The sequence below is a fragment of the Streptomyces sp. NBC_00028 genome, from assembly GCF_045041065.1.
GTDB lineage: Bacteria > Actinomycetota > Actinomycetes > Streptomycetales > Streptomycetaceae > Streptomyces.
Genome location: NZ_CP108293.1, coordinates 286,682 through 399,668 on the forward strand (window position 1 = coordinate 286,682; position 112,987 = coordinate 399,668).

General features: G+C 69.6%; 107 protein-coding genes, 1 tRNA gene and 5 pseudogenes (2 of these 113 cut by a window edge). 59 read left to right on the forward strand and 54 right to left on the reverse strand.

Annotated elements, in window-relative coordinates; all coding sequences use genetic code 11:
* A protein-coding gene (locus OG885_RS01345; RefSeq protein WP_405724620.1) for a hypothetical protein crosses the window boundary here: on the reverse strand, positions 1-392 show its 5' portion. It extends 3,439 nt beyond the left edge of the window; 392 of the gene's 3,831 nt are visible here — the first part of the coding sequence; the start codon lies at positions 390-392; its stop codon lies off the left edge, out of view.
* On the reverse strand, positions 389-829 hold the full coding sequence (locus OG885_RS01350; RefSeq protein WP_405724622.1) for a hypothetical protein: 441 nt from the start codon (positions 827-829) through the stop codon (positions 389-391). The genes OG885_RS01345 and OG885_RS01350 overlap by 4 nt, the downstream gene beginning before the upstream one ends.
* Before the next feature lie 147 nt (positions 830-976).
* Here OG885_RS01350 and OG885_RS01355 point away from each other — a divergent pair, with 147 nt between their 5' ends.
* A complete protein-coding gene (locus OG885_RS01355) occupies positions 977-1,561 on the forward strand; it encodes a tetratricopeptide repeat protein (protein ID WP_405724624.1) in 585 nt (194 codons plus the stop codon).
* Between the two features lie 159 nt (positions 1,562-1,720).
* Here the strand turns inward: OG885_RS01355 and OG885_RS01360 are convergent, their stop codons facing one another.
* Positions 1,721-2,944: a phospholipase D-like domain-containing protein gene (locus OG885_RS01360; protein ID WP_405724626.1), complete on the reverse strand. Its 1,224-nt coding sequence runs from the start codon at positions 2,942-2,944 to the stop codon at positions 1,721-1,723.
* Between the two features lie 297 nt (positions 2,945-3,241).
* Here OG885_RS01360 and OG885_RS01365 point away from each other — a divergent pair, with 297 nt between their 5' ends.
* The 7 genes from OG885_RS01365 to OG885_RS01395 all read left to right on the forward strand — a co-directional run bounded on the left by OG885_RS01365 (position 3,242) and on the right by OG885_RS01395 (position 10,859).
* Positions 3,242-3,439: a hypothetical protein gene (locus OG885_RS01365; RefSeq protein WP_405724628.1), complete on the forward strand. Its 198-nt coding sequence runs from the start codon at positions 3,242-3,244 to the stop codon at positions 3,437-3,439.
* Entirely contained in the window at positions 3,440-4,393 is a 954-nt protein-coding gene (locus OG885_RS01370) for a YihY/virulence factor BrkB family protein (RefSeq protein ID WP_405724630.1), read from the forward strand. It begins immediately after the preceding gene.
* A 208-nt stretch (positions 4,394-4,601) separates the two neighbouring features.
* Entirely contained in the window at positions 4,602-6,605 is a 2,004-nt protein-coding gene (locus tag OG885_RS01375) for a CASTOR/POLLUX-related putative ion channel (RefSeq protein WP_405724632.1), read from the forward strand.
* Between the two features lie 219 nt (positions 6,606-6,824).
* Positions 6,825-8,000, forward strand: coding sequence for a PP2C family protein-serine/threonine phosphatase (locus OG885_RS01380; RefSeq protein WP_405742533.1), 1,176 nt, complete (start codon positions 6,825-6,827; stop codon positions 7,998-8,000).
* A gap of 1,032 nt (positions 8,001-9,032) precedes the next feature.
* Complete coding sequence (locus tag OG885_RS01385) at positions 9,033-9,185, forward strand: hypothetical protein (protein WP_405724634.1); 153 nt, start codon at positions 9,033-9,035, stop codon at positions 9,183-9,185.
* Positions 9,186-9,436: 251 nt separating this feature from the next.
* Positions 9,437-9,949 carry a hypothetical protein gene (locus OG885_RS01390; RefSeq protein ID WP_405724636.1) on the forward strand — a complete coding sequence of 171 codons (513 nt, stop codon included), beginning with the start codon at positions 9,437-9,439 and terminating at the stop codon, positions 9,947-9,949.
* Positions 9,939-10,859 (forward strand): YihY/virulence factor BrkB family protein, encoded by a 921-nt coding sequence (locus OG885_RS01395; RefSeq protein ID WP_405724637.1) that lies wholly within the window; start codon positions 9,939-9,941, stop codon positions 10,857-10,859. Before OG885_RS01390 ends, OG885_RS01395 begins: the two co-directional genes overlap by 11 nt.
* A gap of 117 nt (positions 10,860-10,976) precedes the next feature.
* Here the strand turns inward: OG885_RS01395 and OG885_RS01400 are convergent, their stop codons facing one another.
* Entirely contained in the window at positions 10,977-11,690 is a 714-nt protein-coding gene (locus tag OG885_RS01400; protein ID WP_405724639.1) for an NUDIX domain-containing protein, read from the reverse strand.
* A complete protein-coding gene (locus OG885_RS01405; protein ID WP_405724641.1) occupies positions 11,687-12,070 on the reverse strand; it encodes a DUF4406 domain-containing protein in 384 nt (127 codons plus the stop codon). The genes OG885_RS01400 and OG885_RS01405 overlap by 4 nt, the downstream gene beginning before the upstream one ends.
* Positions 12,071-12,118: 48 nt before the next feature.
* On the opposite strand from OG885_RS01405, the gene OG885_RS01410 reads away from it, so the two are divergent.
* Complete coding sequence (locus OG885_RS01410; RefSeq protein ID WP_405724643.1) at positions 12,119-12,877, forward strand: DeoR/GlpR family DNA-binding transcription regulator; 759 nt, start codon at positions 12,119-12,121, stop codon at positions 12,875-12,877.
* Between the two features lie 115 nt (positions 12,878-12,992).
* Here OG885_RS01410 and OG885_RS01415 read toward each other — a convergent pair whose 3' ends face one another.
* Positions 12,993-13,451: an SRPBCC family protein gene (locus OG885_RS01415; protein WP_405724644.1), complete on the reverse strand. Its 459-nt coding sequence runs from the start codon at positions 13,449-13,451 to the stop codon at positions 12,993-12,995.
* 275 nt (positions 13,452-13,726) lie between these two features.
* Between OG885_RS01415 and OG885_RS01420 the strand changes: the two genes are divergently transcribed.
* The 4 genes from OG885_RS01420 (at position 13,727) to OG885_RS01435 (ending at position 16,905) form a co-directional block, all read left to right on the forward strand.
* Complete coding sequence (locus tag OG885_RS01420) at positions 13,727-14,254, forward strand: SRPBCC family protein (RefSeq protein WP_405724646.1); 528 nt, start codon at positions 13,727-13,729, stop codon at positions 14,252-14,254.
* Entirely contained in the window at positions 14,247-15,866 is a 1,620-nt protein-coding gene (locus OG885_RS01425; RefSeq protein ID WP_405724648.1) for a phytoene desaturase family protein, read from the forward strand. The genes OG885_RS01420 and OG885_RS01425 overlap by 8 nt, the downstream gene beginning before the upstream one ends.
* Positions 15,867-15,914: 48 nt before the next feature.
* Positions 15,915-16,376: a hypothetical protein gene (locus OG885_RS01430; protein WP_405724650.1), complete on the forward strand. Its 462-nt coding sequence runs from the start codon at positions 15,915-15,917 to the stop codon at positions 16,374-16,376.
* Positions 16,377-16,605: 229 nt separating this feature from the next.
* Entirely contained in the window at positions 16,606-16,905 is a 300-nt protein-coding gene (locus tag OG885_RS01435) for a hypothetical protein (protein ID WP_405724652.1), read from the forward strand.
* 966 nt (positions 16,906-17,871) lie between these two features.
* Here OG885_RS01435 and OG885_RS01440 read toward each other — a convergent pair.
* Entirely contained in the window at positions 17,872-18,252 is a 381-nt protein-coding gene (locus OG885_RS01440; protein ID WP_405724654.1) for a winged helix-turn-helix transcriptional regulator, read from the reverse strand.
* A 142-nt stretch (positions 18,253-18,394) separates the two neighbouring features.
* On the opposite strand from OG885_RS01440, the gene OG885_RS01445 reads away from it, so the two are divergent.
* Positions 18,395-18,802 (forward strand): RidA family protein, encoded by a 408-nt coding sequence (locus OG885_RS01445; RefSeq protein ID WP_405724656.1) that lies wholly within the window; start codon positions 18,395-18,397, stop codon positions 18,800-18,802.
* Between the two features lie 38 nt (positions 18,803-18,840).
* Here the strand turns inward: OG885_RS01445 and OG885_RS01450 are convergent.
* A pseudogene (locus OG885_RS01450) lies at positions 18,841-19,083 on the reverse strand (hypothetical protein); the annotation flags it as partial.
* 92 nt (positions 19,084-19,175) lie between these two features.
* Complete coding sequence (locus OG885_RS01455) at positions 19,176-19,904, reverse strand: SDR family oxidoreductase (protein WP_405724658.1); 729 nt, start codon at positions 19,902-19,904, stop codon at positions 19,176-19,178.
* A gap of 75 nt (positions 19,905-19,979) precedes the next feature.
* Between OG885_RS01455 and OG885_RS01460 the strand changes: the two genes are divergently transcribed.
* Complete coding sequence (locus OG885_RS01460; protein ID WP_405724660.1) at positions 19,980-20,357, forward strand: MerR family transcriptional regulator; 378 nt, start codon at positions 19,980-19,982, stop codon at positions 20,355-20,357.
* A 172-nt stretch (positions 20,358-20,529) separates the two neighbouring features.
* On the opposite strand, the gene OG885_RS01465 is transcribed toward OG885_RS01460, so the two are convergent.
* The gene (locus OG885_RS01465; RefSeq protein WP_405724662.1) at positions 20,530-21,825 is read right to left on the reverse strand and encodes a GNAT family N-acetyltransferase; all 1,296 of its coding nucleotides are present in this window, start codon (positions 21,823-21,825) and stop codon (positions 20,530-20,532) included.
* Positions 21,826-22,119: 294 nt separating this feature from the next.
* Between OG885_RS01465 and OG885_RS01470 the strand changes: the two genes are divergently transcribed.
* The 4 genes from OG885_RS01470 (at position 22,120) to OG885_RS01485 (ending at position 27,496) form a co-directional block, all read left to right on the forward strand.
* Positions 22,120-22,509, forward strand: coding sequence for a hypothetical protein (locus OG885_RS01470; protein ID WP_405724664.1), 390 nt, complete (start codon positions 22,120-22,122; stop codon positions 22,507-22,509).
* A 305-nt stretch (positions 22,510-22,814) separates the two neighbouring features.
* Positions 22,815-23,450 (forward strand): hypothetical protein, encoded by a 636-nt coding sequence (locus tag OG885_RS01475; protein ID WP_405724666.1) that lies wholly within the window; start codon positions 22,815-22,817, stop codon positions 23,448-23,450.
* Positions 23,451-23,503: 53 nt separating this feature from the next.
* The gene (locus OG885_RS01480; protein ID WP_405724668.1) at positions 23,504-26,263 is read left to right on the forward strand and encodes a hypothetical protein; all 2,760 of its coding nucleotides are present in this window, start codon (positions 23,504-23,506) and stop codon (positions 26,261-26,263) included.
* A gap of 303 nt (positions 26,264-26,566) precedes the next feature.
* Complete coding sequence (locus tag OG885_RS01485) at positions 26,567-27,496, forward strand: ADP-ribosylglycohydrolase family protein (RefSeq protein WP_405724670.1); 930 nt, start codon at positions 26,567-26,569, stop codon at positions 27,494-27,496.
* Positions 27,497-27,600: 104 nt separating this feature from the next.
* Here the strand turns inward: OG885_RS01485 and OG885_RS01490 are convergent, their stop codons facing one another.
* Positions 27,601-28,353: an anti-sigma factor antagonist gene (locus OG885_RS01490; RefSeq protein WP_405724672.1), complete on the reverse strand. Its 753-nt coding sequence runs from the start codon at positions 28,351-28,353 to the stop codon at positions 27,601-27,603.
* A 127-nt stretch (positions 28,354-28,480) separates the two neighbouring features.
* On the opposite strand from OG885_RS01490, the gene OG885_RS01495 reads away from it, so the two are divergent.
* From OG885_RS01495 to OG885_RS01515, 5 genes are all read left to right on the forward strand, one after another.
* A complete protein-coding gene (locus tag OG885_RS01495) occupies positions 28,481-28,828 on the forward strand; it encodes a helix-turn-helix transcriptional regulator (RefSeq protein WP_405724674.1) in 348 nt (115 codons plus the stop codon).
* A 239-nt stretch (positions 28,829-29,067) separates the two neighbouring features.
* On the forward strand, positions 29,068-29,832 hold the full coding sequence (locus tag OG885_RS01500; protein ID WP_405724676.1) for a GAF and ANTAR domain-containing protein: 765 nt from the start codon (positions 29,068-29,070) through the stop codon (positions 29,830-29,832).
* A 37-nt stretch (positions 29,833-29,869) separates the two neighbouring features.
* Positions 29,870-30,601 (forward strand): GAF and ANTAR domain-containing protein, encoded by a 732-nt coding sequence (locus tag OG885_RS01505; RefSeq protein WP_405724678.1) that lies wholly within the window; start codon positions 29,870-29,872, stop codon positions 30,599-30,601.
* A gap of 156 nt (positions 30,602-30,757) precedes the next feature.
* Positions 30,758-31,348: an alpha/beta hydrolase gene (locus OG885_RS01510; protein ID WP_405724680.1), complete on the forward strand. Its 591-nt coding sequence runs from the start codon at positions 30,758-30,760 to the stop codon at positions 31,346-31,348.
* Between the two features lie 125 nt (positions 31,349-31,473).
* Positions 31,474-31,695 (forward strand): hypothetical protein, encoded by a 222-nt coding sequence (locus tag OG885_RS01515; protein WP_405724682.1) that lies wholly within the window; start codon positions 31,474-31,476, stop codon positions 31,693-31,695.
* 119 nt (positions 31,696-31,814) lie between these two features.
* On the opposite strand, the gene OG885_RS01520 is transcribed toward OG885_RS01515, so the two are convergent.
* Positions 31,815-32,498, reverse strand: coding sequence for a HemK2/MTQ2 family protein methyltransferase (locus OG885_RS01520; RefSeq protein WP_405724684.1), 684 nt, complete (start codon positions 32,496-32,498; stop codon positions 31,815-31,817).
* Between the two features lie 168 nt (positions 32,499-32,666).
* Between OG885_RS01520 and OG885_RS01525 the strand changes: the two genes are divergently transcribed.
* Positions 32,667-33,344, forward strand: a complete 678-nt coding sequence (locus tag OG885_RS01525) for a YqjF family protein (protein ID WP_405742535.1) — start codon at positions 32,667-32,669, stop codon at positions 33,342-33,344.
* Between the two features lie 198 nt (positions 33,345-33,542).
* Here the strand turns inward: OG885_RS01525 and OG885_RS01530 are convergent, their stop codons facing one another.
* Positions 33,543-34,070, reverse strand: coding sequence for a hypothetical protein (locus OG885_RS01530; protein WP_405742537.1), 528 nt, complete (start codon positions 34,068-34,070; stop codon positions 33,543-33,545).
* On the opposite strand from OG885_RS01530, the gene OG885_RS01535 reads away from it, so the two are divergent.
* Both OG885_RS01535 and OG885_RS01540 read left to right on the forward strand, forming a co-directional pair.
* Positions 33,959-34,303, forward strand: a complete 345-nt coding sequence (locus tag OG885_RS01535) for an alpha/beta fold hydrolase (protein ID WP_405743193.1) — start codon at positions 33,959-33,961, stop codon at positions 34,301-34,303. The two genes, OG885_RS01530 and OG885_RS01535, sit on opposite strands and share 112 nt — an antisense overlap.
* A 252-nt stretch (positions 34,304-34,555) precedes the next feature.
* Positions 34,556-34,987: an MFS transporter gene (locus tag OG885_RS01540; protein WP_405724686.1), complete on the forward strand. Its 432-nt coding sequence runs from the start codon at positions 34,556-34,558 to the stop codon at positions 34,985-34,987.
* A 655-nt stretch (positions 34,988-35,642) separates the two neighbouring features.
* On the opposite strand, the gene OG885_RS01545 is transcribed toward OG885_RS01540, so the two are convergent.
* Both OG885_RS01545 and OG885_RS01550 read right to left on the reverse strand, forming a co-directional pair.
* Positions 35,643-36,470 (reverse strand): SAM-dependent methyltransferase, encoded by an 828-nt coding sequence (locus tag OG885_RS01545; RefSeq protein ID WP_405724688.1) that lies wholly within the window; start codon positions 36,468-36,470, stop codon positions 35,643-35,645.
* A 112-nt stretch (positions 36,471-36,582) separates the two neighbouring features.
* Complete coding sequence (locus OG885_RS01550; RefSeq protein ID WP_405724690.1) at positions 36,583-37,257, reverse strand: hypothetical protein; 675 nt, start codon at positions 37,255-37,257, stop codon at positions 36,583-36,585.
* A 410-nt stretch (positions 37,258-37,667) separates the two neighbouring features.
* On the opposite strand from OG885_RS01550, the gene OG885_RS01555 reads away from it, so the two are divergent.
* A complete protein-coding gene (locus tag OG885_RS01555; RefSeq protein ID WP_405724692.1) occupies positions 37,668-37,853 on the forward strand; it encodes a hypothetical protein in 186 nt (61 codons plus the stop codon).
* Positions 37,854-37,923: 70 nt separating this feature from the next.
* Here OG885_RS01555 and OG885_RS01560 read toward each other — a convergent pair whose 3' ends face one another.
* Complete coding sequence (locus tag OG885_RS01560; RefSeq protein ID WP_405724695.1) at positions 37,924-38,163, reverse strand: hypothetical protein; 240 nt, start codon at positions 38,161-38,163, stop codon at positions 37,924-37,926.
* A 47-nt stretch (positions 38,164-38,210) separates the two neighbouring features.
* On the opposite strand from OG885_RS01560, the gene OG885_RS01565 reads away from it, so the two are divergent.
* Positions 38,211-38,588, forward strand: coding sequence for a hypothetical protein (locus tag OG885_RS01565; protein ID WP_405724698.1), 378 nt, complete (start codon positions 38,211-38,213; stop codon positions 38,586-38,588).
* 272 nt (positions 38,589-38,860) lie between these two features.
* On the opposite strand, the gene htpG is transcribed toward OG885_RS01565, so the two are convergent.
* From htpG to OG885_RS01600, 7 genes are all read right to left on the reverse strand, one after another.
* Entirely contained in the window at positions 38,861-40,762 is a 1,902-nt protein-coding gene (gene htpG / locus OG885_RS01570) for a molecular chaperone HtpG (protein ID WP_405724701.1), read from the reverse strand.
* Between the two features lie 104 nt (positions 40,763-40,866).
* A complete protein-coding gene (locus OG885_RS01575) occupies positions 40,867-41,619 on the reverse strand; it encodes a DUF4097 family beta strand repeat-containing protein (protein ID WP_405724704.1) in 753 nt (250 codons plus the stop codon).
* Between the two features lie 95 nt (positions 41,620-41,714).
* The gene (locus OG885_RS01580; protein ID WP_405724707.1) at positions 41,715-42,755 is read right to left on the reverse strand and encodes an MsnO8 family LLM class oxidoreductase; all 1,041 of its coding nucleotides are present in this window, start codon (positions 42,753-42,755) and stop codon (positions 41,715-41,717) included.
* Between the two features lie 21 nt (positions 42,756-42,776).
* A complete protein-coding gene (locus OG885_RS01585) occupies positions 42,777-43,283 on the reverse strand; it encodes a flavin reductase family protein (RefSeq protein WP_405724710.1) in 507 nt (168 codons plus the stop codon).
* Positions 43,280-44,620 carry an NtaA/DmoA family FMN-dependent monooxygenase gene (locus tag OG885_RS01590; protein ID WP_405724713.1) on the reverse strand — a complete coding sequence of 447 codons (1,341 nt, stop codon included), beginning with the start codon at positions 44,618-44,620 and terminating at the stop codon, positions 43,280-43,282. The genes OG885_RS01585 and OG885_RS01590 overlap by 4 nt, the downstream gene beginning before the upstream one ends.
* A 137-nt stretch (positions 44,621-44,757) precedes the next feature.
* The gene (locus OG885_RS01595; protein WP_405724716.1) at positions 44,758-45,498 is read right to left on the reverse strand and encodes an NADPH-dependent F420 reductase; all 741 of its coding nucleotides are present in this window, start codon (positions 45,496-45,498) and stop codon (positions 44,758-44,760) included.
* A gap of 175 nt (positions 45,499-45,673) precedes the next feature.
* Entirely contained in the window at positions 45,674-46,270 is a 597-nt protein-coding gene (locus OG885_RS01600) for a TetR/AcrR family transcriptional regulator (RefSeq protein WP_405724719.1), read from the reverse strand.
* Between the two features lie 161 nt (positions 46,271-46,431).
* Between OG885_RS01600 and OG885_RS01605 the strand changes: the two genes are divergently transcribed.
* Positions 46,432-46,560, forward strand: a complete 129-nt coding sequence (locus OG885_RS01605) for a hypothetical protein (RefSeq protein ID WP_405724722.1) — start codon at positions 46,432-46,434, stop codon at positions 46,558-46,560.
* Positions 46,557-48,404, forward strand: coding sequence for a glycoside hydrolase family 15 protein (locus OG885_RS01610; protein WP_405724725.1), 1,848 nt, complete (start codon positions 46,557-46,559; stop codon positions 48,402-48,404). The genes OG885_RS01605 and OG885_RS01610 overlap by 4 nt, the downstream gene beginning before the upstream one ends.
* 19 nt (positions 48,405-48,423) lie before the next feature.
* Here OG885_RS01610 and OG885_RS01615 read toward each other — a convergent pair whose 3' ends face one another.
* Together OG885_RS01615 and OG885_RS01620 are read right to left on the reverse strand one after the other, a co-directional pair.
* Positions 48,424-49,857: an MFS transporter gene (locus OG885_RS01615; protein ID WP_405742539.1), complete on the reverse strand. Its 1,434-nt coding sequence runs from the start codon at positions 49,855-49,857 to the stop codon at positions 48,424-48,426.
* Positions 49,858-50,120: 263 nt separating this feature from the next.
* Positions 50,121-51,341, reverse strand: a complete 1,221-nt coding sequence (locus OG885_RS01620) for a protein kinase domain-containing protein (protein ID WP_405724728.1) — start codon at positions 51,339-51,341, stop codon at positions 50,121-50,123.
* Positions 51,342-52,082: 741 nt separating this feature from the next.
* Between OG885_RS01620 and OG885_RS01625 the strand changes: the two genes are divergently transcribed.
* The 5 genes from OG885_RS01625 (at position 52,083) to OG885_RS01645 (ending at position 55,795) form a co-directional block, all read left to right on the forward strand.
* Complete coding sequence (locus tag OG885_RS01625; RefSeq protein WP_405742541.1) at positions 52,083-52,436, forward strand: hypothetical protein; 354 nt, start codon at positions 52,083-52,085, stop codon at positions 52,434-52,436.
* A 228-nt stretch (positions 52,437-52,664) separates the two neighbouring features.
* Positions 52,665-53,516 carry a hypothetical protein gene (locus tag OG885_RS01630; RefSeq protein WP_405724731.1) on the forward strand — a complete coding sequence of 284 codons (852 nt, stop codon included), beginning with the start codon at positions 52,665-52,667 and terminating at the stop codon, positions 53,514-53,516.
* A gap of 351 nt (positions 53,517-53,867) precedes the next feature.
* Positions 53,868-54,065, forward strand: a complete 198-nt coding sequence (locus OG885_RS01635; RefSeq protein WP_405724734.1) for a hypothetical protein — start codon at positions 53,868-53,870, stop codon at positions 54,063-54,065.
* A 69-nt stretch (positions 54,066-54,134) separates the two neighbouring features.
* Positions 54,135-55,190 carry a YihY/virulence factor BrkB family protein gene (locus tag OG885_RS01640; protein WP_405724737.1) on the forward strand — a complete coding sequence of 352 codons (1,056 nt, stop codon included), beginning with the start codon at positions 54,135-54,137 and terminating at the stop codon, positions 55,188-55,190.
* A 71-nt stretch (positions 55,191-55,261) separates the two neighbouring features.
* Complete coding sequence (locus OG885_RS01645) at positions 55,262-55,795, forward strand: phosphatase PAP2 family protein (protein WP_405724740.1); 534 nt, start codon at positions 55,262-55,264, stop codon at positions 55,793-55,795.
* 95 nt (positions 55,796-55,890) lie between these two features.
* Here the strand turns inward: OG885_RS01645 and OG885_RS01650 are convergent, their stop codons facing one another.
* The 3 genes from OG885_RS01650 to OG885_RS01660 all read right to left on the reverse strand — a co-directional run bounded on the left by OG885_RS01650 (position 55,891) and on the right by OG885_RS01660 (position 56,845).
* Entirely contained in the window at positions 55,891-56,127 is a 237-nt protein-coding gene (locus OG885_RS01650; RefSeq protein WP_405724743.1) for a hypothetical protein, read from the reverse strand.
* A 93-nt stretch (positions 56,128-56,220) separates the two neighbouring features.
* Positions 56,221-56,454, reverse strand: a complete 234-nt coding sequence (locus OG885_RS01655) for an alpha/beta hydrolase (RefSeq protein ID WP_405724746.1) — start codon at positions 56,452-56,454, stop codon at positions 56,221-56,223.
* A gap of 49 nt (positions 56,455-56,503) precedes the next feature.
* The gene (locus tag OG885_RS01660; RefSeq protein ID WP_405724749.1) at positions 56,504-56,845 is read right to left on the reverse strand and encodes a hypothetical protein; all 342 of its coding nucleotides are present in this window, start codon (positions 56,843-56,845) and stop codon (positions 56,504-56,506) included.
* A 41-nt stretch (positions 56,846-56,886) separates the two neighbouring features.
* Here OG885_RS01660 and OG885_RS01665 point away from each other — a divergent pair, with 41 nt between their 5' ends.
* On the forward strand, positions 56,887-57,069 hold the full coding sequence (locus OG885_RS01665) for a hypothetical protein (protein ID WP_405724752.1): 183 nt from the start codon (positions 56,887-56,889) through the stop codon (positions 57,067-57,069).
* Positions 57,070-57,605: 536 nt separating this feature from the next.
* On the opposite strand, the gene OG885_RS01670 is transcribed toward OG885_RS01665, so the two are convergent.
* From OG885_RS01670 to OG885_RS01685, 4 genes are all read right to left on the reverse strand, one after another.
* Positions 57,606-58,628, reverse strand: coding sequence for a zinc-dependent alcohol dehydrogenase family protein (locus tag OG885_RS01670; protein WP_405724755.1), 1,023 nt, complete (start codon positions 58,626-58,628; stop codon positions 57,606-57,608).
* The gene (locus tag OG885_RS01675; RefSeq protein WP_405724758.1) at positions 58,538-59,188 is read right to left on the reverse strand and encodes a hypothetical protein; all 651 of its coding nucleotides are present in this window, start codon (positions 59,186-59,188) and stop codon (positions 58,538-58,540) included. Before OG885_RS01675 ends, OG885_RS01670 begins: the two co-directional genes overlap by 91 nt.
* A gap of 77 nt (positions 59,189-59,265) precedes the next feature.
* Entirely contained in the window at positions 59,266-60,195 is a 930-nt protein-coding gene (locus OG885_RS01680) for a M48 family metalloprotease (protein ID WP_405724761.1), read from the reverse strand.
* On the reverse strand, positions 60,195-60,563 hold the full coding sequence (locus OG885_RS01685) for a BlaI/MecI/CopY family transcriptional regulator (protein ID WP_405724764.1): 369 nt from the start codon (positions 60,561-60,563) through the stop codon (positions 60,195-60,197). Before OG885_RS01685 ends, OG885_RS01680 begins: the two co-directional genes overlap by 1 nt.
* A gap of 125 nt (positions 60,564-60,688) precedes the next feature.
* On the opposite strand from OG885_RS01685, the gene OG885_RS01690 reads away from it, so the two are divergent.
* From OG885_RS01690 to OG885_RS01705, 4 genes and pseudogenes are all read left to right on the forward strand, one after another.
* The gene (locus OG885_RS01690; protein WP_405724767.1) at positions 60,689-61,357 is read left to right on the forward strand and encodes a DedA family protein; all 669 of its coding nucleotides are present in this window, start codon (positions 60,689-60,691) and stop codon (positions 61,355-61,357) included.
* Positions 61,354-61,959, forward strand: coding sequence for a phosphatase PAP2 family protein (locus OG885_RS01695; RefSeq protein WP_405724770.1), 606 nt, complete (start codon positions 61,354-61,356; stop codon positions 61,957-61,959). The genes OG885_RS01690 and OG885_RS01695 overlap by 4 nt, the downstream gene beginning before the upstream one ends.
* The gene (locus OG885_RS01700) at positions 61,956-62,744 is read left to right on the forward strand and encodes a phosphatase PAP2 family protein (RefSeq protein ID WP_405724773.1); all 789 of its coding nucleotides are present in this window, start codon (positions 61,956-61,958) and stop codon (positions 62,742-62,744) included. The genes OG885_RS01695 and OG885_RS01700 overlap by 4 nt, the downstream gene beginning before the upstream one ends.
* A pseudogene (locus OG885_RS01705) lies at positions 62,698-62,808 on the forward strand (DNA-binding response regulator); the annotation flags it as partial. The gene OG885_RS01700 and the pseudogene OG885_RS01705, both read left to right, overlap by 47 nt.
* 491 nt (positions 62,809-63,299) lie before the next feature.
* On the opposite strand, the gene OG885_RS01710 reads toward OG885_RS01705, so the two are convergent.
* Positions 63,300-63,749: a hypothetical protein gene (locus OG885_RS01710; RefSeq protein WP_405724776.1), complete on the reverse strand. Its 450-nt coding sequence runs from the start codon at positions 63,747-63,749 to the stop codon at positions 63,300-63,302.
* Positions 63,750-63,950: 201 nt separating this feature from the next.
* Between OG885_RS01710 and OG885_RS01715 the strand changes: the two genes are divergently transcribed.
* Positions 63,951-64,166 (forward strand): hypothetical protein, encoded by a 216-nt coding sequence (locus OG885_RS01715; RefSeq protein ID WP_405724779.1) that lies wholly within the window; start codon positions 63,951-63,953, stop codon positions 64,164-64,166.
* 103 nt (positions 64,167-64,269) lie between these two features.
* On the opposite strand, the gene OG885_RS01720 is transcribed toward OG885_RS01715, so the two are convergent.
* On the reverse strand, positions 64,270-64,806 hold the full coding sequence (locus OG885_RS01720) for a TetR/AcrR family transcriptional regulator (RefSeq protein ID WP_405724782.1): 537 nt from the start codon (positions 64,804-64,806) through the stop codon (positions 64,270-64,272).
* Positions 64,807-64,881: 75 nt separating this feature from the next.
* Here OG885_RS01720 and OG885_RS01725 point away from each other — a divergent pair, with 75 nt between their 5' ends.
* Both OG885_RS01725 and OG885_RS01730 read left to right on the forward strand, forming a co-directional pair.
* Positions 64,882-65,931 carry an aldo/keto reductase gene (locus OG885_RS01725; protein ID WP_405724785.1) on the forward strand — a complete coding sequence of 350 codons (1,050 nt, stop codon included), beginning with the start codon at positions 64,882-64,884 and terminating at the stop codon, positions 65,929-65,931.
* A 56-nt stretch (positions 65,932-65,987) separates the two neighbouring features.
* Positions 65,988-67,010, forward strand: a complete 1,023-nt coding sequence (locus tag OG885_RS01730; protein ID WP_405724788.1) for an SDR family oxidoreductase — start codon at positions 65,988-65,990, stop codon at positions 67,008-67,010.
* A gap of 115 nt (positions 67,011-67,125) precedes the next feature.
* Here the strand turns inward: OG885_RS01730 and OG885_RS01735 are convergent, their stop codons facing one another.
* Positions 67,126-68,142: a LacI family DNA-binding transcriptional regulator gene (locus tag OG885_RS01735; protein WP_405724791.1), complete on the reverse strand. Its 1,017-nt coding sequence runs from the start codon at positions 68,140-68,142 to the stop codon at positions 67,126-67,128.
* 173 nt (positions 68,143-68,315) lie between these two features.
* On the opposite strand from OG885_RS01735, the gene OG885_RS01740 reads away from it, so the two are divergent.
* The 6 genes and pseudogenes from OG885_RS01740 to OG885_RS01765 form a co-directional block, all read left to right on the forward strand.
* Complete coding sequence (locus OG885_RS01740; RefSeq protein WP_405724794.1) at positions 68,316-70,142, forward strand: glycoside hydrolase family 2 protein; 1,827 nt, start codon at positions 68,316-68,318, stop codon at positions 70,140-70,142.
* A gap of 133 nt (positions 70,143-70,275) precedes the next feature.
* On the forward strand, positions 70,276-71,622 hold the full coding sequence (locus OG885_RS01745; protein WP_405724797.1) for an extracellular solute-binding protein: 1,347 nt from the start codon (positions 70,276-70,278) through the stop codon (positions 71,620-71,622).
* 35 nt (positions 71,623-71,657) lie between these two features.
* Positions 71,658-72,563 carry a carbohydrate ABC transporter permease gene (locus tag OG885_RS01750; protein ID WP_405724800.1) on the forward strand — a complete coding sequence of 302 codons (906 nt, stop codon included), beginning with the start codon at positions 71,658-71,660 and terminating at the stop codon, positions 72,561-72,563.
* A gap of 2 nt (positions 72,564-72,565) precedes the next feature.
* Positions 72,566-73,513: a carbohydrate ABC transporter permease gene (locus tag OG885_RS01755; RefSeq protein ID WP_405724803.1), complete on the forward strand. Its 948-nt coding sequence runs from the start codon at positions 72,566-72,568 to the stop codon at positions 73,511-73,513.
* Positions 73,514-73,575: 62 nt separating this feature from the next.
* The gene (locus OG885_RS01760; protein ID WP_405724806.1) at positions 73,576-75,027 is read left to right on the forward strand and encodes a glycoside hydrolase family 43 protein; all 1,452 of its coding nucleotides are present in this window, start codon (positions 73,576-73,578) and stop codon (positions 75,025-75,027) included.
* Positions 75,028-75,258: 231 nt separating this feature from the next.
* A pseudogene (locus OG885_RS01765) lies at positions 75,259-78,177 on the forward strand (PA14 domain-containing protein); the annotation flags it as partial.
* A gap of 20 nt (positions 78,178-78,197) precedes the next feature.
* Here the strand turns inward: OG885_RS01765 and OG885_RS01770 are convergent.
* Entirely contained in the window at positions 78,198-78,362 is a 165-nt protein-coding gene (locus OG885_RS01770; protein ID WP_405742543.1) for a transposase, read from the reverse strand.
* A gap of 618 nt (positions 78,363-78,980) precedes the next feature.
* On the opposite strand from OG885_RS01770, the gene OG885_RS01775 reads away from it, so the two are divergent.
* Positions 78,981-80,666 carry a ribonuclease J gene (locus tag OG885_RS01775; RefSeq protein ID WP_405724809.1) on the forward strand — a complete coding sequence of 562 codons (1,686 nt, stop codon included), beginning with the start codon at positions 78,981-78,983 and terminating at the stop codon, positions 80,664-80,666.
* Positions 80,667-81,105: 439 nt separating this feature from the next.
* Here the strand turns inward: OG885_RS01775 and OG885_RS01780 are convergent, their stop codons facing one another.
* Positions 81,106-81,510 (reverse strand): ATP-binding protein, encoded by a 405-nt coding sequence (locus OG885_RS01780; RefSeq protein WP_405724812.1) that lies wholly within the window; start codon positions 81,508-81,510, stop codon positions 81,106-81,108.
* A 225-nt stretch (positions 81,511-81,735) separates the two neighbouring features.
* Here OG885_RS01780 and OG885_RS01785 point away from each other — a divergent pair, with 225 nt between their 5' ends.
* The gene (locus tag OG885_RS01785; protein ID WP_405724815.1) at positions 81,736-82,980 is read left to right on the forward strand and encodes an IS256 family transposase; all 1,245 of its coding nucleotides are present in this window, start codon (positions 81,736-81,738) and stop codon (positions 82,978-82,980) included.
* A gap of 531 nt (positions 82,981-83,511) precedes the next feature.
* Here the strand turns inward: OG885_RS01785 and OG885_RS01790 are convergent.
* From OG885_RS01790 to OG885_RS01800, 3 genes and pseudogenes are all read right to left on the reverse strand, one after another.
* Positions 83,512-83,585: transfer RNA gene (locus OG885_RS01790), tRNA-Met, on the reverse strand.
* An 80-nt stretch (positions 83,586-83,665) separates the two neighbouring features.
* Positions 83,666-83,805 (reverse strand): annotated as a pseudogene (locus OG885_RS01795) (hemolysin III family protein); the annotation flags it as partial.
* 131 nt (positions 83,806-83,936) lie between these two features.
* Positions 83,937-84,275, reverse strand: coding sequence for a MerR family transcriptional regulator (locus OG885_RS01800; protein WP_405724818.1), 339 nt, complete (start codon positions 84,273-84,275; stop codon positions 83,937-83,939).
* A gap of 1,597 nt (positions 84,276-85,872) precedes the next feature.
* On the opposite strand from OG885_RS01800, the gene OG885_RS01805 reads away from it, so the two are divergent.
* Positions 85,873-86,229 (forward strand): hypothetical protein, encoded by a 357-nt coding sequence (locus tag OG885_RS01805; RefSeq protein ID WP_405724560.1) that lies wholly within the window; start codon positions 85,873-85,875, stop codon positions 86,227-86,229.
* 101 nt (positions 86,230-86,330) lie between these two features.
* Here the strand turns inward: OG885_RS01805 and OG885_RS01810 are convergent, their stop codons facing one another.
* From OG885_RS01810 to OG885_RS01825, 4 genes are all read right to left on the reverse strand, one after another.
* Complete coding sequence (locus tag OG885_RS01810) at positions 86,331-86,600, reverse strand: SCO5918 family protein (protein WP_405724821.1); 270 nt, start codon at positions 86,598-86,600, stop codon at positions 86,331-86,333.
* 50 nt (positions 86,601-86,650) lie between these two features.
* Complete coding sequence (locus tag OG885_RS01815) at positions 86,651-87,055, reverse strand: CBS domain-containing protein (protein ID WP_405724824.1); 405 nt, start codon at positions 87,053-87,055, stop codon at positions 86,651-86,653.
* Between the two features lie 48 nt (positions 87,056-87,103).
* On the reverse strand, positions 87,104-88,600 hold the full coding sequence (locus OG885_RS01820; protein ID WP_405724827.1) for a DEAD/DEAH box helicase: 1,497 nt from the start codon (positions 88,598-88,600) through the stop codon (positions 87,104-87,106).
* A gap of 278 nt (positions 88,601-88,878) precedes the next feature.
* Entirely contained in the window at positions 88,879-89,082 is a 204-nt protein-coding gene (locus OG885_RS01825) for a cold-shock protein (RefSeq protein WP_023586116.1), read from the reverse strand.
* Positions 89,083-89,598: 516 nt separating this feature from the next.
* On the opposite strand from OG885_RS01825, the pseudogene OG885_RS01830 reads away from it, so the two are divergent.
* Positions 89,599-89,957, forward strand: a pseudogene (locus tag OG885_RS01830) (ATP-binding protein); the annotation flags it as partial.
* A 275-nt stretch (positions 89,958-90,232) separates the two neighbouring features.
* On the opposite strand, the gene OG885_RS01835 reads toward OG885_RS01830, so the two are convergent.
* The 6 genes from OG885_RS01835 to OG885_RS01860 all read right to left on the reverse strand — a co-directional run bounded on the left by OG885_RS01835 (position 90,233) and on the right by OG885_RS01860 (position 98,947).
* The gene (locus OG885_RS01835) at positions 90,233-92,599 is read right to left on the reverse strand and encodes an AbfB domain-containing protein (protein ID WP_405724830.1); all 2,367 of its coding nucleotides are present in this window, start codon (positions 92,597-92,599) and stop codon (positions 90,233-90,235) included.
* A gap of 128 nt (positions 92,600-92,727) precedes the next feature.
* Positions 92,728-93,762, reverse strand: coding sequence for an ABC transporter permease (locus OG885_RS01840; RefSeq protein ID WP_405724833.1), 1,035 nt, complete (start codon positions 93,760-93,762; stop codon positions 92,728-92,730).
* Positions 93,759-94,721, reverse strand: coding sequence for an ABC transporter permease (locus OG885_RS01845; RefSeq protein WP_405724836.1), 963 nt, complete (start codon positions 94,719-94,721; stop codon positions 93,759-93,761). Before OG885_RS01845 ends, OG885_RS01840 begins: the two co-directional genes overlap by 4 nt.
* Complete coding sequence (locus OG885_RS01850; protein WP_405724839.1) at positions 94,714-96,273, reverse strand: sugar ABC transporter ATP-binding protein; 1,560 nt, start codon at positions 96,271-96,273, stop codon at positions 94,714-94,716. Before OG885_RS01850 ends, OG885_RS01845 begins: the two co-directional genes overlap by 8 nt.
* Positions 96,274-96,354: 81 nt before the next feature.
* Positions 96,355-97,449 (reverse strand): ABC transporter substrate-binding protein, encoded by a 1,095-nt coding sequence (locus tag OG885_RS01855; RefSeq protein WP_405724842.1) that lies wholly within the window; start codon positions 97,447-97,449, stop codon positions 96,355-96,357.
* A gap of 463 nt (positions 97,450-97,912) precedes the next feature.
* Positions 97,913-98,947 (reverse strand): LacI family DNA-binding transcriptional regulator, encoded by a 1,035-nt coding sequence (locus tag OG885_RS01860; protein ID WP_405724845.1) that lies wholly within the window; start codon positions 98,945-98,947, stop codon positions 97,913-97,915.
* A gap of 206 nt (positions 98,948-99,153) precedes the next feature.
* Here OG885_RS01860 and OG885_RS01865 point away from each other — a divergent pair, with 206 nt between their 5' ends.
* The 5 genes from OG885_RS01865 to OG885_RS01885 all read left to right on the forward strand — a co-directional run bounded on the left by OG885_RS01865 (position 99,154) and on the right by OG885_RS01885 (position 106,794).
* Positions 99,154-100,107, forward strand: coding sequence for a phosphotransferase family protein (locus OG885_RS01865; protein WP_405724848.1), 954 nt, complete (start codon positions 99,154-99,156; stop codon positions 100,105-100,107).
* Between the two features lie 158 nt (positions 100,108-100,265).
* A complete protein-coding gene (locus tag OG885_RS01870; RefSeq protein ID WP_405724851.1) occupies positions 100,266-102,020 on the forward strand; it encodes a protein kinase domain-containing protein in 1,755 nt (584 codons plus the stop codon).
* A gap of 98 nt (positions 102,021-102,118) precedes the next feature.
* Entirely contained in the window at positions 102,119-104,200 is a 2,082-nt protein-coding gene (locus OG885_RS01875) for a DUF4139 domain-containing protein (protein ID WP_405724854.1), read from the forward strand.
* Between the two features lie 6 nt (positions 104,201-104,206).
* Entirely contained in the window at positions 104,207-105,769 is a 1,563-nt protein-coding gene (locus tag OG885_RS01880) for a mucoidy inhibitor MuiA family protein (protein ID WP_405724857.1), read from the forward strand.
* A 155-nt stretch (positions 105,770-105,924) separates the two neighbouring features.
* Entirely contained in the window at positions 105,925-106,794 is an 870-nt protein-coding gene (locus OG885_RS01885; RefSeq protein ID WP_405724860.1) for a PRC and DUF2382 domain-containing protein, read from the forward strand.
* Positions 106,795-106,882: 88 nt separating this feature from the next.
* On the opposite strand, the gene OG885_RS01890 is transcribed toward OG885_RS01885, so the two are convergent.
* From OG885_RS01890 to OG885_RS01905, 4 genes are all read right to left on the reverse strand, one after another.
* Complete coding sequence (locus OG885_RS01890; RefSeq protein WP_405724863.1) at positions 106,883-107,179, reverse strand: alpha-L-rhamnosidase C-terminal domain-containing protein; 297 nt, start codon at positions 107,177-107,179, stop codon at positions 106,883-106,885.
* 63 nt (positions 107,180-107,242) lie between these two features.
* Complete coding sequence (locus OG885_RS01895) at positions 107,243-108,538, reverse strand: ABC transporter substrate-binding protein (protein WP_405724866.1); 1,296 nt, start codon at positions 108,536-108,538, stop codon at positions 107,243-107,245.
* A gap of 101 nt (positions 108,539-108,639) precedes the next feature.
* Entirely contained in the window at positions 108,640-111,069 is a 2,430-nt protein-coding gene (locus tag OG885_RS01900) for a glycoside hydrolase family 3 protein (RefSeq protein WP_405724869.1), read from the reverse strand.
* A 428-nt stretch (positions 111,070-111,497) separates the two neighbouring features.
* A protein-coding gene (locus OG885_RS01905) for a family 78 glycoside hydrolase catalytic domain (protein ID WP_405724872.1) crosses the window boundary here: on the reverse strand, positions 111,498-112,987 show its 3' portion. The gene runs 1,081 nt beyond the window's last position; the window shows 1,490 of its 2,571 coding nt (coding positions 1,082-2,571); its start codon lies beyond the right edge, outside the window; it ends in the stop codon at positions 111,498-111,500.

The following is a 112,987-nucleotide window of genomic DNA, read 5'->3' on the forward strand; positions in this document are numbered from 1 at the left end:
CTGCCGGGCGGCGGCAGCACGGTCCCGGGCCCCTCCACCGCGCTGACCACCTTCCAGCCCTGTCCGGACAACTCGGCGGCCAACTGCTGGGCCAGCCGGGTCTTGCCCTGCCCGCCCGGCGCGTGCAGCCAGCGCGCCGCCCGCTGCGGACCGTCGGCGCACCAGGCGTGCAGCGCCGCCAGCTCGTCCTGCCGACCGGTGAACGGCGCCACGGCGAACCGCGCGTGGAGCATCCGGCTGGGCTGCTGGCGCAGCCACTGCGGATCCGCGTCGGGGGCCGGCGCCCACCGGCGCAGTACGTACAACGGCGTGCCGTCGCCGAACACATGGATATCCGCGCCGATGACACCGTAGGCGAACCCGCCCGTCGCGCTGACGTGCTGCTCACTCACGTCGCGCGGTCACCGCGGCCGGCGCCCGGCTCCTGATGGACGATCACGTTCCCACCCTGCGCGCCGAACGCCTGCCCGTGATCGCGCGCCTCGACATGCTGCACCCAGTGGCGCTGCTGCGCAGGCAGCTCGTCCTGCAAACGCCGAGTCAACTCACGTACCTCGTCGGCCACCTCGGGGTGCGCGCGAAGGAACTGCTCCAGCCGCAACTGCCACGCCGGCGCCAACTGCCGCCGCGCCGCCTCCGGATCCTCCGCCCCGGACACCAGCGCGGCCTCACTTTCCAACAACGCGACCAGCGGGTCCTGCCCCGATGGGTCGTTCCGCCCGAACAACCGCAGCAACCCGGAGCGCGCGGCACCCCAGGCGTCCGTCGCCATCGCGGCGACGAGCGTCGTCGAAGCGGCCGTCGCGACCGCCGCCAATGATTCGATCATGAACGTCCTCCCGTTACCGTGCCCGCCCCATCCTGACACCGCGGCCCACGCCCGCGCCCTCCCCGATCAACATGCCGCAGTTATACGGTGGTCGACCGCACCAACGGAACAGCGACGCGGCGACAACGCCGTGGACGAGGGGGAGCCGTGTGGCGTCGCAAGGGCCCGAACAGCACCGGCCTGCGCCGGCAACTGCGCACTGCGCGCGTCCTGTTCGACACCGGTGACTTCGACGCGGCGGAGGTGCTCCTACGCCGCCTGCTGCCCGACTGCGAGACAGAGTTGGGAGCGACCCACGAGGAGACCATCGGCCTGCTCAACCTGCTCGGCTCCACCCTCTACCAGCAACGCAAAGCGGCTGCGTCCGCGCAGATCGCCCGCGAGGCCACCGACCGTGCCACCCGCGCCTGGGGCCCCGACGACCCCGCGACCCTCGACTGCGCTCACAACCTCGGCGCGGCCCTGGCCATCCAGGGCGACGTCTCCGCGGCCGTCGCGGTTCTCGACGACACCTGGCAACGCCGCGCCCGCCGTCTCGGAACCGGCGACGAATCCACCCTCACCACCGCCAACACCCTCGGCGCGACGCTCTTCGCCGCAGGCCTGCGCCGCGACGGCCTCACCGTCCTGCGCACCGCCCACGCTCAGAGCATGACCCTGTCGGCCGGACATCCGGTGCGGGTGGACATCGCCAACAACCTGCGGATCGCAGAACGCAACGTGGGCGGCTGAGGCGGCGGCGCCCCGGCAGCGACACCACCGAACGACCGCCCGCTCCCCTCGGCGGATCAGTCAGCCCTGTTCGGGGGATCCGCTTCCGCCACCCGCGGGGACGTTCCGGGCACGGCTGGTGGTTCACCGTGCGGGCCTCGTACCGACGCCGGAGCAACGTCATAGGAAGCGTCGGACGGGGGTGACGGCGGTCTCCTTGGCGCGCTGGAGCAGGGCCCGCCGTCTCCACCGGGTGAGATCGATGTCCACGCTGCGTTTCAGGTCTTCTTCGTAGTCGCGGTCGAGTGAGGCGGTGAAGGTCTCGTCCAGCACCGCGAGCATGACCTCTTCGTCGTGGTCCATGGACCGGCGGTTGAAGTTGGTGGAACCGATCAGAGCGGCCACCGAGTCCACCGTGATGATCTTGGCGTGCATCATGGTCGGCTGGTACTGCCGGATGTGCACGCCGGCCTGCAGAAGACGCGCGTAGTGGTGTTGCCCAGCCAGCTGGCAGGCACGCTGATCCGTATGCGGGCCGGGAAGCAGGATTTCCACCTGCACGCCGCGCTGGGCGGTCCGGCACAGCAGATCGATGAAGTACGTGTCGGGTGCGAAGTACGCGGTCGCGAGCCGGAAGCGTTCCTCGGCGGAGGTGAGCATGACGCGGATGAGCGTCTGCATGTCCTGCCAGCCGATGCTGGCCGACCCGCGCACAACCTGAACAACGGCCGAACCGGCCTGCTCGTGTTCGGTGAAACGGTCGCGGTCGTCGAAAAGCTCCTCATGGCACTCGGCCCAGTTCTGCGCGAACGCGGCCGCGATGCCGTCGACGGCCGGACCGCGCACCTGCACATGGGTGTCCCGCCATTCCCCCGGGCCCCGGGCGTCGCCGCACCATTCCTCGGCGATGCCGACACCGCCGGTGAAGGCGGTGCGCTCATCCACGACGAGGGCCTTGCGGTGGCAGCGGTGGTTCTGTTTGAAGGGCGACAGCCACACGGGTTTACGGAACCACGCCACGTGCACGCCCGCCTCGTCCATCAGGTCGAGCAGCTGCCGTTCGATCTTCTGCGCGCCGAAGCCGTCCAGGAGCAGACGGACCCGCACTCCCGCCCGTGCGCGATCGGCCAGGGCACGGGCGAAGTCCCGGGCGATCTGTCCACGCCAGTACACGAACGTCATCATGTCGATCGTGTGCCGGGCCGAACGGATCGCTTCGAGCATCGCGGGAAAGATCTCATCACCGTTGCGCAGCCGGACGAGCTCGTTTCCCTCGGTGGCAGCCACACCGATGAGCCGCTCCAGACGACGGCGCAGACGTTGCTTGCGCGCCTCGGGTGCGGCGAGCGCGGCGTCGGAAGCCGGGGCGTCAGCCGGGGGTGTCGGTATGCCGTCAAGAATCACGCGCTGTCTCCCGTCGGATCATGAAGAGGGCTCGGTGCACGCCGGCCGACAAGCCCGACAAGCCGCTTGCCCTGCCCAGACCACGGCACTCCTCCCAACAGACACCTTTGTGCAGAAGCGGTGAATGCCGGTCAGTGACCGGGCCCCATACCCGGCGGCGAACTCGTCCACCGGCCACCTGCACCCGCAGACCGATCACTGAGGGTCTGGGCTGAAGCTCAGCGGGCATACGGCGGAAAGCCAGAGGGCGAGCCTCGGGCCGGCCATCGCCGTGACACGTTGAACTGGGGAGTACGCATGCCGACGACCGTAAGGCGCACTCCGCCGATGACTCTGGGGGTACGGCCGGCCGACACCCCGGCCGTTCGGTGCACCGCCCGCGCCCAGCCACGCGCACTGGACGGCGACCCGATGACGTCCGTCCACCGCCTGAGCGTGGAGACGATTCCGGGCGCGGGCGCGTTGACGATGCTGCTGCCTGCACGGGGCAAGTGAATGGGTACGGCGACAAAGGTCCCCGAGACACGCGACATGGCCGGAGAGGAACTGTCCGGCGACGAGGCCTGGGCAGCTCTGCGCCGATACGGCGGCTGGCCCCTGCTGCGCGACGCCTTCATCCGTTTCCGGTACGCCGACGGCTTCAGCCATGCCCGGGCCCTCGCCCTGCAGACGGTGCTGGCGGTCATCCCCCTCGCCATCGCCTTCGTCGGCCTGTCCACCAGCCTGCACACCGAGAGCGTCGGCAGGCTCGCGGAACTGACCATTCACCGGATAGCCCAGGGCCCGAGCGCGGCAGTCGTCGACGACGCACTCGACCGCAGCCGACGCGACTCCGGTGCCGGTGCCGAGGTCGCTCTGTGGTTCGGCGCCGTCTTCTCCCTGGTCAACGTCACCACCGCCATGTGTCAGATCGAGCGGGGCGCCAACCGGATCTACGGCAACGAACGCGACCGCCCCTTCCACCTCAAGTACCTGCGCGGTCTGGTGATGGCGCTCAGCGCCGGGCTGCCGCTCGGCCTCGGGTTCGTCCTCATGGTGGCCGGCGACGCCCTCGCCGCGGCGGCGGTCACCGTCTACCACCTCGACGACAGCACCCTGCACGCCTGGGACATCCTGCGCTGGCCCCTCGGGTTCCTGCTCGCCCTCATTTCCGCGAGCGTCATCTTCCGCCGCTCGCCACGCCGCGACCAACCCGGCTACACCTGGCTCGCCTTCGGCGCGGCCGTGTATCTCGTGCTGTGGATGACCCTGACCTGGGCGCTGAGCCTCTATCTGAACCTCAGTGGTTCCTTCGACACCGTCTACGGCCCCCTCAGCGCGTTCATGTCCCTGCTGCTGTGGGCCTACCTCACGTCCATAGCCCTGCTGCTCGGACTGTCCTTCGCGGCACAACTGGAAGCGGCGCGCGGCCGACGCCCCGGACCGGTCCAGGACGACCCAGGGGTCTGACATGGGCACGGACGCCACCTTGCGGCACCTATCTCAGCACGGTCCTCTTCGCGCCGTGGCGGCAATGGTCCGCTGGTGAACTCCGAGCGCCGCGGCGGGGTTTCAGCCCCGCCCGTCAGCTCGAAAGGATGAATGTCCCGGTGAGGCGGCGTGTCGCCGGTGTCGGATTCTGCACGCTTCGTCTCCGAACGCCGAGTGAGGAGAACAGGTGGCGGAGACGGGACGGCGTCAGGAGACGCCTCTCTTACGTGATCGGGCGCGGTACCTCTTCGACAGAACCCTGGCCCGCAGCACCGGAGCGCTGCTCGGCTGGCTCGCCCTGGGCTGTCTGACCCTCGTCGTCCCGGTCAGCGCGCTGCTGGTGTGGACCGACCCGCAGGCGCCGCCCTCCGTGACAGGCCGGCTCACCGCCGTGTGGCGAACCAGTGCCGAGACGCTGCGGCTCAGCGGGGTGACGGGCGCTCCCCTGCGCATGCTGCTCGCCGCGGTCCTCGGCCTCATCGCCCTGCTGTGTGTGTCGACGGTCGTGGGTGTCATCACCACGGGCCTGGGCGACCGGCTGGCGGAACTGCGCCGCGGCCGCTCCACCGTGGTGGAACACGGTCACACCGTCGTGCTCGGCTGGTCCGAGCAGGTCTTCACCGTGGTGGCCGAGTTGTTCGCGGCCCGGTCCGGGCGCGCCCGGCACGTGGTCACCGTACTCGCGGACCGGGACTCGGCCGACATGCACACCGAACTCACCACGCGGCTCGGCATCGCGGACGCCTCCCGCCTGGTGTGCCGTACCGGCGCCCCGACCGATCCCGAGGCACTCGCGCTCGTGAACCCGGGCGCGGCACGGTCGGTACTGGTCCTTCCCCGTGACGACTCCGACGCGGGAGTGATCCGCACACTCCTGGCACTGCGCGCCCTGCTCGGTCCCCGGACCGGACCGCGCCTGGTGGCGACGGTGCGCGACGGCCGTCACCTGTATGCCGCACGCCTCGCGGCCGGGCCGCGGAGCACCGTCCTGGAGGCCGATCGGACCGCGGCTCGGCTGCTCGTCCAGTCGGCCCGCCAGCCGGGCCTGCCGACCGCCCTGCACGACCTCCTCGACTTCTCCGGAGCCGAGTTCCACACCGTCGAGGTCCCGGGTCCGGCGGACCGGCCGTACGAGGAACTGGCCCTGGCCTTCGAGGAAGCGTGCGTGGTCGGGATCCTGCGAGCCGACGGCACACCTCACCTCACCCCGCCGCCGGGCACCGTGCCCCGTCCCGGCGACCGGCTGGTGATGGTCGCCCATGACGACCACCCAGGCACAGCCACCGACTGCCGTGCCCACATCGACGCGACTGTCCTCGCGCCCGCCGTCGAACAGGCTGACGGCCCGATGCGCACCCTGGTGCTGGGCTGGAACCGCAGGGCGCCGTTCGTCGTGGAGATCCTGCGCCGGACCTCCCGGCCGGGCTCCGTCCTGGACGTCGTCACCGATCCGGACACGGGTCCACCTGAGGCAGCCGCCCATCTGGCGCACTCCGACGACTCCGGCCGCCTCCGCGTCAGCCACCACACCGGTGACCCCACCTGCTTCGCGACCCTGCGTGCCCTGGATCCCTCCCGCTACGACAGCGTCATCGTCCTGCGCGACGAGAACCCTCCCGCCCCCTCACGGCCCGACGACAAGACCCTGCTGACCCTGCTGATGCTCAAGGCCCACGAAGAAGAGACAGGCCGACGCATGCACGTGGTCGCCGAGCTGCACGACCACCGCGCCCGGCTGCTGGCCCCCCTGGGTGCCATGTCGGACGCCGTCGTCCGTGGTGAACTGACCGCGCTGCTCATGACCCAGATCTCCCACGACCCCGCTCTCGCCGCCGTGTTCGAGGAGATCTTCACCGCGCGCGGCGGAGCCCTGGCCCTGCGCTGCGCCACCGACTACATCCGCCCCGGCCTCGAAGCGTCTTTCGCCACGGTCACCGCGGCGGCACTCGCCCGCGGACAGGCCGCGATCGGCTACCGCAGCAACGATCCCCGCGCCGACTCCAAGTCGCCGGGAATCCGTCTCTGCCCCGGGCAGTCCGAACGACGCGTGTGGAAAGCCCAGGACGAGGTTCTGGTACTGACCCCCGGCCACGCCATCACCCCCACCGGCGACGCCGACCCGCTCTCCGTCCCCCTCACCAGGCGCCCCCACCAGGACGACGCCCCCGCGGCGGAGCTGCCACACGGTTGAACGATCTGGCGTGCGAGCCGCCAGTCCAGGGCGCGGTCCTGGGACCACAGTCGTTCCTCGAAGGCCGACGACACCCCGGCCACTCGCGGGGCGCTGATTCCAGCGCCCCGCGTCACCCGGGAACGGCCGTCCGAGTGCGCCCACGTACCCCCGGTGTGAGACTGCTGGATGGCGTGCGCCGGACGGCACACGGCACGAGGGAGGCGAGACGGGGTGACGATGCCCGAGGCCGGTGACGACCAACTGCAGCAGTTCCTGGCCGACCCGGCCAACCGGACCGTCGACCTCACCACCGCCATGGCCCGCTGCACCAAGGCCCTCGGCCTGCATCACGCGGTGGCCTACCTCGCCGACATCCAGCAGCGTCACCTGGTCCCGCTCACCGACGTGACCGCGACACTGCCCATCGACGACTCCCTGGCCGGCTGGACGTATCGCACCCAGTCCCTGCGGGTCGAGCCCGCGGAGTCGGGCGCGGTGACGGCCTGGTTCCCCTTGCTCGACGGCGCCGAGCGCCTGGGCGTCCTGGCCGTCCACGGCCCCTCCCTCACCGCCGCCTGCCTGAACCGCGGCAAGGCCCTGGCCACACTCGTGGCGATGATGGTCACCTCACGGCGCACCTTCAAGGACTCCTACGTCCAGCGCACCCGCACCGAACGCATGCAACTGCCCTCGGAGATGCTGCGCGCCTTCCTGCCGCCCCGGACGATCGGCAACGCGCGCGTGGTCTCCACGGCTGTCCTCGAACCCGCTTACGAGATCGGTGGCGACGCCTTCGACCACGCGTTGACCGAGACGACTCTTCACGCCACCGTCTTCGACGCCATGGGACACAATCTCGCCTCCGGCCTCACCAGCGCCCTCTCGCTGGCAGCCTGCCGCAACGCCCGCCGGATCGGAGCCGACCTGCCGGAACTCGTGCAGACCGTGGACGAGGCCCTGGCCCAATGGCTGCCCGACCAGTTCTGCACCGGCATTCTCGCCCAACTGGATCTCGCCTCGGGCGTTCTGCGGTGGTGCAACTGCGGGCATCCCGCGCCCCTGCTCATCCGAGACCAGCAGATGATGGAGGACGCACTGGAACGAGAGGCGGACCCTCCACTGGGACTGCCGTTCCTGCTGAGCGATCGCGACCGCAGGATCCACGAAGTGACCCTGCAGCCGGGCGATCGGGTCCTGCTCTACACCGACGGTGTCACCGAGGCCCGCACCCTGCACGGGGAACTCTTCGGACTCCAGCGGTTCGCCGACTACGTCATCCGCGCCACCGCCGCGGGCGAATTGGCCCCGGAGACCCTGCGCAGGCTGATCCACTCGATCCTGGACGTGGAGACCAGTCGGCTCCGGGACGACGCGACCATCATGATGTTCGAGTGGCAGCCGCGTAAGCAGTGACCTTTGAACGGGACGCGGTCGTTGCAGCGTCCCCTTCCCGGCCCTCGGCTCGGTGGTCGACGCGGCCGGTGACGCGGATGTCCACGGACGCTACGACCATGCCCAACTGCTGGTCGGCGGCCTCCCGTACCCGCTCTGCGAGTTGCCGCAGCCCCCGAATGCGGGCGCATGGATGTCGACGCGACCTCGACGGCGCCGGCGGGGCCTGCCCCGGATGCGGCAGGCCCCGGCACGCACGCCGTCGACCGTCTCGGCCGCCGAACGAAGCCCGCCCGGCGACCGTCTCCATGACCGATAGTCCTGGGCGGGTTCGCCCAGAGGACAGCGGGCGGCCTGGCCGCAGTTCGTGGCGGACGAGGTCCATGGCCGGTCGGGGCGAGGCGGCCCGGCTTCGTACGCGCTCGTCAGTGCGGGCAGACGGCAGGGGACGGGTCGGCGGGACCTGCCGCTCCCAGTCGTCCCAGACCTGCGACAGCGGTCGGCATCCGCTGTCGTCTGTGTCAGCCCTGGCGCCCTCGGGCGAGTCGGTGTGGGGGGGCGTCGCCGGCTCCCAGTGCGCGTGTGTCAGGCAGCGACGCAAGGAAGAAGCGGGCTCAACGGCCCCCTGGCCGATACCGACGGCATCCGCAATGACTTGCAGGACCGGCCGTCCAGTTCGCGCCCTACCCAGCAGGCGCGCTGTTCGGCCGCCGACACTAGGGCCGCCCGCCGCACCAAGGCCGACGCGCGACGCTGCACGCGCGCCGCGAAGCCGTCCTCGTCGCCCGGACCAACAAACGTATCGCCGCTGTCCGGTGACGCGGTCGGTCTGCGGGCCCGGCGACGGTGGCACTCCCGGACGCCGAGGCGGTCCGGGCGTCGCCGTTCGACACCCGCTTCCTTGCCACGCTCCAGCGGAATGCCACCCAGCTCGCGGCCCCGCCGGGTGTTCCTCGCAGTCTTTTTCGGGCATCCGCGTCACAGCGGCGGCCGCTGCGGGTCGAAACGAGTACAGGCACCTCACGAACGAGTCACGGCAGGAAGGGCACGACCATGACCACGCAGACCCCGACATCCATCAAGGACGCACCCGCACCACGGGCCAGCGGCCCGATCGACGCGACCACGGCCGTAGCAGGCTGCGCCACCGGGGCCGACCAGGTCGAGGTCGGCAAACGGGAGAACGTGATCTCCGCGGTCGAGTAATGGCCCGGGCACGCGTGGACGGCAGCAGATCCAGGTGGGAGGTGGACGGGCGTGAACGCACCGTTCGTAGGGATGACCGCGGGAATGGTCCTCGCGTTCGCTCGGTTCTTCGGCGGCTTCGGCGGCTTCGGCGCGTTCCTGCTCGTGGACGCGCTCAGCGCCCTCGGCTGGGCGGCGGGTCGCTGGGGCGGGAGCGGCGGCAGCGTACGGGATGTACGAGCTATACAGGGCGCGTTCGCGCGGAGCCCCCGATGACCGCCGCCGCGCAGCGAGACACCACCACGATCACGGACCGGGCCGTCCCCACGTTCGCCGAGCGGGCCTCCGTGGAGACCGCAACGGGTCAGATAGGGCATGTCGCCTGCCACGCAGGGGAGTTGAACGGGCTCACCGTGGCCGCCGCACGGATCAGGGTGCAGCGCGTCTGCGGCGCCGTCGCCCTCGCCCTCGCCCTGGGCATGATCATGCAGCGCTCCGCGGTGCTCTGGCGCAGCGGCGCCGTGCGGTGGCTGTGGCAACACGGGCCGGGTGACCCGTCGGTGACCGTGGCGAGCGGTCTCACGGCGCTGCTCGGCCTATGGATGATCGTGCTCGCTGTCACCCCCGGACTGCGCCGACCCAGGACCGTGCGCTCCCCCGCCCCGCGGGTCGCAGCAACGGTCGACCGCTCGGCCGCCGAGGCCGAGGAGTTGGCCGCGCCGTACAGCCCTCACACCCGCCTGCGCCTCAGCGCCGTAGAGAATCGCCAGCCCCATGTCCGCTGACCCCTACGCCGGCGACACCCGCCCCGTGCTCCCCCGCACCGGCCACCCCCGGCCGGGCGGCACCTGGTGGTCTGCCCTGCGGCGCACACCGGTGTCGCTGTGGAACGACGACATATCCGACTACGCCGCAGCCCTGACGTACTACGCGATCCTCTCCGTGCTGCCCGCGCTGCTGGTGACGGTCCTGTCGTTCGGCCTCATCAGCCCCGGCACGGCACAGGAGTTCGTCACCCAAGTCACCGCGTACGCGCCCGCCGAGTCCGCCGGCGACCTGCACGCCGCGCTGTCGCGGATGCTGGGCGCGGACAGCACGGCGTGGCCGCTGCTGGTCGCCGGGACCGTGAGCGCGCTGTGGTCCGCCTCCAGCTATCTCGCCGTCTTCCGCCGGGCGCTGCACCACATGCACCGCGTCGAGGACCAGCGCTCTCCCTGGCGGCGGGCCCACCGCATCCTGCTCACCGCGCTGGCCTTGCTGGTCCTGCTGCTCACCGGCTCCCTGGCCCTGCTGCTGACCGGGCCACTCGCCGAGGACCTGGGCCAGGTACTCGGGCTTCGTGCCACGGTGGCCTGGGGCTGGAGCGTCCTGCGCTGGCCGCTGCTGCTGTTCCTGGTGGGGCTGCTGGTCATCGTCGTCTTCCACACCGGCCCGGCCGAGGCCCGTCTGCGGGCGAACAGTCTGCCGGGCGGTGTCCTGGCCGCCGTGCTGTGGCTGGCCGTCTCCACCGGTTTCGCGGTGTACGCCTCCACCCTGAGCACATACAGCAGGCTCTACGGCTCCCTCGCCGGCGTCGTCGTCTTCCTGATCTGGCTGTGGCTGTCCAACCTCGCGCTGCTCAGCGGTGCCCAGTTCACCGCCGAACTGAGCAAGGGTGCCTCCGCACACGGCGCCAGGAAGGGCTCCGCGTCGTAGCACGTCATCGCCGTCGCAGTGAGCTGACGCTCCGTCAAGCGACCACGGTTCGCTTCCGTCACTCGTGGGCCATCGCTGTCACGGGACTGCACCGGCATACGTAAAAGCGTCGAGGCCTCACCCGCATCGGCGAAGAACCACGTCCGCTTGGTCCGCCTGCTGGCCCCTGCCACCGGCGAAGGGCCCGTGCAGGGCCGCCCATTGCAGGAGCAGGATGGTCTTGCCATCGGTGATACGGCCGTTGCGGGTCATGGCGAGGGCCTCGGCGAAGGGGAGTTCGAGGACCTCGATGTCCTCGCCGTCCTCCTCAAGTCCTCCGCCGGTGCCGGTTCGGTCGGCCGGGGTGTAGGGGGCGGCGAAGTAGTGGAGGCGTTCGGTGACTGAGCCTGGGCTCATGTAGGCGTCGAGGACGTGGGTGAGTGCGCCGAGTGCGACGCCGAGCTCCTCGGCGCTTTCGCGACGGATCGCCGTGTGCGGGTCGTCCGCGTCGAGCAGTCCCGCCGCCGCCTCGATGAGCATGCCGTCGGGGTGGCCATTGACGTAAGCCGGGTAACGGAACTGACGGGTGAGCAGGACGCAGCCGCGGTCGGTGTCGTAGGGCAGGACGACGGCACCGTTGCCGCGGTCGTAGGTCTCGCGCTGCTGAGTCTGCCACCGTCCGTCGCGGCGCCGGTAGTCGAAGGTGGTGCGGCGCAGGACGTGCCAGCCCTGGGAGGTGACTTCGACGTCGCGTATCCGGACGTCGGGGTTGCGGTCGAGGCCGCGCCCGGCCAGGTGAAGACCCGTGCGCCCGCGATGGTCGGGGATGTCGATGCCTGGGCGGCTGGTCACACGGTCTCCTGCGGGACGCGGCGGGGAATCTCCGCGACGTCGTGGTAGACGGGCAGGCCGCGGCGGCGGGCGGTGGCGACGTCCTGGTCGGCGCCGGCGGATTCGCCCGGCAGGCGCAGCACGGCGTCGCAGCGGGCGAGGAGTCGGTCGGCGGTCGGGTAGAGCACTTGGTCGGCGAGTGGGTCGGTGGGGCCCGCGTCGGCGGACCGGAGGACGGGCAGAGCGATCCACTCGCCGATCACGGGGAGATGGCCGGCCGCGAAGATGGGCCAGGCGGCAGTTTCGAGGCGGGCGAGGTTGGCGGCCATGGCACGTGGGTCGCCGTTGGTGCCGGAGCGGTACGGGCCGGCGATCAGGATCAGCAAGGGTTTGTTGGTCATGGCTGCTAACATACATGCAAAATCATGCAAGAACAGGAAGGAACGTGAATGCTGGCTGCTGAACGGCGCGAGCACCTGCTCGATCTGCTCGCCCGCACAGGAAAGATCGTGGCCAAGGACGTCGCCGCCGACCTGGGCATCTCCGAGGACAGCGTGCGGCGCGACCTGCGGGACCTCGCCGCCGAGGGACTGTGCCAGCGGGTCTACGGCGGCGCGCTGCCCGTGTCTCCCGCGGTGGCGGACTACGACGCCCGGCAGACAGTTGCCCCGGACGGCAAACGCAGGGTCGCCTCGATGGCCGCCGGACTCGTGCGGCCGGGCGGCTCGGTGATCCTCGACGGCGGCACCACCGCCCTCGCCGTGGCACGGGCCCTGCCGAAGGACCTCACCTGCACCGTGATCACCCACAGTCCGACGATCGCCACGGCCCTCATCGACCACCCGCGGGCGGAACTCTTCCTGCTCGGGGGCCGCGTCTTCAAACACTCGGCGGTCACCTGCGGCGCCGCCGCGGTCGAGGCCGCGCAGAACGTCTCCGCCGAACTGTGCCTACTCGGTGTCACTGGCGTTCACCCCGAAGCGGGACTGACCACCGCGGACGCCGACGAGGCGGCGATGAAACGCGCCCTGTCCGCGCGGGCCGCGGACACCTACATCCTCGCCTCCTCCGAGAAGATCGGCACGGCCTCGCAGTACCGCGTCCTGCCCTGGGAGAAGGTCACCGGGCTGATCACCGACACCGACTCCCACGACCCGGTCATCGGACAGCTCGAGGCACAGGGCGTGGACGTCCTCGTGGCCGACTGAAAGCCGCCACCTGACCACCGGCGGCCGTCTCCTCGAAGGGAAACGAACGGCCCTCCCCGACACGAAGACCAGCGGCTGCCTCCGGCAGAAGGACCCGTCGCTGCCTTCGACCCAGTCAGCCAGGCGAGATCGCCGACTCCGCCGCCGCCTTGATCCGGGCCCCGAAGGCAGGCGCGTCCTTGCGGGCCGCGACCAGTGCCAGGCCGACCAGCAGCTTGCCCAGTCCATGACCGTCCAGGACGTTGAAGATGCGGACGCGCGTCCTGCCGTCGGGCAGGGCCTCCAGGTCGTAGCCGCCCTCGCGCACGGTCACGCTGTTCCTGGACACCTCGGTCCAGCGGATCTTCACCGGAGCGTCGAGTTCGGTGATGCGGAACTCCCGAGCGGTCTTCATTCCGGCGTCCTTCACGGTGCTCCGGAAGACCGTGCCCACGGCCGTCGGCGTCTCCGGGATCCGTTCGATCCTGAGGACCCGCGGGCTGAACTGCGGGTCGTTGCGCCCGTCGGCGAGGTAGTCGTACACCTCCTTCACAGGCCGGTCGATCTCGACGACCGCCTCGAACTGTCCGGACATGGGCACTCCTCATCGGTCGAGCCACGACAGGCGCGTGGCTTGCCTTAACGAGCGGTTCTGCCATGACGGCACAGTGACCCTACGGGAGGGTCGGCCACCACGCGAGACGGGCGGAGCCCGCAGCGCATCCGCGCAGGAGGAAAGCGCGGAAGTCCTCTGTACAGCGCACCGAAATCCCGCCCAGGACGGCCCGCGCCTCTGGTTGGCTTCCGGATCCACGGGCACTCGGGGCGCCGCCGCAGGGCACCCCGCCCGAGGCAGTCCGGGAGGTATCCGTGGCCCGTCGTCATCGTCTGATCCAAGTCAGCCCGCACGTGGTGTGGGACGTCCTCGCGGACGGCCACCGCTACGCGGAGTGGGTCGTGGGGACCTCACGGTCCGAGCCGGTCCGCGGCGAGTGGCCGCGCCGGGACGCGGCGATCCGCTTCGAGGTCCCGCTCGGCCCGCTGCGCCTGGTCAACGAGACGGTGGTACGGCACTGCGAGGAAGGCGTCGCCCTGGAGCTGGAGGCCCACGCGGGCGTGCTGGGCACGGCGCGCATCGCCATCGAGCTGCGGGAGTGGGGCGAGCACAGCCTGGTCATCGTGGACGAGCACCCCTTGCGGGGAGCGGGCGGCACACTCCACAACATCGGATTCGACGCGCTGATCCAGCTGCGCCACCGCACCATGCTCGCCCGGCTGGCCCGGCTCTGCGAGCACCCGGCGCCGCACGAGCGGGACGCCCGGGACATCAGAGAGGCGCCGCACCTCGTCCCCGTCGACCGGGCCGGACCGGGACGGGAGGGGCCCGCTCATGCCTGACGCCGTGGTGATCGGCGCGGGCCCCAACGGCCTGGTGGCCGCCAACGTGCTGGCGGACGCGGGGTGGAGCGTCGAGGTACTGGAGGAGCAGCCGGAACCCGGCGGTGCGGTCCGTCACGACCGCGGGGTCGATCCCGGCTTCGTCAACGACCTCTTCAGCTCCTTCTACCCGCTCGCCGCCGCCTCCCCGGTACTGGCCGCCCTGCGCCTGCAGGACCACGGACTGCGGTGGAGCCACTCCCCCAGCGTGCTCGCCCACCCCCTCACCGACGGCAGCTGCGCCCTGCTGGACCGCGACCTCGACACCACCGCCGCATCCCTCGACGCCTTCGCGCCGGGCGACGGCGAGGGGTGGCGGCGCCTGCACGACGTATGGCAGCGCCTGAGCCCGGACCTGCTGGACGCCTTGTTCACGCCGTTCCCGCCGGTGCGCGCCACGGCCCGGCTGGCCTGGCGGCTGCGAGCCGCGGGGGGGCTGCGGATGGCCCGGACGCTGGCCCTTCCGGTACGGCGGATGGGCGAGGAGGAGTTTGGTGGGCAGGGCGGCCGACTCCTGCTGGCCGGCAACGCACTGCACGCCGACCTCGCCCCGGAATCGGCGGGCAGCGGCGGCTTCGGCTGGCTCATGGCCATGCTGGGACAGACGTACGGCTTCCCCGTCCCCGTCGGCGGCTCCGGCGCCCTGACCCAAGCCCTGACCAGGCGTCTGCAGACCCTCGGCGGGCGGGTCCGCTGCGGACAGCGGGTGGACGAGGTCGTCGTCCGCGGCGGACGGGCCGTCGGCGTCCGTACGGCGGCAGGCGACGCGGTGCCGGCCCGCCGGGCAGTGCTGGCGGACGTGTCGGTGCCCGCGCTGTACGGCCGTCTCGTCGACCCCGAGCACCTGCCCGCACAGCTCCTGGACGACCTGCGCCGCTTCCAGTGGGACTTCGCCACCTTCAAGGTCGACTGGGCGCTCGACGGACCGGTGCCCTGGCAGGCCGAGCAGGCGTCCCGCGCGGGCACCGTCCACCTCGCCGACGGCGTCGACGAACTGACCCGTTTCGCCGCCCAGATCGCCATGCGACAGGTGCCCGACCGCCCCTTCCTGCTGTTCGGGCAGATGACCACCTCGGACGCCACCCGCTCCCCGCGCGGCACCGAATCGGCCTGGGCCTACACCCATCTCCCCCACGAGATCGCCGCCGACGCCGCCGACGAGGGCATCACCGGGCAGTGGGACACCAAGGACCAGGAGCTCATGGCCGACCGGGTCGAGCGCCAGGTGGAGCGTTTCGCACCCGGCTTCCGTGCCCTCGTCCGCGCCCGCCGCATCCTCGCGCCCCCGACCCTCCAGGCCCTGGACGCCAATCTGTACGGCGGCGCCATCAACGGCGGCACGACCGCCCTCCACCAGCAACTCGTCTTCCGCCCCCTACCCGGCACCGGACGCCCGGAGACCCCGGTCCCCGGCCTCTTCCTGGCTTCCTCCGGCGCCCACCCCGGCGGCGGAGTGCACGGCGCCCCGGGCGCCAACGCGGCACGCGCCGCCTTGCACCGCCACCGACCGCCCGGCCTCACCCGCGCCCAACACGTGCTCACCCACCGCGACCGCACCGGAACCAGACGCTGACCCCAAGACGCCGCCCCGCATGGGCGGCCGTACCCGTCGAGGAGACCCATGAACGACCCGGAGGAGACCCACGACGGCCCCGACCGTGACCACCGGCGCCCCACAGGCGTCGACGACACGACCGTCGAAGCCCTCGGGGCACTGTCCAAGGCACTGGAGACGACCGAACGGGCCAGAGGGCGCCTGTACGACTTCCACCAGCTGACCGGCAGCGCCGACCTGCAACTGGACCGTGCCGTACGACTGTTGGAGGAAGCGGGGCATCCCGAATGGGCCGCGAAGGTCCGCTCGGAGATCCTCGGCCGCAATGTCATCCCCGGTCACTGGACGTTCCAGATCGTCGAGGCCTACAACGCCACCTACTACCGGCCCTTCCAGCAACTGGAGACGAGCGCGGTCCAGGAACTCGCCCAGGGTCGGGACCACTTGTACGAGGCGCAGATGAAGGAGGAGCGCCGCACACCCGGCCATCCCGACCACGGCTCGGGCCTGCCGAACGCTGATATCTGAGGAGCGGCTCGCCTACCTCAACTGGACGGACACCGGCCGGCACAACGTCCTGCGGGAACTGCGCACCACCATGCCCGGCCCGGCCGTGTGCGCGCCGGCCTGGCTGCGCCTGCCGACCGCGCGCTGGGCGCGCGGGGGCCGCGGGCCGCTCCGTCATGCTTCCGCACGCTCTTCGTCCCACGTCCGGTCCCGGAGGACGATGCGGAGAACAGCTACCAAGGGGTGGGACATGTCCGTGGTGATGTCGATGAACTGGGCCGGGGTCACGCCCGAGCAGTACGACGTGGTGAGGGAGGCGGTCGGCTGGGAGGAGTCCGCGCCGGTTGGCGGCGAGGTCCATGTGGCCTGGTTCGACGCGCGGGGGCTGCATGTGGTCGACGTCTGGGAGTCGGAGGACGCCTTCCAGACCTTCTTCGCCGAACGGCTGGCTCCCGCGGTCGAGAAGGCCGGCATCAGCGGCGCCCCGGAGACCGGCTTCAGCCCTCTGTACCGGCGGTTCGTCGCCCCCGGGGTCACCGGCGCCGCGTGAGGTGAGAACGGACCGGCGCTGCCTGAGTAGCGACCGGCGCCGTACATGACCGGCACCGGGTGGGCTTGGTCAGGGAGAGCTGTCACGGGTCGGAGTGCGCATACCGAAGCCATGGTGCTCGGAGGCGAATTCGGTCATGGCCCTGCGTCATCGCCTGCATGTCCGGCTCGGCGTCGGTGAGTGGCAGGTGTCAGGAGAGGGTGCGGACGACGGCGTGGCCCTTCCTCTGACTGGTCGTCCGCTCATTGGCCGGCGTGGTGTTCAAGAGGCGACGTGGACACCGCATTGAAAGTCGAAGAGGGAAGTTCGCTCTCCTCGATGTCGTGCACGATGTCGTCCATCTGCAGGTACTCGTCGCTTTGCAGCGCGGGAAGGTCGAGGTGTATTGCGCGGCCTGACGGAGCATGAAGGCCAGGCGGACGGCACTCTGGTGGTAGCAGACGGACGGTATGCCGAGTGCCAGGGCGTAGCCGGCCTAGACGTAGGAACTCGAGGCCAGGTCTGCGGGCATCACCAGCAGGAAGCGTGCGCTTTTGCGCAGGGCGGCGGAGTCGTGGTGCGCGCCGACGTCGGGTCGTTCGACACTGGCTCGGGTGGGACGCCGCTCGCCGGCGTCACCGGCCCCGTGTCGTCTGAGGAGAGAGTAGTCGCGTCGCCTCTACGTCGGATCGTCAGAACGATCACGAACCCGAGATTCCGAGGAGTCCCAGGAAGGCTGCACTGAAGACGACGAAGGGCCGGATGTTTGTCGCTCTTGCCTGCGGCGAGCCCGACGACGATGGAGGCGGTGGCGTTCAGTCTCGCGCCGAGGAAGGCCAAGGAACTCTGCAGGTTGCCACGACTGTCCACGCCCACTCCCTGTCGTACACAGAGGCACCTTCGCGTGTCCGGCAATCAACTGCCAATCAAATCCACATAGTTGGGGATGAGGTGGTGCATTCCTTGCGGTGCCGGCCCTTGCAGCTGTCAGGCGTCGAAGCGGTGGCGGGCGGACTCGATGTACCCGAAGTAGCGGTGCGTCCAGTCGCACATCCCGTCGACGGTTGCGCGTAGTCCCTGGCCCGGCTCGGTGAGGGTGTATTCGACACGCGGCGGGACGGTGGCGTGCACGTTTCTGTCGACCAGGCCGTTGCGCTCCAGCATGCGCAGGTTCTGGGTGAGCATCTTGTGGCTGATGCCCTCGATCTCGTTCCGCAGTTCGCTGAAGCGCAGGGTGCGCTCACCGAGAGTCTCGATGATCAGGAACGCCCACTTGTTGGCGACGTCGGAGAAGATCTCCCGTGCCAATGAGTCCGCGCGCCTGAGGTCTGACTCCTCGGACAGGCTCTTGACCTGTTTGGTCACCATAGGGTTCCCCAGTCACTGGAAAGTGCGTTCTTCCATGTCAGCGTTCACTCTCCTACGGTTCCTGAGTAACCACAAGAGACCGAGAGCGCCTTGGTTAGGTCGACACGAGCCCATAGGCGCTCAGGACAAGGAGGCGGACAGCATGGCCATCAACCTGGTGAACCCGAGTGGATTGCCCAAGATCGACGTCTACCGGCAGGTGTCGATCGCAACGGGGTCGAAGCTGGTCTTCATCGCCGGCCAGGTCGCCTGGGACGCCGAGGGCATCACGGTCGGCGAAGGCGACCTCGCCGCGCAGGTCGAGCAGTGCTACCTCAATATCGGCACCGCCCTGGCCGAGGCCGGTGGCACCTTCGACGACGTGGCGAAGCTGACCTTCTACGTCGTCGACTGGACCCCCGAGAAGATGCCCACGCTCCTGGAGGGCATCTCCCGGGCGTCCGCGAAGCTGGGCACCACCCCGGTCCCGCCGGCCACACTGCTGGGTGTCGCGGCCCTGGACGTCCCCGAGCATCTGGTCGAGATCGAAGCCACCGCGATCCTCGATTGAACAGACGCCCCTCGCCCACAGAGCACGCAGGTGCCAACAAGTGTGCTCAGTGGCCTACCAGCCTGTGCGAGCTCATCGGCACGGACGGGAACGAAGAAGGTCTCCCGCGCCTGCCACCTTGAACCCGCGACCCGCACCAGCGTTGTCGCGGACACCGGTCCAGTCGAGAAGCAACGGTAGAAGGCGAGTTCACCGGCGGCGCAGCTACGGCGCATCAGCAGCTGGCTGCTGCTGGGATGCGGATCGGTGAGATCAATGACTGCCCAGCCGTGGAAGCGGTGGGAGAACACAGGAGAACACCAGACGGGCCCCACGAGAGTGACCGGCTTGAGAGAAACAACCGACCGAAGTCAGTAGGGCCCGACGAGACCCCTCACACCGCCATCAGCGCAGCCAGGGCGCGGTCCATCGCGGTGTTGAACTCTTCCGGCGCCAGCGGCAGACGGGACTTGACGTCCCGGCTCCACTGGTCGGCGAGGACCTCGGCGGAGTCCGCCTCGACACCGTCGAGCGCCGCGTCGGCCAGATCCGATGGAGCGATCTTGTCCACCGGCCAGCCCGCGGCCATGTCGGTGTCGGCCAGGCCGAGGTGCACCGCTGTGACGAGCGTGCCCTGCTCGGCGAGTTCCAGGCGGACGCCGTTGGTCATGGCCCAGGCGGCGGCCTTGGTCAGGTGGTAGGCATTGGCTCCCCTGCCCCCGAACCACGACATGGCGGAGAGGACGTTGACGATCGCGCCCCCGCCGTTCCTGGCGAGCGACGGCGCGAACTCCCGGATCATTCCCAGGTGGCCGAACATGTTGGTCTCCAGCTCGTGCCGCACCGCGTCCAGCGAGCCGGTGACCAGGTCGGTCCCCGTACTGATTCCCGCGTTGTTGATGAGGAGCGAGACGTCCGGGGCGGCTTCGGCGGCAGCCCCCACGGATGCGGGATCGGTGATGTCGAGGGGCAGCACCTCGACGCCGGGCAAGTCCACGGTCTCCGGTCGGCGGGCCGTCGCGTAGACCTTACGGGCGCCCCGTTCGAGCAGGCGCTGCGCGAAGGCACGGCCCAGGCCGCGGTTGGCTCCGGTGACAAGGGCAACTGAGTTGTTGATGTCCATGCCCGGTACGCTAAAACCTGACGTTGACGTCAGAGGCAAGCGCTGATCGTCAGGGCCGGAGTGAGAGGGGTCACCATGACCGTCACCGAGACGACGACCGAGCGGCTGATCCGCATCGGCGAGGTGGCCCGGGGTGCCGGCGTCTCGGTACGCGCCGTGCGCTATTACGAGCAGCAAGGGCTGCTCATCGCGGAGCGCAGTCCATCCGGCCAGCGCCTCTACCGACAGGACGCCATCTCCCGGGTCCGCTTCTTCCAGCAGATGTTCGCCGCCGGCCTGACCAGCCGAAGGATCACCGAACTCATGCCGTGCTGGGACGCCGGGCACACCGACGCCGACCAACGAGCCATGCTGCGCACCGAGCGCGACCGCATCCAGGCCAAGATCGACGAACTGCAGGCCGCACGGGACCGCCTCGACGAGGTCATCGCGATCACGGACAACCACCCGTAGGCGCAGTCGGTCAGACGTCTCCTCAGCGCTACGGCATCGCCGTCTGGATGCACGCCGGGGCTGACAGTGTGACTTGATTCGATGTCACCGCGCCGTTGAGTACCCGCTCCTGACGCCGTCGGGGCCACGAGGTGTTCGAGTGACGTGCCCAAGGTCGGCGGGTCGATTGTGCTCAGAAGCCGAAGGAATTGTGCGGTTCGGGGTCGGTGCGGAACATCCGGGCGAGCTTTCCGATCGTGCCTTCGGCGTGCGCAGTGATGTGGCCCGCATCCGCCAGGTGGTGTGCCGGCATACCGCCGAGGTAGAGCGAGCTGAGCCCCGGGAGTGTGATGGTCAGGTCCGCTCTCTCGTCGGTCGGAACGCACGTCGCTTCGGTGTCGTCCGCCTTGAGATGCCATGTCCCGTTGTTCGCGGGGCACATCTGGTCGTCGTCGATGGCGAATCTCAACTCACCGGGTGTGAGGTACGAGCGTTGCGTCATGGCCCGGGGGACGTCGAGAAGGCGTGCCCACAGACTGTCCGCCTGCCGGGTGACGCGCATCGCTCGCGGGTTGGTGAGCATCCACCGCAGAGGTTCATCGCGCGGACGACCGGGCGCCACCACGGTCTTGGTGAGGTCGAAGTCGATCAGCAGTCCCCACAAAGCGCGGTAGGCCACAGGGTTCGTCGCCTCCAGGGCTTCCACCACGAGCGTTCCCGCCCGGTCCGCTGTCGGGGACCACGGCAGTCGGAAGTTGGCGATGCCGTCCACATTGCCGTGCCGGTCGCGATGGGTGAGAAAGCGGAGCGGTCCGTTTGTGCCGTCCGCTTCGTCCGACAGCCCGTCCCAGCGCCCAGGCGGAGGGCTGAGCTCTCCGACGCGGCGTGCCCGCACTTGCGCATGCACCCGGGGCCAGGCCGTTTTCGCCTGCTCAGCGTCGACCAGCTCCAGCGACCCGGGATCCGGCTCTGCCGGAAGGAGGGCCGCTTCGTGACGCGCCAGCTCCCACCGGGTGCGGTAGGTCGCAGGCGAGAACCCGAACCGCCCGTAGATGCTGCCCTCGCTCGCGCTGAGCATCGCCAAGGGCTCGCCCCGCTCCAGAGCGGCCTCGAACATGGCCTGCATCATCTGCCGCAGGTATCCGCGCCGACGGTGCGTCGCGATCACCCCGGTAGCCGTGACTCCGGCCATCCTCCCCTGTCTCTCGCCGGGGACCGTCACCTCAAAGGAGATCATCGCTGACGCGCCGACACACGTGCCGTCGACGAACGCTGCGATCGGGTGGAAGGAACCGTCCTCGAAGTCGGCTGCGGCCCATTTGTCGAGCTGCTCGGCGCTCGCAGGCCTGCGCTGGGGAGGCCACGGCTCAGGGCCGCCATGCCACGCGGCGTCCGCAGGCTCCCAGCTCGGCAACCCGTTCGCGAACGGCAATGCCCGGTAGTACGCGGCCATCTCATCCCGGAGTGGCGGGCGGACCTCAGTCACCATGCCGGACATTGCATCCACCACCCGCACAAGCGATCAACCGAATAACTCCTCAGGCTCCGTACGTCCGAGCCTGTCAGCCGGTCGCAGCGCGCTCGGCTGGGCCTTGGTGAGAGCGAGGCGGTAGAAGCCGGTACCGGTCTGGATGAACCGCTCCGGGACCGGTGGAGTGGACGGACTGTCCCGAGTTGAGTGGCGTCGAGTTGCTGCGTTGCAGGCCAGCTCAGACCGCCGCGCGATTACCGCAGTGACGTTCGGCCCGCTACGATGCGATCTTCACCTGGGGGGATGATGCTGATGTCTGACGTGCGTGAACGTGTGATGCCTGCACCACTGCGGGCCGTCCAGATCCTGCTGTTGACGCTCACGCTCGCCGGCATCGTCTCGATGCTCGCGCTCTCCGACAGCCTCACCGCTTACGGACAGGGCGAGATGATGGCGCCCTGGCTGCTGGTGTGGGTCAGCGCGGCCCTGTGCCTCACCTACGACGGAAGCGCACGTGGCGGGGTGCGGATGACGACCGTCGGGCTGATGGCGTTCATGGTGCTGCCGACCATCACACGCCTGAGCGAGGCAGAGTCGACCGGGTTGTTCTTCGACGCGGCGGTGCGGATCCTGCTCGGGGTGCCCGTGATCGTGCTGTTGTTCCTGCCCGAGTCGACGGCCTGGTTCGACCGTGAGCGGTGAAACTCCAAGCGCAGCGCTCAGCGCGAAACACACACGCGTCTCCCGCGAACCTCACTGACCGCTGGCGGCGTGATCGCCACGGGCCCCCTCACCCTGCTCATCGCCCGGAAACTCCCCCGACCCCCGCCGCCCACACGATCCGGTACCCGGACTCGCAGGCCAGGATGTGGCTGGACACGGGGATCTGACCCGAAGTCACGTTCTCTCCCCTGCGGAACGCCCGCCCGGATAGACTCCGCCGAGTCCGCGGCTACCGGGGGAATTCCATGCCACTCCAAACTTCCCGGCATTTACGTCGACTTCGCATGGCACTGCCAGTGGCCATGGCAATGGCCACCATGGTGGCGTTCGTCGGCGGGTGCACATCCAGCAAGAGCACAGACGGCAAGAGCGGCTCCGCCCCCTCGGCTACACCTTCACCCGTCTCGTTTCCCTCCAGCCCGCCAGACGCCGCGCAGTGCCGGGGAACGGTGCTCGATCATCGCGACATCAAACACCCGGACCTCGGAACGGTCCGCGTGTTCCTGGTGCGGCGGGCCGACTCCAACCCCCTCCCCGGGTGCGTTGCATCCGTCACCGGCAGCGGTCAGGTCCTGAAAACCCTCGACGTGGAGGTCTACGAAAACGAACTAAGATTTGCCGATCCTGCATCCGACGCCACCAAGAACACGTTCGTGATCTACAACCCCGGACGCTATGACGGGGTGCTGATCCTGGTACCCGCCAAAGACGGGTTCGAGGACATCGGCTGGACCGATCAGGAGAACCACTACCTCGGCGGAAAGCTCGCTTACTACCACGCCCGACTCGCCGGCCCGGGCGGAGACAGCCGGTACACCATTGTCCGCTCCGCAAACTCCTGCGACCCCAGCTGCGCCGAGGGCGCCACCTCGAAAGTCACGTTGCATTGGAACGGCCGCGCATACCTACCGACCGAATGACGGCGAGGCGCTCTTCCCAGACATTTCAGCGGGCAGGTCGGGCGTTCACATGGATGCGGTCACGTATCGCCCTCCACCGGCGTATCAGGACCGACCTCGGTTACCGCGCCTTCTTCTCCTACAGCGGGGACCGGGACCGGCGGTGGCTGCCGCACCTGCAGCGGGCGATCGAGAAGCTGTCGCGCCCCTGGTACCAGCCGCCTCGGATCAGGGTCTTTCTCGACAGCAGCGGCGGTGTACCGATCGGCCCCCGCCTATGGGCGAAGATCGTGGCCGGCCTCGATCGATCCAACTGGCTCGTGGTCATGGCCTCGCCGGAGGCGAAGGAATCGAAGTGGGTCACCCGCGAGATCGAGTGGTGGCTGACGAACAAGTCTGCCGAGACCATCCTGCTCGTGGTGACCGCGGGACAGTTGGTATGGGACGAGCAACGGCGCGACTGGGATCCGGAACGCTCCACGGCGTTACCCGCCTGCCTGCTGGGACAGTTCGGCGATGAGCCGGCCTGGAAGAACGCAGCCCCCAGTCACCCGGGCAGCGGCGCCGATCCTCTGCCGGACATCGACAGAATCGCCCTCGGCATCGCCTCCGTCGTGCGTGATCTTCCAGAGGCTGACCTGACGTCGGAAGGCCTCCGCGACACCAAGCGCAACCTGCAGACGGCCAAGTTCATCGCGGTCGTACTGGGCCTGCTCCTCCTGATCGCGACCACGGTGTCCGTGATCGCGGTGATCGCACGCGACGAGGCCACCCGCCAACGCGATCACGCCATCGCACAGCAGCTGATCAGCCAGAGCTCCTCCCTCGCGACCGTTGACCCGTTCGGCGCCCGGTTGAAAGCCCTGGCAGCATGGCGGATCGACCCCACCCCGGAATCCCGCCTCGCCGTTCTCAACGCCGCCGTCAACCCGGAGTCCGGCTTACTCGCTCACTCCGGGCAGGTGAGAGCGGTGGCTTTCAGCCCGGACGGCAGGACCATCGCCACCGGCGGCAACGACGGCGTCGTACGGCTCTGGAACGCGGCGACGCAGCGGAAGATCGGCACCCCGCTCATCGGGCACAACGACGGCATCACATCGCTGGCCTTCGGACCAGGCGGCAGGACTCTGGCCAGCTCCAGTTCCGACGGCACCGCCCGGCTCTGGAACATCGCCGACCACCAGCAGATCGGCGCCGCCTTCGACGCCCGTGCCGGGGCAATCTATGCGGTCGCCCTCAGCCCTGACGGCAACACTCTCCTCACCGGAGGCGGGGACGACGCCTCCGTACGGATATGGGACGTGGCGACACGCCGCCGACTCGGCAAGCCACTCGGCGGTCCAGCCTACGGCGGTGCCACCCTGGCCTTCAGCCCCGACGGTAGAACCTTCGCCGCCGGCATCGCCGACGACCTCCAGCTCTGGGACACCAACTCCCGCAGACTCATCGGCACAGGACTGGCACGCGACGACTATGGAATCTCGTCCGTCGCTTTCAGCAGGGACGGCAAGACCCTCGCCGCCACCGATCTCGACGGCAGCGTCCGCCTCTGGAACACCACCACCCGAGCCCCGATCGGCAAGCCGCTCATCGCCGATCACCGAGGGGCCGAGGCGGTGGCCTTCAGCCCCGACGACACGATGCTCGCCACGGCCTACGAGGACGGCAGCGTACAACTCTGGGACGTCGCCCGGCACGTCCCGATGGGGGCGCCATTCACCGGCCACACCAGCACGGTCTGGGCTGTGGCCTTCAGCCCAGACGGATCGACCCTGGCCAGTGCCAGTAACGACACCACGGTCCGGCTGTGGGATGTCCGCACACAACGACAGACCGGGACGGCCCTCGATGCCGGCGGCCAATGGACCCCGGTGCTCAGCCCTCATGGCCGTTTCCTGGCCGTGGCGGGGTCCGATGCCACCGTGCGCTTCTGGGACATCGCCGCACACCGTCGGCGCGATGACCCGCTGGTCTCCGGTGACTTGACCGTGAACTCCAACATTGCCTTCAGTCCGGACGGCACCGTGCTGGCGACCGCGTCCTACAGGTCGAATTACGACGTGAAACTCTGGGACATCACCGCACACCGCCAGATCGGCAAGGCCCTGCCCCACCACACCGGCGAGGTTCTCGCCATGACCTTCAGCCCCGACGGTAGAAGACTCGCCGTTTCCGACGGAGAGTCGGTGCGGATATGGAATCTGGCAACGCAACGTCAGATCGGCGCAGCACTCGACGGCAGAGCGACGCACGTCGAATTCAGTCCCGACGGCCGCACCGTCGCCACCAGCACCGAGGACGACACAGTGGCGCTCTGGGACGCCGCCACACAGCGCCGCATCGGCGAGACGCCCCCCGCCCACACCTCGGAGATCAACGCGCTGAAATTCAGGCCCGACGGCACCATGTTCGCCACCGCGGGCCGGGACAACACCGTCCGGCTCTGGAGCACGGCCACACACAAACAAATCGGCGAGCCGCTGACCGGCCACCGCGACAGCGTGACCTCCCTCGCCTTCAGCCCTGACGGGAAAACACTGGCCACCGGCAGCAGGGACCTCACCATCAGACTCTGGGACGTCGCCACCCGGCGACAGATCGGCGAACCGCTCCAAGGACACAACGCTGACGTCGCCGCCGTGGGCTTCGCCCCCACAGGCAAGACGATCGTGAGCTGGGGCCAAGACAACACGGCACGCCTATGGGACGTTGACGCCACCGTGGACCCAGTACGGACACTGTGCGAGTGGGCAAGAGGCGCATTCGACGCGGACCAGTGGCGCACCTACGTACCTCCGGGCCCCGCTCCCCGCCAGCTGTGCCCGCGGGGTTGACCGGAGCCACCGCTCGTCGAATCCACGCAGACGCCCGAGGCGAAACGACGGGCAACAATCGCGTGGGCCGGACCGGGAGAACACGGCTTGCGCAGGGTGCCGTCGAGCGCGGTCTTTTCAGCTCTACGAGCGAATTTCACCAAGCCTCAGAGACGAAGAACCCGCCGCCGGGATGCGCCGGCTTCGCATCCCGGCTGCCTCACGGGAGCCACCTCCGCAGTACTGCCGCGCGGCCGATGGTTGGGGGCCGCACAAAGAAAAAAGGGGCCGCGCATCCGTCGCCGCAGCACTTAGCCTGCGCGGATGGAGCGGATTCAGCGGGCCGCCGGCGCGGTCGTCGGCGCAGCGGTGGGTGACGCCCTGGGCGGACCTTTCGAGTTCGGTCCCCCAGGAGCGTTCTCTGCACGGTTTCCCGCGCCAGGCGCGGGTGGCGAGATGTGCGGGGGCGGTGGCTGGGACCCCGGCGAGGCCACGGACGACACGCAGATGGCTGTCCTGGTCGGAGAGTCACTGCTCGAGCGGGGCGGACTGGATCTGCCGGACATCTTCGCCCGCTTCCAGCGCTGGGCGGCATCAGAGCCCAAGGACATCGGCTTGCAGACCGAAGACGTCCTGACCAACGGCATGCCCTGGGACCTCGCCGCCGCGATCCACTTCCAGCTGAACCAACGAGCAGCGGGAAACGGCTCTTTGATGCGGGCCTCCACCTCTGCGGTCCACTTCGCAGCCGCCGGCCAGCAAGCCACCATGGACGCCGCCCGCCGCACCGCCGCGCTCACCCACGGTGACCGTGCGGCCTGGGAAGGCACCGCCGTCTTCCACGAACTCATCCGCGTCACGCTCAACGGCACCGACCCCCTCACCGCGCTCCCGGACGTCCTGGCTCTCGTCCACCCCGACCACCGGGGCCGCTACGCCACCGTCCTCGCACCCGACTGGCACCCCGATCAGGCCACCGAGTTCAACGGTGCCGTCTGGCCCTGCCTCGGCTCCGCCGTCTGGGCCCTGCGCACCACCAACAGCTTCGAAAACGCCATACGTGCGGCGATCGACCTCGGCGGTGACACCGACACCGTCGCCGCTGTGACCGGAGGCCTTGCAGGCGCGCTCTACGGCCTCGATGCAATCCCCGCCCACTGGACCCGGCCCCTCCACGTCCCCCTCCCCGGCTTCGACGAACGCGTGCTCCACCTGCCAGACCTGCTCCATCTCGCGCACCGCCTCGCAGCCTGAACCGAGCACTCCCCCGCCCCACCCCCGCGGTTGTCCGCGTGCGGGACTCGCAGGCCAGGAGCGGAAGGGGCGTGGTCCGGGACGGAAAGGCACGAAGCGCGGCGTCAGTGAGGCTGGCTGCCGTGTTGTTGCAGCGCTTTCGCCAGGTGGCCGGCGAGCGGTTCGGGCAGGTTCTCGCCGTGCACGGTGTTCAGCAGTGTTTCGGCGAGCAGGTGGAGTTTGGTGTTGCTGTTCTGTGAGGTGCTCACCAGGACGTTCCATGCCTGTTCGGCGCTGAGGGTGTAGGAGGCCATGAGGATGCCGCGGGCGATGTCGATGGCCGGGCGGGTCTGCAGGGCGCGGCGCAGTTGGTCGATTTCTGTCTTGACGGCGTCATCGGTCGGCTCGGGGTCCGGGTCATACTCCGGGCCCAGCTCCGGCAGTGACCTGTCGTCGCCTGTGCTGGGGGTCTGTGCCGTGTCCGTTGTGGTGAGCACGTCGAGGGTGCCGGTCAGCTCGAGAAGGCGTTGCACGGCTGGGCTGGAGACACGGACCGTGAGGGTTTTGGCGGCCTCGCGGGCCCGCCGACGCACATGGAGGAGGGCGTTGACTCCGGAGCAGTCGCAGAACACGATGTGGGCGAGGTCGACTTCGACGCCGTCCGTTGACTGGTCCAGCGCGTCCTGCAGTATCCGATCCAGCGCCGGGCTGCTGTCGAGGTCGATTTCACCGGATGCCGTGACCAGAGCGTGCCGACCGTGCGCGCCGACGTGGACGGTCAAGGACACCCCGGGAACACAGGGGGCGGGGCGCTGTGAGGCGCCGCAGCCGATGCACTGCTGCTCATCGCGGGCCAGGGCGGTTACGTGATCGGACATGGTGACTCCCGAGCATCCATCCGTCCGTGCTGGTTCCAGCATCCCCACCCCGGCCTTACACGTCAACCGATACATGAAACACAAGTCGTGCTTTTGGAAGCGTGAAATGCCCGCCTACTCTGTGGGCATGGACGGAGTCGCGGAACCTCATGCGGGCTGGACCTTTTTGACCAATCACGCACGGGTGCTGGCAGCCGTCGCCGAGGACGACACCACCCGCATCCGCGACATCGCCGCGCGCTGCCGGCTGACCGAGCGGGCAGTCCAGAGGATCATCGCCGACCTCGAAGAGGGCGGCTACCTGACGCACATCCGCCAGGGTCGCTCCAACCTCTACCGGATCGCGCCCGACACCGTGCTGCGCCATCCCGCCGACGGTGAGGCGACCGTCGCCGGCCTGCTGGCCCTGCTCGCCCGCCATGACCGCATCGGCACCGCCACTGGCGCGAGCGCGGATCCGGACGGCTCGCCGTGAGCACCGCCCGCCCTGTGAGAGCCGTGCGGCACACCCCGGATCAGGCAGCCCGGCCACCCTGCCTCCTCCGACCGAGGGGTGCGACCGCCGCCTGCCGTCAACCGGACCAGGTTTTGGGCCGATACGGATGGGAACTGCGTCAGCACCAGCGGGCCGCCGTTCGGCAATCGTCTCCATGAGGAAAGATCGGACGCAGGTGATTTTGGCGGCGGCTGTGCCCGCCGGGAGAGAGGACGACGGTGACCGGGGACCGGGAGCCGGGTGGCGAGGATGCTGAACGCTCCACGCAGCGCGAGCGCGCTCGCATCGCCCGCGAACTGACCAGCGCGGTCGCGGGAGCGCACGCTGCGGCGATGCCCGACGCGCTGTGCCGGGCCTGTGTGACCCTCCTGCCGGAGGTCTCGGGCCTGTCGGCCTCGATCGCCGGACGCGATGAGCGCACCAGCATCGTGCTCTTCGCCAGCGACGAGATCGCCTCACTGCTGGCGGAGACCCAGTTCACGCTCGGTGAAGGCCCTTGCACGGAGGCCATGCGCCTGCGGGCTCCGGTGCTCGCTTCGGACCTGACGCGGGGCCCGGACGCCCGCCGGTGGCCGCTGTTCGCGGTCCAGGCGGCCAAGGCCGGCGTCGAAGCCGCCTTCTCCGTACCGCTGGCGGGCGCCGCGGGCCCGCTGGGCACCCTCGATCTGTACCGGCAGACGCCGGGCGACATGAGCAACGGGCATCTGCGCACCGCCCTGCTGGTCGCCGACGCCCTCACCCTGGCCCTCAGCGCCCTGGACCACGCTTCTACCGACCTCGCCGAAGTCGTAACGTGGCTGCAGGGCGCCGAATCGGACCGGGAAGAAATCCACCAGGCCACCGGAATGATCATGGTGCAGTTGGGAGTGAGCGCACAGGAGGCCCTGCTCAGACTACGGGCCCGGGCCTTCGCACAGGACCAGACCTCCGCCGACGTCGCGCGAGCGATCATCGACCGCACCACGGACCTCCGCCATGAATGAACCAACGAGCACCCACACCGGGGCCGGGGAGACGGACATGAACCGCGAGCGCGAGCTGGCGAAGGCGTTCCTCGACCTGGCCGACACCTACGCGCCGCAATTCGACCCCCTGCACCTCTTCGACCGGCTCGTCCACAGCTGTCGCCACCTGCTGACGGTGGACGCGGCCGCGGTGATGATCGCCGACGCCCGGGGCACGCTGAAGACGATGGCCGCCACCGACGAGGGAGCCGCCTTCGTCGAACTCATGCAGATGCAGACCGGCCGCGGCCCCTGCATGGACTGCTACCGCACCGGCCAGGCCCGCGCCATCCCCGACATCACCGCCGAACACGAACGCTGGCCCAACCTCGTCACCGCCATGACCGACGCCGGATACCGCTCCCTGCACACCGTGCCGGTACGCCTGCACGAACGCACCCTCGGCGCCCTCACCCTGCTCAACACCCACACCCTCGACATGCCACGGGACGACCTGTTCCTCGCACAGGCGCTGACGGACTCCGCCGCCCTGTCGCTGATGCACTGGGCCACCGAACCCCGCTACGACGACGTCACCACCCGCGTGCAGAGCGCCATCGCCGTCAAGGCCACCCTGGACATCGCCAAAGGCATGATCGCCGCCTACCACGACGTGAGCATCGCCCAGGCCGGACGCCTCCTCGCCGACCATGCCGCCCGCCACCGCACCAGCCTCGCCGACATCGCCCTCGCCCTGGTCAACCGCACGATGGAACTGGCCCTCATCCCCGCCCCACCGAGCGGATGACCCTTCAGGCGATCCGGTCGGCTGAGACGGAAGAGGCCCGCTCCCAACTGGACGCGGAAACCAGCGAATTGCGAGTGATGCCTGGTGTGAATCCACAGCGAGGTAGTACGTCGGGAGGCATCAGCACAACGATCAGCTGACTAGTAGTGTGCGGCCATGTCTGACCCCGTCCCCTTCACCATGCCCACCCGTTTCGACGGAGGCCGAGATCGTGTCGCGGTTGTCGTTCCGGGCCTCGGTTACTCGCCTGCCCGGCCGCTGCTGCACTTCGCCCGGAGCGTCCTGCTCCAGCACGGCTGGACGGTCCAGGAGCTGTGGTGGCAGATCCCTGACGGGTTCGCGCAGTTCACGGTGGACGACCGGATCGCATGGGTGGAACGGCAGGTCGCCGAGGCCATCGAGACGGAGGCGGGGGCTTGTCGGCTCGTCGTCGGCAAGTCCCTGGGCTCCCTCGCCTGCGGCGTCACAGCCGACCGCAACATCCCGGCAGCCTGGCTCACCCCGCTCTTGACCATCGACCACGTTGCCGCGGCTCTCCGGCGGACCACGGAGGCGACCCTCCTCGTCGGCGGAAGCGCCGACACGCTCTGGGATTCACGCATCGCCGCGTCCCTGCGACACGAGGTCCTGGAAGTGCCCTCGGCGGACCACGGCCTGGAGCTTGCGGACGATGCCGCAGGATCGGTCGACGTCCTGCGGCAAGTCATCTCCCGGCTGGACCACTTCATGGGCTCGCTCGACCGCTGAGGGCGTCTGACAAGATCAGCTCGGCGGTTGACCTGCAAGGTTCAAAGAGGCTGCCGAGCGGGGGCGTCCTGCCCATGCGAGGGCTGGCTGCGTGTCTCATCGTCCCCTGGACCGTTGATCACGACATGAAGCCACGCGTCGTACTCGGGGCCCTCGCCCTCGCCGGTGTCCCCCTGCTCCTCACGACTCCCGCCCGTGCCGATCCAACGCCCCTTGGCCCTGCCAACCAGACGATCTTGCCAACGGACATCTACAAGCCCGTCGCCCCCGAGCAGGAGCAGGACGGGGTCGCATTCCACAACGTCGATGTGGTGAGCTTCCTCCCCGGCGTCGTAGACGAGGACTGAGTCACAGCGACGGCGCCGCCCGCACCACGGTCAGCAGGTGCAAGGCGCGGGCGGCCTCGGGCGAGCAGGCCGGTGCGGGCGACGCACACAGCCGCCCGCCGACGGCCGCTCGGCCATCCTCAGGGCCGCTCGGCGCGGACGACCACCAGCTCCTCCCGGCTGTCTTGCGCGCCGACCAGCCCCTGCCGTACCAGCCAGGGCCGCCGGGATCGCAGCACAGGACCGTAGGGCACCATGGCGCGATCGGTGATCGAGGCGCGCATTCCGCGTTCCGTCAGCCGTCGCAGCGTGTCGGCCGGCCCGCATAGCCCGGAATGCACGATCAGCAGCACCCCGCCCGGACGCAGCACAGCGGGCGCCGCCTCGCAGATGCGGTCCACGAACGCCCGGCCGTCCCCGCCCGCCTCCCACGCCCGGGCCGGCCCGCGGTGCGGCAGCTTGGCTGCGGGCGAGGGGACGTAGGGCGGATTGCTGACCACGAGGTCGTACGACTCGCCCCCGACCGCCCTCGTGAGGTCCCCGCGCCGGACGCGCACCCGCTGTCGTGCCAGCAGCGCATTGACGCGTGCGGTGAACACGGCCAGCCGCGAGATGTCGACGGCCGTCACTCGGGCGCCCAGGCGGGCCGCCTCGACGGCGACCGCACCGCTGCCGGTCCCCAGGTCCAGGACGTCGGTCGCGGAGTCGACGTCCTCCCGGCACAGGGCTCGCGTCAGCAGCCCCGTGTCCCACTGAGGGGCGTACACACCCGGTGGTGTCAGCAGCAGCGCCGGCGGGGCCGGCATCAGGGTCTCCGCCACCATCGGGCGTCTCCGTTCGTCAGGTCCAGCCTCTGGCGTCACTCTGGGTTCCCAGGGCGCGCTGGTCCAACCTCAGCGACCGCTCCTGCATCCGTGACCTGTACGTTTCCAGCAGGCGTGGGCGGGGACCCGCCCAGTGTGGTGGCCTACGGAGCGGAACAGCGGGTGCGGATGCCCGCGTTGCGGGCCGGTTGGGCCACGCAGACGTTCGTGCACTGGCCCTTCCGGCCGGAAGCGGTCGCGGCTCTGCTGCCCGGGGAGCTGGCCGTTGACGAGTACGAGGGAACGGCGTGGGTGAGTCTGACGCCGTTCGTCATGTCGTGCGTACGGCCGGGCTTCGTGCCTGCCGGGGCGCCCTGGCTGCCGACGTTCGCGGAGACCAACCTACGCACCTATGTGCGGCGCGAGGACGGGCGGGACGGGCTCTGGTTCCTGTCGATCGAGGTCGCGTGCCCTCTGATGGTGGCGGCGCGGGCCGTCGGGGCGCCGTACAGCCCGGGGACGCTGCACGTCTCGCAGGGCGGAGGCAGCGTCTCGTACTCCGGTTCGCGCTGGGCCGGTGGCCCTTCGTACCGGCTGGTCGCCCGTCCCGGTGCCCCGATCCTGCCTACGGAGCGGGATGTGTGGCTGACCTCGCGTTGGCGGGCGTACACCCGCCGCTTCGGGCGGCTGTGGGAGACGCCGGTCGAGCATGAGCCGTGGCCGCTGTCCGGCGCCTTCGTGGAGGTGCTGGAGGAGACGCTGACCGCTGCGGCGGGTCTCCCTGAACCGCTGGGCGAGCCGGTCGTGCACTACTCCGAGGGAGTCCGCCACGTACGGCTGGGGATGTCGCGGCCATGTCCGCGCTGAGGGACGGATCGCCCTCACCCGGTGTGGAGACTCCTGGCTGGGGACGCCCGGCTGCCTGAGCATGCGATGCCGTGTTCCTCCGCGTGCCGGGAGGCAGCTGCCTCGGCACGCCGCATCTGCTCCGTGGCCCCGTGGCGCCACGGCCGGCCGGCCACTGCTTCCCCGTCCTTTCCTCGCGGACCGGACGCGGGGCCGGGATCAGGCGCGCATGCCGTTCAGCATCACGCCGAGGTAGCGCCGGACGGACTCGAGTCGGTCGGCCAAGGTGTCAGAGTGGACTTGGGCGGCGTAGGCGATCCCGCACATCAGCGGCCGTGGGTCCTCCCAGCTGACCACGCCGCGCACGGTCCCGGCGGCGTGGGCGCGGTCGAGCAGGCGGCCCACTTGGGCGTCCATCGCGGCGGCGCGTTCCGTGGTGCGGGGCAGGACGTGGGCCGGTGCGGAGCGCACCGCGGTGATCGAGGGGTCGGACAGTTGCGCTTCCAGCGTGGCGTCCAGGAAGTCGGCCAGGGCCGCCAGGGATCGGGCTCGTCCAGTGCCTGTTCGGCGCGGGCCGCCAGTGCCTCCAGTCCGGAGGCGGCCACGGTCGCCATCAGGGCTTCCGGTGTCGGGAAGTGCCGGTAGACGGTCGCCACCCCCACTCCGACGCCATCCCGCAGCACACCATCGACGTCTATGTCGACGCGCTGCGCGACCCGGCGGCCCGGCACGCCAGCTTCGAGATATACCTCCAACTCGGTGAAACCGCCGAGCAGTTCCAGCGCTGGCACAAGGAAGGACCACTGACCATCCCGGTGCTCGCGATCGGCGGCGAATACAGCACCGGCACCGCCCCGGCAGACGAGATGCGCAAGGTCGCCACCGACGTCACCGGAGTCGTCCTCCCCGGCTCCGGCCACTTCCTCGCCGAAGAAGTACCCGTGCCCCTGACGAAGGCCCTGCTGGACTTCCTGCTCTGACCCCCAGCACAGCAGCCGCCCCCGGCAACACCACAGCAGGTGGTGACCCGGCCGCATGGGCCACGGTCACTACCCGCAGCCGCCGTCCTCCACCACCCAGGCAAGGACGGACGGTCTTCTCTCTGCTTCGCGTCCTGCGCTCTGAAGGCACCACGCGATGACACAACCGACCGCCCACCCCCACCCGGCCACCCATCAAGGACCTGCCCCAACTACTGGACGCCACCCCCAGCGAAGCCACCTGGGCGCCGCATGCTGATACTCAGCCTCGCGGTGATGGTCGTCGGCGCGCTCATCAGCGCGGTCACTAGCGATCTGCTCACGATGATCGCCAGCCGCGCTCTCCAGGGCTTCGCCATGGGCGCCCTGCCGCTGGGCATCGGCCTGATGCGCGACACCCTGCCCCGCGAGAGGCTGGGGTCGGCCATCGCCGTCATGAGCTCCTCGCTCGGCGTGGGCGGCGGGCTCGTCCTGCCCGCCGCGGCACTGGTCGCCCAGCACACCGACTGGCACACCCTCTTCTACGGCGCCGCAGGCGTCGGCACCCTCTCCATCCTGCTCACCCTCGTCGCCGTACCGGAATCCCCGATACGCGCCGAAGGCACCTTCGACACCGTGGGCGCCCTCGGCCCATCCGCGGGCCTCGTCCTCTTCCTGCTACCGCTCACCAAGGGCGGCGACTGAGGCTGGACTTCCGCCACCACGCTCGGCCTCTTCACCGCGGCTGCGGCCGTATTCACCCTCTGGGCCCTCCTGCAACTGCACCTCAAAGCGCCCCTGGTCGATCTGTGCACCACGGTCCGCTCCACCGTGCTGTTCACCCACCTCGACCGGTTACGGCCTCGGCCTGATGAGCGCCCCCTGCGCGGTCCCGCTCGCCGAGACAGGCGCGGCCAGCGGCCTCAACACGTTGATGCGCTACATCGGCATGTCTCTGGCGAGCGCCGTCGTCGGCAGTGTGCTAGGCGGTGCGCAAGCCGTTCAGGGTGGGGAGGGCTACGCCGCCCACGTAGGTCGCGGGGTCGGCGATTCCTCATCACCACGGCGCGGTCACCCTGGATCTGATCCTCGCCCTGTTCCTCCCAGGCCGACCCACCGCGGCCGAACCCCGTACACCCACGGCCGACAAGGAAGGCACAGCCTGTTCGCTGTGCTCTCCGGGACGGCCATGGGACTTGTCTTCGGGCTCACCACTGCCTCAGAGCAACTGCGGCAGCGCCGGCTCAAGCGTCTGGGGGATGGGACGGAACCTGAGAGGGTCGCGAGGTCGCCCCGGACCCGGTGGCAGCGAGCCGGCAGGCACATCCGATCAACTGACCACCCGTCAAAGAAGCACGCACTACACCTTCCGGGCCAGCCCGGCGGCAATGAGGTGCTCCCAGACCGTGAGTTCCCGCCTCTGCCCGATGTCCATGGCGCCATCGGTCTCATCGGGACGCCACAGGGACGCGGGAACGATCCCCGGGTCGAGGATCTCCAGACCGTCCAGCAGGGAGGCGATCTCCGCGTCGGTCCGCCACCGGCCACGGCCGAACGTCTGCTGCAGCACCGCCTCGGCCTCCGTGGTCTCGGGGTTGTCACCCGAGCGGAAATGACTGATGAAGAAGTAGCTCCCCGACGCAACATGATCGCGCCAATAGCGGACGATGCCGGCCGGGTCCTCGTCATCGTTGACGTGATGGAGGATGGCGCTGAAGATCACAGCGACCGGACGATCGAAGTCGATGAGCTCGACGGTATCGGGGTGCGTACGAACGGCCTCGGGGTTGCGCACATCGACCGCGACGACACGGGTCCCCTCGTTGTCCTCCAGCAGCGCGCGGCCATGCACCAGGACCTGGGGATCGATGTCGACGTAGACCACCCGGGAGTCAGGAGCGTGCCGTTGCGCGACCTGGTGGACGTTGTCCGCGGTCGGCAGGCCACTGCCCAGGTCCACGAACTGCCGGATGCCGGTCGTCCGCGCGATCTCCCTCACCGCACGGGTCAGAGCCGAGCGGTTGGCAAAGGCGATGGCCACCGATCCGGGCAGGTCCCGTTTGAACACGTCCCCGATCTCCCGGTCCACGGCGTAGTTGTCCTTGCCGCCGAGCAGATAGTCGTAGACACGGGCGATGCTGGGCTTGGCCGGGTCGATGGAGGAGCCTTTGTACGTCATGGCCGCCATTCTGCCCAACAACTTCGCCCGCCCACCCCCGAATTGAGCGCCTCTGGCCGGCCAAGGAGCCCGACGGCCGGGCCGCCAAGCTAGGACGGAACCGGGCCCTGGCAAAGATCTCCTAGACCAGCAGCAGCACCTTGATCACCCAGAGAGCTGCCGGAATGCCGAAGGCAACGCCCCAGATACCGGCGACAATGAACGCGGCCAGGGCGATTCCCAGCCAGGCCACGCGGGTCGACGCGAGCACACGTGAGGGGTCCTCGGGGTCGTATCGGATCTCGTCCCGGCGTCCTCGCAGCGCGGGGCGCGCCGTGACTTCCTCGCCGTCGAGCGTGCGGAAGTGGACGATGTGACTGATGCCCTCGCTGGCGTGGTCGAATTCAAACCTCGCCCGCACGGTAACGCCTCGCCGCCATATCACCCACCGCGTATCCAACTCGGCCATACCTAGCCACATGCGCAGCAACGCGATGCTCAACGGCAACAACAGCCAGGCGAAGAACCCCAGCAAGCGGTCCACCGGAAGCCCCACGGCCAGCGGAAGCCCCAGGACCACGTACAAGAGAGCACGCCGCCATCGCGGGCTGCCATGCCGTAGCTGATCACACAGGCCAGCCAGCACACGCAAGGGCCACACCCGCACCGACTGCCGCTGCACCGGCAGTCGGACACCCGACGAGCCCGTGTCACCGATGATCGCTTCGATCTCGGCACCAAGTGCGGCGACCACCACTGCGTTGCGATACCGAACCCTCATCGCCCTGTCGACCTGCGCGTCCTCGAAGAGGACCACCTCCAGCGACTTCCCCGCGACCTCGACTCGGCGGATCTGCGACCCCGGAACAGTGACGGTCCTACGTCCCCGCCTCCAGTGCAGCACACCTCGCTCCACCCACACCCGGGTACGGCCGTACGCAAGGACAACTCCTGTTGCAGAGCCCCTGATCGATTCCCCCACGGCAGCAGAGCCTAGACGCCCGAGAAGGCAGATGCGCCCGCCGAAGCGGGCAGCACTCCGCATCGCTGTAACCCCGACCGTTAAAGATCTCTATGGTCCGAGTTCGGCGAGCTGACGATTGCGAGCTCCTTGGCCCGTCTCCCGGTTCGTCCCTGCACCTGGACCCCGTTGACGCCTGCATCGACGCCGCCGAGGAAGCGTCCACGCTGAGGCGTCACTACGGAGAGAACTACAGCCCTCTGGGCATGTGGTCGAGCCAGTTCCCTGTGCACATTTCGGCCGGCGGTCGTGTCATCGCCGTGGGGCCGCACTGGCTCTGGCCGCTGGGCGCAACCTTCATGGACGCATTGGCCTACGTGGTGGACGGCGATGGCGGCGTCAATCGTGAGGAACGGGCAGACTGGCTCGACAACTGCCGGTACGACAGGTGAGACCACCTTGCCGGGCGGCCTGCTAGAGGCCGCCCGTCCATTCATGGCGGGGCAGCGTTCAGGGGCCGGGTCAGGGCGTGTGGTTCAGGACGTTGCCGTTGACGCAGTGGTTGACCGTGTCGCCGTTCCAGGCGCCTCCGACTGGGACGACGGCGAGCTCCTGGAAGCAGACGGATGCCGCGCTGAAGTTCCAGTTGTTGGCGGCGTTGACGCCGGGGCCGAAGTTGCTGTCGCCGTCATCGGCGTTGGCGGGAGCGGCGAGGGCGAGAGTGGCCACGGTGAGCGCGGCCAGCGCGATGATCTTCTTCATGCCCGGGCAACGACCGCATGGGAGTCCGGGCACGGCATGTGCCCCTCATGGAGCAACTCGAGATCGGCCGGACCGGCTGCGGTCCGGCCGATCTCGTAAATCGCGACCGTCCACTCGACGACCGTCAAGCCGGATTGACCTACGACGAGCTCTATGAGCGCTACGTGGAGTCGGACGACGTCGTCGTGACTCCGGCGCCGCGCATCGTGGCGTACGTGGAAGCCCTTGTTGCTCGATATCCGGACGACGTCGACAGCGGTGTTGTTTGGGCGTCGCCACCGGTCGTCGAGGAGGCGTCGGGCCCGATCGTGTACCTGCTCATGTCCTATGGCAAGGCGGAGGAAGTGTCCGAGTACGCCGCTGCGTTGGCTCGCAAGCACGGGCTCGTCTGCTTCGATCCGCAAGGAGAATGCCTGCGGCCCTGATCCAGGTCTCCTCTTAGCTGCGGGGCCGCTGACCTGCCCCTGTGCCCTCCGGCACGAGTGGGCTGACCCAACCGAACGTCGACGGCGCAGGGGGCTGAATGCTGGCAGAGTCGTGACATGTGACACCCGGGGCGCCTTGCGCGGCACTGAATGCAGCCCGGCGCGGCAACGCCGGGCATGTGGAGGAGCCCCGTGGCTCCTCCACAACGGCGGCCTCGCCCCGGTCGGTTGGTCGGCGCACGATCCCGCGCCGCGTCCGCCAACCTCGCGGCTCAGCCGAGCGTGCGCTCCAGCCGTTCCGCCACCAGCTTGACGAACCGGGCGGGCTCCTTGGGCTGTCCGCCTTCCGCGAGGACGGCGAGTCCGTGCAGCAGTTGGGCCGTCTCGGCGAGCTCCGCCCGGTCCTCCTGCTCCGCGTAGGCCTGCCGCAAGCCACGCACCAGCGCGTGACCGGGGTTGAGTTCGAGAATCCGCTTGGTGACCGGCACTTCCTGGCCCATCGCCCGGTACATGTTCTCCAGCGCCGGGGTGAGGTCATGAGAGTCGGAGACGACGCACGCCGGTGAGACGGTCAGGCGGGTCGACAGCCGGACGTCCTTGACCTCCTCCCCCAACTGCTCCTTCATCCACTCCAGCAGGCCGGCAAAGCTCTCGTCCTGCTCCTCCCGTGCGCCGTCCTCCTGCTCGCCGCCCTGGACGTCGAGGTCGATCTCGCCCTTGGCCACGGAGCGCAGTTGCTTGCCCTCGAACTCGCTCACGGCGTCGACCCACACCTCGTCGACGGGGTCGGTCAGGAGCAGGACCTCGATTCCTCGGGCCTTGAACACCTCCATGTGCGGGGAGTTCTCGATGCTCTGCCGGGACTCGCCGGTCAGGTAGTAGATGTGCTCCTGACCGTCCTTCATCCGCTCCACATACTGCTGGAGCGTCGTCGGCTCGTCCCCCTCATGGGTGCTGACGAAGGACGCGACCGCGAGGATGGCGTCGCGGTTGTCCGGGTCGCCGAGCAGTCCCTCCTTCAGCACGGCGCCGAACTCACGCCACAACGTGGCGTACTTCTCGGGGTCGTTGGCCTTCATCTCCTTGACCGACGACAGGACCTTCTTGGTCAGCCGTCGCTGGATCATCCTGATGTGGCGGTCCTGCTGGAGGATTTCCCGGGAGACGTTGAGCGACAGGTCCTGCGCGTCGACGACGCCCTTGACGAAGCGGAGGTACGGCGGCAGCAGCGCCTCGCAGTCGTCCATGATCAGCACGCGTCGGACGTAGAGCTGGAGACCGCGTCGGAAGTCCCGCGTGAACAGGTCTTGCGGGGCGTGGGCCGGGAGGAACAGCAGCGACTGGTACTCGAAGGTGCCCTCGGCCTGGAACCGGATCGTCTCCAGAGGGTCGCGCCAGTCGTGGCTGACGTGCTTGTAGAGCTCGTGGTACTCGTCCGCCGAGACCTCCTCGCGCGAGCGTGCCCACAGGGCCTTGCGCGAGTTCAGCGTCTCCGGCTCGGCCGTCTCCTCTCCGTCGCCGGCCTGGGGCACGAGGCGGATCGGCCAGGTGATGAAGTCCGAGTACCGCTTGACGATCTCCCTGATCTTCCAGGTGGAGGTGTAGTCGTGCAGCTGGTTCTCGGGGTCGGCGGGCTTGAGATGGAGTGTCACCGACGTGCCCTGCGGCGCCTCCTCGACCTTCTCCAGCGAGTAGGTGCCCTCGCCACGGGACGACCAGCGTGTGCCGCTGCTCTCGCCGAGGCGCCGGGTGATCAGGGTCATCTCGTCGGCCACCATGAATCCGGCGTAGAACCCGATGCCGAACCGGCCGATCAGCCCCTCCGCGCCGGACTCGTCCTGAGCCTCCTCCAGTTCCTTGAGAAGGGCGGCCGTGCCGGAGTTGGCGATGGTGCCGATCAACGTGCCGACCTCGTCGTACGACATCCCGATGCCGTTGTCCCGCACGGTGAGCGTACGGGCCTCCGGGTCCACATCGATCTGGATGTGCAGGTCGGCAAGGTCCGCGCCGAGGCTGTCGTCACGCAGAGCTGCCAGGCGCAGCTTGTCGAGCGCGTCCGAGGCGTTGGAGACGAGCTCCCGCAGGAAGACGTCCTTGTTCGAGTAGACCGAGTGGATCATCAGCTGGAGCAGCTGACGGGCCTCTACCTGAAACTCAAACGTTTCGGTGGACATGGTTCGCGTGTCCCTCACAGGTTCCTGAGTCGCGGAAAACGAGCGACAGTTACTTTAAAACACCACGTCAGGATGTTTCATGTGAACTGACAGCTCGTCACGCCTCAGTCCCGGCGGGCCGTGACGTCGCCGTTGACCGTGGTCAGGGTCATCAGGCGGTTTCGGTCGGCGTCCTGAGCGTGGGCATCGTTGGTGGTGCGTCCGTTGTCGGTGGTCATGGTGACGCGGTAGGCCGGGGCATCGCGGGCGACGGTGACGTCGACGGAGCCGTTGACGGTCCTCGCGGTCACGCCCGCGGGCGCGGTAGAGCACTGCATCACCACGTCGCCGTTGACGGTGCTCGCATGCAGCCGGCCGGCCTCGAGGGCTGTCGCGCGCACCGATCCGTTGCGGGTGGACAGCCGCAACGGGGCGTGCTCCTGTCCGGAGTGGGTCACCGTCACGTCGCCGTTGACGGTGGTGACGTCCAGCGCGGCGGCGACGTCCACCGCGTCGACGCCGGCGTTGCGGGCGGTGACGGTGACCTGCGCGCCGTCGGGGATCTTGACGTACGGCATGCGTGGACAGCCGTGGTCGTCGTGGTCGGCGCAGTCCAGATCCAGGGTCCAGCGGTCGCCGTGGTGGGACCAGTGGCCGTCGATCCGGTCGTCCACGGTGATGTGGTCGCCGTCGGCCGGGCGCAGCCGCAGTCCGTTGTCGGTGCTGATCAGCACTTCGTCCCCGGACGCCGCCGCACGCAGTGCGTTGTCGGCTCGGGAGGCGTCGGTGCCGCCGTCGTCGCAGGAGCCCGCGAACGGCAGCGCCAGCAGCAGCAACAACGTGGGCGGCATTCGGTGCCGTAGGAGCGTCGCCTTCATGCCCGTACGGTTGCCCCGCATCGACGCGGCCATGGCGGCGTGCGCGGTGTCGGCTGGAGGGGCCTTCGAGGGGGTTCAGTCCGGTTGTCGCCGCATCAGGTGGACGGCCTGGCTGGTGAGACGGGGGTGACGTCGAGTGCCTTGGCCAGCAGGGCGCGCGAGTGTGCCCTGGCTTCGGGGGCCGCGATGATGTCCTGGACCATCACTTCCTCGACGCCGGTGGCCTTGGCCATCTGTTCGAGCTGATCGCGGACGGTGGAGGGGCTGCCGGCGATCTGGCGTGGCCAGTGGCCGTCGGTGATGACGGTGGGCGCGTCCTTCTCAGCTTGGGTGAGTTCTCGCGCGGCCTCGTCGACGGTGGGCACTTGCGCCGCGGTGCCGGTGCGTGCCAGGCGCGCCATCAGGGCCGTTCTGGACCAGTTCAGCCGTTGTGCCTCGGCGTCGGTGTCGGCGACCACGGCGCTGACGGACAGGATCCCGCGGTTGCCGGTCGGCTCGTCGCTGGCGGACTGGGTGTAGGCGCCGTGGCGGAGCAGTGCCCGGGCGGCTCCGCCAGGGTTGATGAAGCCCGCGAAGGCGTACCCGAGACCGAGTTCCGCGGCCATCAGGGCGCTGGTGCCGGAGGAGCCGAGGATCCACACCTCGGGTCGGGTGGGGATGCCCGCGGTCGGGTTCAGGCGCGCGAAGGCGTGGTCGGCAGGGAAGCGGCGGTCGAAGTGCGCGAGTATTTCTTGGACTTGGAGTTCGAAGTCGTCGGCGGGCGGGGTGTCGCGGTCGCGGCGCAGAGCGAGGTCGGACACGGGGCCGGTCGTGGCCCGGCCGAGGCCGAGGTCGATGCGGCCCGGGGCGAGGGCTTCGAGCTGGAGGAAGGTCTCGGCGACCTTGTAGGGGCTGTAGTGGTTGAGCAGCACCGCGCCGGATCCCACCCGGATGCGTGAGGTGGTGTGGGCCGCCAGGGCGATGAGGATCTCCGGCGCCGAAGACGCGGCGCTGGCGGCGTCGTGGTGTTCGGCGTACCAGATGCGGTGGTAGCCGAGGTCCTCCGCTTGGCGGGCGGCGTTGACTGCGTCCTGGAGCGCCTGCGGCTTGTCACCGCCGGGGGCTACGGTGGCCAGTTCGACGAGGGAGAGCTTCATGGTCGGTCTGTCCTTGCTGCTTCAGGTGTCCAGCGGTGTGTGGGTGCCGAAGGAACGCTGGTGGTAGGTGAGGGGGTTCGGGTTTCCGGGTGCGCGTTCGGCGGCGACGGCATGGGCGAGCAGGACGGTGTGGTCTCCGCCGGGGACGTATGTGTCGACCTCGGCGGCGAGCCATGCCGCCGAGCCGGGCAGACGGGGCAGGTCCTCGCTGGGTGTCCAGGGGATTCCCTGGAACTTGTCCCGGCCTGTGCGCGCGAACGCGGTGGCGAGGTCGATCTGGTGGCGGCCCAGGACATTGAGACCGAAGCGGCGGGTGCGACGGATGATCGCCAGCAGCCGCGACTGGTTGTCCAGCGACACCAGGATCATCGGGGGCGTCAGCGACAGGGAGGCGAAGGCGCTGACCGTGGTGCCGTGCGGGCGTGTGCCGTCCAGGGCGGTGACCACGGCGACCGGGGAGGCGACGGTGGCCATGGCGTCACGCAGCGCCTGTTGGGCGGAGGCGTCGGCTATCGGGGTGGCGGTCATCGTTGGGGTGATTCCGTGACGCGCGGGTCGAGCCCGTACTGGTCCCGGGCTCCGAGGTGGTCGCGCAGGGTGGGGCCTTCGTAGTCGAGGTGGAACAGGCCGCGTTCCTGCAGCAGCGGGACGACCTGGTCGACGAAGGCGTCGACGCCGTCGTGGTAGCCGTCGATGGCCAGCGAGAATCCGTCACAGGCCCCGGCCTCGAACCACTGCTGCATGTGGTCGGCCACGTCGGTGGCGGTGCCGGCCACGACCGGGTGGTAGTCGATGACACCGTGTGCGATCACATCGCGCAGGCTCCATCCTTCCCGGACCACCTGAAGGGCGTGTGCGGAGCGCGGGTCGTGTGGGCTCGGGACGGCGTCGGCCAACTGCCGGGCGCTCAGGGGCTCGTCGATCTGGTCGTAGGCGAGCGGCAGGCCGATCATCGCGCCGAGGTAGCGCACTCGCTGGCGCAGGTCGACCGACTCGTCCAGGAAACGGCGCCGTTCAAGGGCGGCGGCACGGGAGGAGGCGATCGTCGGCATGAAACCGGCGAACATCTTCACCTCGTCCGGGTCGCGTCCGGCGCGTTTCGCGGCATCGCGCAGGGCGTTCCGCTGGGCCTGGCCGTCTTCGATGGTGTGCGGGTTGGCGTAGACGCCGTTGGCGTAACGGCCCGCCAGTTCCAGGCCGTAACCGCCGCCGCCCGCCTGGAAGATGACCGGCTGGCCCTGCTCGGACGGCGGGATGGGCAGCGGCCCGCGGGCGGCGACGTGGCGGCCCTGGATGTCGACCGGCTGGATCTTGTCCATGTCGGCGAACCGTTTGCCGTCGACGTCCCGGACCCAGCCCTCCTGCTCCCAGCTCCCCCACAGCGCCTGGACTGTGTGGATGACCTCGTGTGCCCGCTCGTATTTCTGTGCGCGCGGCGGGACGGGGCGGCCGAAGTTCGCGGCGGCCGCGGGGTCAGAGGTGGTGACCGCGTTCCAGCCGGTCCGGCCATGGCTGATGACGTCGAGGGCCTTGAACTGGCGGGCGAGGGTGTAGGGCTCGTTGAAGGTGGTGGAGGCGGTGGCGACCAGGCCGATCCGCTCGGTCTCGCGGGCGATGGCGGTCATCACCAGCAGCGGGTCGATGGGGTGGTGCGGAGCCTGGTGTGCCAGGTCCACGTCCAGGACCGGGGTGTCCGCGAAGAACAGCAGCTGGATCTTGCCGCGCTCGGCCGCTCGCGCGTACCGCACGAACTGGTCCATGTCCGTGTAACTGGACAGGTTCGCCCCCGGCAGGCGCCACGCGCCGGGTTCGGCGCCGTAGCCGCTGGTGAACTGCATGCACAGGAGCATCTGTTGGCTGGTCATGATCGCTCTTTCAAGGGAGACGAAGGGCGGCGGAGCGTGCGCCGCGCGGCCGGCCGCGCCCGGTCCCCGCGCGAGGAGCGGCAACAGGTGCCTCTCTCACGCGGGGAGGTGTGGCGACCGGCGGGCGGCGGGTTTCGTCACCGGTGAGCGGCGCGGTTCATCTCGACGACGTCCTCCAGGGTGGGGTTCTCCGGGAGGACGGCGGCGCGGCGCTCCATCAGGCTGTCGCGGATGGCCGCGTCCTTGACCCGGTCCGCGGCGGCGAGGGCGGCCGGCAGCTCGTCCAGCGTCAACTCGGTGCAGTAGGCGGGGCCGTTCGGCTGCTGGCGCCAGGATTCGGCCAGCGCTCCGGCGTCGTACGGATCGAAGCCCGTGTCGTCCACCAGGCGCATGGCGATCCGCTTGGGCTCCTCAAAATCTCCGGCGACCGGGATGGCGATGCGGCCGGGGGTGCCCGCCGGGACACCCTTGGTGCGCTGGGTCTCGGCCAGGGCCGCGTTCCATGCCTTGATCACGGGACGACCCAGCAGCTCGGCGGTGTACTGACTCTCCACCATGCCGTTGTCCACAGCCTCGATCGGATCGGTGAGGAGACCCGGGTAGTAGTTGGCGGTGTCGATGACGACCGTCTCGGCGGGTACGGAGGCGAACAGGCCGGCCAGCTGCCCCGCGACGCCGAAGGGGATCGCCAGGACGATGGCCTCCTTGTCCTTGACGGAGTCCTCCAGGGCCACGGCGCGGGCACCGTTCTCCAGCACCTCGGCCAAGACGGCCTCCGAGCCGCGGGCGTCCGCGATCTCGACGTCGTGTCCGGCGCCGCTGAGCTTGTGGGCGAGGTTGCCGCCGATGGCACCTGCACCGATAACAGCTATTTTCATGATTTGTCCCTTCGAAGGTTGCGTGGCGCCGGGGAGACGGCACGCCGGAATGACCGCGCGGCGGCAGCCGCCGGATGGCACGGGGAATGCGCGATGAGGAACGCGCGATGGGGAATGGGGAATGTCGTCTGGCCGCCGCGGGGTCTGCGGCCGGGGGAAATGCGTGCCCGAGGGCCTACATCTGGTCGCCCCGCTCGCGGTAGCCGCTGGCGATGAGCGCGCGCAGCCGGTTGAGGGCTTCCTCGTCGGTTGCGCCGGTGCCCTTGATCCAGGCGACGGAACAGGCCGCGAGGAACAGGTCGTACCCCTGCACCGACTCCCGTACGGTGCCCGTGCGTTGTGCCGCGCGGACGTATTCGTCGGTGGCGGTGGTGAGGATGTCACAGGGGACGGTCAGCGGATTGCCGGGATCGAGCGCCCTGGCCGCGGCCATGAGCGGCTCCGGCAGTCCACTGAACGCGCTGAAGTACTCCTCCAGCGCGCGCAGCCACTGCTCCAGCGCCTTGTCGGCGTCACCGAGGCGGGCGATCTCCTCCTGACGCGCGACCAGTTCTTCGGAGCGCGTCTGCAGTACGGCCGCCAGCAGCGCTTCTCGGGTGGGGAAGTGCCGGTAGAGGGTGCCGGGCCCGACGCCCGCCTCCTTGGCCACCGCCTCCAGGGACGTACCGACGCCGTACCTCAGGAAGTGTCGCTGCGCCGCTTCCAGGAGGGCGGCACGGTTGCGCTGGACATCCGCACGGGGCTTGCGCCCCTGCTGTCCACTGGCGCCCATGTTCCCTCCTGGTTCCGCGATCCTGTAGCTCCAATAAAACGGAGGCTACCTCCGTACTGGTTCCACAGTAAAACGGAGGCAGCATCCGGTCAAGTCGGAGGCACCGCAGAAGGGACTCCAGCGGCCGCGGCCAGAAGTGGCTGGGGGCGCCCGATGTCGCGATGATGGGCACAACGCTGGGCGGTGGCAGTGATGCCGTCCGCAACCCGACGCGAGGACCGGGCGGCGGGATCGCGCTGGTGCGGGGACGGTGTGCTTCCCTCGCCGCCGCAGCCGAGGAGGCGCTGTGAAGGAGTACCCCCCGATCGCGGACCACGGCATCGTCGGCGACCTGCAGACGGCGGCGCTGATCGCCGCCGACGGCACCGTGGACTGGTGGTGCACACCGCGGTTCGATGCCCCCAGCGTCTTCGCCTCGCTGCTCGACAGCGACCGCGGGGGCCATTGCCGTCTCGCGGCAGATGTCGGCGACGACGCGACCGTGCGCCAGCTCTACCTCCCCGACACCGCGATCCTCATCACCCGTTTCATGACCCCGAGCGGCGTCGGTGAGGTCGTCGACTTCATGCCTCCCGATCCGTCGACGACGCCGTCGTCGCGACACCGGCTGATCCGGGCCGTGCGGGTGGTACGCGGCAGCATGCCCTTCGAGCTGATCTGCCGGCCCCGCTTCGACTACGGCCGCGCACCGCACGACCTCACGCCCCTGGACGACGGATCGGTACTGTTCCGCGGCCCCGGCACCGACCTGCACCTGCAGGTCACCGCGCCGATCACCCTGCATCCGGACGGCACCGACGTCTCCGCCCGTTTCACGCTACGGGCGGGAGAACGGGCCGCGGTCGTCCTCACCAGCGAAACCGGCCCAACGGGCACCCTCAGTGGCCGTCCCGGCGGTGCCACACCCTCCGCCGAAGCGGTCCGGGACGCTTTCGAGGAATGCAGTGCCTTCTGGCTCAACTGGCTGCGGGCCTCCCGCTACCGCGGCCGCTGGCACGAGATGGTCACCCGTTCCGCCATCACCCTCAAACTCCTGACCTACGCCCCCACGGGCGCCCCGATCGCCGCAGCCACCATGGGACTGCCCGAACAGATCGGCGGGGAGCGCAACTGGGACTACCGCTACACCTGGGTCCGCGACGCCTCCCTGTCCGTGCGGTCCTTGATCGACCTCGGTTTCACCGCGGAGGCGAACGCCTTCCGCCGGTGGCTGCGCGAACGCCTGGACGCCGGCGGCACCGGCTCCGGCGAGCCGCTGCAGATCATGTACCGCGTGGATGGCGAACCGCATCTGACGGAGGAGGTGCTGGATCATCTGGAGGGCTACCGCCACTCCGCCCCGGTACGGGCCGGCAACGCCGCCGCCGACCAGATCCAGCTGGACATCTACGGTGAGGCCGCCTACGCCCTCGCGCAGACCGAGGACATCGGTGCCGTCCGCGGCTGGCACGCCTTCGCCCGCGTCGTCGACTGGCTGGCGGAGAACTGGGACCGGCCCGACGAGGGGATCTGGGAGACCCGCGGAGGCCGACAGAACTTCACCTACAGCCGCCTGATGACCTGGGTCGCGTTCGACCGCGCCGTCAAACTCGCCACCGCCCACTCACGCCCCGGCGACCTCACCCGCTGGCTCGGCGCACGCGACGCCGTCCTGCAGCAGATCGTCGACCGGGGCTGGAACAGCGAACGCCGCGCCTTCGTCCAGCACTACGACACCGACGTCCTCGACGCCTCCCTGCTGCTGATGCCCAAGGTCGGCTTCCTCACCCCCTCCGACCCCGACTGGCTGACCACCCTCGACGCCATGGACGAAGAACTCGTCAGCGACAGCCTCGTCTACCGCTACGACCCCGCCGCCTCCCCCGACGGCCTTCGCGGCTCCGAGGGCACCTTCAACCTGTGCAGCTTCCTGTACGTGGAGGCACTCGCCCGCGCCGGTCGCCTCACCCAGGCCCGCTACGCGTTCTCCAAGATGCTCACGTACGCCAACCACGTCGGCCTGTTCGCGGAGGAGATCGGCCCTTCCGGCGAGCAGTTGGGCAACTTCCCGCAGGCGTTCACCCACCTGGCCCTGATCGACGCGGCCCTCGCCCTGGACGAGGAGCTCGACCGCGCCGAGGGGATGTCCGGCTGAGCGTACGCACCGCGCGGCGTCACTGCCGCGGCGCCGCCGGCGGAACCGTCGTCCCGGTAGAGGCGACAGGCGGCCGGCCGGGGCGCGGCAGCAGAGCCGCGGCGATCAACCCGCCCAAGCCGACGAGCGCGAGCGCCGCCATCGCCACCGCGTACGCGCCCTTGCTCAACCCTGACACCAGGATCGTGCCCGCCACGGCCGTGCCCAGCGAGGAACCGAGGTTGGAGATGCTGCGCGACAGCCCGGAGATCTCGCCCTGCTGTGTTTCGGGGAAGCACGACTGGACCACGTTCACCGACGGGGTGAGCATCACTCCCAGACCCAGCCCGATCAGCAGCAGGCCAGGGGCGAACGCCCAGGCACCGGGCTGCCAGGCGACCAGCATCAACAACACGGCGGTGCCGGCGATGGTCACGATGAAGCCGGCCATGATGAGGGTGCGCTGCGCCCGGCGCCGGGCGAGCTTCTCGGCGGCCAGCGAGGAAGCGAGGATGCCCAGGGTCGCGGCGGTGAAGATGACGCCGGTCTCGACCGCGTCGTAGCCGCGGACGACCTGCAGGTAGGCGGCGACGGTGAACGACACGCCCATCAGCATCAGCCACTGCGTGTTCTGCGTGACCAGGCCGAGGTTGGAGGTGCGGTTGCGGAACATGTCCCAGGACAGCAACGCCTCCCGTCCGGCGCGCTCGCGGCCACGCACCCAGGCGAAGAAGCCGGCCAGCACCAGCGCACCGGCCAGCAACAGGCCCAGCGCCAGCCAACCGTTGTCGTCGACGGCCAGGATGCCGGTCACCAGCAGAACCAGACCCACCGCCGACAGCACGGCCCCGATCGTGTCGAAGGGCCGGGCGCGGTCCGGCGGCAGCGGATCCTCGATCTTGCGGCTGAGCACCACGATCACCACGACCACCAGCACCTGGAACACGAACGCGGCCCGCCAGCTGATGGCACTCGTGATGAGCCCGCCGATCAGCGGACCGGCGGCCGCCCCGATCCCGCCCATCGCCATGATCGCGCCGAACGCACGCGCTCGCGAGGCCGTGTCGGTGAACAGCAGCGTGGTCAGGATGTAGACCGGCGGAATCAGCAGCGCCGTACCCACGCCCTCCAGAATGGAGTTCCCGAGGATCAGCACGCCCAGCCCCGGCGCGACGGCACTGAGCAGGGCCCCGACGCCGTAGATCACAAGCCCCGCGAGCAGGCAGCGCTTGCGTCCCCACTTGTCGGTCAGCTTGCCGCCCGGAATCATCAGGGCCGCCATCACCAGCAGGAAGATCGTGATCGCGACCTGCACACCCTGCACCGTGGTGTCCAGGTCCTCGCTGATGTCGTTGATCATCACGTTCATGTTGGAGCCGGCGAAGCTGCAGACGAACTGCGCCAACGCCAGCGGAGCGAGCACCCGCCGGGTCCCCGCCGCACCTCCCCCGGCTCCCGCCGCCGTCCCCGCCATGCGCCACCTGCCCATCCGCCGAGTCGATGTCCTGAGGAACTGCGGCTTCGTCCAGGAGCAGCCCGGAGCCGACGTGACGCAACCGCTGTTCCGACCGTCGCACAGCCCACCTCCCCAGGTCGGAAGGCGCGCAGCAGGGCGCCATCGAGGAGGGTCGAGCGCCGTCAGCTGGGTCCGGGGCGAGTGCGAGGTCGAGGACGTCGATGTTCTCCGCGAGCGGTGCGCTCGGTGGGCTTGGGGATCACCGAGCGGCCACAGGTCGCTCAGTCGTCTGAGTGTCGCCCCTTGCCCTTCCCTCTGCCGTCCTTGCCCGGGCGCTTGTCGCGCTCTTCGTCATCGTCTCCGCGCGGAGGCGTCGTCGTGGACGGAGCGGCGGTCGGAAGCGTCGGGGCGGTGTGGGCCGGGGGTGCTGAGGTGGCGGCCATGGGCGTGGGCGACGGGGGCGGTTCAGGATCGTCGTCGCCCGGATTCAGCGATGCTCCGAGAGCCATGGCCGCGGTGAACACGACGAGGCCGGCGCCACCGAGAACCGCTCTGGAGGCCAGTTTGCCGCGGCTGCGGGGGCGGGAGCGCCTGCTGGTGGTGCGGGTCTCACGGGCCGGCGGCACGGGAGCCGGCGGGGTGGGTGGGGCGGGCATGAGGGCGGTGTTGGCCGTCGCGGCCAACTGCGGTGTCCCGTGCTGCCTGGTGAGCCGGTCGGCTGCCTGCTCGGCGGTGGGCCGGTTGGCCGGGTCCTTCGCGAGCAAGTGCAGGACGTGATCGGAGAGCGGCTGTGGTATCTCGGGGCGCAGTCTGCTGGGGGGCGGCGGGGTGGCGCTGACATGCTGCTGCACCACGGCCAGCGAGGTCGCTCCAGTGAACGGAGGACGTCCGGTGAGGAGTTCGTAGAGCACGCAACCCAGGGAGTAGACGTCGGAGGCCGGTTGGGCGGAGCGGCCCAGCGCCCGTTCGGGCGCGAGGTAGTCGGCGGTGCCGAGGATCTTGCCCGTCGCGGTCAACGTGCTGGCGGCCGCGTCGGCGAAGCGCGCGATCCCGAAGTCGGCGACCTTCACCGTGCGGTCGGTGGTGAGCATCAGGTTCGCGGGCTTGATGTCCCGGTGGATCACGCCCTGCTGGTGCGCCGCCGAGAGTCCTGCGGCTGCCTGGGCGGCCATGGATGCGGCCTCCGCCGGGGGCAGGGCGCCGCGCAGCGAGCGTTCCTGGGCCAGGCTCCACCCGTCGACAAGTTCCATGACCAGGTAGAGCTGGTCATGGTGGGATCCGAAGTCGTACATCCCCACGACGTTGGGGTGGTTGAGCCGGGCCGCGGTCTGCGCCTCCAAGCGGAAGCGCTCGGCGTCCGCCGCCTCTTCGGCGCGCAGGAGTTTGACCGCCACGAGACGCCCGAGGACCTGGTCGGACGCCCGCCACACCTCCCCCATCGCGCCGCGTCCCAGCAGCTCCTGCAGTTGATAGCGGCCCGCCAGCAGCCCCTGCACACCCACCCCGACCCCTCTGGTGCTCGTACCTTCACCGATCCGAATGGCATGGTTTGTGCCCATTCGGGTCGCAGGGCACAGACTACTGCTCGTTGCGGCCCAGGACGTGCGCTTGTCCCACGGGGCACACATGGGGCAGGCCGGCGCGAGACCCCTGGGCCCTCCTGCTCCAGCGCACCGGAGTCCGGGGCTGTCACACCCGTACGTCACCGGACGCTGGCCGACGGTGAGAGCACCTGGCTGTCAGAAGCAGGGGCAAGCCCAGTCACGGGGGGGGGGAAAACCGGGCCTGCCCCTGCAGATCGGCGCCTGCATACCTCCCCCGGAGGATGGGGCGCCATGACCCCGCCCGGGGTCACTCCCCACAGCGCGCCACCTGTCAGAAGTGTCACGGCAGAACGGAGATGACCGCGAGATCAGCACCCTCGTGAAGGCGGGTACTCCGCGTCACCATGACTTGATCACGAATCGCACGCGACCCCGATGCAGCCGCGCCCGAGCGACCCTGCGTTGAGGCGCCGCTCGTCACGACAGCGGGTCGCCGTTCCATAAGCAAATACACCTTCCTTCCGAACATTTGAGTAAGTGCCAGAACAGGAAGACATATTTGGGTCATCGCAGACGCGGGTGTAACGCAACAGCGCCAGCAGAACGCAGGGTTAGGAAGAAGCGGGCGACAACCCGGGCCGTATTCCAGTGCCTTGGTTGAGCGCGCCCGAGATCACACCACGTCAGATCGGATTCCTTGTGAGCAACACTGACCCGGCTCCCGGATATCAGACGTACACCCAGCCCGCTGCGCCGGAGCGCTCCGTACGTCGGCAGACCACCGCCCGACGCACTGCCCTGACGGTCTGCACGATCGCCGACACCGCGGCAGGTCTGCTCGGCCTGTGGATCGTTCTGTTCCTGCTCGACGCGAACCGGGCGAACGTATTCGTCGATTTCGTGCGGGAAACCGCGGGCTTGCTGGCCTGGTGGTCGCAGGACATTTTCACGATGGACACAGAGGGACTACGCACTCTCCTCAATTACGGTCTCCCGGCCGTCATGTATTTGCTGATCGGCCATGGAATCGCCGCACGGCTCAGCCGCGCCTGACAGCAGGACAGCCTTTGCAGTTCCGCCGCGCCCGGCGGTGTGGGGTGGCTCCTGCGGGGCGTCCGACGGGCGATGCCCGGAGAATCCGCGCAGGAGCATCACACAGGCTGCACACAGGCGCCCGAAAGTCTGGCTAGCGTGACTGGCCGATCTCCTGTGCGAGCGTGCACAGGCCGTGGCCTGGCGGGCCGACGGGACAGCCGACCCAGGAAGACCGGAACACCGCAGATGGACTACTGCTCCAAGTGTCGTCGCCATCTCAATGGCGCCCTGGTGTGTCCCGGGTGCGGCGCCTATGCCCCGGACATCGCTCCACCGGCAGCGCGCCGTACCAGTTCGCAGCCGGCGACAACTGACAGCGCACCGGCCGCACATCAGGTCCGCGACACCTCGGCTTCCGACGCATGGAACGGCGGCCCCCTGCGGGGCGAGGAGGAGCACTACGCCGACTGGGCCGCGACCCCGTACACCGCCTCCCCTGCCGACGTCACGGACGTCCCCGAAGTGCGCGAGGGACGAGCCGCCCGGCGTCGCCAACTGGCCCGCTGGAAGAAGAACAAACGGCGGGCAGCGGTCGCTACCGCCGTCGCCCTCGTCGGAGGCGGCCTGACCATCGCCACGACGAACCGGCACTCCCCCGACCAGACAAGGGCGGCCACAGCGCCGGACCAGCAGAACACCGGCGCCACGGAGAAGCAGGCGCCCGCGTACGCCCGCCCGGTGTCCACGCCACCCGCCCCGCACCGCTCGTCCGAGACTCCCGAGGCGGAGTCTGCGGCCTCCGGCGCCCCCAGGCGGCAGGCTGTCGCGGCCTCGCCCCGCACCACACCCCCGATCACGCAGCCGGACGCCGCCGGGCCTCCCGCCCCGGCGATGACATCGGTTCCACAGCCGCAGAACACCGCCTCCTCCTCCGGCGACAGCGATCACGACCCCACCGATACAACGGCGGGGCAGCCCTCGACGCCCGCAGCCGCCGAGAGCACGGACTCGGGCACCTCCCAGACCGGTTCCACACCGGCACCGACGTCTCCGACGTCACCGACGCAGGTGTGTCTGCTCGTGCTGTGTCTCGGGTGACCCCGCCGTCAGGCCGGTAGGGCCCGGACGGGCGAGCAGGACGAATCGCCGAGTTCATACGGTCTTGTTGGGCAATCATCGATGCCAAAGGGGGCGGTGCCGGGGTGGCAACGACACCCGTGACGGGGACCCGGAGCCGGTGGGTGCAGTGATGCCGGCGCAAGGCTGATCAGGGCCCATCGACGAGGCGTGTCCAGCGAGGGTGAGCCAGGACAGGCGAGGTGGCTGGAGTCCGTTCGGTCCGTTGGCTGCGCGTGCGCGAGTAGTCACCACACCTTCACAGAGTCCCGCTGGTTTCCCACCCATGGCGGGCACCCGGAGGGGGTTGCCGTCCAGGAGGGGCTTTGTGTTGTGATCATCGTGGCTGTTCTGCTGATGCCGATGCTGGGGCTGCTGCTGTACGGAATGGACCGCTTGGAGGAGCGTCTGTTCGACAAGCCGCAGGACGCCCGCCCCGCTCACGGCCGCCATCGTCTACGCCTGATCCATGGCGCGAGCGAGCCGTCCGCTGATCAGCGCACCGCTGGGCGGCACGTGGACGCGGCCTGATGGCGCGGCCCGGGGCGGGCAGAGAAACGGTGGCGTGCTGAGGGTGACCGACGGGGGTACCCGGCCCGCATGACAAAATTGCATCTTCCCGGACGAAAAGAGCACGACGCTCGCGATGAAGCACCCGCGGCCGACGAGGCCGCGTCCGGACCCGGACCGGATGTGGAGCGCAGGGCGCCGGACACGCCGACGAAGCTACCGAAAGGATCATGGAAGGCGGTACTGAAGGGCAGCCTGCGCGAGTTCAAGGACGACGAGCTGACCGACCGTGCGGCAGCACTGACGTACTACGGGGTGCTGTCGCTGTTCCCGGCGCTGCTGGTACTCGTGTCGCTGCTGGGCGTGACGGGCAAATCGACCACCGACAAGCTGCTGAACAACATCCAGCAGTTCGCTCCTGGCTCCGCCCGCGACATCATCACCCGGGCCGTGGAGCAGCTCCAGGGCAACGCCGGCACAGGCTCCATCATGGCGATCGTGGGCCTGGTACTGGCACTGTGGTCCGCCTCCGGATATGTGGCGGCCTTCATCCGCGCCGCGAACACCGTCTACGACATGCCGGAGGGCCGACCGGTATGGAAGATCCTTCCCGTGCGGGTGGGGGTGACGGTCGTCCTGCTGGTGCTGGCCGTCATCAGCGCGCTGATCGTGGTCTTCACCGGCAGCCTGGCCCGCCAGGCCGGGCAGGCGCTCGGGATCGGAGACACCGCCTTGACGGTGTGGTCGATCGCCAAGTGGCCCGTGCTCGTGCTCCTCGTCACGGTGATGATCGCGATCCTCTACTGGGCCACGCCCAACGCCCGCGTGAAGGGATTCCGGTGGATCACCCCGGGCAGCTTCCTGGCCCTGCTGATCTGGATGGTCGCCTCCGCCGCCTTCGCGGTCTACGTCGCCAACTTCGCGTCGTACAACAAGACTTACGGCACCATGGCCGGCGTCATCGTCTTCCTCCTCTGGCTGTGGATCACCAATCTGGCCATCCTGCTCGGCCTGGAGGTCGACGCGGAGACCGTACGGCAGCGGGCCATCGCCGGCGGCCATCCGCCGACGGCCGAGCCCTACACGCAACCGCGCGACACCCGTACGTGGGACGAGCAGGACCGGCGTCGCCTGGACGAGACATGACCGAGGACGCGGTCGATCTCGGGTGGAGCCGCTGACCTGGGGACGTGCTGAATATGAGGATGCCGGCAGGGATGCGTGAAGCCGACCGGCTGCTGACGCAGCAGGCGGCCGCAGAAATACCACCGCCCGTCGCCAAAGCGCTGTCGGCGGTGGAAGAGGCGGCCGAGGGTGCCAAGCTGTGGTGCGGCACCGCGGCACTCATGCTCGCCCTGGGCGGAACACGTGGCCGCGTCGCGGCGGCCTCCGGGCTGAGCGCCGTGGTGGTGGCGCAACTGGCCTCCAACGGTGTGTGCAAGCAACTCGCCCGCCGGCCCAGACCGCCCAGCGAATGGATCCCGCACGACGAGGTCGCCGACCGCCCCGACTCCTCGTCCTTCCCCTCCGGGCACACCGCCGCCGCGGTCGCCTTCACGGCCGCCGTCGCCCCTTCGTGGCCTGCCGCCGGCACCCTGTGCGCGATACCGGCCACCATGGTCGCCATCGAACGGGTGCAGAGCGGCGCCCATTACCCCAGCGACGTCGTCGTCGGCGCGGTCATCGGTCTGGCCGGCGCCTGGCTCACCCGCCATGCCCCGCGCCTGCTGTTGCATCTGCGCTGGCGGTGAGAGGGGTTGCCCCGGCGTCCCATTCGGCTGGGGTACGCCGAGAGCCGCCGGTCAGGCGAGGTGACGTCCTCGCTGAAGTACCGGGAGTGAGCGTGTTAGCCGACGACCAGCAGGATGGGCCGCGAGGAGATCCACTCGATCTTCGACAGCAGCGGGAAGTGCATGAAGGACATGCCGCTGGTCAGGGAGAACTGGGCGATGGAGTTCGGGTGGTAGCCCCGCGGTGTGGAGTAGAACTCGCCGAACTCACGGCCGATCGGGTCGGTGTTCTCGTCGAACCCGATGGGCGCACCGCGCGGGGCCATCGTGGGCGCGGCGCCCTCGAACTCCACGTACCGCTGCTCGGCCAGCAGGTCGAGCGTGGCCTTGCGGTCCGCCTCGGTGAGCGAGCCGCCGAAGCCCTCGGAACAGTAGCGGGCGATGTCTTACATGCTGACCGTGGCGACAGCCTTGATACGTGTGTCGACCTGGGCGGCGCTGAGAGCGAAGCTGCCGCTGCCGCAGATGCCGAGCACGCCGATGCGCTCACGGTCGACGAACTCACGGGTGCCGAGGTAGTCGACGCCTGCGTGGAAGTCCTCGACGAAGATGACGGCGGAGGAGATGTGGCGCGGCTCGCCGCCGCTGTAGCCGTTGTAGGTGTCGAAGGCGAGGGCCACGAAGCCCCCTTGGCCAGGTTCTGGGCGTGGATGCCCGCCCCCTGCTCCTTCACGCCGCCGTACGGCGAGCCGACGACGAGCGCCGGCTACTCGCGGGAGACGCCGAAGTCCTTGGACCGGTAGAGATCCGCAGACAGCGGTTTGTGGCAACCCGGCGGTCAGAGGGTGGCGCGCAGGTGGCTGTGACGAAGTGGTAGCCGCGGGCGGTGACGGTGCGCAGGATCTGCGGGACCGCGGCGACCGACGTGGGGTGAATGTCGTGCATGAGGACGACGTCGTTGCGCTTCGCCTGGTCGATGACGGTCTGGGCGACCTTGGCGGCGTCGCGGTACTGCCAGTCCTCGGCGTCCACGTCCCGCAGCACGGACGAGAGGGTGGTCGCGGCCTTCACCCGGTGCCGCCCGTCCGTCGTGGAAGGTCAGCGCGACGCACGTGACCTTCTTGCAGTCGGTGTCATCGTCCCCGGAGGCGATGTGGGTGGGCACGACCGGCGTGGGGGTGCTCGACGCACCGAGTTCCAGCGAACCGCTGGGCGTCACCGTCTGCTGCTGGACACGCTTGCCGAACGCGGACAGCCAGGGGGTGACGGTGACCTTGGAGAACGTCACCACGTAGTCTCCGGCGGCCGGGGCGCCCATGGCACCGCGGACGAAGGTCACCCGCAGTGCGCCGTCGGCGGTGAAGACCATGTCGTTCAGGGCGGAGGCTCGAAAGTTCAGGTCGGAGAGCGTGTCGTGGAGAGCGGCGGTGTCGATGGCCTCGCGCCCCTTGAGCTGTTCCTTCGGGGCGGTGACGAAGGCGTCGCGCAAGGCGTCGGCGATCAGTCCGATGGCTGTGCGGGTCGGTGCTGTCCTTGCCGTCGTACCAGTACGTCTTGGACGACAGACCGGCCCCGGGGCCGCTGTGTTCCAGCGTGGTGAGTCGGACGCCGACAACGTCGCCGGAGGCGACCAGGAAGCGGTGGCTGATGTTGAGCTCCCGGCCCTCCACACTGCCCTGACCGGCATCGCACACCCCGGACCGGAAGTTGGCCAGGCTACCCGGATGTGCCCGGCGCGCAGGCGATGACGGCCGCGATGAAGAAGGACGTGGAGCAGTGCAGAGGTGGCCGGTGGGGGGCAGTCGGCGAGAGGCCCGGTGCCTACAGAGCGTCAGAGGGTGAGGAGCACCTTGGTGGCGCGGCGTTCGTCCATCGCCTTGTAGCCCTCCGCGGCCTGTTCCAGCGGGAGAGTGAGGTCGAAGACCTTGCCGGGGTCGATCGTGCGGTCCCAGATGAGCTGGATCAGGTCGGGCAGGAAACGTCGGACCGGCGCGGGGCCACCGAGGGTGTGGATGCCGGCGAAGAAGAGCTGGATGCCGGGGATGTGGACGTCGTGGTTGACGCCGACGTATCCCATGTGACCGCCGCCGCGGGTGGCGCCGACGGCCTGCATGAAGGATTCCTGGGTCCCGACGGCCTCGACGACGGAGTGGGCACCGTAGCCGCCGGTCATGTCCTTGATCTTGGCTACGCCTTCGTCCCCGCGCTCCTCGACGATGTCGGTGGCGCCGTAATGGCGGGCCAGCTTCTGACGCTCGGGGTGGCGGGACATGGCGATGATGCGCTCGGCGCCGAGTTGCTTGGCCGCGAGGATCGCCATCAGCCCGACCGCGCCGTCTCCCACCACTGCCACGGTCTTGCCGGGGCCGGCCTCGGCGGCGACGGCGGCGTACCAGCCGGTGCCGAGTACATCGGAGGCGGCGAGCAGATCGGGGATCAGCTCGGGGTCGGGCTGTGCGGGGGTGGCGACCAGGGTGCCGTCGGCATGCGGGATACGGGCCTTCTCGGCCTGGGTGCCGATGCCGCCGTGGACGAACTCGGCGTGTACGCACTTGGACTGGAAGCCAGCCAGGCAGATCTCGCAGGTGTTGTCGGAGATGACGAACGATCCGACCACGAAGTCGCCGGGCTTGACGGTGGTCACCGCGTCGCCGACCTCCTCGACCACGCCCACGTACTCGTGGCCCATGAGGGTGCGGTCGGCGGGCTCGACTCCTCGGTAGGGCCACAGGTCGGAGCCGCAGATACAGGTCGCGGTCAGCTTCACGATCGCGTCGGTGGGCTCGACGATCTTCGGGTCCTCGCGGTCTTCGACCCGGACGTCCCCGCTCGTGTGCATGATGACTCCACGCATGTCTGCGTCTCCTTGCCTCTTGCCTCGTGCCTGATCCGTACGGAGGTCGCTCGCCGCACCCGTCCGGCGTGAAGGCGAGCCCGTCCGGCACGCCGTGGCCGCACCTTCGCCGAGTTCATGGTCTCCGGGGGCGGCCATGCCCGCATGTCCGGGCACGTTGGCGCCGGTCGCTGCCTGTCGGAGCGCTTCCGGGCGGAGAATTCCGCGTCCTCGGAGGCGCCCCAGGAGGCCGGCAGGCGCGGGGCTTGAGTGCCTACGACGCTGATCAGGGCTACGGCGGGCCAGTAGACGCCCGCGCGGTAGGCGCTGGTGCGGAACTGGACGACCAGCACCACGGCGAGGAGCGCGCTCATGAGCGCCGAGACGCCGGTGAGACCGAGCCCCGCCTTCTCGTTGAGCAGGTCGGCGGCGGTCTCGCCGACCGTCGTGCACAGGACCTTGATGATCCAGAAGTAGACAGTGACCTGGGGGACCTTGTTCAGGCCCAGGCGATGAGTGTGCCGGGCGGGGCCACGGGCCTCGCGTGCGGCTTCCGGCGTCTGGGACAGTTCGTTGGTCATGAGACGCGAAGGTGCCATCGCCTACCTGAACGCATCCTGACTGCTCCGGGTGGTCACCTCCCGCACGGGCAAAGCGGTCACATGCCGTTCTCGCCCTGGGCGATCTCGACCTCGTGATGGAAGTCGACGACGCCGGCTGTTCCGGCGGTGACGGACACGGCCGTGCAGGCCACGAGGAGGTACGCGGTCCATCGCGCGGCCCTCGGACGGCCCCCGGTGGGCGCCAGGAGGGCGGCGACGCGCTGCGGGACGGGGCCGGTCGTCGCAGCGGGGGTGAACGCCGGGCGTGTGGAGGGGGAGGCCTGGCCGGCGAGGGCGGCGCGGGCGATGGCGGTGGCGAGGAGACGCCGGTCGCCGACCGTCGCCGCGGCGGCCTCGTCCGCATCGCGTTCAGCGGCGAGCCGGACGCTGTCACGCACCCCGCGCAGTGCTGGGTGGCAGTGGGCGGCGAGCTCGGCGGCCACCAGGAAGTAATGGTGGCCGGCCCGGTTGTGGGCGCGTTCGTGGGCGAAGAGGGCCTCACGTTCGGCGGGGTTCAGGCTGCGCAGCATCGCGGTGGTGACGACGATCCGGTGCGGCCGTCCGGGCAGGGCGTACGCGTCAGGGTGTGGTGAGTCGACGACGCACAGGTCACCGGCGGCGGGCCGGCGGTCGGCTTCGGTGCGGGCGGTGCGCAGGGCACGGATCTGCCGGGAAGCCGAGCGGGCGAGGGTGAGGAGGCTGAGGGTGAGCACGCCGGTCGCCACAGCGGCCAGAGGCAGGACGAGACGGTCGGAGGGGGTGCGCAGGGGGTGGATGAGCTCGCCGAGGGAGGCGAAGGCGGGGAACTTGAGCAGACCGGTCAGGACGAGGGCACCGAGAGCGCCGACGCACGCTCCCGCCAGGGCGAGGACCGAGACGGTCAGGACCCGCAGCGCGGTGGCCGGCGGGAGACGGTCGAGGGTCCGGCGGGCCGACCACGGCGCGAGGAAGGGCAGGAACAGCGGCAGGAGCAATAGAGGCGTCATCACCCGTCACCGTCCAGGAGCTGGCGCAGGACCTGTTCGTCGTCCGGGCTGAGCTGGGCGACGAAGCGGGCCAGGACCGCCTCCCTGTCCGTGTCCCGGTCGAGTTCGGTGTGCATGCGCCGGGCGGTCAGGCCCTGGGCGTCCTGCACGGGGACGTAGGCGTAGCCGCGCCCTTGCCGCTCACGGCTGACGACACCCTTCTCGTGCAGGCGGGTCAGGATCGTGGTCACCGTCGTGCGGGCCAGTCCGGTGCCGAGTTCGGTCTGTACCTGTCCGGGTGTGAGCGGGGCTCCCGCGGCCCACAGCGCGGCCATGACGGCGGCTTCCAGCTCGCCGGCCGGACGCCTCTCGTCCCGTGCGTCGGTCATGGAACCCTCCTCACTCCCCCGTCGTCTACAGTTGAGTAGACCGTCTACAAGATTGTAGTCGCTAGCCGGGTGTCGCAGTTCTGCCGCGCGCCCTGCGCCCGGACAACGATGAGAGGTCTCCCGACATGACTACGGCCCTGCATCTATCGTCGCAGCTCGCCGTGAACGTGCTCGATGCGCGGTCACTGCTGTCCGCCTTCGGCGTGCTGGGCGTCGCTGTGGTGCTGTTCGCCGAGACCGGGCTGCTGATCGGCTTCTTCCTTCCGGGCGACTCTCTGCTGTTCACCGCGGGCCTGCTGTGCACCGGCAGCGCGGACCGCGGCCTGAAGCTGTCGCTGGCTCCGCTGCTGGTCGCGGCGGCGGTGGGGGCGCTGGCGGGCGCGCAGTGCGGGTACCTCCTGGGCCGAAGAGCGGGCGGCGCCCTGCTGGCCCGCAGCGGTTCGCAGCGCCTGCACGAGGGGGCGGGACGCGCGCAGGAGCTGCTGGAGCGCTACGGGCACGCGAAGGCGATCGTGCTGGCCCGCTTCGTTCCGGTGGTGCGTACGGTCCTCAACCCGATGGCGGGCGCCCTGCGGGTGCCGGTGCGGACGTTCACCGTCTGGCAGGTGGCCGGCGGGCTGGTGTGGAGCGTGGGTCTCACGCTCGCCGGCTACGCGCTGGGCTCGTCGGTACCCAACGTCGACCGCTATCTGCTGCCGATGGTCGCGGTGGTCGTGGCCCTGTCCCTGATCCCCCTGGCCGCCGAGCTGTTGCGCTCGCGGCGCGACACGAAGGCGAAGGAGGCCCGCGGATGAATCTCGCCCTCGACGGCTCGTCGGTCGACGGCCGGGCCTACACGGACGTGGTGGATCTCGCCCGCCACGCTCCCGGCTGGCTGAACGACACCGTGTCGGTGTGGTCGACGTACGGGCTGGCCCTGTTCGCACTGGTCATGGTCGTCGCCTGGTGGCGGGCCCGACGGGTGGGCGCCACCGCCTCGGTGACGGCGCTGGCCGTACCGTTCGTCGTGGTGACTGCCTACGGGGTGGACGCGGTCCTGAAGCTGCTGGTGCGCGAGGACCGTCCTTGCCAGAGCCTGCGGGTGGTCACCGTGGAGGCGTGCCCGGCGCCCGGGGACTGGTCCTTTCCCAGCAACCACGCGGCCATCGCCGCCGCCGCGGCCGTCGCTCTGCTGTTCGTCTCCCGCCGGCTCGGCTCGGTCGCTGTCGCCGCCGCCGTGGCGATGGCGGCCTCGCGGGTCTGGGTAGGCGCGCACTACCCCCATGACGTGGTGGCCGGGGTCGTGGTCGGTGTGCTGACGGCGCTGCTGGTCATGCCGGCGGTGCGCGGGCACGCGGGGGCTCTAGGACAGCGGCTCTCGCCGACCCGTCTGCACGGGCTGCTGGTGGCTTCGTGAAACGGGGCGATATCGCCGACCTGGCCGGGACCTGCGGCCTCGGCGCATGGACAGCGTTCGGTGTCCTGACGATGGTCGTCATCGGGCACGACGGCGCACCGCTGTTCACGGACGGCGACCTTCTCACGTGGTCCGTCGGCCACCGACCGCAGGTGGCGGTGGCATTCGCCCGCGGGCTGACCGCCACCGGGACCGGTGTCATCCCGTACGTCCTGGCCGCGCTGGCCGGAATCATCGCGGGCCGCACCCTGCGCCGCCGCGCCCTCGCCACCGCCCTCTGCCTGGCCTGCCTCGGGACGAGCCAGCTACTGCGGTACGCGGTGATGTCGTTCGTCGCCCGGCCGCGGCCACCCGCGACGGACTGGCAGACGCACGCCTCGGGATGGGCTTTCCCCTCCGGTCACACCACCACGGCGGCCCTCACGGCCGGGCTGCTCATCATCGCCGTAAAGGCGCGCAGCCCGCGCGGCAGGACCCCGCTCGCCCTGGCCATCGGCATCTGGGGGGTGTCGGTCGGCCTGACCCGCGTCTACCTCGGGGTGCACTGGTTCACCGACGTCGTCGGGGGCTGGCTGTTCGCTCTCGGCTGGCTGGGCGTGTGCCTGTGCGCCGTGACCTGGTGGGCACCCAGCCCTTGGGCGCCCGGCACGAAGGACAAGGACGCGCTGCGCGGAGGGAAGAACCCGACGGCCTCAGCAGATGACCGCACCAGCACGGCACACGACGAGAAAGGGACCCATTCGCCGGACCATCCTGGTCGTCGAGGACGATCACGCCCTGCGTGACGTGCTGGTGCGCGGACTGCGGGACGAGGACTTCGACGCCGTCGCCGCGCCCGAAGGCGCCACCTGACCGCCCATCACCGGCTCGCCGTCCGGCGCGCCGGGTTCTCCGCCGGAGGCGACGACTCCGCGGTTTCCTGTCGCCTTCAACGCGGTGGCAGGCCGCCGCCTCCAGCACCAGGCGGACGACGAATCACCCACCCGCGCCGTCGTGACGATCGTCGACACCACCGTCCGCGTCCTGGAGACAGCCCACGACGAACTCCTCGACGCCAACGTGTGGATCTACACCGTCCATCGCTTTCCTGGAAGCACGCCTGACCGCCGACCCACGTCGCCGACGCACTCGCTCAACGCGGCGGACAGCGCTGCCTCACGGCCGAGACCCACGGCCCCTTCCGGCTGTGCTCCCAACCACTGCCCGGAGGACAGAGCGACGCCACGGTGGTCACCGCTGGCCCAGTTCACAGCCTTTCGGAACCTGGGTAGTGGTGGCGCGGTTCGCTGAGTACACGCGTCGACAACCCTGACGTACCAAGATGGGTTGTCGAACTCGGTCTACCACGGTGAGCGCGTGTCGCGGCGTGCTTCTGGGGTCTGCTCGGGCAGAGCGCTGTCTTGGTCGGTGCGAAGCAGCACGCCCGGGTCGGGTTCGAAGTCCTCGTGGGGTGGTGCCGGCTGGTGGAAACGCTCGGTGCGCGGAATGGCGACTTCCATCAGCCGGCCCTCCTGGAACATCCATAGCCCGAAGCAGTCGTCGTCCTGGTCGCGAAGCAGAACTTGCACCGTATGCGGATACGGCCACGGCAGCGACTCCAGGTGCCTGAGCAGGCCCTTGCGGGCACGCATTTTCTCGAACTCCAGGGCCCACCCGAACTCGTAGCCCCAGTGCCCCGCTATCGGGACGAAGCGACCTCTCCATGTGCGTTCCGGGTCGTCCTGGGTCAGCGGTTCCATCACTTCGGCCGACCAGCGGGCGAGCACGATGACCTCGGCGTCTCTACTCATGCCGGAGTATCACCGCATCCGCCTGATCCACCGCAACGAAATTCCTCGACCGGCCTACGCAGGCAAGGGTGGGCCGATTGGCGACGAGCTGTCAGTGCCAGCGGCCCATCGGACAGCCCCGCCGCACCCTCGGGCACGATCGGCCTACCAGCTGGGCTGCCTCCGCATGCGCGCCACGCGCCCCAGCACCAGGCTGGGATCATGGTTACCGACCAGCCTGTCGTCGTCTACCCACCCTCAGCGGACGGCGGCCGTCGCGTCCGCATCGGTGAGCACTTCGTCGGGATCGCCTACGGCCTGCTCGACGTGGTGGCCTTCGTGCAGGAGGCCGGCCTTCAGGATTGGGACGAGATGGACCTGGTCCGCTCCGCGCTGGTCGACTGGAGGGGCGGCGGACCGAACACGTGGGAAAGCTGACCGGCAATGATGTGTCGTACCCGTCGGTCGGCGCTTCCTCAGTGCTTCCGCGGTATCGCCGACCGGCACGGCAGCGCCACCCCCGGTGCCCTGAGGCCCCTGGCTACTCGTGCGTGCGCAGTCCGTCGAGGATGAGCGCGAGCATGTGGGGGGCCCGGTCCACGGGGCTGGACGCGGCACGCCACAACGCGCCGGTCAGTTGGAGGAAGTCCCCGGGTGCCGCGTCCACGCGGATGCTTCCGTCCTTCTTGCCGGCGTCGAGGAGTGCGGTGATCGCGGCGATGACCGGCCCGTAGCTCTGCTCGCTGATCGCCTGGTGCACGCCCGGGGTGAGTGCGTCGCCGAGGCCGTGCTTGCGCCGCATGGCCTCGACGAGGTCCATCGTCCAGTGGCGGAGGGCTTCCAGTGGCGGCATCTGGGCCAGCAGGTCGGGCACGGCGCCGGTGATGCGTGCGACCTCGTCCTGGTTGACGGCGAGGACGAGCGCCTCGCGTGTGGGGAAGTTGCGGTACAGGGTGCCCGCGCCGACTCCGGCGCGCTGGGCGATCTGGTTCATCGACGTACTGCCGTCGGCAGCGAGCGCTTCGCGTGCGGCGGCGAGGATGCGTGCCCTGTTCTCACGGGCGTCCGAGCGGACCACGGGACCTCACGTTGCTAAGTGGAGAGTTCTCCACTACGTTATCCGGAGAGCTCTCCACATACTTTAAGGAGCGTCATGCATTACATCAAGCTCGGCACGACCGGCCTCGACGTGTCCCCGATCGCGATCGGCGCGATGACCTACGGCGAACCCGACCGCGGGCACCCCGTGTGGTCCAAGGGCGAGGAGGACGCACGCCCGCTCATCAGGCACGCGCTGGAGGCGGGGATCAACTTCTTCGACACCGCGAACATGTACTCCGCCGGCTCCAGCGAGGAGATCCTCGGCCGCGCGCTCAAGGACTTCGCCGACCGCGATGCCGTGGTGATCGCCACGAAGCTGCGCCACCCGATGCGGCTGGGCCCGAACGGACGCGGCCTGTCGCGCAAGGCGATCATGACCGAGGTCGACCACTCACTGCGCCGCCTCGGCACGGACTACATCGACCTCTACCAGATCCACCGCAACGACCACGCCACGCCGTGGGAGGAGACGCTGGAGGCACTCAGCGACGTGGTGAAGGCCGGCAAGGTCCGCTACCTCGGCGCCTCGTCCATGCACGCCTGGGAGTTCGCGAAGGCGTTGCGTCTGCAGAGGCAGCACGGCTGGGCACGGTTCGTTTCGATGCAGGACCACTACAACCTGCTCGCCCGCGAGGAGGAGCGGGAGATGATCCCGCTGTGTCTGGACGAGGGCGTCGGCACGATCATCTGGTCGCCGCTGGCCCGCGGCCGTCTCGCCCGCGCGTGGGACGACGCCCGCTCGACGGCGCGCTCCGAGACGGACGGAGCGTACGCGGACACCCTCTACTCGCCCGAGCAGGAGGCGTCCAACCACGCCATCATCGACGCGGTCGGACAGGTCGCGGACGCGCACGGCGTCCGTCGCGCACAGGTCGCACTCGCCTGGCTGCGCCGCCAACCGGTCGTCACCGCACCCCTGGTCGGCGCCGGCTCGATCCGGCAGATCGACGAGGCCGTGGCCTCGCTCGACCTCACGCTGACCGACGAGGACGTGCGCACCCTGGAGGCCCCGTACACACCCCGCCATGACTGGCAGGGCGTATCCGACGAGGCCGAGATGGAGGCCATCCGCAGGCGCGTTCCCGGCATGGCTCTCGCATGAACCGCCATACCGAGAAGCACCCCTTGACAGGCGAATCCCGAGATGAGGGCACACAGATGGCACAGGTACTGGTCACCGGAGGGACTGGATTCATCGGCAGCTGGTGCGTCCTGACCCTGCTCGAAGCCGGGCACACCGTCCGCACCACCGTCCGAGACCTGCGCCGCGCACCGGCACTGCGCTCGTGGCTCCAGGCGGCCACCCCGTTCGACGACGACCGTCTGACGGTCGTACGCGCCGACCTCGAACACGCCGAGGGCTGGGACGACGCCGTCGCCGGCTGCGACTTCGTCCTCCACGTGGCCTCGCCGACCCTGCGCCGCACCCCGGCGACGGACGACGAGCTGGTGGTCCCGGCGCGGGAAGGCGTCCTGCGGGTGCTGCGCGCCGCCCGCGACGGCGGCGTGCGTCGGGTCGTCCTGACGAGCGCCTTCGGCGCCATCGGGATCGGGCACCCACCGCGCTCGACCCCGTTCACCGAGGAGGACTGGACGGACGTCGACAGCGACATCCCGCCCTACCAGCGCTCCAAGACACTCGCCGAGCGCGCCGCCTGGCAGTTCGTCGCGGACGACGGCGGTGGCATGGAACTGGCGGCGGTACATCCGGTGGGGGTCCTCGGACCACTGCTCGGCCCCGACGACCCGCCCTCCCTGCGCCTGGTACGCAGAATGATCGAGGGACGGGTGCCCGCCTGCCCTCCGTTCGGGATGGGCTTCGTCGATGTGCGCGACGTCGCGGATCTGCACCTGCGCGCCATGACCGATCCGGCGGCGGCCGGCGAGCGTTTCCTCGCAACCGCCGGGCGAAGCCTGCGGGTTGTCGAGATCGCGCGCATTCTCCGTGACCGCATGGGAGAACGCGCCGCCAAGGCCCCGGACCGCGAGCTGCCCGTGTGGCTCGCGCGAGCGCTGGGGACCGTGAACCCGGAACTGCGCCTGCTCAGGCACCAGCTCGGCAGTGATCTCCACGCCACAAGCGCCAAGGCGGAGCGGCTTCTCGGCTGGCGGGCCCGTCCCATCGAGGACACCATCGCGGAGACCGCCGAGAGCCTCCTCGCCCACGGCGTCGGGGCATGACCGGCTCGTGACCGACCGACGCGGCAGCCAGACTCCGGCAGGGCAAGGCAGTTGGCGTGTTCCGCGGTCGCCCGTCGCTCAGCCGGTGAGGACATCAGCGTCGCGGGTGCCGTGTTCAGCCCCCGCTGCTCTCCCGTACGACGATCCGATGGGCGACGACCTCGTCCCGGTACGGGGCCGCGGAGTCCGGGGTGTCGACGCGGTCCAGAAGCAGGGTGACCGCCAGGCGGGCGATCTCCTGTTTGTCGGGGGCGACGGTGCTGAGGCTGGGCACGCTGAACCGGGAGGCCTGGATGTCGTCGAAGCCGATCACGTCGATGTCGGCAGGCACCCGCACGCCGACCTCGTGCAGGGCACGCAGGGCGCCGAGCGCCAGGTTGTCGTTCAGGCAGAGCAGGGCGTCCGGTGGGGACGCGTCCCGGGCCAGACGGGCGGCCGCCTCGGCGCCGTCCCGCCAGTGATAGGCCTCCACCGGCACCACCAGGCCGGCGTCGAAGGGCTGGCCCGCCGCGGCCAGGGCCTCGCGGTAGCCGTCGGTGCGCAGTCGGTCGGTGCCCTGTCTGCCGCGCAGGGTGCCGCCGATCACCGCGATGCGGCGTCGGCCCCGGGCCAGCAGGTGTTCGGTGGCCTCGCGTGCGGCGCGCACGTTGTCGATGCCGACGTGGTCGGTGTGTCCTTCGGCGGCGCGTTCGCCGAGCAGTACCAGGGGCAGTCGGCGGTCGCGGGTGGCGAGGTCGCGGGGCAGCAGCGACAGGGGGCTGAGGATCACTCCGTCGCAGAACTGGGTGTCGAAGCCGTGGAGTGCGGCCAGTTCGCGCTCGCGGTCTCCGCCGGTGTGGTCGATCAGTACGGTGCGGCCGTGGCGTCCGGCCGCCTCCATGACGTGGCGGGCCAGTTCGGAGAAGTACGCGACGTCGAGTTCGGGCACGGCGAGCGTGATCATGCCTGTGCGGCCCTGGCGCAGTTGGCGGCCGGCGATGTTCACGCGGTAGCCCAGGGCGTCGATCGCCTCCTGGACGGCGGTGCGGGTCCGTTCCGAGACGTGTTCGAAGTTGTTGATCACGTTGGAGACGGTCTTGGGTGAGACGCCGGCGTACTCCGCCACGTCCTTGATCCTCGGTCTGGCCGCCACGCTGCCCTTCCTTCCGAACTCCGGTGATCATACCGATCGCAGAGAGCGCTTTCGGCTCACCGGATGCCACGGAATCTGCGCCCGACTATTTACATCGATGTAATCGGCATGGTGCCATGTGCCCGCACCCCCCGCGTCACGCACCGACCTGCACTCTCGCCTCGAGGAGCACCATGCCCGACCCGTACCTCCCGGACGAGCCACCCCGCCCCGAGTACCCCAGGCCCCAGTTCACCCGGGACGCCTGGCTGAATCTCAACGGCGAGTGGCAGTTCGAGATCGACCGGTCCGACACCGGCCTGGAACGCGGTCTCACCGACCGCGACCTGGCCGACCGCATCCTCGTCCCGTTCTGCCCGGAGTCGGAGCTGTCCGGCATCGGCGAGACGGACTTCCTGGAGGCGGTCTGGTACCGGCGCACCGTGACCGTGCCCGCCGAGTGGGCTAACGCCCGCGTCCTGCTGCACTTCGGGGCCGTCGACCACGACACCACCGTGTGGGCCAACGGCCAGGAAGTCGCCCGCCACCGCGGGGGCTTCACCCCCTTCACCGCCGATCTCGGCGACGTGGTCGCGGCCGGCGAGGAACTCACGGTCGTCGTCCGCGCCCGCGACAGCCGCCACACCGTACAGGCCCGCGGAAAGCAGGCCACCTGGTACGCCAACTCCCACTGCCACTACACCCGCACCACCGGCATCTGGCAGACCGTGTGGCTCGAACCCGTCCCGCGCACCGTCGCCCTGCGCCGCCCCCGCATCACCCCCGAACTGGCCACCGGGTCCTTCCTGGTGGAGCTGCCGCTGTCCGCGAACGTCGCCGGACACCGGGTACGTGCCACGCTCAGCGATGCCGACGGCGTCGTCGTCACCGCCGAGGGGCGCGCCGATCTCGATCTGTGCCCGCGGCTGACGCTCGCCGTACCCGAGGAGCGGCAGCGCACCTGGTCCCCGGACGACCCGCACCTGTACGACCTCGCCCTGGAAGTCCTCGGCCCGGACGGGACGCTCGTCGACGCCGTGCGGTCCTACGCGGGCCTGCGCTCGGTGTCCGTGCGCGGCAAGGAACTGCTCCTCAACGGCCGGCGGGTGTTCCAGCGGCTGGTGCTGGACCAGGGCTACTACCCCGACGGGCTGATGACCGCGCCCAGCGACGCCGCGCTGGTGCGGGACATCGAGCTGGGGATCGCAGCCGGGTTCAACGGCGCCCGGCTGCACCAGAAGGTCTTCGAGGAGCGCTTCCTCTACCACGCCGACCGGCTCGGCTACCTGGTGTGGGGCGAGTTCGGGGACTGGGGCTGCGAGACCGGCGTCCGCGACGACAACCAGCGGCCCGACGCGTCGTTCGTCACGCAGTGGCTGGAGGCCCTGGAGCGGGACCACTCCCACCCCTCCATTGTGGGCTGGTGCCCGCTGAACGAGACGTACCAGAGCCTGCACGACCGCATCACCGTGCTGGACGACGTCACCCGCGGTATGTTCCTCGCCACCAAGCAGGCCGACCCGAGCCGGCCGGTCATCGACGCCTCCGGCTACGCGCACCGGGTGCCGGAGACGGACGTCTACGACTCGCACTGCTACGAGCAGGACCCGGCGGCGTTCGCCAAGACCATGGCCGGCCTCGCCGAGGACCGACCGTACGTGAACACCGGCCCCGAGGGCCGCACCTGGTCCGTGCCCTACCGCGGACAGCCCTACTTCTGCAGCGAGTTCGGCGGGATCTGGTGGGACCCGGAGGCCGCCGCCGCGGCCGGTGACGACGCGGAGAGCTCCTGGGGGTACGGCGAACGGCCGCGCACCGAGGCTGAGTTCGTGGAGCGGTTCCGCGGCCTGACCGGTGTGCTGCTCGACGACCCCGGCATGTTCGGCTACTGCTACACCCAGCTCACCGATGTCTTCCAGGAGCGCAACGGCGTCTACCGTTTCGACCGCTCCGAGAAGGCCGACACGGCGGCTCTGCGCGAGGCCCAGCAGCGCGGCGCGGCATACGAGAAGACGCCGTAACCCCGGACCACCGCTCGCTGTGAGCGGACAGACCGCCTTCCGCTCGAAATTTACATCGATGTAAGTACGGATGTGTGGGATTGGCGGCGCGCGGACTCGCCTCCCGCGCCGCCAACCCCCGGAGAGGACTTCCATGACCGGCACACCCGCCCAGGTCGGTCGTCACGGACCGACCAGACGCCGCGTCCTGACGACAGCACTCGCCGCCGGCGCGGCCGCCCTCGGCACCGGAGCGCTCACCGGCTGCGGCTCGGCCCTCGCCGCCGACGACGGCACCACCGTGCGGCTGTGGGACCTGTTCAGCGGAGCCGACGGCGGCCTGCTCAACGACATGGTGGCCAAGGCCCGGCCCGACATGCCCGGCACCCACGTCGAACGCACCGTCCTGGAGTGGGGCACGCCCTACTACACCAAGCTCGCCATGGCCTCCGCCGGCGGCCGGGGACCCGACGTCGCCGTCTCGCACATGTCCCGGCTCGCCGGATACGCGCCCACCGGCCTGCTGGACCCCTGGGACCTGAACGTGCTGGCGGAGTACGGCATCGCCCCCGACGACTTCGCCGACGCCGTGTGGTCGCGCACCCAGTTCGACGGCAAGACCTACGCCATCCCCCTGGACACCCACCCCTTCATCGTCTTCTACCACCCCGGGCCGGCAAAGAAGGCGGGCCTGCTCACCGCCGACGGCACCCTCGACACCGACGCGTTCTCCTCCCCCGACCAGTTCCTGGCCGCGGGCAGGGAACTCGCCAAGGCATCCGGGAAGCAGGGCATCGCGTTCGGCTACGTCACCGACACCGCCCAGTGCTGGCGGCTCTTCTACGGCCTCTACCACCAGACCGGCGGCCGGTTCGACCTGCCCGAGGGCGGCCCCGCCGAGGTGGACGTCGACCGTATGGCCGAGGTCATCTCCTTCATGGCCCGGATCGTCGACGGCACCGTCAACCCCCACAGCCTCGACTACGCCTCCGCCATCGCCTCCTTCGTCAACAACCAGACGGCGATGATCCTGTCCGGGGAATGGGAACTGGGCACCTTCCGCACCACCGACAAAAGCGTCGGTGCGGCGCCCTTCCCCACCGTGTTCGGCACCCCGGCCGTCTACGCCGACTCGCACTCCTTCGTCCTGCCCCGCCGCGACCATCCCGACGACGAGCACCGGCACCGTACGCACCGCACGGTGGCCGCGCTGCTCAAGGCCGGGCAGATCTGGGCCACCGCCGGCCACATCCCCGCCTACACCCCGGTCACCGAGACCACCGCCTACGCCGCGCTCACCCCGCAGTCCCACTACGCGCAGGCCGCGGACCACGTCGTCCTCGACCCCGCGGCCTGGTTCGCCGGAGCCGGCTCGGACTTCCAGAACGCCATGTCCCAGGTCCTCCAGCAGGCGCTCCTGGGCGACATGAACCCGGACCGCGCGGCCCGCGCGATGGTACGGCGCCTCAACACCTTCCTCTCCAAGCCCAGCCCGGCCTGATCCGGCCGCGAACCACCCGCTCAGGAGGCACAACGATGTCCTCTCCCCTCGCCCCGTCCCGCACCGGGACGCCCCCGGCGCGCCGGATCCTCTCCCCCGGCCCGCTGTTCGCCCTGCCCTTCCTCGTCCTCTTCGCCCTCTTCATGGTCTGGCCCCTGGTCCAGGGACTGTGGATGAGCTTCACCGACACCTCGCTGTCGGCCCACACCCCCAGCTTCATCGGCCTCGACAACTTCTCCGAGGCCCTCCAGGACGCCGAGATGTGGCACGCCCTCGGCCACACCGTGTGGTTCACCGTCCTGTCGACCGTCCCGCTCGTCGTCGTCGCCCTCGGCATGGCGCTGCTGGTCCACACCGGACTGCCCGGCCAGTGGGTGTGGCGGCTGGCGTTCTTCGCGCCCTACCTGCTGCCCGTCGGCGTGGTCACCCTGATCTGGGCCTGGCTCTTCCAGGGCGACCTCGGCCTGTACAACCAGCTCCTCAACGCGGCCGGGCTCGACTCCGTGGCCTGGCTGAGCGACAAGTCGGTCGCGATGTGGGCGATCGTGCTCACCACCCTGTGGTGGACCGTCGGCTTCAACTTCCTTCTCTACCTCGCCGCCCTTCAGTCCGTGCCCGACCACCTCTACGAGGCGGCGGCACTCGACGGCGCCGGCGCCTGGCGACGCCTGTTCTCCATCACGCTGCCGCAGCTCAGCCGGATCACCGTCGTCGTGACCGTGCTCCAGGTCCTCGCCTCACTGAAGGTCTTCGACCAGATCTACCTGCTGACCAAGGGCGGTCCGGACAACTCCACCCGCCCGGTCATCGAGTACATGTACGACGTCGGCTTCACCGGCTACCGGCTCGGCTACGCCTCGGCGATCAGCTACGTCTTCTTCGCCCTCGTCATCCTCGCCTCCGCGGCCCAGTACGCCGCCCTCCGCCGCCGAGAGAAGTGACCATGGCCCACACCACCGAACTGCCCGCCCGCAGCCCGAAGACCGCACCCCGCTCCCCGGTCATCCAGGAAGTCGCGGCCCGCAGACACCGTGCCGAGGCCCGCCGCACCCACCTCTCCCTGGGCGAGAGCCGCACCGCCCGCACGCTCACCTTCGCGGTACTGACCCTGCTCGCGCTGCTCTGGCTGCTGCCGGCCGGCTGGGGACTGCTGACCGCGTTCAAGTCGGAGCAGGACGCCAGCGATCCCGTCCACTGGCTGTGGCCGCAGCACGGCTTCACCCTCGACGGGTTCCGCAGTGTGTGGGAGCGCGGCGACCTCCCGCTGTGGATGTTCAACAGCTTCCTCATCGCGGCCGTCGTCACCGTGATCACCGTGGCCGTGTCCGCGATGGCCGGTTACGCCTTCTCCCGCACCCGGTTCGCGGGCCGCAAAGCCCTGTTCACCCTCACCGTGGCGGCCGTCCTGGTGCCACCGCAGATGCTGATCGTGCCCTGGTTCCAGCAGATGCTGACCCTGAACCTGGTCGACACCTACGCGGCCGTGATCCTGCCGCAGACCGTGGCGCCGGTGATGGTGTTCATCCTGAAGCGGCACTTCGACTCCCTGCCAAGCGAGTTGGAGGAGGCCGCGCGCATCGACGGCGCCGGACACATCCGCATCTTCTGGTCCGTGCTCCTGCCGCTGTCCCGCCCGATGCTGTCTGCCGTCGCGATCTTCGTGTTCATCGGGGCCTGGAACAACTTCCTGTGGCCCTTCGTCTCCACCTCGGACCCCGACCTGATGACCCTGCCCGTCGGCATCACGTCGGTGAAGGACGCCTACGGCGTCCAGTACGCACAGTCGATGGCCTCGGCCATGCTGGCCGCGCTGCCGCTGGTGGTCGTCTTCCTGTTCTTCCAGCGGCACATCGTCAAGTCCGTCGCCACGACAGGACTCGGCGGCCAGTGACACCTTCCGTCGGCTGAAAGGCAACAACCACTCAGGCACCACCCCACCCCACGGAGCCGCCCATGAGCACATCCCCCCGCACGGCCCGCACCGCGGCACTGCTCGCCCTGCTGCTCGCCGTGATGTTCTCCCTCGTCTCCACGCCCACGTCGACCGCGGCGCCCCAGGCCGCGGCCGCCACCAGCACCACCTTCCGCAATCCGCTCAACACCGGGCCCGACCCGTACCTGACGTACTTCAACGGCTCCTACTACATGACCACCACGCAGGGCGGCAGCATCCGCATGTGGCGCTCGCCGTCCCTGGCCACCCTGCTCGCCTCCGACCCCGTCACCGTCTGGACCGACACCGACAACTCCCGCAACAAGAACATCTGGGCCGCGGAGTTCTACCGCTTCGACAACCGCTGGTACCTCTACTACACGGCCGACGACGGCGTGGACGACCACCACCGCGTCTACGTCCTCGAATCCGACGCCGACTCCCCCACCGGCCCCTACCACTTCAAGTCGGCGCTGATCCCGCCCAACCACACCGCCGACTTCGCGATCGACCCCAGCGTCTTCACCCACAACGGCAAGCTGTACCTCGCCTACAGCGGCATCAACGCCTACCAGCACAACGGACTCAACATCGCACCCCTGTCGAACCCGTACACCGTCTCCGGCAACGCGGTCGCGATCGACGCGGCGGGCGGCTGCGCGGAGGTGCGTGAGGGGCCGGAGTTCCTGCACCGCAACGGCCGTACCTGGATGACCTATTCGGCGTGCGACACCGGCAAGCCCGACTACCAACTGTGGATGCTGTCCCTGGCCGACGGCGCCGATCCGCTGGTGGCCGCAAACTGGCGGCAGCGCAGCGGCGCGGTGTTCGCCCGCAACGACGCGGTCGGCGTGTACGGCCCCGGCCACCACGCGTTCTTCAAGTCACCCGACGGCACCCAGGACTGGATGGTCTACCACGCCAAAACGACCTCCCAGTACACGTACACCGACCGCACCAGTCGCGCCCAGAGGATCAGTTGGAACGCCGACGGCAGCCCGAACCTCGGGACACCGCTCGCGATGGGCGCCACGCAGAACCTGCCCTCCGGCGACCCCGGTTCGGGCAACCACTGGATCAACGACGACGGTCGCTCCAGTGGTGACGGCACCCTCGCCTACTCCGGGTCGTGGAACTCCGGCACCGGATGTGCGGCGCAGTGCTTCTGGGGCGACGACCACTGGAGCGACCAGGCCGGCAACACCGCGACCTTCACCTTCACGGGCACCAGGGTCGCGCTGTTGTCGGTACGCGACACCGGCAACGGTATCGCCGCGATGAGCGTCGACGGCGGGACGGAGACCCGGGTCGACTTCTACGGCGCGATCCGCACCGGTGAGACCGTCCAGTACGTCAGCCCGAGACTGGCCCCGGGCCGCCACACCCTGCGTGTTCGTGTGACCGGCGAGCACAACGCGCAGTCCACGGGCTCCTTCGTGAGCGTGGACCGGGCCGAGGTGTACACCGGCTGACCTGGCCAGGCGGCGGTCGGTCACCCTCCGGCCGCCGTCCGGCACCGGGCCGGGCTGCCCGCCCGGTCGTTCCGTGACGGTTGGTCAACCGAGTGCTGCGTGAGGTCTGGACAGCCTCAGGAGGCCGTGCTGTCATACGGCTGTCACAGGATTTCCAACGTTGAAAAGGCTTGTGCCGGTGCGGACTCCCCCTCTCACCGGGCCATGGCCTCTTGCGCGAGGAAAGGTTCGATGACACAACACCGCACCCACTCAAGACAGGGCTTGTGGGCCCTGCTCGTCGCGGCCGCCCTGGCTCTGCCCTCACTGGGGCTGCTGCCCGTCGCCACCGCCGCGGAGCAGCCGAGCGTGACGTCGACGTCCACGGTCGCCGAAGCCGCCGTGCAGACGCACGGGCTCAAGGGCGAGTACTTCAGCATGTCGGCGCCCGGAGCCCGCGACTTCGCCAAGCTCGGCGGCACCCTCCTCGACCCCCAGATCAACTTCTCCGGACTGACCAGCACCTTCCAGGAGTTGACCGGCCAGACGGAACACACCACCGCACGGTGGACGGGACAGATAACCGCTCCCTCGACCGGCGACTACACCTTCTACGCCATCGGCGACAACGGCTTCCGGCTGTACATCGATGACAAACCCGTCATCGACCACTGGGTGGGCGACTGGGACAAAGAACAGACCAGCGCACCCGTCCAGCTGACCGCCGGCGAGCAGCACGACTTCCGCCTGGAGCTGTTCCAGGACACCGGCGGAGCCAACATGTACCTGCGCTGGTCGACACCGACGCTGCCCAGGCAGCTCGTGCCGATGTCGGCGTTCACTCCGCCCGGCGACTTCGAGGTCTACCCGGTCGAACCGACCGTCGCCACCGACGGCAAGCGGGTCCGACTGCGCTTCGACGGCAGGACAGGCGGCCTCCAGGCGGTCAAGGACCATCTGGAGATCCAGGCCGACACCACCGAGATGCCCGTCAAGTCCGTCGCGGCCTACCCCGGCGACCCCAACTCCCTTCTCGTCACGCTCTCCGAGGCGATCCAGCTGAACCAGTCGGTCAGGGTCTCCTACGACGGCCAGGGCGGCCTCACCGTCGGCGGCGAGAGCGTGCCGAAGCTGATCCGCTACGCCGAGAACGCCTCCACCCACCGGCTCACCACCCAGTGGGGCGACAAGCTCGACCCGAAGCATCCGCTGCCGGAGTACCCGCGCCCCCAGCAGTTGCGCTCGGCCTGGAAGAACCTCAACGGGCCCTGGCAGTTCAGCGCCGCCGAGGCGGGCGAGACCCCGGTCTTCGGCAAGAAGCTCGACGAGAAGATCATCGTGCCGTTCGCCGTCGAGTCGCAGCTGTCGGGACTGGAGCGGCACGAGGACCACATGTTCTACCGCAAGCTGGTCGACGTACCCAGCAGTTGGAAGGTCGGCAAGAGCGGACAGGCCAACCGGCTGAAGCTCAACTTCGGTGCCGTGGACTACCGGGCGACCGTGTACGTCAACGGCACGAAGGTCGCCGAACACACCGGCGGCTACAACGCGTTCACCGCCGACATCACCGACGCGCTCAAGGGCAGCGGCCCGCAGGAGATCGTCGTCGCGGTCACCGACACCGGCGGCGCCAACCAGCCCATGGGCAAGCAGTCCACCAACCCCGGCGGCATCTTCTACACACAGACGTCGGGCATCTGGCAGACGGTGTGGATGGAGCCCGTAGCCGCCACGTCCATCGACGACATCGTCACCACCCCTGACATCGACACCTCCACGTTGGCCGTGACGGTCGACTCCCAGAACGCCTCCCCCTCGGCGCGCGTCGAGGCGGTGGCCCGGGACGTAAAGGGCAAGGTCGTCGGCAGGGTCAGCGGCCCGGCCGGCAAGCAGCTGACGCTGCCCGTCGCCAAGCAGCACCTGTGGAGCCCGGACGACCCCTACCTCTACGACCTCGACGTCAAGCTCACCGACGGCCGCGCCACCGACAAGGTCACCAGCTACTTCGGTATGCGCGAGATCGGGGTGAAGAAGGTCGGCGGTTTCAACAAGCTCGTCCTCAACGGCAAGCCGATCTTCTCCCTCGCCACGCTCGACCAGGGCTTCTGGCCCGACGGTCTGTACACCGCGCCCAGCGACGAGGCCCTCGCCTTCGACCTCAAGGCGCACAAGCAGCTCGGCTTCAACGCCGTCCGCAAGCACATCAAGGTCGAACCGGCCCGCTGGTTCTACCACGCGGACAAACTCGGCCTGCTGGTCTGGCAGGACTTCGTCTCCGGGAACATCAACGACGAGAGCGGCCAGAAGGCCTTCGTCGAGCAGGGCCGGGAGACCATGCGCCAGCACCACAACGCGCCCTCGGTCATCGGCTGGATCGTCTTCAACGAGGGCTGGGGCGAGTGGAGCCGCGAGGAGACCGGCCGGATCACCGAGGCCGTGCAGGCCGCCGACCCGTCCCGTGTCGTCAACGCCCACAGCGGTGTCAACTGCTGCAACTCCAAGGGGGATTCAGGCAAGGGCGACATCATCGACCACCACGACTACAACAACACCGACCCCGCCTTCCCGGACGACACCCGGGCGGCGATGGACGGCGAACACGGCGGGTTCGTGCTGCGCACCCCGGGCCACATGTGGCCGGGCGCCCCGACCGTGATCTACAGCGGCGTCAACTCCAAGGAGGAGCTGACCCGCAAGTACGTGGCGAACACCGAGCAGTTCTATCTCGCGCAGGCCGGCGCGGAACTGTCCGGCTCGGTCTACACCCAGATCACCGACCTGGAGAACGAGCTCAACGGCCTCTACACCTACGACCGTCGGGAGATCAAGGTCGACGCGGCCCAGGTGCGGGCGGTCAACCGCAAGGTGATCGCCGCGGGCGCCGCGGCCGGCTCGCACAAGCCACTGACCGGCGGCCGGTGGAACCTGGACGAGAACACCGGCACGACCGCCGCGGGACAGGGGCCTGACACCTAGCCCCTGACCCTGCGCGAGGGCGCGTCCTGGACCCCCGGGGTCAGCGGCAGCGCCCTCAAGTTCGACGGCCAGAAGCAGTACGCCCAGACCGCGGGCCCCGTCCTCGACACCTCAGGCAGCTACTCGGTGGCCGCCTGGGTCCGTCTCGACCAGCTCCCCGGCAACTACGCCACCGCGGTCAGCCAGGACTCCCGTGCCACGGGCATCGGACGATCTCACGGCGGGTCTCGCCCCTCCTGGGTGCGGCGTTCGTAGTACGCCCGGGTGCGCGGGTCGTGGCGCAGGCGGGTGAACACGATGCGGTGCAGGACAGCGTTCGCCTGACGGTCGCCGCCGTAATTGAGCCGACGCGTGCGCCGCCGGCCAGAGGAGTACTCGATGGGGCGGACTCCGCAAAGGACAGCAAGGACGCCTCAGTGTTCAGTCGCTCGGGATTGTCCCCCACGGTGATCAGGAGAGTGGCGGCACTCTCCGGGCCGAAGCCCACCGGTACGAGCAGTTGCGGCGCGTGGCGTTCGACGATCCGGGTCAGGCGTTGGTTCAGCTCGTTGATCTGTCCGCTGAGCTGTTCGATGGGTTTGGCGAGCATGCTTAACCACCGCGTCCTCGTCTCCCCCGCCATCGGGTGGGCTGAGCGTCGCGCAGGTGCGGAACAGCTCGGCATTGCCCAAGCTCGACAACCGTTCCCGCAGGGCGGGGTCGGCGATCACTAGGATGGCCTTGAGCAGCCGGCATGCAGCGGGCCAGGGCCGCCCCGATGGAGCTGGCTTCCGACTCGATGGCTCATCGCGTACTCGGCACCAACCGCACGGACGGTCAGAACAGTGACGGCGCTTGGTCGGGTACGCCCCTGTCGAGACAGCCCCCTCGGCATCAGCAGCGGACCATCACCGGCCAGCGGTCGGCGAGCGGCAGTACGTCGGCGGCGGTTCGTATCGAGCGCTCAGGTCTCGCGGGCAGTGGATCATCCTGCCACGCTCTCCGGGTACCGTCAGGGTATGAGTCATCCGCACCCCGAGCTGAAAGCCGCCCCGCCTCTTGCCGAAGGAGGGCTCCGGGTCATCGCCCTGGGCGGCCTCGGCGAGATCGGCCGCAACATGACCGTCTTCGAGCACGCGGGCAAGCTGCTCATCGTCGACTGCGGCGTCCTGTTCCCCGAGGAGACCCAACCCGGCGTGGACGTGATCCTGCCGGACTTCACCTCGATCCGGGACCGCCTGGACGACGTCGTGGCCGTGGTGCTCACCCACGGCCACGAGGACCACATCGGCGGCGTGCCGTACCTGCTGCGCGAGCGGCGCGACATTCCCGTCGTCGGTTCCAAGCTCACGCTGGCGTTCCTGGAGGCCAAGCTCAAGGAACACGGCATCCGGCCGCGCACGGTGCGGGTGCGGGAGGGTGACCGGCGCGGCTTCGGTCCCTTCGACCTCGAGTTCGTGGCGGTCAACCACTCCATCCCGGACAGCCTCGCGGTCGCGATCCGCACCAGCGCCGGACTGGTGCTGCACACCGGCGACTTCAAGATGGACCAGTTCCCCCTCGACGACCGCATCACCGATCTGCGCGCCTTCGCCCGCCTCGGTGAGGAAGGCGTCGACCTGTTCCTCACCGACTCAACCAACGCCGAAGTGCCCGGCTTCACCACCTCCGAGCGGGAGCTGAACCCGGCGATCGAGCAGGTCATGCGCACCGCTCCGCGCCGGGTCATCGTCTCCAGCTTCGCCAGTCATGTACACCGCATCCAGCAGGTTCTGGACGCCGCCCACCAGCACGGCCGCAAGGTCGCCTTCGTCGGCCGGTCGATGGTCCGCAACATGGGCATCGCCCGTGACCTGGGCTATCTGAAGGTCCCCTCCGGTCTGGTCGTGAGCACGAAGGAGCTGGAGAAGCTCCCGGACCACAAGGTCACTCTGGTGTGCACCGGCTCGCAGGGCGAACCGATGGCCGCGCTGTCACGGATGGCCAACCGCGACCACGTGATCCGCATCGGCAAGGGCGACACCGTCCTGCTCGCCAGCTCCCTCATCCCCGGCAACGAGAACGCCATCTACCGGGTGATCAACGGCCTGACCCGGTGGGGCGCCCACGTGGTCCACAAGGGCAACGCCAAGGTGCACGTCTCCGGGCATGCCAGCGCCGGCGAACTCGTCTACTGCTACAACATCGTCAAGCCCCGCAACGTCATGCCCGTGCACGGCGAATGGCGCCACCTGCGGGCCAACGGCGACCTCGCCATCCGTACCGGTGTCGACCCCGAGCGGGTCGTCATCGCCGAGGACGGCGTCGTCGTCGACCTCGTCGACGGGCGCGCGTCCATCACCGGCAAGGTCCCCGCCGGCAACGTCTACGTGGACGGCATGGAAGTCGGCGGCGCCACCGAGGCGTCCCTCAAGGACCGCCTCACCCTCGCGGAGGAAGGCGTCGTCACGGTGGTGGCGATCGTCGATGCCGACACCGGCGCCCTCGCGGAGGCCCCCGACTTCCTGGCCCGCGGCTTCGTCCACGACGACACCACATTCGAGCCGGTCATCCCCGTCATCGAGAAGACCCTGGCCACTGCGGCCGAGGAAGGCGTCGGGGACGCCCGCCAACTCGAACAACTGGTCGCCCGCGCCGTGGCGAACTGGGCGTTCCGCACCCACCGTCGCAAGCCCCTCATCATCCCCGTCATCATCGACGCCTGAACCACAGCCCGGCAGCACGGTCCCGTTCCGGCGGCGGCGCCGCCGGTATCGAGGTCGGGCACGGGGCCGGCGGCCACCCCAGCAGGTCGGGGTGGCATCGCATCCCACATGAGGAGTCATCGAGAACATCTCGCCGGTGGCGGAACGCATGAGTGCGTGAGCGGGCCCGCCGCGTTGTCGTGGTCATCCGGGGAGGTAGCGGCGGATGGTAGTGCCGGCGGGGCCGGTGTGGACAGGACGAGGTCCGCAAGTGGGTGGACGAGTGGAAGCCCCCGGCCGCCGGGCTGCGTGGGATGGGACGGGCGACCGGCCAGGGGATCGTTCAGTTGTCCGCTGTCGTGGCTCACGCAGACGATCCGGTCGCTCTCGGCCCCGATCCACGGCGTGTCCGAGCCGGCGCCGTGGACGACGCTGTTGGTGGACAGCTCCGCCACCGCGCTCAGGAGTCGAGGCCGAGTTCGGCCCAGACCGTTTTGCCGGGGTGACCGGGGGTGACGCCCCAGCGTCGGGCGAGTCGGTCTAGGAGTTGGATGCCAAAGCCACCGGGCTCGGTGTTCGCGGTGGCGCGTTTGCGGGGCCAGCGGTCGCTGGAATCGCTTACGGCTATGTGCAGCCACCGCCCGTTCCAGATGAGCTGGATCAGGGGCGGGCCGGAGCCGTGGCGGATGGCGTTGGTGATCAGTTCCGAGACGAGCAGTTCGGCGGTCTGGATCATCCGCTGCCGGCGCAGCGGGCCACCGAAACCGTCCAGGCAGTCGCGGACCCAGTGCCGGGCGGCCGTGATGCTCGCCGTGACTGCGGGGAAACGCGTCTCGCAGGATGGGGTGGTCGATTCGCCGTTCACGAGGTTCCTCCAGCGTGGGTGGCTCTGGGCCACCGCCGACCGGTGCTCTGCGCAGCCGATGGGAGCCGATGGCGTCCCATGAAGTGGTGTAGCCGGGCCCGGTCCCGGAACGCGCGGGTGTCTGCCCGGGGCGTGCATCCGTTGACCGTGCATGCTCCCTGAACAAGGGCAGGCCATCGCGCAAGTCTCCCTGGTGAACGGGCAGTTCAACCGGAGGAGCACGCGATGGCCTTGTCCCAGTCTGAGCTGATGCGGCTGCTGGAGTCACTACGTCGGGCAGAGGGAGTTGAAGCAATCAGGGTGGTGTGCGAGCGCATCCTGCAGGAGCTCATCGAGGCCGAGGCCACCGACGCGATCGGTGCCGCCCCTCACGAGCACACCGACAAGCGCACGACCTGGCGCAACGGACACCGCGACCGCCTGCTGACCACCCAGGCCGGCGACCTCGATCTGAAGATCCCGAAGGTGCGGACCGGCTCGTTCTTCCCGTCGCTGCTGGAACGCAGGCGGCGCATCGACCGGGCGCTGTTCGCCGTGGTGATGGAGGCATACGTGCACGGGGTCTCCACCCGCAGCGTGGATGACCTGGTCAAAGCACTCGGTGCGGACAGCGGGATCTCCAAGTCCGAGGTCTCGCGGATCTGCGGTGAGCTGGATGAGGAGCTGACCGCGTTCAAGGAACGGCCGCTGGATCACACCGTCTTCCCCTACGTCTTCCTGGACGCGACCTATTGCAAGGCCAGGGTGAATCACCGGATCGCCTCGCAGGCCGTGGTCATCGCCACCGGGATCTCGGCCACCGGGCACCGAGAGATCCTCGGTGTGATGGTCGGCGACAGCGAGTCGAAGCCGTTCTGGACGAAGTTCCTGCGCTCGCTTCGGGCCCGCGGCCTGGAGAACGTCCAGCTGGTCATCTCCGACAGCCACAGCGGCCTGGTGGCCGCGATCCGCACCGTCTTCCTCGGCGCGGCCTGGCAACGCTGCCGCGTCCACTTCGTCCGCGACGTCTTCGCCGTGATCGAAAAGGGTTCCGGGGAGATGGTCGCGGCCACCATCCGCACTATCTTCGCGCAGACCACAGCCTCGGCCGTCCGCACCCAGCTGGACGTGGTCGCTGACATGCTCGGACGACAGTTCCCGCAGGTCAAGAAGATGCTGCTGGATGCCGCACCGGACATCACGGCGTTCGCGGACTTCCCGCCGGCGCACTGGAAGAAGATCTGGTCGACCAACCCGCTGGAGCGGCTGAACCGGGAGATCAAACGGCGGGCCGACGTCGTCCAGGTCTTTCCCAACCCCGCCGCCCTGGACCGGCTCGCCGCGGCAGTCCTGGCCGAACTCCACGATGAATGGCAGGTCTTCGACCGCCGCTACCTCTCCGAAGCCTCCATGGCCGAACTCTTCACCACCCAGCCCACCTCACCCGAGCCGCAGATCACCCCGCAACCGGAATCGAAACAGCTGCCGTGACTACACCACCCCGCGGGACGTGACCTGGGAGCCGTCTGCCGGGTTACCCATGCCTGCCCGGTGAACCATCTGTGTCTGCCGGGTGACCGGCACATCCTGCGAACGTCCTCCGCCGGCAATTCGACGGTGTCGGCGCATGCTGGGTGAGTGCGCTGTAGCCCCCTCGACGCCTTCGGTACCGGATGGACGAAGACACGGCCGTTTTGGCCGTTCCGGCACCTCGTCCCGATGGCGAAGCACAGCTGTGAGCGAGATGCCCGCCGACACCAGGCGCACTCCCTCTGGGCATCACCGTGCTCCTGACCGTCTGGCACCATGCCGGCAGGACGGCGGGCTGCGCCGTCTAAACGGATTGCCGCCTTGTGTCAGATCCGCGATTCCGTGAGCACGGTGGCTGAGGCGGCGTACGGCATCGGTGCAGCCAGAGCATTGACGCCTTCTGCCACCGCGGTGCCCTGTTCGCCGAGAGCACGGTTCGAACCGGCGCACACGCAGTGAAGGCCCGGCGGATGCCGGGCCTTCACGTTTGAGTAGCGGGGACAGGATTTGAACCTGCGACCTCTGGGTTATGAGCCCAGCGAGCTACCGAGCTGCTCCACCCCGCGTCGGTACGGTGAACTGTACGGCACCGATCGGAATCGACCCAATCGACTTTCGCATGCGCACGGAGCGGGCCCGCCTACTAGACCTCGTGACAGCCGAACCAGCGGGGTGAGGGGTCGGGCCGCCGCAGGGCGTAGACGACCGCGCCCCCACTGTTTAGGGACCGCCGACAACGATCAGGACGACTACGGCTGCTCCGCCGGTGTGCAGGAAGTCGGGAAGTTGACACGCTCGTCGCTCTGAAGGGCGAGGTGCAAGTCAAACGCCCACACACCGGGTCACCGCAGGAAATGATCACGCCACACACGAGACCGTGCGTGCGGTGCCCGCCGACGCTGACGGGCACGCTCGTCTCATGCTGCTGCCGTCGGGTTCGCTGATTTGGCGGCGCGGCGATATTCGGCGTTGATGCGCTGGGCTTCCTCGAGTTGGTCTTCGAGGATGACGATCCGGCAGGCGGCCTCGATGGGAGTCCCCTGGTCGACGAGTTCCCGGGCCCGGGCGGCCATGCGCAACTGGTAGCGGGAGTAGCGGCGGTGGCCACCTGCGGAGCGGAGCGGGGTGATGAGGTGGGCTTCGCCGATGGCGCGGAGGAAGCCTTGTGTGGTGCCGAGCATCTCTGCGGCCCGGCCCATGGTGTAGGCGGGGTAATCGTCGTCGTCGAGACGGCTGAAGGTGTCGTCTGCTGTCATTGCACCTCTCTGCGGAACGCGCGGAGGGGCCCTGGCGCCGTACTGGCACCAGGGCCCCGAAGGAACTACTACACCATCTGCCGGCCCTGATACTGCACCGGCCCTCTGTTTCCGCGGACCCGACCGAGACGCTGTCGGGGGCGCGTGGATCGCGGTTGCTTGACCGGAGACCACCTCACTATCGATGTCCTGCGGTACCCGGGTCCAAGATTTCCACCCGGGCGATCCTGATGGCGCTTGGCTCCTCCGTTCTTCCCTCTTGATCAACTACTCGGAAAATGCGAATTGCTGGTACCGCAAACTGCTGGTGGCCTCGAACAGCGCCACCGAGGTACTGCTCACTGACTTCACTGCTGGTACTGCGAACTTGCACTTACGGGTACTGCCAGTGCGGGTACTGCTGATGGCGGCCCCTGATCACTGCGGGCCACCCGGTCCGGTCGTCAGTCCCGTCGCCGTCCTGCAACCGCTCTGGCTTCGGAACTCCACCACCGCACCGTCCTACGAACTGCAACTGCTGCACTACTGCCCGGCAGTTCATGTCTGCCGGGCCTCGCTCGATCTCGGCTACGGGAGAAACTTAACCACACTGCAGCCCAATGTCTACTCTGGCCAACATAGATTTTCGCGTGCTGGAAGACGAGGTAGTCCGCCTCGACCGGTCCATGGATGGTTCAGGCAGCTCCGAGGCTCAGTCCGGTGCTCACAGTGACCCCCCGCCGCGCAGCACGTCGGGCTGAGCGTCGCGTCGCCGACTGCGCCGCGGCTACCCTCGGCGGGCACCGGCCGGCACTGCGTCTGCGAAGAACACCACCGACCGGGACAGACGCTTCCAGCCGTGGCGCCCGGCACGTCGGCCGTTGACGGGCGCGGCACGAGGTCTGCGCCGCCCTCGACGATCCCGGGATGATCGAGCAGCTCGTGGAAGTCCGCACTCGGGTACCGCGATCCACGGGCCGACGCTCCTGCTGCCGCCTCAGCGCCCTGACGAGGATCTGCTTCCTCGTCCGCGGCCGCTCTCTCGCGCTCGCCCAGCCGGCGGCATCGTCGCGGATGGGCCGGTTGTTCGAACCGGCACGACCCCCGACCCGAGCGGACCGTGGGCTACCAGAGACACGGGCTTACGGCGGGAGGTGCCGTCATGCGTCGACTGTGGTCCTCACCCCCCTTCGGGCAAGCGCTGGGGCTCTGCGGGGTCGGCGGGTGAGAGGCGGGCGCGGGGGGGGGGCGGGGAGGCACGGGCCTTCCTCGAAGGTTTATCGCGGTCGGCCGCGGCCGGCGGACACCATTGTCCTGGTCGTGTCCGAGCGCGTCACCATGCCCTGTGCCACGGCGGGGGCCGCTGCACACTGGAAGTGACTGCGCACCCCGACGCCATCGAGGTGGCCGTAGACGAGGGCGGTCGGCATGCGCCACACATGCGCACCCTTGACCTGAACACCGGCGCCCGGGGCTTCGGCTGCCCCATGGACAACCGCCTCGTCCGCACCACGGCGGCCCCCCACCGGGCCTCCGGCGGCAAAGACCTTGCGCGCCTGCCTTGCCTGGTGGCGTCACCGCTCAACCAGCCGGATGGCCGGTGAATACAATCTGCCTCGTGTCGAAGCCTGACGAACTGCTGGTTGACCTCGCCACCCTGGTGGAGTCCGGCCAAAGCAATCAGATGTCCCTGACCGTGGTCACCGGTGGCGCTGTCATCACCGGTCGGCTGGCTCCCGAAGCAGTGTGGCGACAGAGGGTCTCGGAGGTACTGACGGATTCCGCCCACGTGGGCGAGTTCGCCACTGCCTTCAACACCCCCGCAACAAACGGGCCGCCTACACATCTGCACTTCCACGTCGCCCGGATCCTGCAGGGCGCCATGGGAATCCCCGAGACAGGCGGAATGTACCGCGTTGCGATCGAGGACGTCAGCGCCTGGACCGTAGGCGACTTCAGCTATTCCGACCACTGAGAAGCGGCGACGGGAACCCGCCGCCAGCAGTGTGGGCCCGACCGGCGTACCGGTCGGGCCCACACTGCTGATCAGCTGTCGGCTTATGCCTGTCTCCCCGATCAGACCGTCACGGGGACGCCCAGCGGCGCGGCCTTGGGGAGGGCACGGCAGGTGAAGCCGAGCTGGGCCATGGCCCGCAGGACCTCGGCGGCGCTGAAGTCACGGCGATCCTGGCGGGTGATGACTTGGCCGACTTGCTTCACGGGGTAGTGGCGACGGCCGATGATCACCGATTCTCCGGTGACCGGTTCGGGCTTGATGCCCTTCATCGATTCCAGCACTCCGTCCTTGGTGAGCTCGAAGGGGAAGCGGGCGATGACGCAGCGCATGTGGCCTCACAGGGAGAAGGGAAGAACGGTCCGACCAGGGGTGAGGCGTATCAGCGGGAGAAGGCGAGGATGCCCGGGGCGCTGCCTTGCTCGTCTACGACTCGCAGGGCACCGAGCCGTCGCGAGCGCATCGCGTGCTCGGCTTCGCCCATCGTGGTCACTCGGGAGGCGAACGATCCGTGGTCGCCGAGGATGTCGCGCAGGCGGACGCGGTCCGCTTGAGCGCCGCTGTCGCGGACGGCGGTGAGGTCGGTTCGGGTCACCAGGCCGATGCGCTGGTCGTCCTGGTCGCAGACGACCAGTCGGCCCGTGCGTGCGGCGGCCATGACGGCCAGCGCCACCTCGACGCTCATGTCGTCACAGACCTGCGGCCCTGCCGCGTCCATGACCTCCTGCGCCGTCCTGTGCGTCGAGTCGGCGTCCGCCGGGCGGGGCTGCGTCTGAACCAGCGTCAAAAGGTGCCTCCTGTGGAGAGATGGGTCAGCTTCACGGTCACGAAGGTTTTAGGCCACCGCGTCGATGACTGGCTGGCGTACGGAGATGCGCGGGGTAGCCGCCGAGGAGCGGCGGCGCCGACCTCGGGAGGAGGCGCTGCGCTTGGGGCGTTCGACCGCCGGTGCTGTGATGACGACCGGGATGCCCGAGGGGGCCTGGGCGCCGGTGATCCGCCTCAGGGCCTCGTCGCCCGAGCGGATCTGGGTGGTCTGCGGCCGGATTCCCGCGTCCGCCATGAGGCGGACCATGCCTCGGCGCTGGTTCGGTGTGACGAGGGTGACGACGCTGCCGGACTCGCCGGCGCGGGCGGTACGGCCGCCGCGATGGAGGTAGTCCTTGTGGTCGGTCGGCGGATCGACGTTGACGACCAGGTCGAGGTTGTCGACGTGGATGCCGCGCGCCGCGACATTGGTTGCCACCAGCACGGTGACGTGCCCCGTCTTGAACTGCGCCAGTGTGCGGGTCCGCTGGGGCTGCGACTTGCCGCCGTGCAGCGCGGCAGCCCGCACCCCGCTGTTGAGCAGGTCCTGGGTCAGCCGGTCGACGGCGTGCTTGGTGTCCAGGAACATGATCACGCGGCCGTCGCGGGCGGCGATCTCGGTCGTGGCGGCGTACTTGTCGGCGCCGTGGACGTGCAGGACGTGGTGCTCCATCGTCGTGACCGCACCGGCCGACGGGTCGACGGAGTGCACGACGGGGTCAGTCAGGTAGCGGCGCACCAGAAGGTCGACGTTGCGGTCCAGGGTGGCGGAGAACAGCATCCGCTGCCCCTCCGGACGCACCTGGTCGAGCAGCGCGGTGACCTGGGGCATGAAGCCCATGTCGGCCATCTGGTCAGCCTCGTCCAGCACGGTGATGCCCACGTGGTTCAGCCGGCAGTCGCCACGGTCGATGAGGTCCTTGAGCCGCCCTGGCGTCGCGACGACGACCTCGGCCCCGCCGCGCAGCGCACCGGCCTGCCTACCGATCGACATCCCGCCCACCATCGTGGCCAGCCGCAGCCGCACGGAGCGGGCGTACGGGGTCAGCGCATCGGTCACCTGCTGTGCCAGCTCGCGCGTGGGCACGAGGATCAGCCCCAGCGGCTGGCGGGGTTCAGCGCGCTGTCCAGCGGTGCGGGCGAGCAGGGCGAGGCCGAAGGCCAGGGTCTTGCCGGAACCGGTGCGTCCGCGGCCCAGTACGTCACGGCCCGCCAGGGAGTTCGGCAGCGTCGCTCCCTGGATCGGGAACGGTGCGGTCACACGCTGCCTGCCGAGTTCGGCCAGCAGCTGCTCGGGCATGTCGAGATCGGCGAAGCGCTCAACAGCGGGCAGTGCGGGGGTGATCGTCTTCGGCAGCGCGAACTCACCTTGCACGGCGCCGGGCCGACGGCCGTGACCGCCGGAGCGGGCGGGGGCTCCGGTACGACGGAGTGCCTGCGAGCCGTAGCCGCTGCCGCCCCTTCCAGCGTCGGCGCGGCCGCCGCGGGAGCGGGCGGGGCGGTCGTTCGTGTACGTGCGGTTCATGCGGAACCTTCCTCGATGCGGCACATATCAAGGAATTCCCGCTGCGATGAATGGCACGGAGAATTACAAATATGGACCGGTGGCAAAAGAAAGCAGATCTGGCCGGCGGAAACATCCGTGGGCGCAGGTGCTGAATAATCCTGAAGGAGGAACCGCTCGCAGTGGTCCTGCGGATTCCTCCGCGGCGTCCCGCGGGTAAAAACCGCTGCGGGATACGCATGCAGCTGGGGCCCGCACCCCGAAGGATGCGGGCCCCAGCTACGGATTGCGCGTGAGCGTCAGGCCGGAACGATGTTCTCGGCCGTCGGGCCCTTCTGACCCTGCGCGATGTCGAAGGTCACCTTCTGCCCCTCGAGCAGCTCACGAAAGCCCTGCGCGGCAATGTTCGAGTAGTGGGCGAACACGTCAGCGCCGCCACCGTCCTGCTCGATGAAGCCGAAGCCCTTTTCCGCGTTGAACCACTTCACGGTACCAGCAGCCATGTCATATCTCCTTTGGGGCAGTGCATCGGCATCCGCACTGTGCGGACGCCGAGTCGCCGCGATGATCACCCCGCCCGGAAATGACCGGAAATATAAAAGTGCCCTCCAACCGGCAGAAGCCTGCTGGGGCACTTGAAGTTTCGGGAACCACAACTGCAACTGAGATAGACAGTAGCACGCCGGAACGGCCCGTGTACGTTGGATAATTCCACTCTGCTCTTCGCGACAAAAACTCCCGCTGCACGGCCCCCAAAAATCTGATCCCTCGGGAACAGATATCAACATCTCAGGAAGAGTTGCCGACGGCGTGCTGCGCGACGGTCGGGGGAAAAGCCGCCGCCCAGGAAACGCGTCTGCGAGCCTGTGGGATGACCACGCCGCAGCGGCTGCCGTTCTCGGTCCAGCGCGTGCTGGCGACCGTCGACGGAAGCGCCCGCACACATCGCATCAGCCAACCGGGCCAACGATGGGTCAGCTGCGCCACCAGGAACAGACCGCAGCGGCCTTCGTCCGTGGGTGTCGGTGACTAGCTTCCTCACCCGTGTCCAGGCGGAGTACAACCTGCCGGCGTCCGCCCGCGCAATGGACCTGATCCAACTGGTGGTCGGCGAGCTGGTCACCAACGCCCGCAAGTACCCCCCTGGCCCCGTGCTGATGGAATTGCGCATGATTGGCGCGTCGTGGAAGTGGTCGTGTGGGACAGCGATCCCGTCCTGCCAGTGACGCGAGCCGCCGCTGCGGGCAGAGTCGGGCAGCACGGGCTGGGGATCGTCATGGCCGTCGCCCAGGGCTTCGAGGCCCAGCCGGAGCCAGCCGGCAAACGCATCACCGCCCGCATCGCTCTGCCCGACCACCCTGGCGGGGACATCATTGGACAGCGAATTCGGCCGGGAGCGGTCGGGGGGGACGCCGTGCCACCGCTGCGGATGATGCGCCCGGAGGGGCCTGCGCAGGGAAAAACCCTCACGCGCCCCCGAAGGCGGCTCCTCCTGGCAGGAGGAGCCGCCTTCGCCAAGGCGCTGAGCTCCGAGGAGGTGAGCGGCCTCTACAGCGACGAGAAGCCCTGATCCCCCCTCCCTCGCATGGGCCGGCCCCGGCCACGGGAGTCCAACTCCCGTGGCCGGGGCCGCTGCACGACTTCAGACGACGCTCAGGGCGCCCAGGGCGCCTCCACCGACCAGGTCGTGTCCTCCGTGAACAGGGAGGGGCTGTCGTAGGTGTGGGTTCCACCCGGGGTGGCGAGCCAGAGTTCGGCGTTGTAGTGGCGCAGGTACTGCTCGGGGAAGTTGTAGGCGGACAGGCGGACGCCTCCGTTCGCGCCGGGGACCGGGCAGAAGGTGGCGTCGGCGCGGAACACGTCGGTCGTGCCGGACTCCTTGTAGACGCGGTAGTCGCGGTGGCGCAGGTACTCGCCGGGGTAGTTGCGGGACTCGAAGCTGTAGCAGGTGTTGTTCGCCAGGCCGGGGACGATCTTCCAGGTGGCGTCGTTCTTGAGCAGTGCGTCGCTGCCGCTGCCCACGACCGCGGTGAAGGCGGCGCCGTCCTGGTGACGGAGATAGCGGTCGGTGTAGCCGGGGGTGGTCACGCGCAGGGACTTGTACTGGCCGGTGGGCAGGGTGGTCGGGGTGGTGGTGCCCTGGGAGGCGTCGATCAGCGCCCGGTTCGCGGCCCGCACCCTCGCCTCGTCGACCTTGACGACCTGGCGGTCGTAGGTGAGCAGGCCGTTGGCCTCGTTCTCCACGTCGGTGATCTCGGTGTAGACGGATGCGGACAGCCCGCGGGGCATGCGGACCTGGCGGATGGCGTCGATCAGGCCCACGAAGCGGTTGTTCAGGTTGGTCTGGCTGGGCTGGTCCTCGTAGCTGAAGCCGCCGCCCGGGTACCACTCGTGGCCGGAGACCTTGTAGCCCAGTCCGCCGAACTCGCCGAGCACGGCGGCTCTGGTGGTGCTGGGCACGGTGGTGCCGGGCCCGACGTAGACGTGGTGGTCGAGGAGGTCGCCGTTGCCGCCGTCGACGGCTCCGCAGCAGTTGACGCCGCTCATGTTGTCGACGAGGCGTGAAGGGTCGTACGCCTTCACCTCGTTGGCGATGCGGGCCTGGTCGTACTGGCCCCAACCCTCGTTCTGGTTGACCCAGACGACGAGCGAGGGTGAGCTGCGGTGCTGGTCGATGATGCGGTCGTACTCGGCCTCCCATTGGGTGCGGGCGGCGCTGTCGGGGGTGCGGGTGTCCATGGCGGGCATGTCCTGCCACACCAGCAGGCCGAGCCGGTCGGCCCAGTAGAACCAGCGTTGGGGCTCCACCTTGATGTGCTTGCGGACCATGTTGAAGCCCAGGTCCTTGTGCTTTTGCAGGTCGTGGCGGAGTGCGGCGTCGGTGGGCGCGGTGTAGATGCCGTCGGGCCAGTAGCCCTGGTCCAAAGTGCCGGTCTGGAAGACGAACTTGCCGTTGAGGACCGGACGCAGATGGCCGCCGACGCTCGCGAGGCCGATGGTGCGCATGCCGGTGTAGCTGCCGACCGAGTCGACGACGGTGGAGCCGGAGAGCAGGTCGGCCTTGACGTCGTACAGGAACGGGTCGTCCGGGGTCCACAGGTGGGGGCTCGGGACGGGGACGGTGAACTCGCTGCCGACCGCGCCGGTGGCCGTGCCGATGGTGGTGCCGCCGGTGGTCACGGTGACGCGGGCCTGGTGGCCGTTGATGCCGGTGCCGCGGACGGTGACCTTCAGTCTGCTGTTGGCAGGGTCCGGGACCAGGTCGAGGCGGGTGACGGCGGCGGAGGCGGTGGGCTCCAGCCACACCGTCTGCCAGATGCCGGAGGCGGCGGTGTAGAAGATGCCTCCGCCGGAGTGCGGGGCGACGTCACGGATGCGCTGTTTGCCGATGGCCTGGTTGCCGGTCTCGGTGGGGTCCCAGACCGAGACGACGACGGTGTTGGTGCCGCCGTTGAGCAGGCTTGTGATGTCGAACGAGAAGGCGTCGTACCCGCCGTTGTGCACCGCGCCCGCCTGGATGCCGTTGACCCACACGGTGGTCCGCCAGTCGCTGGCACCGAAGTTGAGCTGCACGCGGCGGCCGTTCCAGCCGGCGGGGACGGTGAAGGTGCGCTTGTACCAGAGCTTGTCGTTCTGCGTGATCTTGCGCTGGATTCCGGAGAGGGCGGACTCGGCGACGAAGGGGACACGGATCTGTTCGGTGAACGTGGCGGGCCGGCCGGCGTCGGCGGAGGTGACCGCGAAGTCCCAGATGCCGTTGAGATTGGCCCAGTCGGGGCGGGTCAGCTGGGGCCGTGGGTATTCGGGCAGGGGGGTGTCGGTGGGGACCTGGTTGGTCCACGGGGTGGTCATCGGCGACGGCTTGGGCGTCCATGCCTGCGCGGCGGCGGTCGCGGTCCCGGTGGCCGTCAGTGCCAGCGCGGCGAACGTCGCGAGCGTGGCCAGCACGGTGGTCGCCCACCGCAGGCGGTGTCTCAGCAGCCGGGCCAACTGCCCCTGTCGTACGGGTACTCGACGCATCGTGACTCCTTGTGTGGTGGGGGCGGGGAGACGTGCGCGTGCGAAAGGCGGCCGGGGCGTGGGCGTCCGGCCGCCTGGAACCGGAGGCGGCGGCAGGCTTGTCGGGCCGTGCCGCCGTCCGGGGTCTGTCACATCAGTTGCCGTCTGCGGCCCAGCCAGGTCTGGGCGATGACGACGACGGCCAGGAAGGCGCCGCTGACGACCTGTTGGTAGGAGGAGTCCAGGGAGCCGATCTGGTTGATGACGTTCTGGATGACCTTCAGCAGCAGCACCCCCACCAGCGAGCCGCTGACGTAGCCGAGGCCGCCGGTGAGCAGGGTGCCGCCGATGACGACGGCGGAGATGGCCTCCAGCTCCATGCCGGAGCCGAGGATGGTGACCCCGGAGGCCAGCCAGGCGGCGTTCAACGCACCCGCCAGGCCCGCGAGGAGCCCGGACAGGGTGTAGACGAGGATCTTGGTGCGGGCCACCGGGGCGCCCATGAGGGCTGCCGCGTCCTCGTTGCCGCCGACGGCGTACACGTGCTGTCCGAAGCGGGTGCGGCGCAAGGCGACGGCACCGGCGACGAACAGCGCGAGGGTGATCCAGACGGGGTTGCCGAGGCCGAGGGTCTTGCCCTGGCCGAGTTCGGCGAGCACCGAGCCCTTGCCGATGAGGTAGGTGTCGGCGCCCTCGTCGGTCAGTGCCAGCATCAGCCCGCGGGCGCCCAGCATGGCGGCGAGGGTGACGATGAAGGGCGCCAGTCGGGACCGGGCGACGAGCAGGCCGTTGACGGCGCCGATGAGGCCGCAGACCGCGAGCGGGAGCAGCAGCGCCACCAGGGTGCCGTGGCGGGAGCCCCAGGCGGCCAGAACGCCGCCGAGGGCGAAGAGGGAGCCCACGGAGAGGTCGATGCCGCCGGTGATGATGACGAAGGTCATGCCGAGGGCGACGATCGCGAGGAAGGCCGAACTGGTCGCCATGTTGCCGAGGTTGTCGCCGGTGGCGAAGGTGTCGAAGGAGAACGACGCCACGAGGGAGACGAGCATGAGGACGGCCAGGGCTCCGTGCTGCTGGGTCAGTGCGCTCAGCCGCTCGGAGCGGGCGGAGCCCACCGGCTCGGTGGCCTCCTCGGGTTCGTTGCTCGCGGTGGTCACGGGTGCGTCCGTCCCGGTCGTGGTCATCGCTTCCCCCGTCCCCGCGCCGCGTAGACCGCGGCGACGATCACCACGGCCTGCGCGATCTGTGTCCAGGACGGCGGCAGGTCGTGCTTGATGAGCGTGGCGGTCAGGAGCTGGATGAGGACGGCTCCGGCCACGGTTCCGGCGATGTTGACGCGTCCGCCGGTCAGCGGGGTGCCGCCGACCACCACGGCCGTGATCGCGGACAGTTCCATCAGGTTGCCCAGCGAGGTCGGGTCGCTGGCCTGGAGCCTGGCGGTGGCCAGGACGCCCGCGACGGCCGCGAGGAGCGCGCTGACGACGTACACGACGATCAGGACGCGCCGTACGGGCAGGCCGGCGAGTTGGGCGGCGGGGCGGCTGTCGCCGACGGCCAGCAGCTGGCGTCCGAACGTGGTGCGGCGGACGACGAACGCGACCAGCAGCGCGAGCCCGGCGGCGATCAGGATCAGATACGGCACGCCCAGGACGTCGCCCGAGCCCAGGGACGCAAGGGCGGGGTTGCGCAGGTCTTTCAGCTGCGGCAGCAGCACGAGGGCCAGGCCCCGGCCGCCGACCATCAACGCCAATGTGGCGACGATGGGTTGGACGCCGATGACCGCGACCAGCGCGCCGTTGGCCAGCCCGACGCCGGCCGCGAACAGGGCGACGGCGAGGAGGGCGGGCAGCAGGCCGTAGCCGAGGTAGAGGGCGGTGACGGAGGCGGCCAGCGCCATCACGGCGCCGACGGACAGGTCGACGCCCTCCGTGCCGATGACCAGCGCCATGCCGAGGGCGACGATGATGACGGGGGCGACCTGGACGGCCTGGGTGCGGAAGTTCTCCGCGGACAGGAAGTGCGGGGTGATGACGCTGTTGACGACGAGCAGCGCACCCACGCCGGCGTAGACGCCGTAGGTGTGGAGCCATTGCAGGGCGCGGTTCTTGTCGAACGGCAGGGTGCGCAGGGCGGCTTCAGCCATCGGCGGCGTCCTCCTCGCGGGTGTCGCGCGCGGGGGCGTCCCCGGCGATGGCGCGCATCAGCTTCTCCTCGGTGACGTCGCTGCCGGTCAACTCGCCGACGACGGCGCCGTCTTTGAGTACGACCACGCGGTCGGACCCTTCGATCAGTTCCTCCAGGTCGGAGGAGATGAGCAGGACGCCCAGGCCGTCGGCGGCGAGTTCGTCGACGAGTTTCTGCACCTCGGCCTTGGCCCCGACGTCGATGCCCCGGGTGGGTTCGTCGAGGAGGAGCACCTTGGGGTGCATGGCGAGCCAGCGGGCGAGGAGCACCTTCTGCTGGTTGCCGCCGGAGAGTTCGCCCACCTTCTGCTGGGGCGAGGATGCCTTGATGCGCAGCCGTTGGATGAAGGTGTCCACGACGGCGTCGACGCGGGATTCGGAGACCAGGCCGAAGCGGGACAGGCGCGGCAGTACGGCGAGGGCGATGTTCTCGCGCACCGACAGGCCCGGGACGATGCCCTCGCTCTTGCGGTCCTCGGGCAGCAGGCTGATGCCGGCCCGGAGGGCGGCCGGGGTGGATCCCGTGCGCAGCGGCACACCGGCGACCGTGACAGTGCCCGAACGGGTGGGCAGGGCACCGGCGATGGCCTTGGCGGTCTCGGTACGGCCCGATCCGAGCAGCCCGCCCAGTCCGACGACCTCGCCGGGCCGGATGGTCAGCGACACGTCGTGCAGTTGGTGAGGGGCCGTCAGTTCGCGTGCTTCCAGGACCGGTTCGGTGTCGGTGGCGCTGTGCGCGCCGGTGAACTTGGTCAGACCCTCCGTGCGGACCTCTCCCAGGTCCCGGCCGAGCATCGTCGACACGAGGGACAGCCGGTCGAGCCGGGACAGGTCGCCGTGGTGGACGCGCCGGCCGTCGCGCAGCACGGTGACGGTGTCGCACACGGCGTACAGCTCGTCGAGGCGGTGGCTGACGTAGACGACGGCGATGCCCGCGTCGCGCAGCCGGCGGATGACGGTGAAGAGGGTCTCCACCTCGCGGGGTTCGAGGGAGGAGGTCGGCTCGTCCATGATGACGATCCGTGCGTCGGTGGCGACGGCTCGGGCCAGGGCGACCATCTGCTGGGCGCCGACGCCGAGGGTGCGCAGCGGGCGGCGGACGTCCACCCGTACCCCGTAGGTGCGCAGCGTCTCCTCCGCCTGCTGGTTCATGCGTGTCATGTCCAGCAGGCCGAAGCGGTTGCGCGGTTCGCGGCCCAGGAACAGGTTGCGCGCGACGCTGAGCAGCGGGATGAGGTTGACCTCTTGGTAGATGGTCGAGATGCCCGCCTTCTGCGCCTCCAGCGGAGTGGCGAAGGAGACCGCGCGGCCCTGGAAGACGACTTCTCCCCCGTCGGGTCGGTACACGCCAGTGAGGAGTTTGATGAGGGTCGACTTGCCGGCGCCGTTCTCGCCGATCAGGGCGTGGACCTCACCCGCGTGCAGGGTGAGGTCGACGTCGTCCAGGGCCCGGACGCCGGGGAAGGTCTTGCTGAGTCCGCGGACGGCGAGGACTTCGGCGGTGGGTGCCACGTTGTGCCTCCGGAGTGCGTGGAAGGGACAGCGGGAGCCGGCGAGGCGCGCGGGGCCCGGCCGACCGGGCCCCGGGATCCGTCAGTAGGCCTTGCCGAGGTCGCCCTTGGCGTTGTCCGCGGTGTAGGCGCCGTCCTCGATAACGATGTCCTGCGCCACCTTCTCGCCCTTGGTGAAGGTGTCCAGGGTCTGGAAGGCCAGCGGTCCGAAGCGCGGGTTGGACTCGATGACCCCGCTGATCCAGCCGTCCACGATGCCCTGGACCGCGTTCCGGGTGCCGTCGACGGTGACGATCTCGACGTCGCCGGCCTTCTTGCCGGCGCCCTTCAGCGCGGCGACGGCACCGAGGCCCATCTCGTCGTTCTCGGCGTAGATCCCCTTGATGCCGGGTTTGGACTGGATGAGCTGCTCGGTGACCTGCTGGCCCTTCTCGCGGGCGAAGTCGCCGGTCTGCTCGAACACGACCTTGAGGTCCGGTGCCTTCGCGGCGAGCTGGTCCTTGAAGCCCTTGGTGCGCTCGGTGGTGACGTTGTTGCCCGCGGCACCGAGCAGGATCGCGACCTCGCCCTTGCCGCCGGTGGCCTCGATCATCTGGTCGGCGGCGCGCTTGCCCTGCTCGACGAAGTCGGAGGCGATGAAGGAGACGTAGTCCTTGCAGGCGGTGGCGTTGATCTTGCGGTCGATGGTGACGATGGGGACCTTCTTGGCCGCGGCGGCCTGGAGGACCGGGTCCCAGCCGTCGGAGTTCAGCGGCGCGATGACCAGCAGGTCGACGCCCTTGGCGAGCAGGTCCTGCACATCGCTGATCTGCTTGGAGAACTGCGACTGGGCGTTGGCCGTCAGCAGTTTGACGCCCCGTTTCTTCGCCTCGTCCCTGATGGACTGTGTCTCGGCGATGCGGAACGGGTTGGCTGCCTTCTCCGACTGGGAGAAGCCGACGGTGGCGTCCTTGAGGTCGAGCTTCTCGGCGCCGTAGGCATCGATGGTGCAGGTCTTGGCGTCCGGTGCGGGCGAGGCGACCTTCTGTTCCGAGTCCGCGGCGGCCGAGGTGGCGGAGTCGTTCGACGCGTCGTCCTCCGACTTGGCGCAGGAGGTTGCGGTCAGTGCCACCGCCGCGGCCAGTGAGAGAACCACTGGACGGGCGAGGAGGCGACGGCGGTGTGCGGTGCGCTGCATGGTGACCCCGATCCGGGCGACGCTGAAGGGGAACTGGGGAGGTGGTGGGCGAGCTGAGGCCGAGCACAAGTCGAGCAGGAACGTCGAGCAGGTGGCGCTTCTCCCCCGGCGGATTCTGATGTTCGACCCGCCGCACAGAGGTTTTTACATCGTTGGAAGGACGCTGTAAACCCCCTGCGCACGCCCCGGGGCACACCCCTGCGGCCGAACCCTCGACGACCACGGTGACCACAACGGCCGCACCTGATGCGCGCGTTGCAGAGCGCCAGCCTCAACGGCGTTCCAGGACACCGGCGTTGAGGGACGACGTCGCGCCGCAGGCATGTGGCGCGACGGAGACGGCCGTCGGCCTGCCCGTTCATTGCTGATCGCAACGCCCCTGCGTGAGGCTCGCTCTGGGCAGAGAAAGGCCCACCCGGAACATCGCGGACGAGCTACCCGAAGCCCGTCCACGCGCCGCACATCACCCCTTTTGGGCGCCGTCCGGTGCGGCCCGGCCCAGCGTGCTCTCCCGTTCGACCAGGCGGTAGTCCGCCCACACCCGGCGGGGTTCGGGCGGCGTGTCACCGCCCAGGCGGGCCAGCACCGACTCGACCGCGAGCCGGCCGATGGCTCCCTTGTCCGGCGACACGGACGTCAGCGTCACCGCGCCGAACCGTCCCTCGACGACGTCGTCGAAGCCGACGACCGCGATGTCCTCGGGCACACGCAGCCCGCGTTCGTGCAGCACACGCATCGCACCGATGGCCATCGGGTCGTTGTAGGCGAAGACCGCGTCCGGACGCCGGCCCGACTCCAGGATGCGAGCCATGGCAGCCGCCCCGTCCATGTGCCCCCAGCCGTCGGTGGCCGCGACCAGCCCGTCGTCGGCCGGGAGGCCCGCGGCGGACAGCTCCTCACGCCAGCCGCGGATGCGCAGTTGGGCGGGTTCGCTGCGGCCTCGCCGCGCGCCGATGAACGCCACCTCGCGTCGCCCCAGACCGACGAGGTGCCGTACCGCGGCGCGGGCGGCGGCGACGTTGTCGATGGCGATGTGGTCGTACGGCAGGGCGTAGTCCCGTTCGCCGAGGAGCACCAGGGGGACGCTCTCCGCCCGGTCGCGCAGATCCTCGGTCTCCAGCTCGATGGGGCTGAGGATGAGACCGTCGATCACTCGCGCCCGGAAGCCCTGACTGACCAGCACCTCCTGCTCGCGCAGGCCGCCGGTGTGATCCAGCAGCACGATGTAGTCGTGCGCGGAGGCGGCGTCGATGACGGCCGCGGCCAGCTCGGCGAAATAGGGGTTGCCGAGTTCGGGCAGGGCGAGCGCGATGATGCCGGTGCGTCCCTTGCGCAGATGTCGAGCGGTGAGGTTGGGCCGGTAGCCGAGGGCGTCGATCGACTCCTGGACACGCTCCCGCATCGCCGGTGTGACGTGCTCGTAGTTGTTCACCACGTTGGAGACGGTCTTGATCGAGACCCCAGCGTGCGCGGCAACGTCCTTCAGGCTGACCCGCACGGCCTTCCCTTCACCAGCGTCCCGGCCGGGGTGGCCGGTAAGGGTACGGAGTCTTCACCATGAGCCGTGCCAGCGTCCCCGTACATGAGCTTTTACAACGTTATACAGGCGTTATCGCCAGGCTGACAAGGATGACAGCTCGGGCACTGCGAAAGATTGCAGGTGTTTCGGAAATCGGTCAGTGAAGCTGCTGGTCTAATACCCGGATGGAGAACAACCCGGGCGCGGAAGCCTCACTCTCCGACCCATGGCACGCGCACTTCGTCAACCGCGGACACACAGGTGTCCGCCGGATCGGTGCTGGTGTCGAGGGCGTCGTCTACGGGCTGGGCGAGGGCCGTGCGGCCAAGGTGTGGAGCGGTCGGCCGCCGGCCGATCTCGAGCTGACCCGCCGGGTGTACGCGGACATCGCGCGGCAACCGCTGCCGTTCTCCACCCCGGAGATCTTCGACGTCGAGGACCACGAGGGCGTCCTGGTGACGTACGAGCGTGAGCTGCCCGGTGTCTCGCTGAGGGCCGACTCCGCTCACGTGGACTACGAGCGTGAGCTGCCCACGCAGCACAACGAAGCACTCCTCACCGTCCTCCGCGCTCTCGCCACGGTGCCCGGCACCGAAGCCATGCGCCAGTTGAGCGTCCAGGGCGACGACCGTCCGCTGTGGCGAGATCACGACCGCTTCCAGGACGCGCTGGCGGCCCTGGTCGCTCGGGCCTCGGCCCGGCACGGCAGCGCCCTGGCCGTGTACGTGCCGGACTTCGACGCGGGGGTCGAACGGACGCAGAAGGCACTGCGCGCTCTCCCCGACGCCCCGGTGACAGCGATCCACGGCGACCTCGTCCCACCCAACATCCACGTCGACGCGGTCGGCCGGCCCGTCGCCGTGCTCGACTTCGGCTTTTTCACGACCGCAGGGGACCCGGCCTTCGAGGCCGCCGTCACCGCTGCCATCTGGGACATGTACGGGCCGCACGCCGAGGAGCACACCGCGGAACTCACCAGGCTCTTCGCCCATGAGCTCAACTATGCGCCGACGGCCCTCACCGCCTATCAGGCCGCGTACGCGCTCACCACCTACGACCTTTTCGGCCTGGACGACAGCGACGGGCACTTCCGGTGGTGCGCAGGACAGCTGCGCCGCAACGCCGTGTTCAGCGCCTGAACCGGGCGTCCGTCACAGCCACTTGGCCACGCGGACCTTCTCCAGCACAGGTTCGAGCTCGAAGTCATCGAATCGCTGAACGCGTGGGCGGGCTGGGTTAGCCTCCTCTTCCACCACAAACGAACTGGCGTACGCCGAAAGCAACTTCGGGGGATTCCTTGTCGGGACAGCAGCCGGAGCGGGCGGACGACGCGGGTGCCGCGCTGCGGCGGACCGGTGCCACGCCGCTGCGGCCCGGCGACCCGCGACGGGTCGGCCCCTGGGTGCCCGTGGCGCTGCTCGGCAGCGGCGGTATGGGACGGGTCTATCTGGCGCGGCCCGCGCAGGACGACCCCGGTCTGGTCGCGGTCAAGGTGATCAGGCCTGAGTACGCTGAGGACCCCAGATTCCGGCGCCGCTTCGAACGGGAAGCGGCGGTGCACGCCCGACTGCGCATGCCGTACGCGCCTCGGTTGTGCGGCACGGGCTTCGACGACGACCTGCTGTGGATGGCCACCGACTACGTCCCCGGCTTCGACCTGGCCGAGACCGTACGCGAGGACACGCCCCTGCCGACGGACGCCGTCTGGCGACTGGTGGCCGACCTCGGACAGGCTCTGGAAGGGCTCAGCGCCGAAGGCATCGTGCACCGGGACCTCAAGCCGTCCAACGTCCTGCTGTCCGTCCACGGCGCCCACGTGATCGACTTCGGGGTCTCCAAGGCCGCCGACGCCAGTGCGATCACCGGTACGGGCAATCGCGTCGGAACTCCCGCGTACATGTCGCCCGAGCACCTCAAGGAAGGCCGCTCCGACATCCGGTCCGACGTGTTCTCGCTGGCCGGGACCCTGGTCTACGCGGCCACCGGGCGCGCGCCGTTCGGCGACGGCACGGGCGTCGACGTCATGCACCGGGTGGCGTACGAGAACGCGAATCCCGAGGTGCTCGGCGAGATCTCGGCGGCGGACCCGGACCTGGGCCGGTTGCTGACCGCCTGTCTGGCCAAGGAGCCCGCCGAGCGGCCCGCTCCGCAGGAACTGATCGACGCCGCCGCGACGCGTACGACGCCTGCCGCCTGGCCCGAACCGCTGGGCGCCAACCTGCTTGCCCGGCAACAGGCGTACGAGACACTGCGCCGCCTGCCCGTGGCGACCCTGACCAGTCTGTGGTCGCCGGTCGTCCCCGCCTCAGCACGGGTGACCAGCCCTGTTCCAGCCCCTGTGGCGCCGCCGGTGCCGGTCGAACCCGGCCCGGAGACAGCACCGTCGGGGTCGCCGGACCGGGCCGGGGCTTCGTCCTCGCGCGGCAGGAGGGCGTTATGGATCGCCGCCGCATCGCTCTCGGCCTGTGTCCTGGCTGCGGCGGTCTTCTGGAGCGTTCCCGGGGAGTGGTCCGCGACCACCCACGGTCCGGAAGTCGGCGCCCGCTCCGGCGGCGACATCTCGACCGTGCCCGGGGGCCGCTCGTCCACCCCCGGGCCCTCGGGCACCGGCGGGCTGCCCCGCCCGGACGTCGACGGCGCCGTGGCCGAGGACCTCGACAGCGGGACGGAGACGGCCACTTCGCAGCCCGAGGCCCAGCGCTCCGCCGATCCCAACACGGACCCGACTGACGGCGTTCCCTCTCCCACAGCGTCCCCCGCCGACTCCCCCTCCCCCACCACGTCCACCTCCACGGGCACCGCTCCCTGGCTCTCCGAGTGCACCTACTACACCGGCAGCGGACGCACCCGCCTCGGTGACACCGGCAGACGCGTCCAACAGGTGCAGTGCATGCTGACCAAGCGCGGGTACGGCGTCGGAAGCACGGGCGTCGACGGGGAGTTCGGGACCGGCACCCAGACCGCGGTGCAGGCGTTCCAGAGCGACCGGGGCCTGGATGCCGACGGAGTGGTGGCACACAACACCTGGGTCGCCCTGCGCAGCACCGAGTAACACCCTGCGGTCAACGCCGAGTCGATGCCGCGAGTCCCGGTCGTGACCCTCGATGGACGTTAGGCTTCGCCCGCACGGACATGACGGGGGCTGAGTGCATGAAGTCCGAAGGGGTGCCGCGGTGGGCGTCGGCTCTGGACGCGGTGGTGGTCTACGCGCAGGGCGCGCTGTGCAGCCGACTGGCGCGGGGAACGGTTCCGGCCGACGGCCGCGTGCTGGTGACGGGGCTGCCGCGCACGGTGGACCCGGGTTCCGTGCGGGCCCGGGTGACGGGAGACTCCGGTGCACGGGTCACCTCGGTACGCGTCGAGGTGGAGGCCGAGCCCGCCGACGGCGACTCCGCTGACGGGCTGCGGCGGGAGAGGACTCGCCTGGAGGACGCCTGCGCCGCGGCCCGGGGGCGGCGCGAACGGCTCCTGGTCCGGATCAAGGAGATCACCGAGCTCCGCCCGGTTCCGCCGCCGCGCAAGCGCGACGACCCCGATCACCACCGCAGTACCCCTGCCGAGGCGTGGTTGACGCTCGCTGACTTCGTCGACGAGCGGCTGACGCGCCTGCACGAGCGCCTCGCCGAGTCCGAGGAGGAGCTGCGCCGCCTCGAACACGACCTGGCCGTCGCCGCTGACCGCTGCGAGCGCGCTTCCACCGCCGCACCGTCCGGGCAGGTCCTCACCACGGTCTGCGCGGCCGTGACCCTCGACGGCGGAACCGGTGAGGTGGGCCTGGAGATCGAGTACGGCGTCCCGGGCGCGGTGTGGGTGCCGGCGTACCGTCTGACCTGTCGTCAGGGCGACGACAGCGGCACCCTCGTGCTGCGCGCCGGCGTGGCCCAGCGCACCGGTGAGGACTGGACCGGCGTACGGATCGCCCTGGCCACCGCCGACCTGGGACGCGCCGCGGAGCTACCGAGACTCCGTTCGCTGCGGATCGGCCGCCGCCAGCCCGCCCCCGAGCCGTCCGGCTGGCGTGAGCCGCCCGCCGGGCTCGCCGACCTCTTCACGGCGTACGACTCCGCAGGGCCCCGCCCGCGTGCGGCCTCCGCTCCTGTCCCCGTCGGCGCAGCCCCTCGGTCCCCCGGCCCAGAAGGACCCGCCCTCCCGCCCGTTCCCCCCTCCGTGGGCGCGGCCGGTGTTCCCGTCCCGCCCGCCCGCCCGGCGTACGGCGGCATGCCCCCGGCACCCGCGGCCCCTGGCGGGCTCCCGGCACCGGTCGCGTCCGCACAAGCGGCGCAACCGAGGAGGGCCTCCCTCGCCGCCGCGCCCCCGGCGGCCCCCGCGGCCGCGCCGATGGCGCCCCCGGGGATGATGGATCCACCTCCGGCGCCGCCTGCCCCGCCGGTCGGCCCGCCGCAGCCCAGCAGCGCCGAGCTCGACTACGCCGCGCTCGTCCTCAACGGCCCCGAGGAGCCGGGACAGCGCAGGGGAAGGCTGTTCCCCGCCCCGTCGTTCGACGCCGTGGCCGTGGAGCACCGTCGACGGGCCGAGGCAGTGGCCGCGCTGCCCCTGCCCGCGCACGCCGTGCGGCCCCGTGTGTCGGCGGGCTCCTTCGACCATCGCTACGACGCCGTCGCCCGCGTCGACGTTCCCTCGGACGGCACCTGGCACACCGTCACCGTCGGCCGGATCCCGGTCGGTCTGCGGACCGAGTACGTCTGTGTGCCGTCGGTGGAGCAGCGGGTGTACGCGGCTCTGGTGCTGTCCAACGCCACCGACCAGGCGCTCCTGGCCGGTCCCGTCGAGGTCCGGGTGGACGACGACTTCGTGGTGAGTGCCGCGCTGCCCACCCTCGCCCCGGGCGCGGCCCGGCGGATGGGCCTCGGGCCGGCCGAGAGCATCCGGGTCACCCGCCGCACGAGCCTCAAGGAGTCGACGGCCGGGCTGCGCAACAACGTCACCGTGCTCGCCCACGGCGTCCATGTGGAACTGGCCAACACCCTGGGCGAGCCCGTCACCGTCGAAGTCCGCGAACAAGTGCCCACCGCTGCCGAGGCGGACATCCGCATCGAGGAACAGGCCGACTGGACCGTCCCCGAGGACACCGCCTCCGCCGACAACCCCGACCCCGGCACGCGCGTGTGGCGCGTGGACCTGCCCGCCGGAGGCACCGCCACCCGTCGCGGCGGCTACGAGATCCGCATCCCGGCCGCGAAGGCCCTGGTCGGCGGCAACCGCAGGAGCTGACACACCATGTCCACCGACCTCGACCCGATCCCGCTGCCCGTCACCGCCGTCACCTGCCTGGAGGACCGGGCCCAGGTCGAACGCTCCGCCGACCTCGACCTCCGAACCGGCGTGCAGCGGCTGCGACTCGGCCCGATCAGCGCGCTGGCGGTCGACCCGACCCTCCACGCCGAGGTGACCGCCGTCGAAGGGGCGGCGACCGTCCTCGACGCCCGGATCGTCCGCGCCTGGACACCGCGCGGGCCGCTGCCCGGCGCCGACGACTCGACTCTGCGTCTGCGGGTCCACGCCGTCAACGAGGAAAGCTCCGCGCTCGAACGGCAGCGCGACCGGTTGCGTGCCCGCCTCGACCTGCTCTCCCGTCTCGCCGCCGACCTGCTGCGGGAGATCGGCGAAGGGGCCGGTCACGGAGCGACCGACACCGCGCGGTGGACGACCGAACTCGACCGGGTGGACGACGAACATGACGCGCACGGCGAGCACTTGCGTACCGTCGACGCCCGTCTGACAGCCCTCGCCACCGAGCTCCGTCAGGCCGAGCACGCCGTCGAGCTGTCGGAACAGCACCCCGCGGAACTGCTCGGCCACGTCGAGCTGACCCTGGAGGCCGCCACCGCGGGCCCGGCCCGGCTGCGGCTGAGTCACCTCACCGCGTGCGCCCTGTGGCGCCCCACCTACCGGGCCGTGCTCGACGGAGAGCAACTCACCCTGGAGACCGACGCCATGGTCTGGCAGCGCACCGGCGAGGACTGGAGGGACGTACGCCTGACGTTGTCCACGGCCCGCTCGGCGCTCGCCACCGAACCGCCGCGCCTCGTGCCCGACCGGCTGACGCTCACCGACCGCTCCCCCGCCGAGCGGCGCACGGTCGCCGTCGAACTGCGCGAGGAGGAGATCGCCGAACTGGGCCCGGCCCCGGCGCTCGGCCTGCCGGGGGTGGACGACGGCGGCCGTACCCAGATCCTGCGCTCCCCCGCACCCGTCTCCGTCCCCGCCGACGGCCGCGCCCACCGGATCCCGCTGTCCGTGGCCGCCGCGACCGCGCGCAACGAGTACGCCTGCTCACCGGAGTTGTCCCCGCTCGTCACGCACGTCGTGCGCTGCGACAATCCGGCCGGGCACACACTGCTGGCAGGCCCGGTGGACCTGGTCGGGGCGGGCGGCTTCGGCGGCCGTGGCGCGCTGCGCTTCACGGCTCCCGGCGCGCCCCTGGAGCTGGCCTTCGGCAGTCACGACGACTACCGGGTGCTGCGCGAGGTGGAGGAATCCCGTGACTCCTCAGCGCTGCCCCAGCGCACCACCGTCACCCGCACGGTTCGTCTGCACCTCTCCCGCTTCTCCGCACCGGGTGAAGCAGGCGAGCAGACGGTGACCGTACGCGAACGTCTCCCGGTCTCCGAGGTGTCGGCGGTGGAAGTACGGCTGCGCAAGGAAGCCTGTTCCCCCGCTCCGGACACGGTCGACGCCGAGGGCATCGCCCGCTGGGATGTCACCCTGCCCCCGAACGGCCGCCGCACGCTCACTCTCGTCTATGAGATCGCGGCGAGCGGCAAGGTGACCGGGCTCTGAGGAGCTGCGTCGTTCGATTGTGTGGCAGCAGTTCATGGATGTGACGGGATAGCGCTTACGGAAAGAATGTGCCCCTTGTGGCATATGCGGTGTTTCATGCCTTTTGCGATGTCTACTCGTCGGGGGAATCACGCCGGAAGAAGGGTGAGACGAGCATGATCACCAAAGAGCAGATTCCAGCGGTCCTCAACCATCCGATCCTCGACGAAGGCGGCAAGAAGATCGGTGAGGCCAGGCATGTGTTCCTGGACGACGCCACCGGGCGCCCCGAGTGGGCGTCGGTGAAAACCGGCATGTTCGGCACCAGCGAGTCCTTCGTGCCCATCAGCCACGCTTCGGTGGTGGACGGCCACGTCGAGGTCCCCTACTCCAAGACCAAGGTGAAGGACGCACCTCATGTCGACGTGGACGCCGGCGGCCATCTGTCGGCGACCGAGGAACACCGGCTCTACGAGTACTACGGCATGAGCTGGGACGAGTCCTGGGCACGCGCCAACGATCCCGGCGAGAGCGGCTGGGCGCACGGTGGGGCCGCGGGCGCCGCGGGCACGGGCGCCGACCCGACAGGCCGGACCACCACCGGCACGGGCAGCGCCGCCCTCGCGGGGAACGACCGTGCGGGCTACCAGGACGACGCCCTCACACGCTCCGAGGAAGAGCTGCACGTGGGTGTCGAGCGACGTGAGACGGGCCGGGCCCGCCTGCGCAAGTACGTCGTGACCGAGGAGCAGGAGCGCACCGTTCCGCTGCGGCACGAGGAAGTACGCGTCGAGCGCGAGCCCATCACCGAGGCCGACCGCGACGCCGCCCTGCGAGAGTCGGAGATCGGCGAGGCCGAACAAGAGGTCGTGCTGCACGAGGAGAGGCCGGTCATGGAGACCGAGGTCGTGCCCAAGGAGCGCGTCCGCCTCACCACGGAGGAGTACACCGAGGAGGAGACCGTGCGCGGGCAGGTGCGCAAGGAGCGCATCGACGGTGACGCCGAAATCATCGACGACACCGACGAGCCGGGCTACGGCCGCTAGGGCAAGGCCTGACCCACGTAGACGGACACCGCGCGTCGCCGGTACCCCCGGCGACGCGTGCCTCGGCGCCCCAGCGCCCCGCTCTTCGTCATGCAGGACGGGTCGCCGGGGTGCTCAGGGTGTGAGTTCCGGGGCCGACGGTGACGGATGGGGAGTCGGGCAGGTCGATGACGGCCTCGGTGCCGGGAGGGAGGGTGGCTCGCAGGGTGAGCCGGCCGTCGTGCAGGTGCCAGTTGACGGTTGCCAGGCCGTAGGGTTGCGGTGCTCGGCGTGGGCCCAGGTGAGATGGCCGCCGGGCCGCGGGCGGATGTGAAACCCGCGAGACCCAGGGGTTCGACCAGTTCTTCCACCGCCTCGACCCCGATGAACCAGACCCCCTCCCCACTAAATAGAACAGCCCGCCTCATGGTGAGCTGCTCGCGCGTGGGGATGGAGTCCCGTCGGCCGCTCAGCGGGCGTCGAGCGCGTCCTGGACGGTTTGCATGAACTGCTTCGGGCTCATGCCCCCGCCCACCAGACTTGCCGCGTTGGTCTGGGACACGGTGGTGGCCTTGGTGCTGAACAGGGCTTCGAACCACAGCACGCTCTGCTCGGAGGCGCTGATGGTGGAGCGGACCTGGGTGGTGACCTCATTGGCGTCCTTCACCTCACTGTTCACTTTGAAGCCGGAGATCGCACCATGCTTCTGAAGTGCCGTAGCGCCGTAGTGCTCGGCGATACAGGTCACCCAGGCGCTGGTCTTCCGGTCGAAGGACTTGGCGTCGAAGGCGACGCCGAGGCCGACGTTCGACGGATACTGGTCGATGGATCCCCTGCCGCCCGCCACGGCCGGGAAGGCCATGAAACCGACGTTCTCGACGCCGACCTCGTTCTGCTTCTCGTCGGAGATGTTCGCCAGCGCCCAGCTGCCCATGTAGAGCATGGCGGCCTTGCCGGTCAGGAACTGGTTCACCGCGGTGTCGTAGTCGATGGACCCGACGCCCTTGCCGAAGTAGCCCTTCTTCCCCAGGGCAGCCACCTCCTCGGCAGCCTTCACATACTCCGGGTCGGTCAGCTTCGCACCGCCGTCGGCCACGTCCTCAAGAGCGTAGGGGCCGAGGCTGCGGTACAGGTAGCCACTGATCATCCGCGTCAACGGCCAACCCGCCTGCCCCGACGCTGAGAACGGCTGGACACCTCGCCCCTCCAGCTTCGCCGCGGCCGACACCAACTCCTCCCACGTGCCCGGCACATCCAGTCCGTGTTCAGCGAAGATCTCCTTGTTGTAGAAGATCCCCTCGATGTTGTACTCGTACGGCAGCACCTCCAGCTTGCCGCCGTACAGCGCCTCGATCGTGGAGACGGCGGCCGGCTCCAAGTCGCTGAGGGCTTTGAGGCTGAGCTGGTGCTCCAGGTCCGCGACCTGGCCGGAATCTGCCAACTGCTGGGTCAGAGAAGGGGCGTTGCCTGCCGCGAACTGCGCCGGCAGCGCGTTCTGTCCGGCCAGCAGTTGCAGTTTCTGATCGAGGCTCGCCTGCGGCACGGTCTCGACCTTCAGTGGTAGGGCGTCGTTCGCCGCCTTGCACACGCCTTCGGACAGCGTGGTCAGCGTGTTCTGCACGGTGGTGTTCTCGGTGACGCTCAGGTAGCTGAAGAACTCCGGTGCGGGCGAGGAACTGCCGCCGCAGGCGGTGGCGAGCAGCGCCAGCGAGGTGGTCCCCGCGGTGATCAGGTTCAGCCGCGTACGCGACGTGCGAAGGGGCACTGAGGACTCCCAGGTGATGGTGCGGCGGCAAGCGGAGTGGCGGTCGGACAAAGGCCTGCGCGTCACGTCGTTGGAGGAACGACGTGACGCGCAGGGCGTGGTCAGCTCAGGGTGAGGACGCGCTGCGCGGTGATGTTGCGTGAGCTTCGGGCGGTCGCGAAGGTGTAGGAGCCCGGTACCAGGCTCCATTTCCCGGACTGCCAGACCGTCAGGTTGTCTGCGGGGATGGTGAGGGTCAGGCGCGTTGACTGCGTCGGCTTGAGTGTGACCTTGGCGAAGGCCACCAGGCGGCGGGGCTCGGCCGCGGCGGCGGCAGGCAGGGTGGCGTAGATCTGGACGACTTCACTGCCTTTTCGTCCACCGGTGTTGGTGACGGTCACCCCGAGATTGACCTGCCTGGTCTTCGAGTTGAATGAGGCTTCGATGGCTCCGTGGGCGAAGGAGGTGTACGACAGACCGTGCCCGAACGGGAATCGGGGCTGCTGCGCCTTGGTGTCGTAGAAGCGGTATCCGACGGCGATGCCTTCGTCGAACGAGACCGTGCCCTGTGTGCCGGGGTAGGTGGTGGGAGCGGTGCCCGGTCCTTGGGAGGCGTCTGCGGGGAAGGTGACGGGGAGGCGGCCGGAGGGGTCGCAGTCGCCGAACAGGATGGCGGCGAGGGCCGTGCCCATGCCACGGCCCGTGTACCACGCCTGTAGGACGGCTTCGACGTCGTTGGCCCACGGGGTGGCCACGGGTCCGTCGGTGTTGAGGACGACGATCGTGCGGGGGTTGGCTGCCGCCACGGCGGTGATGAGCTGGTTCTGGTCGCCCGGCAGGTCGAGTTGCTGGTGGTCCATGTCCTCACCGGCGACGCGGTTGACGAACACGACGGCGGAATCTGCTGCCTTGGCCGCAGTCACGGCAGCGGGTATGAGGGAGTCGGGTTGCCAGCCGAGCGTGAGGCCACAGGTGCCTGTGTCGGCGGTGGCGTTGGTGTAGGTCAGTTCGATCGTGACGGTGGTGCCGGCGGTCAACTGGGCTGTGCCCTGCAAGGGGTAGTCGTACGGACCGAGGAAGAAGCGGCGGCTGTGTCGTGTGCCCGTGACGACGGTGGCGCCGTTGATCTTGAGGGTGGCGGTGCCGGCCGGGAGGAGAGAGAAGCGGTGCAGGCCGGACGTGGTCGGTGTGAGGGTGCCGGTCCATTGCGCCGACCAGACGGCGGGGAGGTCTGATACCGGAGCGGCGGTGAAGTCGATGGTGGTGTCGGACCTGGTGACGAGCGGGGTTGTGGTGGTGTCGGTGCCCGCGTAGTAGCGCCCGGTCAGGCCGGGCTCGCCCGAGGTGTCGAGAAGTGCGGAGGACGGCACCGTGGTCAGGGGGACATCGCCCTTGGTGCCTTGTGCGTGGGTGACCTTGGTGGTGGCGCCGGCTCGGGAGCGGATGGCCTGTAGTGGCGTGGTCCAGGTGCCGGGGTCGACGTAGGTGGAGCCTGCTACGCCGGTGAAGGCGTCCGTGTCGGCCGGGCCGATGACGGCCAGCGTCTTCAGGGAGGCGGGCAGGGGAAGGGCCTTGGCGGGGTTCGTGAGCAGGACCGTGGCCGCTACGGCTGCTTCGTGGGCGAGGCTCCGGTGCGCCTGAGTGCTGACGTCGGCGGCGGGGGTGGGCACCGGGTTGTCGAAGAGGCCGCCGGCGAACATCGTGATGAGGATGCGGCGGGCCGCATCGGAAAGCCGTGCGTCGGGGATGGCGCCGTCGGTGAGTGATCCTGCGGGGATCTTCACGCCGGCGGGTCCGAGGCCGGCCAGGTCCATTCCGGCTCGGGCGGCGGCCACTTGGTCGTCACCGGCCCAGAAGTCGGGGACGGTGTAACCCTGCAGGCCGATGCCCTTCTTCAAGTCGTCGAAGAGCGCGGGGTTCTGGGTCGCGAAGGTTCCGTTGATCTTGGGGTAGGCCATCATGACCGATGTGGTGGGGGCGGCGGCGACCACTCGGCGGAAGGGCGCCTGGTAGATCTCGTACAGGGCGCGGTCGGCGATCCTGGTGTCGGTGAAGAAGCGGTTGGTTTCCTGGGTGTAGCCGGCGAAGTGCTTGACCGTGGCGGCGACGTTCTGGCTCTGCATGCCGACAGTGACGGCTGCGCCTATGACTCCGGCGAGCAGGGGGTCCTCCCCCATGCCCTCTGACTGACGGCCGAAGTGCCAGGTTCTGGCCAGGTCCACGGTCGGCCCGAGGAGGTTGTTGTAGCCCTTGGCTCGGCCTTCGGCACCGATGGCGCGGCCGATGCGGGTGGCCAAGCCCTCGTCGAAGGACGCCGCTTGGGCAACGGGTACCGGGAAGGCGGTCACACCCTGTTCGCCTCGGAGTCCGGCGGATGCGTCGACCATGACCAGAGCAGGTATCCCCAGATGTGCGACGGCGTCGAAGTCGCAGCGTACGAGCGCCTCCTTCTCGGCGGCGGTCATGCGGGCGAGCAGCGCATCCGCCCTGTCCTGTGCAGCGGGGGTGTCAGCGGCAGCCGCCTGGCCGCTGGCGACCGGGGCCATACTCATCGCCAGTGCGGTGAAGGTGGCGGTTGAGAGAAAAGATCGTCTGTTCACTACGGCTCTCCGAACGGGGGTGGCGGCCGATCGACGGGCCGCTTCGGGAGGGGGCCGGCCGAAGAGTCAGGTCTTCGGCCGGCCCCGTCTGAGGGGTGCCGCCAGGCGATGCCGGAGGGTTACCTGGCAGCAATTCTTCAGAAAAGGCTCTGAGGTTGGCTTAATTCCCCGGGAGGGAATTCACCCAACGAGGCTGAAAACTATGGCCGGTTTCCATGGCCCGTCAACCCTCCGGCAACGATATTTTCGAAACCCGAAATTGAAACAGTAATTGAAATTTTCAATGCACCGGAAATGAGTCCATGGCGGGCAGAAAAACGCGAGGCCCGGCGCGTGATACGCGCCGGGCCTCGGCAATATTCTCTGCTGCCTGTTGGTTGTCAGGCTGCTTTCTCTATTGACATTGACGCGGAAAGAAGGTGCTCGCCTGCTTCGAGGGCGATCGGCGCGCGTCCAGGCAGCTCTGCCGTGCCCTGGCAGCCCTCGGGTACGACGATGCGGGCTGTCAGTTCGGAGCCGGCGAGCTCCCAGGCGAGGGACGCGGTGCCGTACGGGGTGTCATGGCGGGCGCGGGCCCACGTGATGCCGCCGCCCGGGCGCGGGCGGAAACTGATGCGGCGGTAGCCCGGTGACGCGGCGGTGATGCCGCCGACGACGCGGTGCAGCCAGTCCGCGACAGCGCCCAGGGCGTAGTGGTTGAAGGAGGTCATCCCGCCGGGGTTCAACGTGCCGTCCGGGCGGAGGCTGTCCCAGCGTTCCCAGATGGTCGTGGCCCCCATCTCGACGGTGTAGAGCCAGGACGGGCATTCGGTCTGCTGCAGTAGCCGGTAGGCGATGTCGAGATGCCCGGTGTCGGTCAGGGCATCGCAGATCAGGGGGGTGCCGACGAAGCCGGTGGCGATGCGGGCGTCGTCGGCCAGGACGAGTTCCGCCAGACGGTCGCCTGCCGCTCGCTGATGCTGGTCGGTGAGCAGACGGAAGGCGATGGCCAGGGCGTAGGCGGTGGGACTGTCGCTGGTCATACGGCCGTTGGGCAGGACGTATCGACGGCGGAAGGCATCGGTGATCTCGTCGGCCAGGGTGTTGTACCGCGCGGCGTCGGCGGCATTGTCCAGTTCGGCCGCCGACAGGGCGAGATGACGCGCGGAGTGGGCGAAGTAGGCGGTTGCGACGAGGTACCGGTCGGTGCGGCCGGCTGCCGGGTCGTCCGGGGGTGCGGCGGGGTCGAGCCAGTCTCCGAGCTGGAAGCCCGTGTCCCAGAGCCGGCTGGGGCCGGCGAGGCGTTCCACGAGGTCCACCCAGGCTTTGGCCATCGGGTAGGGGTGGCGCAGGAGTTCGAGGTCGCCGAAGCGCTGGTACAGCGTCCAGGGGGTGAGGGTGGCGACGTCTCCCCAGGCGGCTCCCGGGTGTATCGGCGTCCACATCGGCTCGCCCGGGATGACCGGCACGTACCAGGGGACGGTGCCGTCGGGCAGTTGCTCGAGCGCCACGTCCTGGAGCCAGGAGTGGAGCATGCCGGCGCAGTCGTACAGATAGCTGGCGGTGGGGGTGAAGACCTGGATGTCGCCGGTCCAGCCCAGGCGTTCGTCTCGCTGTGGGCAGTCGGTGGGGATGTCGACGAAGTTGCCGCGCATGCTCCACACCACGTTCTCGTGCAGCCGGTTGACCAGGGGGCTGCTGCATTCGAACCAGCCGGTGCGCCGCATGTCGGTGTGGTACACACGGGCGGTGACCGCTTCGGCGGACAACTGGCCGGGCCAGCCGGTCACTTCGGCATAGCGGAAGCCGTGCAGGGTGAAGCGTGGTTCCCAGGCGAGGGGGCCGTGACCGGAGAGGATGAGGGTGTCGGTGGCCCAGGCTTCGCGTAGCG

What these genes read in the sequence shown, in the direction of transcription:
- OG885_RS01350 (WP_405724622.1), bottom strand. Translation starts at nt 829, where the DNA reads ATGATCGAATCATTGGCGGCGGTCGCGACGGCCGCTTCGACGACGCTC.
- OG885_RS01365 (WP_405724628.1), top strand. Translation starts at nt 3,242, where the DNA reads ATGCCGACGACCGTAAGGCGCACTCCGCCGATGACTCTGGGGGTACGG.
- OG885_RS01370 (WP_405724630.1), top strand. Translation starts at nt 3,440, where the DNA reads ATGGGTACGGCGACAAAGGTCCCCGAGACACGCGACATGGCCGGAGAG.
- OG885_RS01380 (WP_405742533.1), top strand. Translation starts at nt 6,825, where the DNA reads ATGCCCGAGGCCGGTGACGACCAACTGCAGCAGTTCCTGGCCGACCCG.
- OG885_RS01385 (WP_405724634.1), top strand. Translation starts at nt 9,033, where the DNA reads ATGACCACGCAGACCCCGACATCCATCAAGGACGCACCCGCACCACGG.
- OG885_RS01390 (WP_405724636.1), top strand. Translation starts at nt 9,437, where the DNA reads ATGACCGCCGCCGCGCAGCGAGACACCACCACGATCACGGACCGGGCC.
- OG885_RS01395 (WP_405724637.1), top strand. Translation starts at nt 9,939, where the DNA reads ATGTCCGCTGACCCCTACGCCGGCGACACCCGCCCCGTGCTCCCCCGC.
- OG885_RS01405 (WP_405724641.1), bottom strand. Translation starts at nt 12,070, where the DNA reads ATGACCAACAAACCCTTGCTGATCCTGATCGCCGGCCCGTACCGCTCC.
- OG885_RS01410 (WP_405724643.1), top strand. Translation starts at nt 12,119, where the DNA reads ATGCTGGCTGCTGAACGGCGCGAGCACCTGCTCGATCTGCTCGCCCGC.
- OG885_RS01415 (WP_405724644.1), bottom strand. Translation starts at nt 13,451, where the DNA reads ATGTCCGGACAGTTCGAGGCGGTCGTCGAGATCGACCGGCCTGTGAAG.
- OG885_RS01425 (WP_405724648.1), top strand. Translation starts at nt 14,247, where the DNA reads ATGCCTGACGCCGTGGTGATCGGCGCGGGCCCCAACGGCCTGGTGGCC.
- OG885_RS01430 (WP_405724650.1), top strand. Translation starts at nt 15,915, where the DNA reads ATGAACGACCCGGAGGAGACCCACGACGGCCCCGACCGTGACCACCGG.
- OG885_RS01435 (WP_405724652.1), top strand. Translation starts at nt 16,606, where the DNA reads ATGTCCGTGGTGATGTCGATGAACTGGGCCGGGGTCACGCCCGAGCAG.
- OG885_RS01440 (WP_405724654.1), bottom strand. Translation starts at nt 18,252, where the DNA reads ATGGTGACCAAACAGGTCAAGAGCCTGTCCGAGGAGTCAGACCTCAGG.
- OG885_RS01445 (WP_405724656.1), top strand. Translation starts at nt 18,395, where the DNA reads ATGGCCATCAACCTGGTGAACCCGAGTGGATTGCCCAAGATCGACGTC.
- OG885_RS01455 (WP_405724658.1), bottom strand. Translation starts at nt 19,904, where the DNA reads ATGGACATCAACAACTCAGTTGCCCTTGTCACCGGAGCCAACCGCGGC.
- OG885_RS01460 (WP_405724660.1), top strand. Translation starts at nt 19,980, where the DNA reads ATGACCGTCACCGAGACGACGACCGAGCGGCTGATCCGCATCGGCGAG.
- OG885_RS01465 (WP_405724662.1), bottom strand. Translation starts at nt 21,825, where the DNA reads ATGGTGACTGAGGTCCGCCCGCCACTCCGGGATGAGATGGCCGCGTAC.
- OG885_RS01470 (WP_405724664.1), top strand. Translation starts at nt 22,120, where the DNA reads ATGTCTGACGTGCGTGAACGTGTGATGCCTGCACCACTGCGGGCCGTC.
- OG885_RS01475 (WP_405724666.1), top strand. Translation starts at nt 22,815, where the DNA reads ATGGCACTGCCAGTGGCCATGGCAATGGCCACCATGGTGGCGTTCGTC.
- OG885_RS01480 (WP_405724668.1), top strand. Translation starts at nt 23,504, where the DNA reads ATGCGGTCACGTATCGCCCTCCACCGGCGTATCAGGACCGACCTCGGT.
- OG885_RS01485 (WP_405724670.1), top strand. Translation starts at nt 26,567, where the DNA reads ATGGAGCGGATTCAGCGGGCCGCCGGCGCGGTCGTCGGCGCAGCGGTG.
- OG885_RS01490 (WP_405724672.1), bottom strand. Translation starts at nt 28,353, where the DNA reads ATGTCCGATCACGTAACCGCCCTGGCCCGCGATGAGCAGCAGTGCATC.
- OG885_RS01495 (WP_405724674.1), top strand. Translation starts at nt 28,481, where the DNA reads ATGGACGGAGTCGCGGAACCTCATGCGGGCTGGACCTTTTTGACCAAT.
- OG885_RS01505 (WP_405724678.1), top strand. Translation starts at nt 29,870, where the DNA reads ATGAACCGCGAGCGCGAGCTGGCGAAGGCGTTCCTCGACCTGGCCGAC.
- OG885_RS01510 (WP_405724680.1), top strand. Translation starts at nt 30,758, where the DNA reads ATGTCTGACCCCGTCCCCTTCACCATGCCCACCCGTTTCGACGGAGGC.
- OG885_RS01515 (WP_405724682.1), top strand. Translation starts at nt 31,474, where the DNA reads ATGAAGCCACGCGTCGTACTCGGGGCCCTCGCCCTCGCCGGTGTCCCC.
- OG885_RS01520 (WP_405724684.1), bottom strand. Translation starts at nt 32,498, where the DNA reads ATGGTGGCGGAGACCCTGATGCCGGCCCCGCCGGCGCTGCTGCTGACA.
- OG885_RS01525 (WP_405742535.1), top strand. Translation starts at nt 32,667, where the DNA reads ATGCCCGCGTTGCGGGCCGGTTGGGCCACGCAGACGTTCGTGCACTGG.
- OG885_RS01540 (WP_405724686.1), top strand. Translation starts at nt 34,556, where the DNA reads ATGCTGATACTCAGCCTCGCGGTGATGGTCGTCGGCGCGCTCATCAGC.
- OG885_RS01545 (WP_405724688.1), bottom strand. Translation starts at nt 36,470, where the DNA reads ATGGCGGCCATGACGTACAAAGGCTCCTCCATCGACCCGGCCAAGCCC.
- OG885_RS01555 (WP_405724692.1), top strand. Translation starts at nt 37,668, where the DNA reads ATGTGGTCGAGCCAGTTCCCTGTGCACATTTCGGCCGGCGGTCGTGTC.
- OG885_RS01560 (WP_405724695.1), bottom strand. Translation starts at nt 38,163, where the DNA reads ATGAAGAAGATCATCGCGCTGGCCGCGCTCACCGTGGCCACTCTCGCC.
- OG885_RS01565 (WP_405724698.1), top strand. Translation starts at nt 38,211, where the DNA reads ATGGAGCAACTCGAGATCGGCCGGACCGGCTGCGGTCCGGCCGATCTC.
- htpG (WP_405724701.1), bottom strand. Translation starts at nt 40,762, where the DNA reads ATGTCCACCGAAACGTTTGAGTTTCAGGTAGAGGCCCGTCAGCTGCTC.
- OG885_RS01575 (WP_405724704.1), bottom strand. Translation starts at nt 41,619, where the DNA reads ATGAAGGCGACGCTCCTACGGCACCGAATGCCGCCCACGTTGTTGCTG.
- OG885_RS01580 (WP_405724707.1), bottom strand. Translation starts at nt 42,755, where the DNA reads ATGAAGCTCTCCCTCGTCGAACTGGCCACCGTAGCCCCCGGCGGTGAC.
- OG885_RS01585 (WP_405724710.1), bottom strand. Translation starts at nt 43,283, where the DNA reads ATGACCGCCACCCCGATAGCCGACGCCTCCGCCCAACAGGCGCTGCGT.
- OG885_RS01590 (WP_405724713.1), bottom strand. Translation starts at nt 44,620, where the DNA reads ATGACCAGCCAACAGATGCTCCTGTGCATGCAGTTCACCAGCGGCTAC.
- OG885_RS01595 (WP_405724716.1), bottom strand. Translation starts at nt 45,498, where the DNA reads ATGAAAATAGCTGTTATCGGTGCAGGTGCCATCGGCGGCAACCTCGCC.
- OG885_RS01600 (WP_405724719.1), bottom strand. Translation starts at nt 46,270, where the DNA reads ATGGGCGCCAGTGGACAGCAGGGGCGCAAGCCCCGTGCGGATGTCCAG.
- OG885_RS01605 (WP_405724722.1), top strand. Translation starts at nt 46,432, where the DNA reads ATGATGGGCACAACGCTGGGCGGTGGCAGTGATGCCGTCCGCAACCCG.
- OG885_RS01615 (WP_405742539.1), bottom strand. Translation starts at nt 49,857, where the DNA reads ATGGCGGGGACGGCGGCGGGAGCCGGGGGAGGTGCGGCGGGGACCCGG.
- OG885_RS01630 (WP_405724731.1), top strand. Translation starts at nt 52,665, where the DNA reads ATGGACTACTGCTCCAAGTGTCGTCGCCATCTCAATGGCGCCCTGGTG.
- OG885_RS01640 (WP_405724737.1), top strand. Translation starts at nt 54,135, where the DNA reads ATGACAAAATTGCATCTTCCCGGACGAAAAGAGCACGACGCTCGCGAT.
- OG885_RS01645 (WP_405724740.1), top strand. Translation starts at nt 55,262, where the DNA reads ATGCGTGAAGCCGACCGGCTGCTGACGCAGCAGGCGGCCGCAGAAATA.
- OG885_RS01670 (WP_405724755.1), bottom strand. Translation starts at nt 58,628, where the DNA reads ATGCGTGGAGTCATCATGCACACGAGCGGGGACGTCCGGGTCGAAGAC.
- OG885_RS01675 (WP_405724758.1), bottom strand. Translation starts at nt 59,188, where the DNA reads ATGACCAACGAACTGTCCCAGACGCCGGAAGCCGCACGCGAGGCCCGT.
- OG885_RS01680 (WP_405724761.1), bottom strand. Translation starts at nt 60,195, where the DNA reads ATGACGCCTCTATTGCTCCTGCCGCTGTTCCTGCCCTTCCTCGCGCCG.
- OG885_RS01685 (WP_405724764.1), bottom strand. Translation starts at nt 60,563, where the DNA reads ATGACCGACGCACGGGACGAGAGGCGTCCGGCCGGCGAGCTGGAAGCC.
- OG885_RS01690 (WP_405724767.1), top strand. Translation starts at nt 60,689, where the DNA reads ATGACTACGGCCCTGCATCTATCGTCGCAGCTCGCCGTGAACGTGCTC.
- OG885_RS01695 (WP_405724770.1), top strand. Translation starts at nt 61,354, where the DNA reads ATGAATCTCGCCCTCGACGGCTCGTCGGTCGACGGCCGGGCCTACACG.
- OG885_RS01710 (WP_405724776.1), bottom strand. Translation starts at nt 63,749, where the DNA reads ATGAGTAGAGACGCCGAGGTCATCGTGCTCGCCCGCTGGTCGGCCGAA.
- OG885_RS01715 (WP_405724779.1), top strand. Translation starts at nt 63,951, where the DNA reads ATGGTTACCGACCAGCCTGTCGTCGTCTACCCACCCTCAGCGGACGGC.
- OG885_RS01725 (WP_405724785.1), top strand. Translation starts at nt 64,882, where the DNA reads ATGCATTACATCAAGCTCGGCACGACCGGCCTCGACGTGTCCCCGATC.
- OG885_RS01730 (WP_405724788.1), top strand. Translation starts at nt 65,988, where the DNA reads ATGGCACAGGTACTGGTCACCGGAGGGACTGGATTCATCGGCAGCTGG.
- OG885_RS01740 (WP_405724794.1), top strand. Translation starts at nt 68,316, where the DNA reads ATGCCCGACCCGTACCTCCCGGACGAGCCACCCCGCCCCGAGTACCCC.
- OG885_RS01745 (WP_405724797.1), top strand. Translation starts at nt 70,276, where the DNA reads ATGACCGGCACACCCGCCCAGGTCGGTCGTCACGGACCGACCAGACGC.
- OG885_RS01750 (WP_405724800.1), top strand. Translation starts at nt 71,658, where the DNA reads ATGTCCTCTCCCCTCGCCCCGTCCCGCACCGGGACGCCCCCGGCGCGC.
- OG885_RS01755 (WP_405724803.1), top strand. Translation starts at nt 72,566, where the DNA reads ATGGCCCACACCACCGAACTGCCCGCCCGCAGCCCGAAGACCGCACCC.
- OG885_RS01760 (WP_405724806.1), top strand. Translation starts at nt 73,576, where the DNA reads ATGAGCACATCCCCCCGCACGGCCCGCACCGCGGCACTGCTCGCCCTG.
- OG885_RS01775 (WP_405724809.1), top strand. Translation starts at nt 78,981, where the DNA reads ATGAGTCATCCGCACCCCGAGCTGAAAGCCGCCCCGCCTCTTGCCGAA.
- OG885_RS01785 (WP_405724815.1), top strand. Translation starts at nt 81,736, where the DNA reads ATGGCCTTGTCCCAGTCTGAGCTGATGCGGCTGCTGGAGTCACTACGT.
- OG885_RS01800 (WP_405724818.1), bottom strand. Translation starts at nt 84,275, where the DNA reads ATGACAGCAGACGACACCTTCAGCCGTCTCGACGACGACGATTACCCC.
- OG885_RS01810 (WP_405724821.1), bottom strand. Translation starts at nt 86,600, where the DNA reads ATGCGCTGCGTCATCGCCCGCTTCCCCTTCGAGCTCACCAAGGACGGA.
- OG885_RS01820 (WP_405724827.1), bottom strand. Translation starts at nt 88,600, where the DNA reads ATGAACCGCACGTACACGAACGACCGCCCCGCCCGCTCCCGCGGCGGC.
- OG885_RS01825 (WP_023586116.1), bottom strand. Translation starts at nt 89,082, where the DNA reads ATGGCTGCTGGTACCGTGAAGTGGTTCAACGCGGAAAAGGGCTTCGGC.
- OG885_RS01835 (WP_405724830.1), bottom strand. Translation starts at nt 92,599, where the DNA reads ATGCGTCGAGTACCCGTACGACAGGGGCAGTTGGCCCGGCTGCTGAGA.
- OG885_RS01840 (WP_405724833.1), bottom strand. Translation starts at nt 93,762, where the DNA reads ATGACCACGACCGGGACGGACGCACCCGTGACCACCGCGAGCAACGAA.
- OG885_RS01845 (WP_405724836.1), bottom strand. Translation starts at nt 94,721, where the DNA reads ATGGCTGAAGCCGCCCTGCGCACCCTGCCGTTCGACAAGAACCGCGCC.
- OG885_RS01855 (WP_405724842.1), bottom strand. Translation starts at nt 97,449, where the DNA reads ATGCAGCGCACCGCACACCGCCGTCGCCTCCTCGCCCGTCCAGTGGTT.
- OG885_RS01865 (WP_405724848.1), top strand. Translation starts at nt 99,154, where the DNA reads ATGGAGAACAACCCGGGCGCGGAAGCCTCACTCTCCGACCCATGGCAC.
- OG885_RS01875 (WP_405724854.1), top strand. Translation starts at nt 102,119, where the DNA reads ATGAAGTCCGAAGGGGTGCCGCGGTGGGCGTCGGCTCTGGACGCGGTG.
- OG885_RS01880 (WP_405724857.1), top strand. Translation starts at nt 104,207, where the DNA reads ATGTCCACCGACCTCGACCCGATCCCGCTGCCCGTCACCGCCGTCACC.
- OG885_RS01885 (WP_405724860.1), top strand. Translation starts at nt 105,925, where the DNA reads ATGATCACCAAAGAGCAGATTCCAGCGGTCCTCAACCATCCGATCCTC.
- OG885_RS01900 (WP_405724869.1), bottom strand. Translation starts at nt 111,069, where the DNA reads ATGAGTATGGCCCCGGTCGCCAGCGGCCAGGCGGCTGCCGCTGACACC.